This is a genomic window from Streptomyces sp. NBC_00448 (assembly GCF_036014115.1).
Taxonomy (GTDB): domain Bacteria; phylum Actinomycetota; class Actinomycetes; order Streptomycetales; family Streptomycetaceae; genus Actinacidiphila.
This window is the reverse complement of sequence record NZ_CP107913.1, coordinates 4,569,065-4,684,407: the sequence shown is the minus strand read 5'-3', so window position 1 is coordinate 4,684,407 and position 115,343 is coordinate 4,569,065. Positions and strand designations below refer to the sequence as shown.

The 115,343-nt window shown below is 71.8% G+C and carries 95 protein-coding genes, 1 tRNA gene, 1 other RNA gene and 8 pseudogenes (2 of these 105 running past the window's edge); 58 read left to right on the top strand and 47 right to left on the bottom strand.

All coding sequences use genetic code 11. The features are described 5' to 3' along the window. From OG370_RS19810 to OG370_RS19795, 4 genes are all read right to left on the bottom strand, one after another. Nucleotides 1-273: the 5' end (the start) of an RNA polymerase sigma factor gene (locus tag OG370_RS19810; RefSeq protein WP_328466103.1), read on the bottom strand. 306 nt of this gene lie to the left of the window's left edge; 273 of the gene's 579 nt are visible here — the first part of the coding sequence; its start codon is at nt 271-273; the stop codon falls past the left edge of the window. A 197-nt stretch (nt 274-470) separates the two neighbouring features. Then, on the bottom strand, nt 471-1,364 hold the full coding sequence (locus OG370_RS19805; RefSeq protein WP_328466101.1) for a phosphorothioated DNA-binding restriction endonuclease: 894 nt from the start codon (nt 1,362-1,364) through the stop codon (nt 471-473). A 69-nt stretch (nt 1,365-1,433) separates the two neighbouring features. After that, a complete protein-coding gene (locus OG370_RS19800) occupies nt 1,434-2,039 on the bottom strand; it encodes a hypothetical protein (protein WP_328466099.1) in 606 nt (201 codons plus the stop codon). After that, the gene (locus OG370_RS19795; RefSeq protein WP_328466097.1) at nt 2,032-2,526 is read right to left on the bottom strand and encodes a SigE family RNA polymerase sigma factor; all 495 of its coding nucleotides are present in this window, start codon (nt 2,524-2,526) and stop codon (nt 2,032-2,034) included. The genes OG370_RS19800 and OG370_RS19795 overlap by 8 nt, the downstream gene beginning before the upstream one ends. Before the next feature lie 211 nt (nt 2,527-2,737). Between OG370_RS19795 and OG370_RS19790 the strand changes: the two genes are divergently transcribed. Next, nucleotides 2,738-3,031, top strand: coding sequence for a hypothetical protein (locus OG370_RS19790; protein ID WP_328466095.1), 294 nt, complete (start codon nt 2,738-2,740; stop codon nt 3,029-3,031). Between the two features lie 72 nt (nt 3,032-3,103). Here OG370_RS19790 and OG370_RS19785 read toward each other — a convergent pair whose 3' ends face one another. Beyond that, complete coding sequence (locus OG370_RS19785; protein WP_328466093.1) at nt 3,104-3,991, bottom strand: MBL fold metallo-hydrolase; 888 nt, start codon at nt 3,989-3,991, stop codon at nt 3,104-3,106. 283 nt (nt 3,992-4,274) lie between these two features. On the opposite strand from OG370_RS19785, the gene OG370_RS19780 reads away from it, so the two are divergent. Further along, a complete protein-coding gene (locus OG370_RS19780) occupies nt 4,275-5,558 on the top strand; it encodes an AAA family ATPase (RefSeq protein WP_328466092.1) in 1,284 nt (427 codons plus the stop codon). Next, on the top strand, nt 5,558-7,429 hold the full coding sequence (locus tag OG370_RS19775) for a tetratricopeptide repeat protein (protein ID WP_328466090.1): 1,872 nt from the start codon (nt 5,558-5,560) through the stop codon (nt 7,427-7,429). Before OG370_RS19780 ends, OG370_RS19775 begins: the two co-directional genes overlap by 1 nt. A 123-nt stretch (nt 7,430-7,552) precedes the next feature. Here OG370_RS19775 and OG370_RS19770 read toward each other — a convergent pair whose 3' ends face one another. The 7 genes from OG370_RS19770 to OG370_RS19740 form a co-directional block, all read right to left on the bottom strand. Next, nucleotides 7,553-7,756, bottom strand: coding sequence for a hypothetical protein (locus tag OG370_RS19770; RefSeq protein WP_328466088.1), 204 nt, complete (start codon nt 7,754-7,756; stop codon nt 7,553-7,555). Between the two features lie 83 nt (nt 7,757-7,839). After that, entirely contained in the window at nt 7,840-8,061 is a 222-nt protein-coding gene (locus OG370_RS19765; RefSeq protein ID WP_328466086.1) for a hypothetical protein, read from the bottom strand. Between the two features lie 121 nt (nt 8,062-8,182). Continuing rightward, nucleotides 8,183-9,430: an iron uptake transporter deferrochelatase/peroxidase subunit gene (gene efeB, locus OG370_RS19760; RefSeq protein ID WP_328466084.1), complete on the bottom strand. Its 1,248-nt coding sequence runs from the start codon at nt 9,428-9,430 to the stop codon at nt 8,183-8,185. Further along, nucleotides 9,427-10,572: an EfeM/EfeO family lipoprotein gene (locus OG370_RS19755; RefSeq protein WP_328466082.1), complete on the bottom strand. Its 1,146-nt coding sequence runs from the start codon at nt 10,570-10,572 to the stop codon at nt 9,427-9,429. Before OG370_RS19755 ends, efeB (OG370_RS19760) begins: the two co-directional genes overlap by 4 nt. Before the next feature lie 140 nt (nt 10,573-10,712). Further along, nucleotides 10,713-11,588, bottom strand: a complete 876-nt coding sequence (locus OG370_RS19750; protein WP_328466080.1) for an alkaline phosphatase family protein — start codon at nt 11,586-11,588, stop codon at nt 10,713-10,715. Nucleotides 11,589-11,815: 227 nt separating this feature from the next. After that, on the bottom strand, nt 11,816-12,745 hold the full coding sequence (locus OG370_RS19745; RefSeq protein ID WP_328466078.1) for a CU044_5270 family protein: 930 nt from the start codon (nt 12,743-12,745) through the stop codon (nt 11,816-11,818). Then, nucleotides 12,742-13,347 (bottom strand): RNA polymerase sigma factor, encoded by a 606-nt coding sequence (locus tag OG370_RS19740; protein WP_328466076.1) that lies wholly within the window; start codon nt 13,345-13,347, stop codon nt 12,742-12,744. The genes OG370_RS19745 and OG370_RS19740 overlap by 4 nt, the downstream gene beginning before the upstream one ends. A 577-nt stretch (nt 13,348-13,924) precedes the next feature. Between OG370_RS19740 and OG370_RS19735 the strand changes: the two genes are divergently transcribed. The 5 genes from OG370_RS19735 to OG370_RS19715 all read left to right on the top strand — a co-directional run bounded on the left by OG370_RS19735 (nt 13,925) and on the right by OG370_RS19715 (nt 23,937). Continuing rightward, complete coding sequence (locus tag OG370_RS19735) at nt 13,925-17,029, top strand: helix-turn-helix transcriptional regulator (RefSeq protein ID WP_328466074.1); 3,105 nt, start codon at nt 13,925-13,927, stop codon at nt 17,027-17,029. Between the two features lie 377 nt (nt 17,030-17,406). After that, the gene (locus OG370_RS19730) at nt 17,407-17,625 is read left to right on the top strand and encodes a type A2 lantipeptide (RefSeq protein ID WP_328466072.1); all 219 of its coding nucleotides are present in this window, start codon (nt 17,407-17,409) and stop codon (nt 17,623-17,625) included. 138 nt (nt 17,626-17,763) lie between these two features. Continuing rightward, nucleotides 17,764-18,570 (top strand): HlyD family efflux transporter periplasmic adaptor subunit, encoded by an 807-nt coding sequence (locus tag OG370_RS19725; protein ID WP_328466070.1) that lies wholly within the window; start codon nt 17,764-17,766, stop codon nt 18,568-18,570. Nucleotides 18,571-18,719: 149 nt separating this feature from the next. After that, nucleotides 18,720-20,837 carry an NHLP family bacteriocin export ABC transporter peptidase/permease/ATPase subunit gene (locus tag OG370_RS19720; protein ID WP_443060875.1) on the top strand — a complete coding sequence of 706 codons (2,118 nt, stop codon included), beginning with the start codon at nt 18,720-18,722 and terminating at the stop codon, nt 20,835-20,837. A 1-nt stretch (nt 20,838) separates the two neighbouring features. After that, entirely contained in the window at nt 20,839-23,937 is a 3,099-nt protein-coding gene (locus OG370_RS19715) for an NHLP bacteriocin export ABC transporter permease/ATPase subunit (protein ID WP_443060710.1), read from the top strand. A gap of 78 nt (nt 23,938-24,015) precedes the next feature. Here OG370_RS19715 and OG370_RS19710 read toward each other — a convergent pair whose 3' ends face one another. Further along, the gene (locus OG370_RS19710) at nt 24,016-24,315 is read right to left on the bottom strand and encodes a putative quinol monooxygenase (protein WP_328466068.1); all 300 of its coding nucleotides are present in this window, start codon (nt 24,313-24,315) and stop codon (nt 24,016-24,018) included. Between the two features lie 113 nt (nt 24,316-24,428). On the opposite strand from OG370_RS19710, the gene OG370_RS19705 reads away from it, so the two are divergent. The 5 genes from OG370_RS19705 (at nt 24,429) to OG370_RS19685 (ending at nt 28,568) form a co-directional block, all read left to right on the top strand. Further along, nucleotides 24,429-25,388 (top strand): GlxA family transcriptional regulator, encoded by a 960-nt coding sequence (locus tag OG370_RS19705; protein WP_328466066.1) that lies wholly within the window; start codon nt 24,429-24,431, stop codon nt 25,386-25,388. A 423-nt stretch (nt 25,389-25,811) separates the two neighbouring features. Next, nucleotides 25,812-26,120, top strand: coding sequence for a hypothetical protein (locus OG370_RS19700; protein ID WP_328466064.1), 309 nt, complete (start codon nt 25,812-25,814; stop codon nt 26,118-26,120). Nucleotides 26,121-26,334: 214 nt separating this feature from the next. Further along, complete coding sequence (locus OG370_RS19695; RefSeq protein WP_328466063.1) at nt 26,335-27,273, top strand: hypothetical protein; 939 nt, start codon at nt 26,335-26,337, stop codon at nt 27,271-27,273. Beyond that, nucleotides 27,270-27,818: a hypothetical protein gene (locus OG370_RS19690; protein ID WP_328466061.1), complete on the top strand. Its 549-nt coding sequence runs from the start codon at nt 27,270-27,272 to the stop codon at nt 27,816-27,818. The genes OG370_RS19695 and OG370_RS19690 overlap by 4 nt, the downstream gene beginning before the upstream one ends. A gap of 3 nt (nt 27,819-27,821) precedes the next feature. Further along, complete coding sequence (locus OG370_RS19685) at nt 27,822-28,568, top strand: hypothetical protein (protein WP_328466059.1); 747 nt, start codon at nt 27,822-27,824, stop codon at nt 28,566-28,568. A gap of 141 nt (nt 28,569-28,709) precedes the next feature. Here OG370_RS19685 and OG370_RS19680 read toward each other — a convergent pair whose 3' ends face one another. Then, nucleotides 28,710-29,165, bottom strand: coding sequence for a DUF5990 family protein (locus OG370_RS19680; protein WP_328466057.1), 456 nt, complete (start codon nt 29,163-29,165; stop codon nt 28,710-28,712). Nucleotides 29,166-29,330: 165 nt separating this feature from the next. Here OG370_RS19680 and OG370_RS19675 point away from each other — a divergent pair, with 165 nt between their 5' ends. After that, a complete protein-coding gene (locus tag OG370_RS19675) occupies nt 29,331-29,876 on the top strand; it encodes a kinase (RefSeq protein WP_328466055.1) in 546 nt (181 codons plus the stop codon). 217 nt (nt 29,877-30,093) lie between these two features. Next, nucleotides 30,094-30,627, top strand: coding sequence for a DUF2231 domain-containing protein (locus OG370_RS19670; protein ID WP_328466053.1), 534 nt, complete (start codon nt 30,094-30,096; stop codon nt 30,625-30,627). Between the two features lie 96 nt (nt 30,628-30,723). Here the strand turns inward: OG370_RS19670 and OG370_RS19665 are convergent, their stop codons facing one another. After that, nucleotides 30,724-32,178, bottom strand: a complete 1,455-nt coding sequence (locus OG370_RS19665) for a sensor histidine kinase (RefSeq protein ID WP_328466051.1) — start codon at nt 32,176-32,178, stop codon at nt 30,724-30,726. After that, nucleotides 32,175-32,918 (bottom strand): response regulator transcription factor, encoded by a 744-nt coding sequence (locus tag OG370_RS19660; RefSeq protein ID WP_328466049.1) that lies wholly within the window; start codon nt 32,916-32,918, stop codon nt 32,175-32,177. Before OG370_RS19660 ends, OG370_RS19665 begins: the two co-directional genes overlap by 4 nt. Before the next feature lie 171 nt (nt 32,919-33,089). Between OG370_RS19660 and OG370_RS19655 the strand changes: the two genes are divergently transcribed. From OG370_RS19655 to OG370_RS19645, 3 genes are read left to right on the top strand one after another with little or no spacing between them, the layout of a single operon-like run. Further along, complete coding sequence (locus OG370_RS19655) at nt 33,090-34,457, top strand: ferredoxin reductase family protein (protein WP_328466047.1); 1,368 nt, start codon at nt 33,090-33,092, stop codon at nt 34,455-34,457. Nucleotides 34,458-34,464: 7 nt separating this feature from the next. Beyond that, nucleotides 34,465-34,971, top strand: a complete 507-nt coding sequence (locus OG370_RS19650; RefSeq protein ID WP_328466045.1) for an FMN-binding protein — start codon at nt 34,465-34,467, stop codon at nt 34,969-34,971. A 2-nt stretch (nt 34,972-34,973) separates the two neighbouring features. Then, nucleotides 34,974-35,717 carry an FAD:protein FMN transferase gene (locus OG370_RS19645; RefSeq protein WP_328466043.1) on the top strand — a complete coding sequence of 248 codons (744 nt, stop codon included), beginning with the start codon at nt 34,974-34,976 and terminating at the stop codon, nt 35,715-35,717. Nucleotides 35,718-35,849: 132 nt separating this feature from the next. Here the strand turns inward: OG370_RS19645 and OG370_RS19640 are convergent, their stop codons facing one another. Continuing rightward, on the bottom strand, nt 35,850-36,275 hold the full coding sequence (locus tag OG370_RS19640) for an arsenate reductase ArsC (RefSeq protein ID WP_328466041.1): 426 nt from the start codon (nt 36,273-36,275) through the stop codon (nt 35,850-35,852). 89 nt (nt 36,276-36,364) lie between these two features. Here OG370_RS19640 and OG370_RS19635 point away from each other — a divergent pair, with 89 nt between their 5' ends. Both OG370_RS19635 and arsB read left to right on the top strand, forming a co-directional pair. Then, complete coding sequence (locus OG370_RS19635; RefSeq protein ID WP_328466039.1) at nt 36,365-36,673, top strand: ArsR/SmtB family transcription factor; 309 nt, start codon at nt 36,365-36,367, stop codon at nt 36,671-36,673. Further along, nucleotides 36,670-37,794 carry an ACR3 family arsenite efflux transporter gene (gene arsB / locus OG370_RS19630; RefSeq protein ID WP_443060709.1) on the top strand — a complete coding sequence of 375 codons (1,125 nt, stop codon included), beginning with the start codon at nt 36,670-36,672 and terminating at the stop codon, nt 37,792-37,794. Before OG370_RS19635 ends, arsB begins: the two co-directional genes overlap by 4 nt. Nucleotides 37,795-37,846: 52 nt before the next feature. Here arsB and OG370_RS19625 read toward each other — a convergent pair whose 3' ends face one another. Next, nucleotides 37,847-38,212 carry an ArsR/SmtB family transcription factor gene (locus OG370_RS19625; protein WP_328466037.1) on the bottom strand — a complete coding sequence of 122 codons (366 nt, stop codon included), beginning with the start codon at nt 38,210-38,212 and terminating at the stop codon, nt 37,847-37,849. A 110-nt stretch (nt 38,213-38,322) separates the two neighbouring features. On the opposite strand from OG370_RS19625, the gene OG370_RS19620 reads away from it, so the two are divergent. After that, complete coding sequence (locus OG370_RS19620; protein ID WP_328466035.1) at nt 38,323-39,726, top strand: FAD-dependent oxidoreductase; 1,404 nt, start codon at nt 38,323-38,325, stop codon at nt 39,724-39,726. A gap of 92 nt (nt 39,727-39,818) precedes the next feature. On the opposite strand, the gene OG370_RS19615 is transcribed toward OG370_RS19620, so the two are convergent. The 3 genes from OG370_RS19615 to OG370_RS19605 all read right to left on the bottom strand — a co-directional run bounded on the left by OG370_RS19615 (nt 39,819) and on the right by OG370_RS19605 (nt 44,441). Continuing rightward, the gene (locus tag OG370_RS19615) at nt 39,819-41,705 is read right to left on the bottom strand and encodes a phospholipase C (protein ID WP_328466033.1); all 1,887 of its coding nucleotides are present in this window, start codon (nt 41,703-41,705) and stop codon (nt 39,819-39,821) included. Between the two features lie 148 nt (nt 41,706-41,853). Next, on the bottom strand, nt 41,854-43,128 hold the full coding sequence (efeB, locus tag OG370_RS19610) for an iron uptake transporter deferrochelatase/peroxidase subunit (RefSeq protein ID WP_328466031.1): 1,275 nt from the start codon (nt 43,126-43,128) through the stop codon (nt 41,854-41,856). Further along, nucleotides 43,125-44,441 carry an EfeM/EfeO family lipoprotein gene (locus OG370_RS19605; protein ID WP_328466029.1) on the bottom strand — a complete coding sequence of 439 codons (1,317 nt, stop codon included), beginning with the start codon at nt 44,439-44,441 and terminating at the stop codon, nt 43,125-43,127. The genes efeB (OG370_RS19610) and OG370_RS19605 overlap by 4 nt, the downstream gene beginning before the upstream one ends. Before the next feature lie 448 nt (nt 44,442-44,889). On the opposite strand from OG370_RS19605, the gene OG370_RS19600 reads away from it, so the two are divergent. Then, complete coding sequence (locus tag OG370_RS19600; protein ID WP_443060708.1) at nt 44,890-45,597, top strand: restriction endonuclease; 708 nt, start codon at nt 44,890-44,892, stop codon at nt 45,595-45,597. A 90-nt stretch (nt 45,598-45,687) separates the two neighbouring features. Here OG370_RS19600 and OG370_RS19595 read toward each other — a convergent pair whose 3' ends face one another. The 5 genes and pseudogenes from OG370_RS19595 to OG370_RS19575 form a co-directional block, all read right to left on the bottom strand. Further along, entirely contained in the window at nt 45,688-46,887 is a 1,200-nt protein-coding gene (locus OG370_RS19595; protein WP_328466027.1) for an alpha/beta hydrolase family protein, read from the bottom strand. An 89-nt stretch (nt 46,888-46,976) separates the two neighbouring features. Then, entirely contained in the window at nt 46,977-47,663 is a 687-nt protein-coding gene (locus OG370_RS19590) for a response regulator transcription factor (RefSeq protein ID WP_328466025.1), read from the bottom strand. After that, a complete protein-coding gene (locus OG370_RS19585) occupies nt 47,654-49,102 on the bottom strand; it encodes a sensor histidine kinase (protein ID WP_328466023.1) in 1,449 nt (482 codons plus the stop codon). The genes OG370_RS19590 and OG370_RS19585 overlap by 10 nt, the downstream gene beginning before the upstream one ends. 690 nt (nt 49,103-49,792) lie before the next feature. After that, nucleotides 49,793-50,179, bottom strand: a complete 387-nt coding sequence (locus OG370_RS19580) for a nuclear transport factor 2 family protein (protein WP_328474250.1) — start codon at nt 50,177-50,179, stop codon at nt 49,793-49,795. A gap of 667 nt (nt 50,180-50,846) precedes the next feature. Then, nucleotides 50,847-51,239: pseudogene (locus OG370_RS19575) on the bottom strand (transposase family protein); the annotation flags it as partial. Between the two features lie 405 nt (nt 51,240-51,644). Between OG370_RS19575 and OG370_RS19570 the strand changes: the two are divergent. The 3 genes from OG370_RS19570 (at nt 51,645) to OG370_RS19560 (ending at nt 54,135) form a co-directional block, all read left to right on the top strand. Beyond that, the gene (locus OG370_RS19570) at nt 51,645-51,848 is read left to right on the top strand and encodes a cold-shock protein (protein WP_319684733.1); all 204 of its coding nucleotides are present in this window, start codon (nt 51,645-51,647) and stop codon (nt 51,846-51,848) included. A 346-nt stretch (nt 51,849-52,194) separates the two neighbouring features. Then, on the top strand, nt 52,195-53,754 hold the full coding sequence (locus tag OG370_RS19565; protein WP_328466017.1) for a DEAD/DEAH box helicase: 1,560 nt from the start codon (nt 52,195-52,197) through the stop codon (nt 53,752-53,754). A gap of 72 nt (nt 53,755-53,826) precedes the next feature. Next, the gene (locus OG370_RS19560) at nt 53,827-54,135 is read left to right on the top strand and encodes an SCO5918 family protein (RefSeq protein WP_328466015.1); all 309 of its coding nucleotides are present in this window, start codon (nt 53,827-53,829) and stop codon (nt 54,133-54,135) included. A gap of 247 nt (nt 54,136-54,382) precedes the next feature. On the opposite strand, the gene OG370_RS19555 is transcribed toward OG370_RS19560, so the two are convergent. From OG370_RS19555 to OG370_RS19545, 3 genes and pseudogenes are all read right to left on the bottom strand, one after another. Continuing rightward, nucleotides 54,383-55,279 carry an acyl-ACP desaturase gene (locus OG370_RS19555; RefSeq protein ID WP_328466013.1) on the bottom strand — a complete coding sequence of 299 codons (897 nt, stop codon included), beginning with the start codon at nt 55,277-55,279 and terminating at the stop codon, nt 54,383-54,385. Nucleotides 55,280-55,347: 68 nt separating this feature from the next. Further along, complete coding sequence (locus OG370_RS19550) at nt 55,348-55,614, bottom strand: hypothetical protein (RefSeq protein WP_328466011.1); 267 nt, start codon at nt 55,612-55,614, stop codon at nt 55,348-55,350. 560 nt (nt 55,615-56,174) lie between these two features. After that, nucleotides 56,175-56,513: pseudogene (locus OG370_RS19545) on the bottom strand (ATP-binding protein); the annotation flags it as partial. 851 nt (nt 56,514-57,364) lie between these two features. Here OG370_RS19545 and OG370_RS19540 point away from each other — a divergent pair. From OG370_RS19540 to OG370_RS19525, 4 genes are all read left to right on the top strand, one after another. Beyond that, nucleotides 57,365-57,697, top strand: coding sequence for a helix-turn-helix domain-containing protein (locus OG370_RS19540; RefSeq protein WP_328466009.1), 333 nt, complete (start codon nt 57,365-57,367; stop codon nt 57,695-57,697). A 61-nt stretch (nt 57,698-57,758) separates the two neighbouring features. Further along, nucleotides 57,759-58,562 (top strand): PAQR family membrane homeostasis protein TrhA, encoded by an 804-nt coding sequence (gene trhA, locus OG370_RS19535; RefSeq protein ID WP_443060707.1) that lies wholly within the window; start codon nt 57,759-57,761, stop codon nt 58,560-58,562. 254 nt (nt 58,563-58,816) lie between these two features. Then, a complete protein-coding gene (locus OG370_RS19530) occupies nt 58,817-60,052 on the top strand; it encodes a PP2C family protein-serine/threonine phosphatase (protein WP_328474246.1) in 1,236 nt (411 codons plus the stop codon). Next, nucleotides 60,049-60,282: a hypothetical protein gene (locus OG370_RS19525; RefSeq protein WP_328466006.1), complete on the top strand. Its 234-nt coding sequence runs from the start codon at nt 60,049-60,051 to the stop codon at nt 60,280-60,282. The genes OG370_RS19530 and OG370_RS19525 overlap by 4 nt, the downstream gene beginning before the upstream one ends. Before the next feature lie 116 nt (nt 60,283-60,398). Here OG370_RS19525 and OG370_RS19520 read toward each other — a convergent pair. Further along, nucleotides 60,399-61,746, bottom strand: a pseudogene (locus tag OG370_RS19520) (ISL3 family transposase); the annotation flags it as partial. 630 nt (nt 61,747-62,376) lie between these two features. Then, nucleotides 62,377-62,708 (bottom strand): annotated as a pseudogene (locus OG370_RS19515) (helix-turn-helix domain-containing protein). A gap of 131 nt (nt 62,709-62,839) precedes the next feature. Between OG370_RS19515 and OG370_RS19510 the strand changes: the two are divergent. The 3 genes and pseudogenes from OG370_RS19510 to OG370_RS19500 all read left to right on the top strand — a co-directional run. Continuing rightward, nucleotides 62,840-63,112 (top strand): annotated as a pseudogene (locus OG370_RS19510) (alcohol dehydrogenase catalytic domain-containing protein); the annotation flags it as partial. A gap of 187 nt (nt 63,113-63,299) precedes the next feature. Next, a complete protein-coding gene (locus OG370_RS19505; protein WP_328466004.1) occupies nt 63,300-63,638 on the top strand; it encodes a zinc-binding dehydrogenase in 339 nt (112 codons plus the stop codon). Continuing rightward, entirely contained in the window at nt 63,562-63,771 is a 210-nt protein-coding gene (locus OG370_RS19500) for a zinc-binding dehydrogenase (RefSeq protein WP_328466002.1), read from the top strand. The genes OG370_RS19505 and OG370_RS19500 overlap by 77 nt, the downstream gene beginning before the upstream one ends. Nucleotides 63,772-63,797: 26 nt before the next feature. Here the strand turns inward: OG370_RS19500 and OG370_RS19495 are convergent, their stop codons facing one another. Continuing rightward, on the bottom strand, nt 63,798-64,286 hold the full coding sequence (locus OG370_RS19495; protein ID WP_328466000.1) for a GNAT family N-acetyltransferase: 489 nt from the start codon (nt 64,284-64,286) through the stop codon (nt 63,798-63,800). 167 nt (nt 64,287-64,453) lie between these two features. Continuing rightward, nucleotides 64,454-64,678: pseudogene (locus tag OG370_RS19490) on the bottom strand (FtsX-like permease family protein); the annotation flags it as partial. Between the two features lie 136 nt (nt 64,679-64,814). Between OG370_RS19490 and OG370_RS19485 the strand changes: the two are divergent. After that, nucleotides 64,815-65,069, top strand: coding sequence for a hypothetical protein (locus tag OG370_RS19485; protein ID WP_328465998.1), 255 nt, complete (start codon nt 64,815-64,817; stop codon nt 65,067-65,069). Nucleotides 65,070-65,361: 292 nt separating this feature from the next. Here OG370_RS19485 and OG370_RS19480 read toward each other — a convergent pair whose 3' ends face one another. Further along, nucleotides 65,362-66,642 (bottom strand): hypothetical protein, encoded by a 1,281-nt coding sequence (locus OG370_RS19480; RefSeq protein ID WP_328465996.1) that lies wholly within the window; start codon nt 66,640-66,642, stop codon nt 65,362-65,364. Continuing rightward, nucleotides 66,639-67,274, bottom strand: a complete 636-nt coding sequence (locus OG370_RS19475) for a hypothetical protein (RefSeq protein ID WP_328465994.1) — start codon at nt 67,272-67,274, stop codon at nt 66,639-66,641. Before OG370_RS19475 ends, OG370_RS19480 begins: the two co-directional genes overlap by 4 nt. A gap of 1,036 nt (nt 67,275-68,310) precedes the next feature. Here OG370_RS19475 and OG370_RS19470 point away from each other — a divergent pair. Together OG370_RS19470 and OG370_RS19465 are read left to right on the top strand one after the other, a co-directional pair. Then, entirely contained in the window at nt 68,311-71,889 is a 3,579-nt protein-coding gene (locus tag OG370_RS19470; protein ID WP_328465992.1) for a serine protease, read from the top strand. Between the two features lie 60 nt (nt 71,890-71,949). Then, on the top strand, nt 71,950-72,276 hold the full coding sequence (locus OG370_RS19465) for a CU044_2847 family protein (RefSeq protein ID WP_328465990.1): 327 nt from the start codon (nt 71,950-71,952) through the stop codon (nt 72,274-72,276). A gap of 19 nt (nt 72,277-72,295) precedes the next feature. On the opposite strand, the pseudogene OG370_RS19460 reads toward OG370_RS19465, so the two are convergent. The 3 genes and pseudogenes from OG370_RS19460 to OG370_RS19450 form a co-directional block, all read right to left on the bottom strand. Continuing rightward, nucleotides 72,296-72,608 (bottom strand): annotated as a pseudogene (locus tag OG370_RS19460) (transposase); the annotation flags it as partial. A gap of 1,243 nt (nt 72,609-73,851) precedes the next feature. Continuing rightward, a complete protein-coding gene (locus OG370_RS19455; protein WP_328465988.1) occupies nt 73,852-74,601 on the bottom strand; it encodes a hypothetical protein in 750 nt (249 codons plus the stop codon). A 204-nt stretch (nt 74,602-74,805) separates the two neighbouring features. Next, nucleotides 74,806-74,893 (bottom strand) — tRNA-Ser (locus OG370_RS19450). Nucleotides 74,894-74,965: 72 nt separating this feature from the next. Here OG370_RS19450 and ffs point away from each other — a divergent pair. The 9 genes from ffs (at nt 74,966) to OG370_RS19405 (ending at nt 84,996) form a co-directional block, all read left to right on the top strand. After that, an RNA gene (ffs, locus tag OG370_RS19445) (signal recognition particle sRNA small type) lies at nt 74,966-75,062 on the top strand. 162 nt (nt 75,063-75,224) lie between these two features. After that, complete coding sequence (locus OG370_RS19440; protein WP_328465986.1) at nt 75,225-77,720, top strand: DNA polymerase III subunit gamma and tau; 2,496 nt, start codon at nt 75,225-75,227, stop codon at nt 77,718-77,720. Nucleotides 77,721-78,009: 289 nt separating this feature from the next. Next, entirely contained in the window at nt 78,010-78,345 is a 336-nt protein-coding gene (locus OG370_RS19435; RefSeq protein WP_103890964.1) for a YbaB/EbfC family nucleoid-associated protein, read from the top strand. Nucleotides 78,346-78,526: 181 nt separating this feature from the next. Continuing rightward, a complete protein-coding gene (gene recR / locus OG370_RS19430; protein WP_328465981.1) occupies nt 78,527-79,126 on the top strand; it encodes a recombination mediator RecR in 600 nt (199 codons plus the stop codon). A 187-nt stretch (nt 79,127-79,313) separates the two neighbouring features. Next, a complete protein-coding gene (locus tag OG370_RS19425; RefSeq protein WP_328474244.1) occupies nt 79,314-79,955 on the top strand; it encodes a DUF5063 domain-containing protein in 642 nt (213 codons plus the stop codon). Nucleotides 79,956-80,169: 214 nt separating this feature from the next. Further along, nucleotides 80,170-81,444: an aspartate kinase gene (locus OG370_RS19420; RefSeq protein ID WP_328465980.1), complete on the top strand. Its 1,275-nt coding sequence runs from the start codon at nt 80,170-80,172 to the stop codon at nt 81,442-81,444. Between the two features lie 305 nt (nt 81,445-81,749). Beyond that, nucleotides 81,750-82,406, top strand: a complete 657-nt coding sequence (locus OG370_RS19415; protein WP_328465978.1) for a SigE family RNA polymerase sigma factor — start codon at nt 81,750-81,752, stop codon at nt 82,404-82,406. Then, nucleotides 82,403-83,800, top strand: coding sequence for a hypothetical protein (locus OG370_RS19410; RefSeq protein WP_328465976.1), 1,398 nt, complete (start codon nt 82,403-82,405; stop codon nt 83,798-83,800). Before OG370_RS19415 ends, OG370_RS19410 begins: the two co-directional genes overlap by 4 nt. A 251-nt stretch (nt 83,801-84,051) precedes the next feature. Continuing rightward, nucleotides 84,052-84,996 carry an SURF1 family protein gene (locus tag OG370_RS19405; RefSeq protein WP_328465974.1) on the top strand — a complete coding sequence of 315 codons (945 nt, stop codon included), beginning with the start codon at nt 84,052-84,054 and terminating at the stop codon, nt 84,994-84,996. Here the strand turns inward: OG370_RS19405 and OG370_RS19400 are convergent. The 4 genes from OG370_RS19400 to OG370_RS19385 all read right to left on the bottom strand — a co-directional run bounded on the left by OG370_RS19400 (nt 84,976) and on the right by OG370_RS19385 (nt 89,167). Beyond that, complete coding sequence (locus OG370_RS19400; protein ID WP_328465972.1) at nt 84,976-86,820, bottom strand: S9 family peptidase; 1,845 nt, start codon at nt 86,818-86,820, stop codon at nt 84,976-84,978. The genes OG370_RS19405 and OG370_RS19400 overlap by 21 nt on opposite strands. 155 nt (nt 86,821-86,975) lie before the next feature. Beyond that, the gene (locus OG370_RS19395) at nt 86,976-87,485 is read right to left on the bottom strand and encodes a universal stress protein (protein WP_328465970.1); all 510 of its coding nucleotides are present in this window, start codon (nt 87,483-87,485) and stop codon (nt 86,976-86,978) included. Nucleotides 87,486-87,738: 253 nt separating this feature from the next. After that, entirely contained in the window at nt 87,739-88,356 is a 618-nt protein-coding gene (locus tag OG370_RS19390) for a TetR/AcrR family transcriptional regulator (RefSeq protein ID WP_328474242.1), read from the bottom strand. A gap of 58 nt (nt 88,357-88,414) precedes the next feature. Beyond that, nucleotides 88,415-89,167 (bottom strand): GNAT family N-acetyltransferase, encoded by a 753-nt coding sequence (locus OG370_RS19385; protein ID WP_328465968.1) that lies wholly within the window; start codon nt 89,165-89,167, stop codon nt 88,415-88,417. 62 nt (nt 89,168-89,229) lie between these two features. Between OG370_RS19385 and OG370_RS19380 the strand changes: the two genes are divergently transcribed. The 8 genes from OG370_RS19380 to htpG all read left to right on the top strand — a co-directional run bounded on the left by OG370_RS19380 (nt 89,230) and on the right by htpG (nt 101,926). Further along, complete coding sequence (locus OG370_RS19380; RefSeq protein WP_328465966.1) at nt 89,230-90,234, top strand: NAD(P)-dependent oxidoreductase; 1,005 nt, start codon at nt 89,230-89,232, stop codon at nt 90,232-90,234. 86 nt (nt 90,235-90,320) lie between these two features. Beyond that, nucleotides 90,321-90,923, top strand: a complete 603-nt coding sequence (locus tag OG370_RS19375; RefSeq protein WP_328465964.1) for a GNAT family N-acetyltransferase — start codon at nt 90,321-90,323, stop codon at nt 90,921-90,923. 151 nt (nt 90,924-91,074) lie between these two features. Beyond that, on the top strand, nt 91,075-91,845 hold the full coding sequence (locus OG370_RS19370; protein ID WP_328465962.1) for an SAM-dependent methyltransferase: 771 nt from the start codon (nt 91,075-91,077) through the stop codon (nt 91,843-91,845). 165 nt (nt 91,846-92,010) lie between these two features. Further along, complete coding sequence (locus OG370_RS19365; RefSeq protein ID WP_328465960.1) at nt 92,011-95,451, top strand: hypothetical protein; 3,441 nt, start codon at nt 92,011-92,013, stop codon at nt 95,449-95,451. 634 nt (nt 95,452-96,085) lie between these two features. After that, complete coding sequence (locus OG370_RS19360) at nt 96,086-97,201, top strand: DUF1996 domain-containing protein (RefSeq protein ID WP_443060706.1); 1,116 nt, start codon at nt 96,086-96,088, stop codon at nt 97,199-97,201. Between the two features lie 340 nt (nt 97,202-97,541). Next, nucleotides 97,542-99,299: a discoidin domain-containing protein gene (locus OG370_RS19355; protein WP_328465958.1), complete on the top strand. Its 1,758-nt coding sequence runs from the start codon at nt 97,542-97,544 to the stop codon at nt 99,297-99,299. A 68-nt stretch (nt 99,300-99,367) separates the two neighbouring features. Continuing rightward, nucleotides 99,368-99,823 (top strand): DoxX family protein, encoded by a 456-nt coding sequence (locus OG370_RS19350; RefSeq protein WP_328474238.1) that lies wholly within the window; start codon nt 99,368-99,370, stop codon nt 99,821-99,823. A 144-nt stretch (nt 99,824-99,967) separates the two neighbouring features. Next, nucleotides 99,968-101,926: a molecular chaperone HtpG gene (htpG, locus tag OG370_RS19345; protein ID WP_328465956.1), complete on the top strand. Its 1,959-nt coding sequence runs from the start codon at nt 99,968-99,970 to the stop codon at nt 101,924-101,926. A 32-nt stretch (nt 101,927-101,958) separates the two neighbouring features. On the opposite strand, the gene OG370_RS19340 is transcribed toward htpG, so the two are convergent. Next, nucleotides 101,959-102,969 carry an ADP-ribosylglycohydrolase family protein gene (locus OG370_RS19340; RefSeq protein ID WP_328465954.1) on the bottom strand — a complete coding sequence of 337 codons (1,011 nt, stop codon included), beginning with the start codon at nt 102,967-102,969 and terminating at the stop codon, nt 101,959-101,961. 520 nt (nt 102,970-103,489) lie between these two features. Between OG370_RS19340 and OG370_RS19335 the strand changes: the two genes are divergently transcribed. Continuing rightward, nucleotides 103,490-106,468 (top strand): DEAD/DEAH box helicase, encoded by a 2,979-nt coding sequence (locus OG370_RS19335; protein ID WP_328474236.1) that lies wholly within the window; start codon nt 103,490-103,492, stop codon nt 106,466-106,468. Between the two features lie 53 nt (nt 106,469-106,521). Here the strand turns inward: OG370_RS19335 and OG370_RS19330 are convergent, their stop codons facing one another. Both OG370_RS19330 and OG370_RS19325 read right to left on the bottom strand, forming a co-directional pair. Beyond that, the gene (locus OG370_RS19330; RefSeq protein ID WP_328465952.1) at nt 106,522-107,628 is read right to left on the bottom strand and encodes a DUF4232 domain-containing protein; all 1,107 of its coding nucleotides are present in this window, start codon (nt 107,626-107,628) and stop codon (nt 106,522-106,524) included. A 219-nt stretch (nt 107,629-107,847) separates the two neighbouring features. Beyond that, complete coding sequence (locus OG370_RS19325; RefSeq protein ID WP_328465950.1) at nt 107,848-108,399, bottom strand: YciI family protein; 552 nt, start codon at nt 108,397-108,399, stop codon at nt 107,848-107,850. Between the two features lie 250 nt (nt 108,400-108,649). Between OG370_RS19325 and OG370_RS19320 the strand changes: the two genes are divergently transcribed. From OG370_RS19320 to OG370_RS19300, 5 genes are all read left to right on the top strand, one after another. Beyond that, nucleotides 108,650-109,186: an EF-hand domain-containing protein gene (locus OG370_RS19320; RefSeq protein WP_328465948.1), complete on the top strand. Its 537-nt coding sequence runs from the start codon at nt 108,650-108,652 to the stop codon at nt 109,184-109,186. Next, entirely contained in the window at nt 109,183-111,174 is a 1,992-nt protein-coding gene (locus OG370_RS19315) for an acyl-CoA dehydrogenase family protein (protein WP_328465946.1), read from the top strand. The genes OG370_RS19320 and OG370_RS19315 overlap by 4 nt, the downstream gene beginning before the upstream one ends. A 341-nt stretch (nt 111,175-111,515) precedes the next feature. Beyond that, the gene (locus tag OG370_RS19310; protein WP_328465944.1) at nt 111,516-112,802 is read left to right on the top strand and encodes a cytochrome P450; all 1,287 of its coding nucleotides are present in this window, start codon (nt 111,516-111,518) and stop codon (nt 112,800-112,802) included. A gap of 271 nt (nt 112,803-113,073) precedes the next feature. Beyond that, entirely contained in the window at nt 113,074-113,820 is a 747-nt protein-coding gene (locus tag OG370_RS19305; protein WP_328465942.1) for a DUF4232 domain-containing protein, read from the top strand. Nucleotides 113,821-113,880: 60 nt separating this feature from the next. Next, nucleotides 113,881-114,009 carry a hypothetical protein gene (locus tag OG370_RS19300; protein WP_328465940.1) on the top strand — a complete coding sequence of 43 codons (129 nt, stop codon included), beginning with the start codon at nt 113,881-113,883 and terminating at the stop codon, nt 114,007-114,009. A gap of 189 nt (nt 114,010-114,198) precedes the next feature. Here OG370_RS19300 and OG370_RS19295 read toward each other — a convergent pair whose 3' ends face one another. Together OG370_RS19295 and OG370_RS19290 are read right to left on the bottom strand one after the other, a co-directional pair. Further along, entirely contained in the window at nt 114,199-114,999 is an 801-nt protein-coding gene (locus OG370_RS19295) for a YncE family protein (protein WP_328474234.1), read from the bottom strand. Between the two features lie 333 nt (nt 115,000-115,332). After that, nucleotides 115,333-115,343: pseudogene (locus tag OG370_RS19290) on the bottom strand (alkaline phosphatase family protein); its annotated part runs 1,396 nt beyond the window's last position; the annotation flags it as partial.

Sequence of the window (115,343 nt, the reverse complement as noted above, 5' to 3'; positions counted from 1 at the left end):
CAGCCGCTCGCGGGCGGTGCCGTGGAAGTGGGCGTGGATGACGTTGCGGGATATGCCGTAGAGCCAGGCGACGGGTGCGCCGCGCCGCGCGTCGTAGGTGTGCGCGCCCTCCAGGGCGGCCACGAAGATGTCCGCGGTCAGGTCGGCGGCCAGGTGCGCGTCGTCGACGCGCCGGGTGACGAAACCGAGCACGGTGTCGAAGTGCTGCTCGTAGAACGCGGCGAACCCGACCGGGTCCCGCGCGGGTGGTGCTTTCGGATGCTCCGCTGGCACGGACGGCTCCTCAGGGCAGGTCAAAGGTGCGATGCCTTACACCCGGTACTAGTCCGCGGCACCCGAAAGCGTTACATCCGCGGTCCGCGCCGGTGTCCGCGGGTGGGCGCAGCCGACAACGACACCCCTCCCGCGCCGGCCCGTCGCGCCGCTCGGCCGCTCAGCCCGCGGCGCGCCTGGGCGACGTACCCCGGCGGTCACGCCGTGGCGGCCGGGCGCGGCTCACCGTGGAAGACCTGCCGGGCGTGCCACGCCCGGTGGGAAGCCGCGATCGCGGGTGTGCCGGGCTGCGGCCCGAGCAGCGCGCGGCCCGCGAGGGCGACCACGTGCTCGCGGGCGGCCGCGCTCCGCCCGACGAAATCCCGGGACACCAGGATCAGTTGGCCGTCGCCGACACCGAGGACCCCCTTGTCGAAGAGCTTGTGATGGAGCGCGCACAGGCACACTCCGTTGTCGACCTCGTCCGGACCGTCGAACGCCCACCAGCGCACGTGCGCGGCCTCCAACCCGACCGGCACCGCGCCGATCATGCCGTCGTAGCCGCAGAAGGCGCACTGGTACTCGTACGCGGTGAGCACCGACTCCCGCATCCGCCGGTCCCGCCGGCGCCGCACCGCCGTGAGCGTCCCCGTCTCCGCCAGCTCCAACTCCAGGCCGACCGCCTCGCACAGTTCGCCGTGCAGGGACGGCGGGAAGTGCAGATCGAGCAGCACCCGCGCCATCCGTCCGAGCAACGACGGCTCGCGCCGCAGCGCCGTCCTCAGCTCCGGCACGAGCCTGCCCGCCGCACCGGAGGCGCGCAGTTCGCGCACGCGGTTGCCGGGACTGCCGTCGCCGCGGTCGGTGCGCACCTCCCATACCCCGTCGCTGACCAGGTGATGGAACGGGTACGCGGGCGTGGTCCGGTGGGCCGGGCCGTACTCGGCCAGCAGCCGCCCCAGATCCGCCTCCACCGCGCTGTACCGCAGCTCCGCCTCGGCGTCCTCCTGGAACCGGCCCAGGGCGTACAGGAACAGCAGCGGCTTGTGCGGAGCCCGCGTCCCGTTGCCGGTCCACTGCCTCAGCTTCGCGGCGCGCTCAAGCCAGTCCATGACCGGCGATCATAAAGCGGCGCGGCCCACCGCGGGCGGCGCGCTGCCCGCGCCCCTGCCTGACCCCGCTCAGCCGCAGGTCCAGCCACTGATGCGCCCCGAGTCCAGCTCGACGGTGATGACCGTGCGGTCCGAGGCGCCCGACACGACGGCGCCGGCCTGGTGGGCGCCGGTCCTGGTGAGTGGACCGATCCGCAGCGCGGCGGTCCGGTTCCCGCAGACGGCCGGGAGGGTGTCCGCGGGTCGGGCGAGGCTCACGGACAGGGACGCTGCCTCGGCCCGAGCGGTGGCGGTGAGGTGCTGCTCCGCGAGGGCCGCCACCTCGGCCTCGGCGGTGGTGCTCGTGGTGTCCGGCGGGAGCCGGCGGTAGTAGTCCGCCACCGCGGCTCGGGCGGCGTCGAGTTGGGCCCGGCCGGCCGTGGGCCAGGCGGTGCCCGAGGACGGGGCGGCGGACCGGCCGGTCTGCCGGTCCGCGCCGGTCCCCCAGCCGAGCCCCGCGACCAGCGTGAGACCGCCCGCCGCCAGCGCCAGGCCGCTCCCGGTGAGGGCCAGTTGCCGGCGCCGCCTGCGTGCCGTGCCGCGCAGCCTGACCTGGTGGGCGGTCAAAGGAGTGCGGGTCGGCTGGAGGGTGCCTTCGAGCAGCGCCGCACGGATTCGGTCGTCCAGGTCAGACATTGCTGGATTGCCTCTCTTCCGTGGCGAGCGACTGGGCGAGCGCCTTGCGGCCACGGGCCAGCCAGCTCTTGATCGTGCCCGCGGGAGTCCCGGTCTCGGCGGCTATCTGCTCGACGCTGAGATCGCACAGGTAGTGCAGGACGAGCGCCCGCCGCTGGTTCACCGGCACGGTGGCGAGCGCCCGCTCCACCAGGAGCCGGTCGGGCGACGGCTCGGCGACGCTGGTCGGCCGGTGGTGGCGCAGGGTCAACTCCCAGCCGCGCCTCAGGCGACGGAACCGGGAGGCGGCCAGCCGCCAGGCCGTGGTCCGTACCCACGCCTCCGGCACCTCGACCGCGCGCAGGGTGCCACGCCGGGACCAGGCACGGACGAACGCCTCCTGCACCGCGTCCTGAGCGGCCTCCGCGTCCCCGGTCACCAGCGTCAGCTGGCGCACCAGCCTCGGGAACGCCGCAGCGTAGAGGGCGTCGAACTCCCTGTCCTGCATCGGGCTGCACTCCTTCCCCAGGGGCCGGGGCGCGATCGGGAACGGTACTGGACCGCTGAGGAAGTACGCCTGCCGAGCGGGCGACGGTGGCAGCCGATCGCGGTGATGTGGCTCACAGCGCTCGGCTGCCACTTGAGGCCACCCGGCAGGCGTATGTCCCGCATCGCTGTCCGGATGCCACCGGACGGCAGCCACGAGAGAGGACAGCCTCATGTCCCACCGCGCACCCCGAACCGGACGCCGGCTGCTGAGCCGCCCCGCCATCGCCGGCGCCCTGCTCCTGACCGGACTGGTCGGAGCCGTCACCGCGCAGGCCGAGGCCGCGCCGCCCCTGGCGAACGCCCACACCGCCACCGACTCCGGCATGACGCGCGACGAGGCCCGTGCGGCGGCCGAGGCCAGTGCGAAGGCGGCGGCCGCGCAGGGGCACGGGAGCATGACGCGCGACCAGGCCCGTGCGGCGGCCGAGGCCAGTGCGAAGGCGGCGGCCGCGCAGGGGCACTAGGTTCTGCCCCTGCCGGGTGGCCCCGGCCCGGTGGTCTGCGCGCCGGCCGATCGGACCGTGCGGGTAAGGCCGTTACCAGCGCATCGCGCTGAAATCGATGGGTCGGGGCCGCAGTTCGCCGGTGCGCGACGCCAACTGCCGGAGCCGCTGGGCCATGGCGTCGGCGGGAAGGTGCCGGCGGTCGCCGTGGCCGGGCAGCAACCACTCGAAGCGCAGCCGATCGGCGGTCCGGGCCAAGGACGCGGCGAGTTCACCGATCGAGTACCAGGTGACGCTGTCGGCCACCTCGATGTCCGCTGTGCCGCGTGACCAGTAGAAGCTGTCGCCGCTGAAGCAGTACCGCTCGTCCGCGAGGAACAGCACGCTGCCGCGGGTGTGCCCGGGGAGGGGGAAGGCGACCACCCCCTCGGCGATCTGCGCCGGGTCGGTGCCGCGCAGCACCCGGTCGGCGTCCGGGGCGGCGTCGAGGTCGCCCTCGTGGACCCACAGCCGGGCGTCGAAGCGGTCGGCGTAGCGGCGGCCGTGCGCGGCGTGGTCGCGGTGGGTGAGCAGGACGTCCGTGACAGGCCCCAGCTCCTCGAAGCGCGCGGCCAACGACGCGCTCCACCGCGGTGTGTCCACCATCATGACGGTGCCGCCGGGGCGGCGCAGCAGGTAGGAGTTGGCCCCCGCGGTGTGCGTGGAGTTGTGCCCGCACAGGTACACGGTGTCGTCCAGGGGCAGGGGGAAGGGGTCGAGTTCCGCCGCCAGTCGCCCGGCCGGGGGACGGATCGACCGGGAGGGGCAGGCGTACGCCGCGGCGTTCAGCTGCCGGACCTCGGTTCGGTCGCGCGGCTGGCGCAGCACGACCGAGCGGCCGTCGACCTCGCCGATCAGGCCGGGGGCGAGTTGCCGGGCGACATCGCAGTTCACGCACCGCTCGTCCACCCGCCAGCCCGCCGCGAACCGTTCCTCACCCATGGCCCCGCTCCTTCCGCACCGCACCGCACCGCGCCCGCCGACCGGCCGTTCGTAGCCCAAGGGATATCCCCGGCCCTACGGACAAAGGAAGGGGGATCGGACCTTGTACTTACGGCGTCGAGCCGCTCTCGCCCGGCTGATTCGGCCCGCGAGACACCCGGTTCGGCCCGGCGGTCGGGGGTAAGCCGGCAGCCGGGCGTACGGCGGTGCCCTGTGGCCGGCAGGCCCGCCGCGGGGTGGCACGTACGGGCTATGCTCGCGGTGAATTCGCCCAGGGGGGACCATGGCTGACCCGGAAAGCCCGCTGCTCCACGCGCTGCGCCAGGCGGTGCGTTCCGCGCCGGAACAGGCCGAGTTCCGTGTCGCGCTCGCCGAGGCGCTCATCAACGCCGGTGATACGGACGGCGCGATCGTCGAACTCGGCGAGGCGCTGCGCCTGGCGCCGGATTCCGTTCCGGCCAGGCAGCTGATGCTCAGAGCGCTGAGCGGCGGGACACCGGCGCAGAGCGTGCCCGCGGAGAAGCCCGACGCCGGCTTCGACTGGCCGACGGCGGAGGCCGAACTGCGGGACGTGGCACCGCCGCCGCGCTTCACCCCCGCGCCCACCCCGCCGCCGGCCGTGCCCGTCCCGCCGCCCGCCGCCGCCGACGACGCGCGCGAGGACCCTCGGGGCGCCCCCGCCCACGAGGTCGAGCGGCCGGCCCTGACCCTCGCCGACGTCGGCGGGCTGTCCGACGTCAAGGACCGGTTGCAGGCCGCGTTCCTCGCGCCGTTGCGCAACCCGGAACTGCGCAGGCTCTACGGCAAGTCGCTGCGCGGCGGCTTGCTGCTGTACGGCCCGCCCGGCTGCGGCAAGACCTTCGTCGCCCGCGCCGTCGCCGGCGAACTCGGCGCGTCGTTCGTCTCCGTGGGCATCGCCGATGTGCTCGACATGTGGATCGGCTCCTCGGAGCGGAACCTGAGCGAGCTGTTCCAGCTGGCGCGGCGTCAGGCGCCGTGCGTGCTGTTCTTCGACGAGGTGGACGCGCTCGGGCAGCGGCGCAGCCAGACCCGCAACTCCACGATGCGCACGACCGTCAACCAGTTCCTCGCGGAGCTGGACTCGGTGGGATCGGACAACGAGGGGGTGTTCGTCCTCGGCGCGACGAACGCACCGTGGGACGTCGACCCGGCGCTGCGCCGCCCCGGCCGCTTCGACCGGACCGTCCTGGTGCTGCCGCCGGACGCCGAGGCCCGCGCGGAGATCCTCCGCTACCACCTGCGGGACCGGCCGATCGCGGGAGTCGACCTGGCGTCCCTGGTCGAGCGCACCGACGGCTTCTCGGGCGCGGACGTGGCGCACCTGTGCGAGTCGGCCGCGGAGATCGCGCTGATGGACGCGGTGCGCAGCGGCGAGGCGCGGCTGATGGGCATGCCCGACTTCGACGCCGCGCTGGCGGACGCGCGCCCGTCGACCGGACCGTGGTTCGACGCCGCGCGCTCGGTCGCGCTGTTCGCCAACGAGGGCGGCGCCTACGACGACCTCGCCGCCTACTTCAAGACCCACAAGGGCACGAAGGGCCGTTGATGGCGGACGAAGCAGACGACGGACCGGCCGGCCGGGAACCGTTGCAGGCCGCCGTCGAGCGCGCCGTCGCCCTGGCCCGCCTCGACCGCTACGCCGAGGCCGAGCCGATCCTGCGCAGGGTGCTGGCGGCCGACCCCGAGCACTACGGCGCGCTGGCGAACCTGGCCTGGCTGCTCGATCTGGCCGACCGCCGGGAGGAGGCCGTGGCCACCGCCCGCCTGGTGATCGCGCGCCGGCCCCAGGACACCGAGGGCTTCTACCGGGCGGCGTCGTGCCTCATGAGGGACAAGAACGTCGCCGAGGCGCTGCCGCTGGTCCGGCGGGCCATGGAGATCGCGCCGGACGAGGGCCGGGTGCTGCGGCTGTACGCGCGGGTGCTCGCCGACATCCCCGAGCGGCTTCCCGAGGCGCTGCCGATGGCCGACCGGGCCGTCGAGGTCGACCCGTTGAACGGCGAGAGCTTCCAGACCCGGGCGGTCGTCCTGGTGAGCCTGCGCCGCTGGCGGGACGCGGACGCCGCCCTGGCGCAGGCCCTCCAGCGGGAACCGACCGACACCGCCTACCTCATCCAGGCCGGCATCGTGAAGCTCCGGCTGGGGATGATCGCCCCGGCTCGTGACGCGTTCACCGCGGCCCTGCGGCTGAAGCCCAGGCCGCACCGGGTCCGGGAGGTGCTGGACACCCTGGAGACGCAGGGGCTGCCCGCGCCGCTGCTCGACGTCTACACCCTCGGCTGCGAGGCCCTGGACATTCCCGACCTCGGCTCGCCCGGCACCGCGGGCACCGACCGGGAACTGCTGGGCGAGCAGGCACGTATCGCCACGTCCATGTGGAAGGCCGCGACGTACAACCACGCCTGGTCCAAGGACTCCCGCGACCGCTGCCGCACCCTGGTGGCGGCGATGCTGGCGGCGGACGCGACGCTGGTCCCCGCGCGCCTGCTGGCCGCCGAGATCGCCGGCGACGACGCGCGGTACGAGGACCTGGTCTCCCTCGCGGGGCCGCTGATCGCCGAGGGCGAGGCGACCGGTCAGCTGTACCGGGACACCGTCCTCGGCCTCGAACACCTCGACCGCCTGGACGACGCCGTCGCACTCGCCGCCGACGCGCGCCACCGCTTCCCGCGGTCGAGCCGGGCCGCGAGCCTGCACGGCCGGATGCTGGCCGAACTGGGCCGCCGCGACGAGGCGGTGGCCGCCGCCGACGCCGCGGCCGAGCTGGCCGACGGCGACCCCCAGGCGCTGACCTCCGTGGCGGGCGTCCACCGGCGGCTGGGCCGGAAGGACGAGGCCAAAGCCGCCTACAAGGCGATCCTGCGCGAGGCCCCGAACGAGACGACGGCGCTGTTCGAACTCGGCTCGCTCTACATGCTCGGCTACCAGGACAACCGGGCGGCCGAGCGGCTGATCGAGCGCATCGAACTCCCGGACGTCGGCGGCGACCGCACGGCCGTCCTCGGCCAGATCCGCTTCCAGCTCGGCAAGTGGGACCAGGCGACGGCCGACTTCGAAGCCGCGATCGCCACGCCGATGCGCGCCCCGAGCACCGTCCCGGGCATCATCATCGGCTTGCAGCTGTTCGGCCCGCCCCGGCGTTTCCAGCCGCTGCTCGACAGGTGCGTGGAGATCCGCGGCGACGGCGTGCCGGCCGAACCGGTGACGATCGAGAAGCTGCGGCTGGCCGCGTTCACGACGCTCAAGTACGGCGCCCTGCCGCAGGCACAGGAGGTGCTGCGGCAGATCCTGGAGATGGACCCGGACCACCACGAGGCCACGGTGATGGCCACGGTCGTGGCCGATCCCGACGTGCCCGAGCACGCCGAGGCCCTCGCCGTGGTGTTCGCGCCGGACACCCACGACGACGAGCTCTGACGACGAGCTCTGACGGCGGCTGCGCGCGGTCCGCCGAGGGGAGGGCCCGGCACGCGGGTGCGGCCGGGCGACGGCGGACAGGGACGAACGGGACACCGACCGGGGCCGGGGCGGTCGCGCTCCTCACCGGAGCGCCGGCGACGGCCCTGGCCCCTCGCGGACGCCCGAGGCGGACTCCGGTGCGTCCTCGTCCCCGTCCTCGTCGTCGTACCGGCAGGACCCGTCTTCCTCGAAGTCCGGAGCGTGGAAGGGGTCCGTCATCGGGGGCGGCGAGGACAGCGCGGAGCGGCGGGGTTGCTCTTCCGGTGCGGAGAACAGCGAGGTCACGTCAATGAGAGGTCCGTCTTTCGTCGTGGGCCCTTGAAGGGGCCGGGTGTGCCGGGTCCGGAGCGGGATCTGTCGGACCGGGCCTAGAGCTTGATCATCTTGGTGTAGGGGCTCAGAATCCGCATCCGCGCGGACCCGAAGTCCACGAGCGCGGCGACTCCCTCCTCGGTATCGGTCACCCGACCGAGGCCGTACATGTCGTGGGCGACCTGGTCGCCGACGGCGAAGTGCTTGGGAGCAGGCGTGACCGGAGCCGTGAAGGGGCTCGTGGGCAGATGGCGCTTAGGTGCATGAGGCTTTGTCATTGCCCCTAGTGTGCGCCCGTCGGCGTCCTCTTCGCTCCGGTTGTTCACGTCGGATGCGCGGACAGCGGTGTACCGCGGGTCAAAACCCCCGGTTTTCCGGTCGTGCCGCCGCTCGCGGGTCTCAGGCGAGCAGGCCGGAGCCCAGCCGGTCGGAGGCGTCCCGTACGCCCGGCAGCGCGAAGAAGTAGCCGCCGCCGGTCGGTTGCACGTAGTCCACCAGCGGCTCCCCGGCCAGCCGCTCCTGGACCGTCTGGAACTGGCGCCGCACGTCCTGCTGGTAGCAGCAGAAGACGAGCCCGACATCCAGGTCCCCGACCGGGTCCAGGCCGCGGTCGTAGTTGTAGCCGCGCCGCAGGAACCGCTGGTCCGCGGTGGCCCGGTCGCGGGGGTTGGCGAGCCGGATGTGCGCGTCGAGCGGGATCACGTGGCCCTGCGGGTCGGAGCCGTAGTCGGGGGTGTCCGATTCGCGGCTCCCGTCGAGCGGGGCGCCCGAGTCGCGCCGCCGCCCGATCATCGTCTCCTGCTCCCGCAGCGAGACCCGGTCCCAGAACTCGACCAGCATGCGGATGATCCTGATCACCTGGTACGAGCCGCCCTCCGTCCAGGCCGGCTCGCCGCCCGCGGCGCCGCGGGTCCACACCAGCGCGTCGGCGACGGCCGCGTCGGCGACCGCCGGGTTGCCGGTGCCGTCCATGAAGCCGAGCTGGTTGCGGGCGGTGCCGGCCGGCCGCGGGTCGGCGTGGAAGCCGTCCGCCTTCCACAGCGGGCGCAGCCCGGCGCGGGTGTGCCGGGTGAGGTCGCGCAGCGCGTGCATCACGGTGTCCCGCGAGTCCGCGCAGATCTGCACCGACAGGTCGCCGTGCAACTCCGTCGAGCCCGCCACGTGGTCGTCGGGGAAGACCGGCATCCGGGTGAGCCGGGCGGGGCGGCGGGCGGCTAGGCCGTAGCGGTCGTCGAAGAGCGACGCGCCCACGCCCACGGTGATGGTGAGCCCGTCGGAGGGCAGCGCCGGGCCCAGCGTCCCGCTGTCGGACGGTACGGAGGCGACGTCGGCGGCCGGGACCGGGCCGCCGGAGGTCAGCAGCCGTATCCGATCGGTCAGCGTGCCGAACAGCTCCCGCAGCGCCGCGCGGTCCGGCGCGACGATCTCGAACGACACGAACGTCGCGGCGGCCTGCTGCGGGGTGACGATCCCGGCCTGGTGGACGCCCTCGAAGGGGATGTCGCGGCCCGACGCGGAACCGTGCCGGTCGTCCGCGTCCGCCAGCGTGACGCCGCCGAGCGTCGCTCCGCCCAGCGCGGCGGTGGCCGCCACCCCGACCGTCGTGCCGCGCAGGAACGCGCGGCGCCCGAGCGGCCCGGCGCTCACGCCGACGTCCGTGGCGCGAGCAGGCCGGGCAGCGAGGAGAGCGACTCCAGCAGGGCTCCGAGGTCGCCCTCGACCCGCAGCGTCCGGAGGGAGCCGGAGCCGGAGTCGGCGGGGCCGTTGCCGGGGGCGGCGCCCTGGTGCGGCTGCCGCAGGTCCGCGGTCACCTGGGCCAGCCCGCTCCGGATCGCAAGCAGCAGCGCCGGATCGCGCGGCGCGATCAGCGGCGCGAGGACGGAGACCACCTCGGAGGTCCCCTCGATGTTGGCGCCGAGCGTGGCCAGGGTGGTGCCGCTGCCGTAGTCCGCGGCGCCGGTCAGCTGGAACTGCAACGCGTTCTCCAGGATCTCGTGGGCCCGCAGCGGGAGGTCGCCCGGGTCGACCTCCTCGCTGGGGAAGTCCTCGGTCAGCCGGCGGACCTCGGCGACCAGCCCGCGCGTCAGCGGCCGGAGCGCGGACGCCGGACGGCCGTGCCACAGCCCGTACTCGACGGCGTGGAACCCGGTCCAGCCCGGGGCGCGCACCCCGCCGGGCAGGCCGTCCGCGGTGCCGTCGATGGCGGCGTCGAAGTCGCCGAAGGAGTTGTAGGCCGCGCCGAGGCGCTCGTAGTCCAGGTGCGCGGGCAGCCAGTCGCGGCGGGCGGCGGCCAGGTCGCCGCGGGCGACGTCGGCGTTCAGGGTGCGGGAAGCGGCCAGCAGCGGGGGCAGCGCGGCCTTCAGCCAGGCCCGGTAGGCGGTGACCGGCGCGGTCATCGCGAGGTCGGGCAGCGGCCGGTACCCGGCGACGGCGCCTGCCGCGCGCCCCGACAGCGCCATGGGGCGCGAGTCGCGCACCGTGCCGTCGGAGAAGACGCAGCGCAGCGTGTAGCGGCCGGCCGCGAGCGTGGTGGACAGCCGCTGGGTGCCCGCCGGCACGAGCCAGGGGATCTCGGCGTAGACCTTCGCGCCGCCCGGGTCGGTCAGGTAGACGGCGACGAACAGCTGGGATCGGTCGGTCACGTCGAAGGACACCGGCCCGGCGGCCCGGTGCGCGGGCAGGTCGCCACAGCCGGCGGCATCGACGGTGAGTGGCCTGGCGGAGGCGCCGTCCCCGGCCGCGGCCGGCCCGCTGCCGGCCGCCGCGGCCGCCAGCACCAGCGCGAGCACCGCCGTACGCGCACGGGGTCGCGTACGGGGCTGCGCCCGCGGTCGGAGCCGGGGGCGGCGGGGGCCGGGGCGGCGAGGGGCGGGCGGGTCCGCCGCCGCGGCGGACGGCGGACGCGGCTCGGCTTCGCCCATGGTGCGCGTCAGTTCCAGATGTCCGTGACCGGGGCCGCGCTCGCGCTGGAGCCGACCTTCCCCAGCCCGTAGAACTGCTCCAGCGTGGCGAGCACGTTGTAGTGGTCGACGTTCTCGCTGTAGTGGCCGGCCGCCACGTTGGCGCCCACGAACAGGGTGGGGATCTGGTTGTTCTCGGTGTAGTCGTCCTCGTCCCACGTCACGATCAGCAGGCTGTTGTTGGCCTTCGCCCAGGTCGCGTACGCGGACATCTTGTTCTTCAGCCAGGTGTCGGCCTGCGTGATGGTCCCGTCGTGCATGTCGTCGTCGAGGTTCGGGATGACGAACGAGACGGTCGGCAGGGAGCTGTAGTCCGACGGGAAGGAGCTGAACGGCAGCGAGTCGGCGGTGGGGACGTTGCTGAAGTTGATCCACGGCGAGTGCTTGCGGGCGTAGGCGCCGGAGCTGCAGGTGGTCGAGCCGGTGCTCGGCAGCCCCTCCGAGTAGCCCTTGAACGTCTTTCCCGCGGCGAGGAGTTCGGAGCCGAGGTTGGCGGCCGTCCCCTCGTTGACCGGGCAGGTGTCGGCGCTGAGCCCGTAGGTGCTGCCGGCGAACAGCGCCATGTAGTTGGGCTCGCTGGGGTGGGTCACCCCGAACGAACCCGTCAACAGGGCTCCCTGTGAGGCGAGTTGGTTCATGTACGGCGCGCTGGAGGTGTTGCCGATGATGTCGGCGTAGGAGTGGTTCTCCTCCATCACGATCACGACGTGCGAGGGAGCCGGCACCGAACTGGCCACCGGCTGGAGGGACTTGTCGGCGCTGTGCGGGTACAGCGTGGCGGCGGCCACGCCGGCGGCGGCGAGGGCGATGGCGGACGGCAGGGCGAAACGCGGCCTGAGGCGCATCGGTTCTCCATGGGCGCGAGGGGGGATGAGAGACGCTCTCCCATGGAACCCGATTTTGATGCTGTACGGTCAAAGTTGCAATGGCGCTCCGGTGAACAGGTTTCCATCGGTGGGCGGGCGCCGGGGCGCTGAGGCCACGGCGGCCACGGCGCGGCGCCCTGGTCCGGGCGGTGCGCCGTGGCCGCGTCGTCGGTCGGCCGATCCGGTCGGTCGGCCGATCCGGTCGGTCAGCCGATCGTGTCGGTCAGGCCGGCGGACAGGTAGGTCGCCCGGCGCTGGTCCTTCTCGCTTCGCCAGGGCTCGATGAGTTCCAGCAGCTTGCTGCTCTTCGGGTCGATGATCACCTCGGTGGTGCCGACGCCCCCGCGGAAGGACAGCTCCGTTCCGCTGCGCCCGGCGCTGTCCTTGACGGTGCCGACGACGCGCACGCCGTCCAGCTTGGCCAGCGCCTTGAAGAGCGCGCTGCGCAGTTCGGGACTGGCGGGGGCGTTGGCGAGCAGGGTGCTCGCCTGCACGAACCCGAGCGTGGCCGCGTCCTCGTCCTCGTCGGCGGAGGCCTTCGTGGTGTGCTCGATCTGCCGGAGCAGCAGTGCCGGGTCCGTGGTCAGGCGGTCGAGGGCGTTCCAGTCGAACCGGGTCGAGCCGAGCCTCCAGCCGGGGTCGTGCGACGTGCGGACGGCCTTGCCATCGACGACGTAGGTGAATTCCATCGACCGGGAGGTGTACGTGTCGCCGGTCTTGAAGTGGGTCTTCCAGTACTTCCCCGAACCGGCCGACTGAGTGGCGGCGACCTCGGCGACATCGTTCAGGAAGGCCGACGCGGACTGCGCCCGCGGCCCCTGCTGCGTACCCGCGGGCCCTGCTGCGTTCGCGGACACCACCGCGACGCCGGCCGCGACCGCGGCGACCGCGAGGAGGGCGACGGCGCGGCGGCGCTTCCAGAACGGCCTCACCACGGCGCCCTTCGCCACGTCCTCCCGCGAAGCCGGGACCGAGGCCTCCCGCACGGCTTCCTCGACCGCCGCCAGCGCCTGGGCCAGCGCCTTCGCCGACGGGGGCTCGACCCGACCCGCCGCCCGCAGAGCCTCGGCGCCCGGGAAGTCCAACACTGCCTGCCGCTCGGTCATGCCCGTCTCCTCCATGTCGTACGTACTCATGCCAGGTCTCCCGTCGCGGCCAGGCTCTGTCCCGCGGGGCGGTTCCCCGCGGGACGGTCCGGCGCGATCCGCTCGCGCAATCTGCCCCGGGCCCGGTACAGCCGCGAGCGGGCCGTTCCGAACGGGATGCCCATGGCGGTGGCCGCCTCGGCCGGGGTCAGTTGCTCCCAGCAGACGAGGAGCATCACCTCCCGCTCCTCGGACGGCAGTTCGGCCAGCGCGCTGCGCAGTGCGGGCGCCAGCGCCGCGGCGTCCAGCCGCTGGTCCACGGCCTGCCACGGGTCGGTGACCTCCACCTGCGCGGGGGCCTCCGCCCGCGCGGCCCGCCGCACATGACCCGCGAGGACGTTGCGGGCCACTCCGAACAGCCAACCCCGAGCGGTTCCGCGCGAGGCGTCGAACGTTCGCCGCGCGGCGAACGCCTGCAGCCACGCCTCGGACAGCAGGTCGTCCGCCGCGCCCGGCATCCGCCGCGCGAAGTAGCCGTGCAGGGCCGCCGAGTACTTCTCGACCAGCGGTGTGAACGCCGCCGGATCGTCGGCGGCCCGGGACAGTTGGGCGTCACCGTCGCGGTCGCCGCGTTCGTCGTGTTCCGATGTCACGGAATCTCCGTCTCCGACCGTCGGGTGACAGTCTCACCCTCTACTTGTCTCGCGGCGCCCCTCGCGTTCGCGCCCTGCGTGGACGGCGTCCGGCGCGCGCAGGTGCCGTCGTCGTGCCGGGTGCCACGACCCAGGCCGGCAGTGACGAGCTGAGCGTCCCGCCCGCGTTCTGCCGACCTCCGCGACCGGGCCCCCTCCCGACCAGCCGGGTCGGCGTGGAAACGCTATGGTTGCGGCTGGCTCAGCCCCGCCCCACCGGCCCACTGATCTGCGGTGCAAGTGATCCTGGCACGACCCGGCAGCTCACGCCCGCCCGCGCGCGGAACGCAGGCGGTGCGGCGGGAGCGTGCCGCCACCGCGGTCGCGGGCCGTGCCGCCGCACCGCCCGCCCATGGTTTCCGAAGACCCGGCAAGGAACTCCGCACCAGCTCGTCACTCGATCAATCGGGGCCGGAGCGACGGTGTGCGTGCCGGGATACGTCCGGGGCGGGTGCGTGATCACGGCCCGCCGCTCCCGTTGACCGCTGCCCGGCCGGCACGCGCCGTCATGCCGTCCGGCCGCGGGAATGGGTAACACATGCAGACGGCGCAGTCAGAACTGGTTGGCCGCGAAAGGGAGATCGGCGAGGTCGAGGCGATGCTCGCCGCGGCGGCGGACGGCGCCGGGCGGGTGGTGGTGGTCAGCGCGGGCGCGGGCGCAGGGAAGTCGGCGCTGCTCGACGCGGCACTCGACCGGGCTCGGCGCGAGGGCTTCACGGTGCTGTCGGCCCGAGGGATATCGTCCGAGCGCGACCTGCCGTTCGGGCTGGTGAGCAGGCTGTTCGAGCCGGTGGCAGGCGAACTGGCGCACATCGGGGGCCCGTTCGCGGAGCTGGGTTCGGGCGGGTCCAACTCACCTGCCGCAAAGACCGGTTCGGCCGGGGCGCCACCCACCGCGCCAACGAGCACGCCCGGCCGCGTCCTCTCCGCCGAACTCCACTCCTTCCACCGGGCGTTGGCCCGGCTGTCCACCCGCGCCCCCGTGCTCGTCGCCGTCGACGACCTCCAGTACCTCGACCGCGAGTCGCTGCGCTGGCTGAGCGCCCTGCCGCAACGAGTCGACCGGGCGCGGATCGCCGTGATGCTCACCGTGTGTCCGGGCGAGCCGTGTGCCGACCCGGCGGTCCTCGACGAGTTGCTGGCCGTGAGCGCCGTGGAACTGCACCCCGCGGACCTGAGCGCTCCGGCGACGTCGGCGGTGATCGAACGTGCGCTGGCCACCGCACCGGACGGGCAGTTCGTCGCCGCCGTGATGCGGGAGGCGGGCGGAAACCCCTTGTCCGTCACCGAGTTGACCTCGGCGCTGCGGGACCAGGCGGTCAGCCCCACCTCGGAATCGGCGGACGTACTGGGCGGCATCGCCGTTCCCCGGCTCGCCGCCCGGCTGCGCGCCCGGCTGCGACGGATATCGCCGTACGCCCTCGACATCGCCCGGGCCGCCGCCGTCCTGGGAGCCGAGGCGGATCTCGCCCGGGTGGCTCGCCTCTGCGACGCCGAACCCGCGGTGGTCATGGAGGTCATGACGGCCCTCGACCGGGCCGGCCTGATGGGGGTGGCGGGCGAGTCGATGATGTTCGCGCAGCCCCTCATGCGCAACACGGTGCTCCAGGACGTTCCGCTCGCGGACCTCCACGCGCTGCACACCAAGGCCGCCGGGATACTCCGGGCGACCGGCGCGCCCGGCGACCGGGCGGCGGAACAGCTCATGTCCTCCTCGGCGCCCGCCGAACCGTGGGCCGCCGGCCTCCTGCGCGCCGCCGCCGCGACCGCGCTCCGCCGCGGCGAACCCGAACGGGCCTGCGCCTACCTGGCCAGGGCCCTGCGCGAGCCGCTTCCCGACACCACCCGTATCGCGCTGCTCGCGGAACTCGGCCACGCCGAGGGGTACACGGACCTCGACGCGGCGATCGACCGCCTGACGGAGGTCTCCCGCGGTGCGGCCGAGCCGAGCCAGGCGACGACTCCGGCCCAACAGGCCGTAGGAGACCCAGGCGTACGCGATCCGGCGGGAGGCGACCCGGAGCGGGACCCGGGCGAAGGGGACGCACGGGAACCGGCCCAGCGCGAACCGGCCCACCGTGAACGGGCCGCCCTGCGCGAACAGGACCTGCGCGAACAGGACCTGCGTGAACGGGCCTTGCGCGAACTGGCCGAGCACCTCATCACGACCGGCCGCTCCCGCGAGGCGGACCGACTCCTCGACGCGTTCCCGGAGCCCACTCCCGGTGAGCCCACCTCCGGTGAGCGCACCCTGTGGTCCGCGGACGTTCGGTGCGACGGTGAAGCGGAGGCCGAGGAGGCGGGCGGGTCGCTGTCCCGCCTGCGCCGGCCGGCCCGGTCCGGCGCGGTGGACGAGGGACGCTACCTGAGCCTTGTCGCCACGCGCACCGCACGGGCCGGCAGGTTCCGGTCCCGGGCCGCCGCACGCGCCGAACAGGCGCTGGCAGTCCTCCCGGTCACCCCGGAGGCCCTGCGGCCGAGCCTGCGCGCCGTGCTCGTGCTCGCGCAGGCGGGCCGGGCCGAGGACGCGTTCGAGCGCTGCGACGCGCTCGCCGGGCAGGCGGCGCGGTGGGGGCACCGGCCCGGCCTGGCCGGTGCCCGGTCGCTGCGCGCGGTGATCGCGCAGCAGTTGGGCCGACTGCCGGCCGCGGCCGACGACGCCGGGGCCGCGCTGGAACTCCTCGTCGGGTGCGGTGCCCCGCGGCACAGCGGAGCGGCGGTGGAACTGCTCGCCCGGCTGGTGCAGATCCACCTCGACCTGGGCGAGTCCGACGAGGCGGCGGCACTGGTCGAGCAGGCGGAACCGCGCGCCGACGCATGGCGGACCTGGGGCGGTACGGCGCTGCTGCTCGCCCGGGGCCGGCTGCGGGTGGCCACCGGGCGCCCTGCCGACGGGCTGCGGGACCTGCTGGCGGCCGGCGGCCGGCTGCCGGCCTGGAAGGTGGAGAACCCGGCGGTCGCGCCGTGGCGCTCGGAGGCGGCCCGGGCGCTGCTCGCGCTCGGCGAGCCGGCCGAGGCCCGCCGGTACGCCGCGGACGAGGTGGAGCAGGCGCGCCGCTGGGGCACGCCCGGCCCGCTCGCCGCCGCGCTGCGCGCGATGGGCGCGGTCCTCGGCGGGGCCGAGGGGCTGGCGGTGCTGGAGAAGTCGGTCTCGGTGGCCGAGCGTTCGGACGGCCGGCTCGGCCTGGCCCGGTCGCTGGCCGACCACGGTTCCGCGCTCAGCCGGGCCAACCGCCGGATACCGGCCAGGCGGGCGCTGCGTACGGCGCTGGCCCTCGCGGAGGAGAGCGGCTGCGCGGACCTGGCCGGGCGGGCGCGGATCGAGCTGTCCGCCTGCGGCGGCCGCCCGCCGAAGTCCTCCGAGACGGCGGGGGTCGCGTCCCTCACCGCGGCCGAGCTGCGGACCGCCACCCTCGCCGCGGAGGGCCGGACGAACCGGGAACTCGCGGAGATCCTGCTGGTGGGACTGCGGACGGTCGAGGTGCACCTCACCCACGCCTACCGCAAGCTCGGCATCGACGGGCGCGAGCAGCTTCCCGCGGTGCTGCTCGGGCGGGTGGACACCCGTACGGACTCCCGTACGGACTCCCGCGGGGACTCCCGATCGGACATCCGTACGGACTTCCGCGCCGACTCCCGCTGAGCGCGCGGCAATCCTGCACACGGTGACCGCATGAGGCGCACAGCACCCTGACGCGATCTCCCGCGCCCGGTGCCCGGAAATCGTAAGTCGCAGGTATGTCCGCATCGTGATCAACGGCGGTTCCGGCGGAGAGGAATAGCCGTTCGAAATTGTGTGAAGGAAACGTCGCCATCCGGTGGCCGATCAGGCACGAACTCTGCTTGCGGTACCGAAATGCTGACCGAAACATCGAGGTGGTCGGGGTGGCCGGGCGGCCGGAACGCGTACTAGCGTCCTGCGTCGAACGGGAGTTGCGAATGGTGTTCGGTATTGGCTCGAACATCCGCCTCCCGTCTCACGCATCGGAATTCCGCAGAGACATGAAGGGAACGCAATTCATGCGTAACACCGCTTCTCAGGTCGAGACCCGCGAGCTTGCCGACGGCGACCTGGACAACATCTCCGGTGGCGTCGGCGTCGCCCTGGGCATCGACGGCCTGGGCCTCGGCGACCTCGTCGCGCCGGTCACCGACGCACTGCCGGTCGGCCAGGTCACCGGCCTGGTGGGTGGCGCCACCAACACGCTGTCCGGCATCACCGGTCTCGCGGGTCTCTGACCGCGAGACGTCCGACCATGGCCCCGGAACCGCCTGTTCCGGGGCCTGGCCGTGCCCGGCCGCACCCCGCGGCGCCCCGCGCGACTTGCCCTGTCCGGACCGCCCGGCCGAGACGAACGCCGTTGAAGGAGTGGCCCCGTGCAGTTCCGGCAGAAGGCGCTCGCCAAGCTCGAGGCACCCGAAGAACTCGACATGCCGGTCCGCTTCGCCCGGCCGCAGGGCCGGCTGGCGCTCGCCGTCACGGCCGTCGTCATGGCCGCCGCCGCCTTCTGGGCGGTGACCGGCACGGTCTCCGCCAAGCTGACCGCCCCCGGCATCCTGACCCGGGCGCAGGGCAGTTACGTCCTGCAGAGCCCGGTCGCCGGCCAGGTCACCGCGGTGTACGCCAAGGAGGGCGACACCGTCCCGAGCGGCGCGCGGCTGCTGAGCGTGCGCACGGACCGGGCGGTCGAGACGGTCCGCGCGGTGGCCGCGGGGCGGGTGACGGCGCTGGCCGCCAAGATCGGCGCGGTGGTCGCCACCGGAGCGGACCTCGCGACGCTGGAACACGCCGACGGCCCCGCCGACCCGCTGGTGGCGGTGTTGTACGCGCAGGGCGGCAGCGCGTCGTCGATCCTCCCGGGAGCCGCGGTCGACCTGACCCTCCAGACCGTGCCGACGCGGGACTACGGCGTGCTGCGCGGCCGGGTGCTCGCGGTGGGACGGGTACCGGAGACGCGGCAGCAGATCACCAGCTTCCTCGGCGACGCCCAGCTGGGCGATCAGTTCTCCGCGAAGGGCCAACCCGTGGCGGTGGTCGTGCAGTTGGACCGCGCCGCGGGCACGAAGTCGGGTTACCGGTGGTCGTCGACGGGCGGACCGCCGTACGCGATCGACTCACGGACGCTGCTCAGCGGCGCCGTCCACCTGGCCGCGCAGCATCCGATCGACTGGGTGAAGCCGTGACCGCGCAGCACTCCTCGGCGGGCACCGGCCGCCGTGCCGGCCGCGCCGCCGGGCGCCGTGCCCCCGAACGCCGCGCCGCCGACCGGCGGAAGCCCAAGGAGCGCCGGCCGAAGCGGCAGAAGACCGTCCGCACCCCCAGCGTGTTGCAGATGGAGGCCGTGGAGTGCGGCGCCGCCGCGCTCGCCATGGTGCTCGGCCACTACGGCCGCCATGTCCCCCTGGAGGAACTGCGGATCGCCTGCGGCGTCTCCCGCGACGGCTCGCGGGCGAGCAACGTGCTGAAGGCCGCCCGCGGTTACCGCCTGGAAGCCAAGGGCATGCAGATGGAGTCGGCGGCGCTGGCGCAGGTCCGGACACCGGCCGTGCTGTTCTGGGAGTTCAACCACTTCGTCGTGTACGAGGGGACGGTGCGGCGCTTCGGCCGCCGTGGCGTGCGCCTCAACGACCCGGCCCGGGGACGCAGGTTCGTCCCCGAGGAGGAGTTCGACGCGGGCTTCACCGGCGTCGTGCTGACCTTCGAGCCCGGCGTCAGGTTCCGCCCCGGCGGCCGCAGACCGGGAATCGCCGGCGCGCTGCCGGCCCGGCTGCGCGGCACCCGGGGGACCACGCTCGCCGCGCTGGTCGCCAGCTTCCTGCTGGTCGCGGTAGGGGTGGCGGTTCCCGCGCTGAGCCGCGCGTACATCGACACGTTCCTGTTCGGCGACCGGACGTCGCTGCTCCCGGTGGTCTTCTCGTCGATGGCCGCGCTGGTCGTGCTGACCGCCGTGCTCACCGGCGTGCAGCAGGCCAACCTGCTGCGCGGGCGCGTCATCTCCTCCACGCTCGGCAGCGCCCGGTTCCTGCGCCACCTGCTCAGGCTGCCCGTCACGTTCTTCGCCCAGCGCAGCCCCGCCGACCTCGTGCAGCGCCTGCAGTCCAACGACTCGGTGGCCGAGACCCTGGCCCGGGACCTCGCCTCGGCCGGCGTGGACGCGGTGGTGGTGCTCCTCTACGCGGTCCTGCTGTGGACGTACGACCCCCAACTGACGCTGATCGGGGTGACGCTGGCACTTCTGAACATCGTCGCGCTGCGCCTGGTGGCACGGATCAGAAGCACCCGGGTGCACAAACTCCGCGCCGACCAGGCCAGGTTGACCAACACCGCGTACAGCGGACTGCAGTTGATCGAGACGATGAAGGCCACCGGCGGCGAGAACGGGTTCTTCCGCCGCTGGGCCGGCCAGCACGCCACGACGCTCGACGGCCAGCAGCGGCTGGGCGTGCCGAGCGCGGCGCTTGCCGTTGTCGCGCCCACCCTCGCCGCGCTCAACAGCGCGCTGATCCTGCTGGTCGGCGGGGTCCGGGCGGTGGAGGGCCAGATCTCCATCGGGCTGCTCGTCGCCTTCCAGACCCTGGTCACCAGCTTCACCGCGCCGGTCAGCCGGCTCAGCGCGGTGGCCGGCCGGGTGCAGGACTTCACCGCCGACGTGTCCCGGCTCAAGGACGTCGAGCGCTTCCCGGCCGACCCGCTCTTCGCCCGCGACCGGCCGGCCGCGAGCACCCGCAGGCTCAGCGGCCATGTGACCCTCGAGGGGATCACCTTCGGCTACAGCCCGCTCGACGAGCCGCTGCTCACCGACTTCTCGCTGTCGGTCGGCCCGGGCCGGCAGGTCGCGCTCGTCGGCGGGTCGGGCAGCGGCAAGTCCACGGTGTCCCGGCTGATCTCGGGCCTGTACCAGCCGTGGGAGGGCGAGATCCGGATCGACGGGCAACTGCTCTCCGACCTCTCGCGCGGCTCGCTGTCCGCGTCGGTGTCCTTCGTCGACCAGGACGTCTTCCTCTTCGAGGGCACCGTCCGCGACAACGTCGCGCTGTGGGACCCGTCGATCCCTGACGAGGCCGTCGTCTCCGCGCTCCAGGACGCGGCCGTGTACGACGCGGTCGCCCGGCGCCCCGGCGGCATCCACGCCCGGGTGGAGCAGGACGGCCGCAACTTCTCCGGCGGCCAGCGGCAGCGCCTGGAGATCGCCCGTGCGCTGGTCCGCGGACCCAGCGTGCTGGTCCTCGACGAGGTGACCAGCGCACTGGACGCGGAGACCGAGCAGGTGATCATCGACAACCTCCGGCGGCGCGGCTGCGCCTGCGTCGTGATCGCGCACCGGCTCAGCACGGTCCGCGACAGCGACGAGATCGTCGTCCTGGACCGTGGCCGGGTCGTGGAACGGGGCCGCCACGAGGAACTGGTCGCGGCCGGCGGGCCGTACGCCGACCTGGTCAGGGAGCGCTGAGGTGACTTCCGTGCACCCGCCGGTGACCGGCGGCGCGGGTCCGGGCGACCCGGTACTGGACGCCATGGGCGGGCTGGGCCGGCCGGTCCCCCCGGCCGGCCGGCGCAGCCTGTCGCTGGAGGGTCCGCACGTGCTGTGGCTGGTCGCGCGCGGGGCGATGGACCTGTTCGCGGTCGACGCGGCGCGGCAGGGCCGCTGGCACTTCCTCGGCCGGCTCCGCACCGGGACCCTGCTGCTCGGCCCGGCCGACGGCCCGCAACACACCCTCGTGGCAAGGCCGTTGGAAGACTGCGTCCTGCACCGCATCGCGCTGCGCGAACTGTTCGGCACAGGCTACGGCGATCAGGCCGCGCAGGGCGGCGGTTACGGCGACGGCTCGGCATACGGCTCGGCGTACGGCGACGGCTCGGCATACGGCTCGGCGTACGGCGACGGGTGGGCCGAGAGCAGCCAGGCGTGGGGCGGCGGCCCGTTGGAGAACGCGTTCGCCCGCGGCATCGGACGCGGCCTGAGCGTCCTGTTCGACGCACCCGTGGAAGGCCGCCCGGCCCCGGGCAGCGCGCCTGGCGCGGGCCTGCCCGGTGACCGGGCCGAGGAGAGCGGCTCGCCCGACGACGGCATCCTGTGGATGCCGGTGGCCCCGGGCAGCGTCCAGTACGCCTACGGGGACGGGTACGGGCAGGGGCACGCCGACGCCTACGGGACCGCGAACGGCGGACCGTACGGGACCGCGAACGGCGGACCGTACCAAGGCGGTCACGGCGGTGAGCCGGGCGGGGACCTGCTCGTCGACAGCGGGATGTGGCGGCGGATGGTCGAGCAGCAGACCCGGTTGCTGTTCGCCCTCGACCGCTGGATCGAGCAGTCGGAGCAGGCGCACGAGGACCGGGCGGCGGCCGGGATCAAGGCCGGCGAGGAGGTGCGCGAGCAGGCGGACCACACCCTGCTCGCGTCGATCGGCAAGCCGGGTCCCGGCAGGTCGGGACCCGGCCGGGCGGCCGGAAGCCGCGGACCCGCGGGCGACGACGGCACCCTCGCCGCCTGCCGCCTGGTCGCCGACGCGGCCGGGATCGACCTCGGGGCGGCCGCGGACGGCGGCCCGGGACCGGAGGGCGCGGACGCCGCCGACCGGATGAGCGCGGTCGAGCGGATCGCGGTGCGCGCCCGGCTGCGTACCCGTCCCGTACAGCTCAACGGCCGCTGGTGGCGGGAGAACTCCGGTCCCTTGGTGGGACATCGGGCCGCCGGCGGCGCCCCGGTCGCCCTGCTGTGGCGGCGCGGCGGATACGAGGCGGTGACTCCGGCCACCGGGCGCCGCGCGACGATCGGCAGCGCCAACGCGGCCGAATTCGCCCCCCGCGCCGTCATGTTCTACCATCCGTTGCCCGAAGAGCCCCTGTCCGCACGCCGGTTGCTCGGCTTCTGCCTGCGCGGCACCGGCGCGGACCTGCGCGCCCTGCTGCTGGGCGGGCTGGTCGCGGTCGGCCTCGGCGCGCTGGTGCCGATCGCGACCGGCCGGGTGCTCGGTGAGTACGTCCCGAACGCCGAGAACAGCCTGATCGTCCAGACCGCGCTGGCGATCGTGGCCACCACCGTGGTCTCCACCGCGTTCATGCTGATGCAGAACACCGCCATCCTGCGGGTCGAGGGCCGGGTCGAGGCCACCCTCCAACCCGCCGTCTGGGACCGGCTGCTGAGGCTGCCGACCCGGTTCTTCGCCGAACGCTCCACCGGGGAACTGGCGAGCGCGGCCATGGGCATCAGCGCGATCCGCCGGGTGCTGTCGGGCATCAGCTCCGTGATCGTGCAGGCCGGCACGGTCGGTGCGGTCAACCTCGTCCTGCTGCTGTGGTTCAGCGTGCCGCTGACGCTGGTGGCCGTCGCCCTGCTGCTCGTGGTGGGCGCGGTGTTCCTCGGCCTGGGGCTGGCCCAACTGCGCTGGCAGCGCAAGCTGGTCGTGCTCACCAACAAGCTCAACAACCTGGCCTTCCAGACGCTGCGCGGCCTGCCGAAACTGCGGGTCTCGGCGGCGGAGAGCTTCGCCTACGCCGCCTGGGCAGGGGAGTTCGCACACAGCCGGGAGCTGCAACAGCGGGTCGGCCGGACGAAGAACCTCATCACCGTCTTCAACTCGGTGTGCCTGCCGTTCTGCACGCTCACCATGTTCATGCTGCTCGCGGGCCCGGCCCGCGGTGCCCTGTCGCCCGGCGCCTTCCTCACCTTCAACACCGCGGTGACGATGATGCTGACCTCCGTGACGCAGCTGACCGGCGCGCTGCTGTCCGCCGCCGCCGTGCTGCCGCTCTTCGAGCAGGTCAAGCCGATCCTCGAAGCGGCTCCCGAAGTACGCGGCGGCAGCACGCAGCCCGGCACGCTGTCCGGCGCGATCGAGGCGCGGAACCTCACCTTCCGGTACGCCGACGACGCGCCGCTGGTCCTGGACGATGTGTCCTTCCGGGTCCGGCCGGGCGAGTTCACCGCGATCGTGGGGGCCAGCGGCTGCGGCAAGTCGACGCTGCTGCGGCTGCTCATCGGCTTCGACCGGCCGGTCTCCGGCGGCGTGCACTACGACGGGCAGGACCTCGCCGCCCTCGACCAGTCGGCGCTGCGCCGGCAGTGCGGGGTGGTCCTGCAGAACGCGCAGCCGTTCACCGGCTCGATCCTCGACTGCATCCGCGGCGCCGGGGCGTACACCCTCGAAGAGGCGTGGCAGGCTGCCCGACTCGCCGGGCTGGCCGAGGACATCAAGCAGATGCCGATGGGGATGCACACCGTGCTCTCGGACGGCGGCGGCGCCGTCTCGGGCGGGCAGCGGCAGCGGCTGATGATCGCCCAGGCGCTGATCCGCCGGCCCCGCATCCTCTTCTTCGACGAGGCCACCAGCGCGCTCGACAACGAGACCCAGGGCGTCGTGATGGAGAGCACCCGCGCGCTGCGGGCCACCCGGGTCGTGATCGCCCACCGGCTGTCCACGATCATGGACGCCGACCGGGTGATCGTGATGGCCGACGGCCGCGTGGCCCAGCAGGGACCGCCGACCGAACTGCTCGCCGACACCGGCGGCCTGTTCCACCGGCTGGTCCGCCGCCAGCTGCACTGAGCGCGCGACCGCGTCCCGAGATCAGGGCGGCGTCGTGCCAGGCGAACCGTCGGCACGTTCCGCGCCCCCGTCGGCGGTTCAGGGGAGCTTGACCGCCAGCAGATCCGTCCGGTGCACCTCCGGGGCGGCCGCGAACATCGTCGGGCCGATCTCCTTCAGGACGTCGGCGATCTTTCCGTCGAAGTGCGCGGCGCGGCCCTCCTCGTCGTCGAAGGTGTCGAAGATCCCGAACACGGTCGGGCCCTCCTTGAAGGCGAACCAGGTGACCGTGCCCTGCTCGGCGCGGGCCAGCTCCAGGGCATCGCGGAGCACGGCCTCCACCTCGGCGGCGCGGTCGGGCCTGGCCTCGATCCGGAGCCGGAATCCCACCTGCGACATGTGCTGCTCCCACCTCGTCGAATCCGGTCGGCGACCGCCGGCCACCACGACGCTAGGGGCCGCGCCCACGGGCCGGCAGTGGCGGATGCGGCACATTCGCTACCGTTTCCGTCATGCGCGTCGCCGTGCTCGTCCTCGACGGGGTCTTCGACTCGGGCCTCGCCGCCCTCCTCGACATCGTGCACTGCGCCAACACGCTGCGGACCCGGCTGCCCCAGCCGCCGCCCACCTGGCAGCTGTCCACGGTCGGCTTCACCCGCACCGTACGCACAGGCGCGGGACACCGCGTCACCGCCGCGCCCGTCGCGCAGGCCGAGGAGTGCGACCTGCTGCTGATCCCCGGCGTGGCCGAGCGGCGCCCCGACGAGCTGGTGGCCCACCTGTCGGGCCCGCGTACCGCCCCCGCGCGGGAGCTGATCGCCCGGGCCCGCGCCCGGCGCACCCCGATCGCCACCGCCTGCGCCGGAAGCTTCCTCCTCGCCGAGGCGGGCGTCCTGGACGGCCTGCGCGCCACCACCACCTGGTGGCTCGCACCGCTGTTCCGCCGCCGATACCCGCGGGTGACGCTCGACCAGCGGCAGATGGTGACCAGTTGCGACGGCATCACGACCGCCGGCGCGGCGTTCGGCCACATCGACCTGGGGCTGACCCTGATCCGACGGCGCAGTCCCGCGCTCAGCGACCTGGTCGCCAACTACCTCGTCATCGACCAACGGCCCTCCCAGGCCGCCCACACCATGACGAGCACCCTCGCCGCGTGCGACCCCACCGTCGCCGCGTTCGAGCACTGGGCCCGCGCCCACCTCGACCAGCCGCTCAGCGTCAAGGACGCCGCCGCCGCGATCGGAGTCAGCGAACGCACCCTGCAACGCACCACCCGGGCCGTCCTCGGCCTCTCACCCGTCCGCTTCGTCCAGGACCTCCGCGTCGAACAGGCCACCCACCTCCTCCGCACCACCGACCAGACGATCGAGGCGATCGCGCGCCGCGTCGGCTACGAGAGCGCCAACACCCTCCGCGTGCTGCTCCGCGACCGCACCGGCAAATCCGCCACCCAGCACCGCCACAGCTGACCTCACCTCCCCGCCCGCCACCCGCCAACAATCCGCCGCCTGAGAGGTTCCCCCGCCCGGCCGAAAGCGCCCTCGCCCGGGCTGCGACGGGCCCTCCGGCACGCAGCGGGCGGGCTCGGACGTCGCCAAGCACGGCCAGAACCACCGACCAGCGACCGTCGTTCGGCGCGCTAGAGGAATCCGACGGTGGAGGTGTCAACGTTCGAGGCGATGTCGGGCGACGCGTCGAGTGCCTCGACGAACCGGGCGACAGGAGAAGGGTCCTTGCCTCGTTCCGCGCCGACCGAGTGCGGTCATCCTGCGGAACGGGCTTCCATACGTGGTCTTACAACCGGAGGTGAGGACCGCAGACGCTGCTGGCGGAACCAAGATGCCACCCCCGGCGGTCGTTGATATGAGGATATCGGCAAGGGGGGATCGGGGATGACTGACAAGGAATCAGCGGCAGACCTCCGTTCGCGCGCGCAGACGCTGCGTTCCTGTGCCACCCGCGCGAGGACGGCGGCGAAGGCACTGGGCACCTATCTCGACGGTGAGGTGAAGACGGCGACAGGTGTCGGACCTGCACTGATCTGGGTGGGCCCGTACGCGACCGACACCACCTCGACGCTTCAGCAGCGGCAGGCGTCGCTTCAGCGGATGGCCTCGGAACTACTCGTCGACGCCAAGCGGTGGGAGGGCGAGGCCGGCCACCTGGAGGACCGGGCGCAGAAGAAGCACGGAGCCCACTGATGGGTTTCGAGTCGCTTCGATACTCAATGACGCGCAGGGCGCGTTGGACCCAGGGAAGCGGGCCACGCTCAGTCCGGACCTGGAGAAGGTGCGGCTCGGCGGTTCGGCGGGGCCGGCTTCGGTCTCCGGTGACCCGCGCTCCTCCAATCCGCTGAGCCCGGGGGGTACTGGGCTGTTCGGTGCGACCGGTATGGGGTTACCGGGTTCGCTACAGGTGGAACTTCCCACGCTGGCACAGGAGATGAGGAGGCGTGTCGGCAAGGCGGAGGAGGCGGCGAAGCACCACGGCTACGGGCAGGGAATTCTGCCGGTGGATGCCTTCAACGGCGTGACGCCGCAGCCGAAACCGAAGCCGAAGAAGAAAAAGAAGAAGGGCTGGTTCTCCAAGTACGTCACGGACCCCATCAAGCATGGTGTCGAGGACGTCGGCGGCTACATGGGGTCGGTCTTCACCTGGCGCAACATGCTGGATGCGGGGTCCACGGCGCTGGGCCTGTTCATGATGAGCCTGGCCGGGGGCATGGAGGCCGGCGGGGTACTCCTGGATGCCACCGGTGTCGGGGCGCCAGCCGGTTTGGCGGTGAACGTCGCGGGTGCGTTCGTGTTCACCGCGGGTGGCGCGATGGCTCTGGCCGGGGCCGGTGACTTCATCACCCGCATGTCCGAAGGGGATGTGCAGAACGCCTGGGCCAGGGGCGGGAAACAAGGCTCGTCGAAGGGGGACATCAAGGGGAAGCCTGTCTCGCAGGAAGAGCAGGACGCCTTCGAACGGAGCCAGCAGGATCTGGAGAAACTCAGCAGAAACAAGCAGATCGCCCAGGTCAAGAAGGGCGTCGAGAAGGACGGTCAGAAACTCAAGCCCGAGGGTGCGCTCACGTCGGGAGCGAAGCACGGAATCGATTGGGAAGGAGGGCCCGAAAGGGCGTCGGACAGCGGGAATCCGCAAGGTCGCTTCGGTAGTGCTGCAGATGTTCACTTCGCCACCGAGAAGGGCATGGAATTGAAGCCCGGGACGAGTGGATACTTCGAACTTCCCTCGGGGAACGATTGTATTGAATACATGCCGGACGGTACGATAAGGAAGCCCAACGCCGTCTGGGTGAAGCGCCTGAAAACTGGCGTTATCCATGCTTACCCGACCACGATTGGATGACGATGGCCTTCTGGATTCAGACCGGGGACCCCGAGGTCAAGACGGCCGGAGGCGAGGTCGTCCTGGACATCGGAGACGCGCTCGTCGCCGTCTACCCTGACCATGCGGAGCGTCTGATCATCGGGTGGAACCGGGTGCCGGTCGTCGTCAACTACTGTGACGACTTGCGCTACTTCGTGGACGACCTTGTCGAACTTCTCGAGGAACTTCGGTCGGACGATTTCGTGCAGGCCGAATTGACCACCGGGGCGGCTGACTTCTTCGCCGTATGGTCGCTGCGTCCGGATGGGGAGAATCTGGTCATCGACTCCCGCTGGCAGAACATCGTCGGAAACTACGAGTTCCTCCTCAACGAGCGTTCTCAACTCACCGTGCGCAGAGCGGATTTCGTTGCCGAGTGGCTGAAGGTGATCCGCCGCATCGTGGATGACATCACTGCCCGGTCCGTCTCCATGGAGATCGACGAGACCTTCCTCCGTGCGAAGGCGCTGCTCGTCGACAGCGGAGACACGACCGGTGCCGCCGGCGCGACCGATGGCGCGTGAGTCGTGACCCAACCCGACATCTTCGCGCCGGGCACCGAATGGCTGCCGGAGCTGCGAACCCTGCTGGAGGCGTACCGCTCGGTGCCGGTGCCGGCGGAGGAGTGTTTCGTCGACACGGAGGACATGCCGTCGCGGGGCATGTGCAGCTATCTGCGGGTGGCGGTGTACTACCCGTTGCGCTGCTTCCGCGTCACGCGGGAGATCATGGAAGTGGTCCATCTCGGCGTCGATCACTGGGACGTCTCGGCCGCGCTCGCCCGGATGCCGCCGCTGGTACCGCCGCGCGGCAAGATCCGCGTGGAGTGCCTGATGCTGATGGTCCCGTATCTGACGGCTTTCGAGAACGAGGGATACCGGGTGGCCCCGGCCGTGCCCGACACCCGTTGGGAGTGGCGGGAGCGGTTCCCCAACCTCCAGCGTCTGGTCGCCCGTGGCGGCCTGGACTCCGCGGGCGCGGTGGCGGCCGAGCCGCGGGCGGATGAGCCGACGGCGCAACCGGAGGACTTCCGCATCGCGGCGGCGCGCCGCGAATTCGACGAACTGCGGGGCCTGTGGCCCGAGGGCGAGGCGGACTGGAGAGCCGCCGCCGATGGTCTGCGGGCCACTGGAGTCCCGGCTGGCGGGCCCCTCCGAGCATGGTTCGAACACCTCGACGGGGAGGCCGCCGCGCGCCTGGAAGCTGCCGGATACCAGCCCCCCGCCGCCCCCAACCCGGCCTACCCCGCGCACGACATCCGTGCCCTGTGGTGATTGGCCGGTACCTGCGGGGGCGTTGATGCCCGCCCCTCGTCGGCGAGCACCAATGTGACGTGCAGGACCGCGCTGCGCCCCGGTTCGGGTGTGCGGCATCCTCACCCCCGAACCGGCCCGCGAACCGTCGGTGCGGCGCGGTCAGGGAGCCGACCACTCGATCAAGGGCGGCCCGACAGCGGCGCACAACGGGTTGCCCCGTACGTCGGTGAGCCCCAGCCTCCCGACCAGCGCGCCCCGCGCGACAGCCGCTTCGAGGACCTCGCGATCCACGCCGTTGAACAGCAGCTTCGCCCGCCGGAACATCGCGAAGCCGCGGTCCGGCTCGACCGTCCCCCAGGACAGGTAGACGAATCGGCCCCCGGGCCGGCCCTGCACATACGGCCCGCGCAGGTCCCATCCACCCCCGACCGCCGTGGCCGTGACCTCCAACTCCCACACCACCGACGGCGCGTCCCCCGGCACCAGGCCGAGCAGCTCACCCGGGTGCCCCCGGCGCTGCACACCGACATGAACGTTCTGGTACCCCGACGGAGCATCCGGCGACGGCCCGCACTCCCGCCCCGGCAGTTCCCGCCCCTCGATCCGCACCAGCATCACCCCATCATCCGCCTCCCGACACCTCGCCGGCCGGGAAGACCGTGACGTGTCGTCCGTGCCGGGCTGTCCGTCGGCGTGCGACCCCCGCCGGTGAACTCGCGCACCTGGTGATGCTCGTGGACGCGCCGCTGTTCACGGGCGGTGTCGGTGCGAGCCGTTAGCGTGGCGTGGGTGAGGACGGGGAGCGCGGATACGGTTCTGGTCGTGGTGCGGGGCAACAGCGCGTCGGGGAAGTCGTCGGTTGCGGCGGGGCTGCGGGCGGGGTTCGGGCGAGGGCTGGCGATCGTCGGTCAGGACAACCTGCGGCGTACGGTGCTGCGGGAGTGGGACCGGCCGGGGGCGTCGAACGTCGGCCTGATCGGCGTGGTGGCGCGTTACGCGCTGGACCACGGCTTCCACGTGGTCGTGGAGGGCATCCTGTACGCCGACCACTATGGCGCGATGCTGGCCGAGTTGATGTCCGACCACCGCGGCGGAACGTACGCGTACTACCTGGACGTGCCGTTCGAGGAGACGCTGCGCCGGCACGCGACGAAGCCTCAGGAGGGGGAGTACGGCGAGGCGGAGATGCGCGGCTGGTACCGCGCGGCCGACCTGCTGCCCGGCGGCGGTGAGACGGTCATCGGCGCGGACAGCGCTCTGACGGCGAGCGTCGAACGGATTCTGCGCGAGACGGGCCTGGGAAGTTGGGCGGCCGGGGAACGGTGAGGGCGGCCGCCCCGACACCGGCTGCCGGATGTACGAGTCCGCCAACCGCCCCGTGCTCGACGGGTCGCGTCACGCGTCGCGCTCGGTATCGCCTCTCGGTCCGTGGTTCAGAAGGAGCTGAGAAGTTGGCGTGGAAGGCTGCGATCTCCTTCCGAGCGAGGTGGGCCGGCGACTGCCGCTGCTCGCCGCGCTCGTCACCTTCCGTGGAGAAACGCCCATGAGCCTGACGCACATAGACGGACTGCCGGCGCACATCCTGTTCGTGCACTTCGTGGTGGTGCTGGTGCCGTTGACGGCGCTGGCCGCGGTGGTGTGCGCGGTGCAGCCCAGGTACGCCCGGCGCTTGGGGCTGGTGCTTCCGCTGCTGGGACTGGTGACGTTGGGGCTCGTGCCGGTCACCACGCACGCGGGTGAGTGGCTGCAGTCCCGGGTGGGCAACGACCCGCTCATCCGCAAGCACACGGAGTTGGGCGACGGTCTGCTGCCCTGGGCGATCGGTCTGTTCCTGGTGACGCTCGGGGTGTGGTGGCTGGGGCGGCGCCTTGCGCGGCCCGTGGAGGCGGCAGCGGACGGCCCCGCGGCCGGTGGCGCGCGGTGGAGGTCGCCGGCGTCGCTGCGTACGGTGGCCGCGGTGCTGGCCGTCGTCGTGTCCGCCGGTGCCGTCGTGGACGTCTACCGGATCGGGGAGTCCGGCGCGAAGGCGGCCTGGCACGACAACTACGACAAGTCCGCCGGTGGCCAGCACGGCTGACGGCATGTCAGGGCGGGCGTTGGTGCCGGACGACGGTGCGGCGCCACCGGACTTCCCGGTATCACCCGGCACCCCGGCGTCACCGGCACCCGGGCGTCACCCGGCACCCGGGCGGCGCCCGGGCAGAGTGACGGTGAACGAGGTCCGGCCCGGCCGGCTGCGTACCTCCGCGGTGCCGCCGTGAGCCGTGGCGACCGCGTGGACGATCGCCAGGCCGAGACCGGCTCCGTGGCCCTGGGGCCCGGGACGGGTGTGGTCGGCGCGGGCGAATCGCTCGAAGACCGTGTCGAGGATGTCCGCGGGGATGCCGGGACCGTCGTCCTCGACCACGAGGCGGGTGCTCGCCCGGTCCTGGCGGAGCCGGACGGTGACGCGGGTGCCGGCGGGGGTGTGCTGGTGGGCGTTGGCCAGCAGGTTTCCGGTGATCTGCTGCAGCCGCAGCGGGTCCCCGGTGGTCGTGATCGGGGCCTCCGGCAGGTCGAGGACCCAGCGGTGGTCGGGCCTCGTGGCGCGCGCGTCGTCGACGGCGTCCAGGACGAGCCGGGTGAGGTCGACCGGGTCGCGGGCCAGTGGCCGGCCGGCGTCGAGGCGGGCGAGCAGCAGCAGGTCGTCGACCATGCCACCCATCCGGACCGACTCCGCGGTGATCCGTTCCAGCGCGCGCGTCACCCCGGGCGGGACCGGTTCCGGGTGGAGGCGGGCCAGTTCGGCGTGGCCGCGGATGGAGGCGACGGGGGTGCGCAGCTCGTGGCTGGCGTCGGCGGCGAACCGGCGCAGCCGCTCCTCGCTGGCGTGCCGCCTGCCCAGCGCGTTCTCGACATGGCCGAGCATCCGGTTGAGCGCGATGCCGACCTGCCCGACCTCGGTGCGCGGGTCGGTGTCCGGTACCCGGTCGGGCAGGGCCACCTCGCCGCTGGCCAGCGGCAGCGCGGTCACCGAGGCCGCGGTGGCGGCGACCCGGCGCAGCGGCCGCAGGGACCAGCGCACCCAGAACGCCCCGGCCGCGCCCGCGACCAGCAGCGCGCCACCGAAGACGGCGCCCTCCACCGCCACCAGGCGGGTCACCGCGTCCTCCACCCCGCTGAGCGGCAGCCCGGTCACCAGAACGTCCCCGTCGTCGCCGTCGACGGCCTTCACCCGGTAGTCGTCCAGGGCCGACAGCTCCAGCCGGTGGCTGCGGCCGTCGACCGGGACCGCGGCGATCGCCGCCTTGTCGCCGGCCGTCAGGGTCACGGACGTGTCGGCCCCCGACCGTACGATGCCGGCCGCGGTGACCTTTCCGTGCAGGAGCCGGGCGCCGAACGTACCGGGCGCCTGGCGGCGGGTGTCCACGTGCGCGTTGTCGGCGTCCGGCTCGCCCGGCCCGCGGTGTTCGAGGCTGGCCGGGAACGTCCCGCCGGCCTGGGTGAGCTGCTGGTCCAGCCGGTCGGTGAGGAAGGAGCGCAGCGTGAGGACGGCCGCGATCCCCACCGCGGCGCAGCTCACCGCGAGGAGCACCACCAGGCCCCAGATGAGCCGGGCCCGCAGCGTGCGCGGCAGCAGCCGCCTCACTGCGGCGCGGCTTTCAGCACGTAGCCCGCTCCCCGCACGGTGTGGATCATCGGCTCCCGGCCGGCGTCGATCTTCCGGCGCAGGTAGCTGATGTAGAGCTCCACCACGTGGGCCTGGCCGCCGAAGTCGTACGACCACACCTGGTCGAGGATCTGCGGCTTGCTCAGCACCCGGCGCGGGTTGCGCATGAGGTACCGCAGGAGTTCGAACTCCGTCGGCGACAGGTCGATCGCCTCCCCGCCGCGGGTGACCTCCCGGGCGTCCTCGTCGATCGTGAGGTCGCCGACCACCAGCAGCGCCGCGTCGTCGCGCTCCCGGGTCATCCCTGCACGGCGCAGCAGGCCGCGCAGCCGGGCGAGGACCTCCTCCAGGCTGAACGGCTTGGTGACGTAGTCGTCCCCGCCGGCGGTGATGCCCGCGATCCGGTCCTCGACGGAGTCCCGCGCGGTGAGGAAGAGCACACACACGTCGGGACGGGCCGCCCGCAGGCCACGCAGCGCGGTCAGCCCGTTGCCGTCGGGCAGCATGATGTCGAGGACGACCGCGTCGGGCTGGAAGTCCCTGCCCTCGGCGAGGGCGGTCGCGAGGTCGCCCGCGGTACGCACCTGCCAGCCCTCGTAGCGCAGCACACCGGCCAGCACCTCGGTGAGGTCGGGCTCGTCGTCGACCACGAGCACCCGGACCGGTGAGCCGTCGGGCCTGGTGAGGGGCGCGGGCTGAACGCGCGGGGCGAATTCCATGGTCCGTCCAGCATCCCCCGGCACGGCGGTGGCGTGGCGCACCACTTCCTCTGAATCGGCTCTGAACCTTCTCAATCCGCTGTGACTCCCGCCCCGGAACGCGGTCTCAGAGCCGATTGAGAGGTTTCCCCCGCACAGTGGCCGTGCAGGGCGAAGGAAAGGACATTCCGCATGACCACCACCTACGGTCCGCGCCAGGCGCGGCACGCGGTGGCACCGCCAGGGCGGCGGCGCTCCCCGGCGGGACCGGTGCTCGCCCTCGGCTGGGCGGGCGCGGCCGCGGTCCTGGCGCTGTGGTGGCAGGACACCGGCGCCGTCGTCGGCACCGCGGACTGGCTGATCGGCGCGGGCCGGATCGCCGGACTGCTCTGCGGCTACACCTGCGTGCTGCTGGTCGGCCTGATGGCGCGGGTCCCCGTGCTGGAACAGGGCGTGGGCAGCGACCGGGTGGCCCGCTGGCACGCCGCGCTGGGCCGCTACACGGTGTGCCTGCTGCTCGCGCACGTCACCTTGATCCTGTGGGGCTACGCGGTACAGGCCCACACCGGCGTGGTCGGCGAGACCACGACGGTCGTCCTGACCTATCCCGACATGCTCAAGGGCACCATCGGCGGGGCGCTGCTGATCGCCGTCGGTGTGGTCTCCGCCCGGGCGGTACGCCGCAGGGTCCGCTACGAGACCTGGTACTACCTGCACCTGCTGACCTACCTGGCGGTCTTCCTCGCCTTCTGGCACCAGCTCGCCCTCGGCGCGGACTTCTCCTCCCACCCCCTGGCCCGAGGCTTCTGGTACGCGCTGTACGGGGCGGCCGCCGCGGCCGTGCTCTGGTACCGGGTCGCGGCGCCGCTGCGGCTGAACCTGCGGCACCGGCTCCGGGTGGCGCGGGTGGTCCAGGAGACGCCGGAGGTGGTGTCGGTGATCGTGCGCGGCGAGCGGCTGCCGCAACTGGCCGCCCGGCCGGGGCAGTTCCTGCGCTGGCGCTTCCTGGCCCCCGGGCTGTGGTGGACCGCCAGCCCCTACTCGCTGTCCACGGCGCCGCGGCCGGACCTGCTGCGTATCACCGTCAAGGCGGTGGGCGACCACAGCGCGGCACTCGCCCGGCTGCGGCCCGGCACCCGGATCTGGGCCGAGGGGCCGTACGGCGCGCTGACCGCGGACCGCAGGACCCGGCAGAAGGTGCTGCTGCTCGCCGGCGGGGTCGGGGTGACGCCGCTGCGGGCCCTGTTCGAGTCGCTGCCCGCGCGGCCCGGCGACCTGACCCTGATCTACCGGGCCCGCACGGCCGGGGACCTGGCGCTGCGCGGCGAGCTGGAGGCGATAGCCCGCTCCCGCGGCGCCCGCCTGCACTACCTGCTCAACGAAGCGGACGGCCGCAGCCCGCGGCTGACCGCCGACTTCCTGGGCGCCGCCGTCCCCGACGTCGCCCAGCACGACGTCTACCTGTGCGGACCGCCCGGCATGGCCCGCGCGTCGTACGAGGCGCTGCGCACCGCCGGGGTACCGGCCCGCCACATCCACCACGAGTCGTTCGAACTGTGAGGCGCCCGTGAACAGCCTCGCCGGCCGCCCGTCGCGGCGGGTCCTGCTCAGCACGCTGGTGACCGTCAGCGGTGTGCTGCTCCTGCTCGGTCTCAAGCCGCACACGACAGCGGGGGCGGCGGGGGTGGCCGGAGCACCCGGTGCGGCCGGTGCGGGCGGTGCGGCCACCCCACCCGCCGTCCCCGCCCCGTCCGCCTCCGCGACCGCGCCCTCCGCGGGCTCGGGCGATACGACGGGGACCCGCACCGTGGAGGGCGACACGATCCAGACCCGTTACGGGCCCGTACAACTCCGGGTCACCCTGAAGGCCGGCAGGATCACCGCCGTGTCCGCCGTCCAGGTGCCGGACAGCGGTCCCCGGGACCAGGAGATCACCGGCTTCGCCGTGCCCCAGCTCACGCAGGAGGCGATCGCCGCGCAGAGCGCGCACATCGACACCGTCTCGGGGGCGACCTACACCAGCGGGGGCTACATCCAGTCCCTGCAGAGCGCCCTGGACAAGGCGGGAAGCTGACGATGGCGGACGACGGCGCCCGGCTGCGCAGGGTCGAGCACACCATGGGCACGGTCTTCTCCTTCGACGTCCGCGGCGCGGGACCGCGCGCCGCCGCGGCCCTCGACGCCGCGGTGGCCTGGCTGCACCACGTGGACGAGACGTTCTCGACGTACCGGCCCGCGAGCCAGATCAGCCGGCTGGCGGCCGGGACGCTGGCGCTGTCGGCCTGTTCGCCCGAGGTGTGGGAAGTGCTCCGGCTCTGCGAGGCCGCCGAACGCCGCAGCGGCGGCTGGTTCAGCGCGCGGTACGCGGGCGACTTCGACCCCACCGGACTGGTCAAGGGATGGGCGGTGGAACGGGCCGCCGCGATGGTCTCCTCCGCCGGCGCCGACGCGGTGTGCGTCAACGGCGGCGGCGACGTGCAGGTGCACGGCGGCCCCTGGCGGATCGGGGTGAGCGACCCGCTGCGCAGGGGCGCACTGGCCACCGTCGTGCACGCCGACGGCGAACTCGCCGTCGCCACCTCCGGCCCCGCCGAACGCGGCTGCCACATCGTCGACCCCGCGACCGGCCGCCCGCCGGCCGCCGCGCTCGCCTCGCTGACCGTGGTCTGCCGCGGCCTGACCGACGCCGACACGTACGCCACCGCCGGCTACGCCATGGGCGAGAGCGCCCGCGCCTGGCTGGGGTCCCTGCCCCACACCCGGTCCTTCGCGGTCACCGCGGACGGCAGCACGTGGAGCACCGGCGGGTCCGGCGACTGATCCTGCACCCGCGCGTCCCGATCACCGGTCCGCGCGTCCCGTTCCCCCACCCGCGCATCCCGCCGGCAACCCCCGCCGCACCGCCGACGGGAAGGCGCCGCACCCCGTCCCGTTTCGGCGGTCGGCCGGCGATCACGCGCCGGCTTCCGGGGCGATCTCCTCGATCAACCCCTCGACCAGGGCCCTGATCTCGTCGCGGATCGGACGGACGGCCTCGACGCCCTGCCCGGCCGGGTCCGCCAGCTTCCAGTCGAGGTAGCGCTTGCCGGGGAAGACCGGGCAGGTGTCACCGCAGCCCATGGTGACGCACACGTCCGACTCCCGTACCGCGTCGCTGGTGAGGATCTTGGGGGCCGCGTCGGAGATGTCGATGCCGACCTCCTTCATGGCCTCGACGGCGGCGGGGTTGACCGCGTCGCCGGGTGCGGAGCCGGCGGAGCGGACCTCGACGCGGCCGCCGGCCAGGTGGGTCAGCCAGGCGGCGGCCATCTGGGAGCGGCCGGCGTTGTGGACGCAGACGAACAGCACGGACGGCTTGGGGCCGGGCGTCTCGGTCATGGGAGGCTCTTTCGTCTCGTGGGCGGCACCGCTGCAACGACATCAGCGACCGCTGGCATCAGCAAGCGATGATGTGACAGTATCAGTGCATGCTGACTTCAGTCGATGCTGATGTGATCCGGGTGCTGGGCGATCCGCTCCGCCTGCGGATCGTGACTCTCCTGGCGCGCGAGACGCTGTGCACGACGCACCTGGTCGAGGAGACCGGGGCCAAACAGACCAACCTGTCCAACCACATGAAGGTGCTGCGCGAGGCCGGTCTGGTGGAGACCGAGCCCTGCGGCCGGTTCACCTACTACAAGCTCAAGCCCGAGGTCCTGGCCGGACTGTCGGAGCAGTTCGCGCAGCTCGCCGCGTCCGCCGTCGCCGCCGGGCAGAACAAGAGGTCCTGCCCGTGACCGCCGCGGAACCCGCCACGCCGGCCGCCGACGGCGGTGCTCCGGTGGCCGCCGGGACCGGCTCCGTGGTGAGGAGGCTCTCCGCCCTGGACCGCTACCTGGCGGTGTGGATCGTGATCGCCATGGCCGTCGGCATCGGCTTGGGCCGGGCGATCCCCGGCCTGAACAGTGCCCTGGCCAAGGTGGAGATCGGCGGGGTGTCCCTGCCGATCGCGATCGGGCTGCTGGTCATGATGTACCCGGTGCTGGCGAAGGTCCGCTACGACCGCCTCGACCGGGTCACCGGCGACCGCAAGCTCATGGCGTCCTCCCTGGTCGTCAACTGGATCGTCGGACCCGCGGTGATGTTCGCCCTCGCGTGGTCGTGCCTGCCGGACCTGCCCGCCTACCGCACCGGCCTGATCATCGTCGGCCTGGCCCGCTGCATCGCCATGGTCGTCATCTGGAACGACCTCGCCTGCGGCGACCGCGAAGCCGCCGCCGTGCTGGTCGCGCTCAACTCCGTCTTCCAGGTCCTCGCGTTCAGCCTGCTGGGCTGGCTCTACCTCGACGCGCTGCCCCGGTGGCTCGGCCTGGGCGACGGCCAGGGCCTGGACGTACCGGTGTGGAAGATCGCGGTCAACGTCGCGGTCTTCCTCGGGGTGCCGCTGCTGGCCGGGTTCCTCACCCGCCGCGTCGGCGAGCGGAGGATGGGCCGCGACGCCTACGAGGCCGGGTTCCTGCCGAGGATCGGGCCGTGGGCGCTGTACGGGCTGCTGTTCACGATCGTCGTCCTCTTCGCCCTCCAGGGCAGGACGATCACCCGCGAGCCCGGCGACGTGGCCCGCATCGCGCTGCCGCTGCTCGCCTACTTCGCCATCATGTTCTTCGGCACGTTCGCGCTCGGCAAGAGCCTCGGGCTGCCCTACGACCGCACCGCCACGCTGGCGTTCACCGCGGCCGGCAACAACTTCGAGCTGGCTATCGCGGTCGCCATCGCGACCTTCGGCGTCACCTCCGGCCAGGCCCTGTCCGGCGTCGTCGGCCCGCTCATCGAGGTCCCGGTCCTCATCGGACTGGTCCATGTCGCCCTCGCCCGGCGGGAGAAGTTCGGAGCCGGGGAGACGGCGACCGCGCCTTGACCCGCGGGCCCCTTGACCCGCGGGTCCCTCGGCCCACACCGGCGGCTCCGCGTCAGGAACGCAGATCGAGCAACGCGGACATGCCCGCCACCACCGACGGCTCGACGGTGTAGTACACCCACGTGCCGCGTCGCTCGGAAGTGAGAAGTCCGGCCTCGCGGAGCTTCTTCAGGTGGTGGGAGACGGTCGGCTGGGAGACCCCGACGTCCTGGATGTCGCACACGCACGCCTCGCCGCCCGGGTGCGACGCGATCTTCGAGAACAGCCGCAGCCGCACGGGGTCGGACAGCGCCTTGAACATCGCGGCCATCTTCTCCGCGTCGGCGGCCGACAGCTCGCCCGCGGTGATCGGCGGGCAGCACGGCACCGCCGGGGTGTCCTGGAGGACCGGCAGCTCGACCATCCCAGAGTTCGACATGTGTCTATGTTGACACTCGTCAATAAGAGAGGCAACCTTCGATATATCGACGGACATCGAAACAGCGGCGCGGTCTCCGCACCGGGTCGCGCTGGAGGAAGGGCACAGTCATGCCAGCACCCGCCACCACCGAGCCGCCGGTCGTCGTCATCGGCGCCGGCCCCATCGGGCTCGCCGCAGCCGCCCACCTGGTCGAGCGCGGCCTGACCCCGCTGGTCCTGGAGCGCGGCCCGGCCGCCGCGGACGCGGTACGCGGCTGGTCCCACGTGCGGCTGTTCTCCACCTGGGCCGAGCTGACCGACCCCGCGGCCGAGAAGCTGCTCACCCCCGCCGGCTGGGTGAAGCCGGACCCGGGCACGTATCCGACCGGCGGAGACTGGACCGGACGCTACCTGCAACCGCTCGCCGATCTTCTCGGCGACGCGGTGCGCTACGGCGCCACCGTCACCGGCGTCTCCCGCCTCGGCCGGGACCGGATCGTGGACGCCGACCGTGACAGCGGGCCCTTCACCGTGCACTACGCCCTCGCCGACGGGACGGAGGAGCGGGTGCTCGCCCGCGCGGTGATCGACGCCTCCGGCACCTGGTCCCTCCCCTCGCCCGCGGGCGCCGACGGCCTGCCGGCCCTCGGCGAACACGCCGCGGCCGGCCGCATCTCCTACCGCGTCCCCGACCTCCACGACCCGGCCGTCCGGGCCCGGTACGCGGGCAGGCGCACCGCGGTCATCGGCTCCGGCGCCTCCGCCTTCACCGCGCTGGCCTCGCTCGCCGAACTGGCGAAGGCCGGCGACGGGCCGGGCACGCACGCGGTGTGGCTGCTTCGTCGCGGCATCTCCGGCTCGACCTTCGGCGGCGGCAGCGCCGACCAGCTCCCCGCCCGCGGCGCTCTCGGCCTCGCCGCGAAGGCCGCGGTCGACCACGGCCACGCGGACGCCGTCACCGGGTTCCGCACCGAAGCGATCGAACGCGACGCCGACGGCAGGCTGGTCGTGATCGGCGACGACGGGCAGCGCCTGGAGCCGGTGGACGAGGCGATCGTCCTGACCGGCCTGCGGCCGGACCTGGGCTTCCTGTCCGAACTGCGCCTCGGCCTGGACGAACGCCTCCAGGCCCCGCTCGCCCTCGCGCCGCTCATCGACCCCAACCAGCACTCCTGCGGCACCGTCTACCCCCACGGCCACCGCGAACTGTCCCACCCCGAGACCGGGGTCTACCTGGTCGGCATGAAGTCCTACGGCCGCGCCCCGACGTTCCTGGCGATGACCGGCTACGAACAGGTCCGCTCGGTCGTCGCCGCCCTCGCCGGCGACCTCGAATCCGCCGATCGGGTCGAACTCACCCTCCCCGAAACCGGGGTCTGCGGCGGCGCCGGCCTCTTCGACGACCCCGCCGCCGAGCAGGGCGGCGGCGGATGCTGCGCGCCCGCGCCCGTCGCACAGTTGGTGCAGATCGGCGCCTCCGCCCCGGCGTCCGCCGAGGGCGAGGAGGGTCCGGCGGGCGGCTGCTGCGGCTGACGGTTGACGGTTGGCACCGACGCATCGCTGACGACGTGGAAGGGCCGCCCCGGCGGTGTGCCGGGGCGGCCCCTGGGTGACGGTGCCTCGGATCAGGACGTGGTGTGCGCGTGACGGTGGCGCAGGGCGAGGTACAGCCCGCCGCCGCCGACCAGCAGCACACCTGCGGTGATCCCGAGCGGCAGGGCCGCCGAGTCGCTCCCGGACCCCGTGAAGTCCTGAGTGGCGGCCGAGCCGCCGCCGGTTCCGGCCGACGCGGAGTTCGCGGCAGCCTCCACGGCGGCCGAGCGGTGCAGGTGCCGGACGGACTTCACGGAGCCGTCGCTGTTGAGCAGCACCTGACGGTCGTTCGGGTGCTTGAAGTCGAATGCGCCGGTGAGGTTGCCCGCGCGGGTGTCGAAGGACGCGTCGCCGATCCGGCCCGCGTGCCAGTTGTCCTCGATGAAGCGGGTGATCGAGGCCTGCTCGGTGCGGGTGTGGTCGACCGCGTCGACCCTGCTGTAGGGGGAGACGACCAGCAGCGGCTGGCGGGTGCCGGGGCCGCAGCGGTCGGCGTAGCCGCCCATGGCGGCCGGACCCCCCTGGCACGCCGGGCTGTCCAGGGACTTGCCGTTGGAGCCGGCCGTGGTGTCCTTCGAGCCGTTGGCCACCTTGGCGTAGGCGTGGTCGTACCAGCCGTCGGAGTCGTCGTAGGCGATGACGACCGCGGTGTCCTGCCACTGCGGGGAGGACTGGATGGCGTTGATCTCACTGACCAGGAAGTGCTGCTCGTCGATCGGGTCCGAGTAGCCCGCGTGGCCGTCCTGGTAGGAGGCGGCCTTCAGGAAGCTCACGGCCGGCAGCCTGCCTGCCGAGAGGGCGGCGGAGAAGTCGGTGAGGTCGTAGTTGTGGTTCGCCTGGCCGTTGTGGCCGATCTCGGCCACGTCCTTCGGCGGCAGGTGGTGCGGGTTCGCCGTCGACTTGTAGTACTGGAACGGCGAGTGGTGCGAGCTGTAGTCGACCGAGGCCGCGCCGCCGACGTTGGGATGCGTGGTGCCCTGGCAGTCGGCGTAGTCGCCCTGCTTGCCGTCCCACGCGGTGGAGGGGCGGAAGCCGCCCTGGAACCAGCCCCAGGACACGTCCTTGGCGTTGAGCAGGTCGCCGATGTTCTTGCCGGTCAGCGCCGCCAGCGCGTTGGTGCTGGTGTGGCTGTTGTCGGCGCAGTCGTCGTAGGCCGGGTCCGGGTCGTTGATCATGGTGCCGACGCCCTTGGCGTCCGGCGAGACGACCGCGTACGGGTCGGGGGTGGCGGTCTGCTGGGGGTTCTCGGTGCCGGTCGACGGGTCCATGGAGATCACGCCGTGCGTCTGGCCGGAGACGAGCTCGATCGCACCGGGGGTGGACGGGCCGTACGCCGAGCTGTAGGAGTTGTCGCCGAGCGTGTAGTGCTGGGCGTAGTTCCACAGTGCGGTGACGGTGTTGCCGTCGTAGTAGTCCATCACCAGGCCGGGTTCGCCGAAGAGATTGCCCGAGCACTTGCTGGTCTCGGTGTTCTGCACGTACTGGTCGGACTTGCCGCCGTTCGCGGCGTACTGCTCGGGGCCGTAGGAGTGGTTCTGGTCGCAGGTGACGGCCTGGGACGGGCTCAGCCGGGTCGGCGTGTACTGGTTCGGGTTCTTCGTCAGCAGCCCCGCGTGACGGGCGGTGTCGATGTCCTTGGGCGTGTGCCGGTCGGCCGTGAACGGGGTGCCGTCGGTGTTCGCCGCCACTGGATACGCGCCGAAGTAGTGGTCGAACGACTCGTTCTCGTCGTAGATGACGACCACGTGCTTGATCGGAGTGGCGGTCGCGCCGCCGCCCCCGTGGTGGGCCGTGTCGGCCCCGGCCGGCGCGGCGCCGCCCAGCAGTACGAGCGCCGCCGATCCCGCCAATGCCCCCCAGCGCGCCGCTCGTAGCCGCGAGCTCCCTGGTCTTCCGGTCGTACCGCTCGTCCCACGCATACCTGGTCAGCCTCCGCAGTGTGGTGCTCTTCGGCGTGCCGTCGATGAATGTTCACCTGCTGTACATGATCGTCCCATTGGGAGGAGCATGACAATCCCCCGGCGCGCCGCGTGTCCCCGCCGGAGACGAGCCACCGAGGGCGCCCGCTCAGGCGAGCAGTCCGCGGCCGAGCCAGTCGGTGCGGTCGTTGACGCCGGGTAGTGCGAAGAAGTAGCCGCCGCCGTAGGGGGTGATGTAGTCGACGAGTGGTTCGCCGGCCAGTCGTTTCTGTATGGCGGTGAACTGTCGTTCGAGGTCCTGTTGGTAGCAGACGAAGATGAGTCCCATGTCGAGGTTGCCGTCGTTGTCCATGCCGTGGTCGTAGTTGTAGGCGCGGCGCAGGATGCGGGAGTTGTCGGTTTTCGTGGTGCGGGGGTTGGCCACTCGGATGTGGCTGTCCAGGGGAATGACGTCGCCCATGGGGTCCTGTGCGAATTTGGGTGTGTCGAACTCGTGTGCGCCGTCGAGTGGGGCGCCGGTGTCGCGGGCTCGGCCGAGCATCCGTTCCTGTTCGGTGAGGGAGACGCGGTCCCAGAATTCGACGAGCATGCGGATGAGTCGTACGACCTGGTAGGTCCCGCCGGTGGTCCAGGGGGGTTCGCCGTTGCCGTCGGTCCACAGGAGTTGTCGGGCGATGGTGGGGTCGGTGATGTCGGGGTTGGCGGTGCCGTCTTTGAAGCCGAGGTGGTTGCGGGGGGTGCCGTTGGGTCGGGGTGGGCTGGTGAAGCCGTCCATGCGCCAGCGCACTTGCATGGCGCCGCGGGTGTGGCGGGCGATGTCGCGCAGTGCGTGCAGGACGGTGTCCGGGTGTGGGGCGCTGAGTTGGAGGCTGAGGTCGCCGTGGCACCAGTCGGGTTGGAGGTCGTCGTCCGCGAAGGCGGGCATCGTGGTCAGCCGTAGCGGTTTGCGGTCCGCCAGTCCGAACCGGCTGTCGAAGAGCGACGCGCCGACCCCGGCGGTGACCGTCAGGCCGTCGTGCGGGACCTGGGGGCCGAGCGTGCCGCTGTCCGAGGGCGAGTCGGTGATGCCCAGTGCCGCCGGGGTGCCACCCGTGGTCAGGAACCGGGCCCGCTCGGTCAACGCGCGCAGGAGATCGGTGAGTTCGCGGCGGTCGGCGGCCGTCACGTCGAAGGACAGGAAGACGCTTGAGGGCTGCACGGCCTGCGTGATGCCTGCCTGATGGACGCCGTGGAAGTCGACCCGCTCCGCCTGCGAGCGACTCGGCGCGGCGGCGGAGACGGAGTCGGCCGTGCCGCCCGCCACCGTGCCGCCCGCCAGCGCGCCGACGCCCAGCGCCGCGCCGCGCAGAAAGCCCCGCCGCCGCAGATCGCCTTCACCCCGCGGGTCGCCTTCACCCCGGGGGTCGCGCGTGCCGGTCGTCATGCCGTCCTCCGAACGTCGAAGATCGCCGCAACCGGGGCGAGTTGTTCCAGCAGGTCGCCGAAGTCGGCGTTGATCCGCTCGCGTTGGGCCCGGGTCAGGTCCCCCAGCGGAGTCCACCGGCCGTCGTGGTGCTGGGCGTCGAGGTCGGCCGCCGCGCGGTCGAGCGCCGCGTTCAGCGCGGCCAGGCCCGTGTCGCGCGGCACCAGCAGGGAGTTGAGCTTGCCCAGGATCTCCCGCGTGCCGTCGATGTCGGCGCGAGCGGTGGCCAGGTTGGTGCCGCTCCCGTAGTCCGTGCGGCCGGTCAGCTCGAACTGCTCGGCGTTCTCGATGATCTCGTGCGCCCGCAGGCCCATGGCCATCGGGTCCATCCGCTGCGTGGACCACGTGGCCCGCAGCGCGCGGACGGCCTTGTCCAGCGCAGCGGCCGGACCGCGCAGCGCTCGGGACGACTCACCGTGCCACAGGCCGTACTCGATCCGGTGGAAGCCGGTGAAGTCCGGGTCCTTGAGCGGGTCCCGGCCGATCGCGGTGGTGCCGTTGATCACGCCGTCCGCGTCGCCGAACGTGTCGTAGGCCGCGCCCATCCGCTCGTACACCAGATGTCCGGCGAGCCAGTCGCGGCGGGCGGCGGCCAGATCGCCGCGGTCGACATCCTCCTTCAACGCGCCCGTGTCGCCGACGAGTTCGGTCATCCGCGTGCCGATCCAGGTCTGGTAGGCCAGGGTCGGCGGGATCAGGTCGTGCTCGGTCACCGGGAGGCCGGCCGGTCCCCGCGGCGCGGTGCCCGGGACCGTGACGGTCGGGCCGGTGACCGCGTCGGTGTCCTCCTGGAGGCACTTGAAGGCGTACGTGCCGCTGCCCAGATCCACCACCATCGGGCGGCTGCCGGCCGGGGCGAGGCCCTCGACCTCGCCGTAGACCTTCCCGGTGCGCGGGTCGATCAGGTCCACATCGGTGGCGGAGGCCGAGGAGTTGTGCAGGTCGAAGACCTGGGTGCCCGAGCGCGGCGTGACCTTCCCGGGGCCGCCCCAGCCCCGCCCGCAGCCGCCCGGCGAGGCGTCCACCGGGGTGTGCCGCAGCCCGTCGGCCGCCAGGGGGTGCCGGTTGTCGGTGCCCGAGTCGTGGTGGCCGGCCGATACCAGCACGCCCGCGGTGATCGCGGCGGCCGCGAGGGCGGCGACGGCCGCCGCGACGATCCGCCGGCGCCGTCCGCCGGGCGCCGCCCCTTTGGCGGCGCGGTCGGGCGGCCAGCCGTGCGCGGGTCCGCCGTCCGCGGACGCGGATTCGGATTCGGGTTCGGGTTCGGCGGGCACCGGACCTCCGGAATCGTGCTCGGCGTTTCGTGGTCGCCGACATGCTAGGACGCCCCGGCGCACTTGCTCATCGGTGCAAACGCCGCGAACCCGCAATTCCGACGGTGCGCTCCTGGTCAAGTGCCTCGGCGGGCCCCGCAGTTCCTCGGAGTCCACCCCCGCCGGCAACGCCTCCAGCGGCGGGTCCAGCCCCAACGGCGCCTCGCACACCCGCCCCAGCGGCGAAACCATGCGCAGCGTCCCGCCGTCGTCCGGCCGGACCAGCGCATGATCGGCCGGCACCTTCAGCGCCGCGTCCGTACTCCCGCTTCAACTGACCTACTGACTGCGCTCGGAGGCACGGTGAGGCGTTGGCCAGCAGGCGCCCTTCCTTGACGGGCCTGCACCGGTCACACTCACGTCGGTCGCGGGGTGACAGGGTGACAGGGTGACAGGGGATGGGGGATGCGTGGCGAGGAAGCGCAAGCGCCGTTCGGCCGCGCGGCGGAGGTACGAGTTCCTGCGGAACACGGTCCTGGCGGGGTGCGCCGTGCTGGTGCTCCTGGTGGCGAACTCCTGGGCGGACGCGTGGCCTTACGTGGCAGGGGTCGCGGGGTTCGGCGTCGTCGGAGGGGTGCTGTGGTGGCTGTGGCGGACGGACCGTCTGCTGCGTGGCGGGGATCGCCGGTGGCGGGAACAGGACGCGATACGGGTGAGGCACCGTTCGCTGGCCGAGGTGGACGCCATGCACTGGCGGGACTTCGAGCGGTACGTGGCGGAGCTGTGCCGGCGCGACGGCTGCACGGACGTGGTGGTCACCGGTAAGTCCGGCGACCTGGGTGCGGATGTGACGGGGACGCTCCCTGACGGACGGCGGCTGGTCGTGCAGTGCAAGCACTACGCCCCGCATCGGTACGTGCCCAGCGGTGACATGCAGAAGTTCGTCGGCACGGCATGGCTGCACCACCAGGCGGATGTCGCGGTGTTCGTGGCCACGTGTCCTTTCGGCAAGGCGGCGCTTGCTCTCGCCGTCCGGCACCGGATTCTGGCCGTCCACCGTGACCTGCTGGGCCAATGGAACACCGGCACCCCGCTCCCGGCCCTCCTCGCCCTCAACGGCACCGGTCAGGGCGACCGAGCCCACCGCAGACGGTGGAAGGACACGTACGGCGCCTGACGGGTTGCCGCCACGAGGAAGCGGAGAACGCGCAGGCCGGTCGGGGCGGGTCCGTCGCGGCACGGGAGGTGAGCGCCTCGGTCCGTCGCCTCAGGGGAGGAACCTCACCTCCGGGAAGGCCGGGCTCGGGCCGTCGAGCAGGCGCTGCCTGCGATGCCGCAGGTGCTGGTCGAAGAACGCGAGGGGGTACGCCTGCTGGATGCGCACGGCCCGGGCCGGGGCGAGGGTGCCGATCCAGCCCTGGAGATCCGCATCACTCATCCCGACGGCTTGTGCGAGTTGCGGGACCAGGACTTGGACGTCGCAGTAGGACGAGTGGATCGCGCCCTCCGCTTGGACGTTGAGCCGCCATCCCCGCAGATGCGACCACAGTTCGGCGACGCTCGGCTGCGTGGCTCGGGTGAACTCGGCGGTCATCAGCATGAACGGCCGGTCCAGGTCGGTGGTGACCGTCGGTTGCATCGGTCCGTCGAAGCTGAGCCCGGCCCGGACGCGCTGGTCCTGGCTCATCACGAGGGTGGTCGCCGTCGCGCCCTTCGACCAGCCGAACATGCCGATGCGATACGGGTCGAGGGCACCGAGCAGGCCGGCCGGCAGCGGCCGCTGCCCGGCGTCGGGATTGCGCCCGGCGGTCAGGTTCTCGACGCAGTCGAGCACGAACACGATGTCCGTTGCGAAGTCGGGTGCTCCCAGACCCGGGGTGTCGAGCGGAACGGTGAGCCGGCCGTCGGGGAACTCGCTGAACGCGTCGTACGTGTGGTCCACCGTGACCACCGCGTAGCCGTGGCTGGCCAGTTCCTGAACCACGTTGGTGGTGTCCGCACGGTGATCGTGCGCGCCGTGCGAGAACACGACGACCGGCAGCCGTCCGTCCGGCCGCAGCACGGGGGCGCCCCCGTGGCCGGCTGTGAGCGGAGCCATCGCGACGTCGGCCGGGAAGCCCGCGTTCGCGAGGAGCGCCCGTGTCACGGCAGGGGACGCATAAGGGGCCAGGGGATACCGCCTGGCGTTCCTGGCCGGGTACCAGACGCTGGCCATCAACTCGCGGTGGCGCCCGGGGCCCGCCACGGGGTCAGGACGCGAGGGGTCGACGAGATGCAGTTGTACGGTGCCCACCGGGTACGGTCCGGTGGGTGCGGGCAGGGTGAGCCGCACCGGGTTCTCGGTGACCGGAGCGGCCGACGCCTGGCGTGCGGCGCCGATCGGCAGGGCGACCCCGGCTGCCAGAGCGGCACCGACCAGGCGGCGGCGCGTCAGGTGGTTCTGGCTGGTGATCGGCGTGTTCGTCACGGACCCTCCCGGGTTTTCTGGGCGGCACCGGGCCACGCCCCGCGTTCGAGGTCGCCTGTCGGCCCGGCGGATTCCTGTTTCTGACCGGCTCAGCGGCTCGGCGGGGTGCGGCGGCCCTGGTGCGGGGCGGACATGAGGTAGGCGAGAACGGCCAGCACCCGGCGGTTGTCGTCGTCGGAGGGGACGAGCTCCAGCTTGGTGAAGATGCTGGTGCTGTGTTTGGACACGGCCTTCTCGCTGATGAACAGCCGGTTCGCGATGGCGCTGTTGGAGCGCCCCTCGGCCATCAGCTCGAGCACTTGGCGTTCCCGCTCCGAGAGCGTGGAGAGGGGTTCGCGTTCGCCGCGGCCACGGCGGCCGAGCAGCTTGACGACCACCTGGGGGTCCATGACGGTGCCGCCCGCGGCGACCGTGCGGATCGCGTCGACAAACTGGTCGTCGCTGAACACCCGGTCCTTGAGCAGGTAGCCGACCCCTCCGGCCTGGTCGGCGACCAGCTCCTGGGCATAGATCTGCTCGACGTACTGCGAGAGCAGCAGGATCGGCAGCCCTGGGATCTGCTCGCGGGCGGACAACGCCGCACGCAGCCCGTCGTCGGTGTGGGTGGGCGGAAGCCTGATGTCAACGATCGCGAGGTCGGGCCGGTGCTCCAGCAGCGCGTCGAGCAGGCCCGGCGCGCTGTCGGTGGCCGCCGCGATCTCGAACCCGCGCGCTTTGAGCAGCCTGACCAGCCCCTCCCGGAGGAGGAAGAGGTCCTCCGCGACGACTACGCGCACGGCACCTCCATGACCACGATCGTCGGTCCGCCGGACGGGCTGCTGACCGCCAGGATGCCGTCGAACGCGGCCAGCCGTCGCTCCACCCCGGCCAGTCCGCTGCCCCGGGTGGGATCGGCTCCGCCGACCCCGTCGTCGACCACCTCGATGCGCAGCAGCCCGTGCGTGCGGGCCAGCCGGATCTGCACGGCACGCGCCGAGGCGTGCCGGACGGCGTTGGTCACCACCTCGGCGATGGCGAAGTAGCAGGCCGACTCCAGCGGTGCGTCGAGCCGTTCGGGTACATCGATCTCGGTCCCACAGGGCAGCGGCAGCTCCAGCGCCAGCGCCCGGACGGCCTCCGCCAGGCCACGGTCGGCCAGCATCGGCGGGTACATCCCCCTGACCAGGCTGCGTAGTTCCTCCAGCGCCGCCGCGGAGGCGACGCGAGCCTCCACGACCAGCGCGGTGGCCTCGTGCGGACTGCTGAGGATCATCTCCTCGGCGACCCTGAGGTTCATCCCGATGGCGACCAGCCGCCCCTGCGCGCCGTCGTGCAGGTCACGCTCGATCCTGCGCAACTCGGCGGCCGCGGAGCTGACCGCCTCGGCCCGCGTCTCGGCCAGCTCCCGCACCCGCCGGGTCAGCGCCGGATCGGGACCCCGCCCGAGCAGCCGCAGGGAGTCCGGCAACACGGTCAGCGGCAGCAGCCAGAGCCCGAGGGCCAGCAGCACGGCCCCCTGGATCCCGCCGAGGACCGACGCGTGGTGAGCCATCTCCAGGGGGAGGGGCGGCGTCGGCCCGCTCGGGGAGCCGAACTTCTCCACCACCACCGAGGACGGCCCGAACCCGCCCTGGGCGACGTCGTACGCCCCGATCCCCACCAGGCCCAGGGCGGCCAGATCCGCCGCCGCCCGCGGCCACCGCACCAGCCCCAGCACGACGGCCACCAGCAGTGCCGGCCCCACCACATAACCCGTCGCCGCAGGCCCGATCCCGGTTCCCGGCGGCGCGCCCTGCCACAGATCGAGGCCGAGAAGGTCACCGGCCATCACCACGACGGCGGGCAGGAGCAGCGCCCAGCGCGCGGACCTCTCCGCGTCGGCTCCGGCCAGCCGCGCAGGCCCGCCGTTCGCCGGCCGGACCAGACCCGCCCCGGCGAAGGCGGCGAGCACCAGGATGCTCACGCTGCTCGCCAGGATGTTCAGCGCTGTCCGGCCCGAGGAGGCGGAATGCGTCAGCCAGTACGTCCCCACCAGCAGTTCGCCCGTCCCCACGGCGACCACGGGCAGTACCCACCGCCTGGGCGCGCGCGCCGACGGGAGCAGCACGGTGGTCAGCAGACCGGCCATCAGCAGCGCCGCCGGGAGCAGCCCGACGGGTTCCAGATCCGGCACGGTGATCATGTAGCCGGTCCCTCCGCGGCCGGGATTGTGCAGGGCGAGCAGCAGAACCGGCACGCCGCCGTACGCTGCCGCACCCACCAGCCCTGCGACGACCGGCCAGCCGATCCTCCCAACCGGTCGCGCGCCAACCGTCGTTCGGCCCCGCGCCTGCTCCGCCCTGAATGCCAGCACAGCACAGACCGCGGTCAACGCCACGATCACGCTTTGCGGCCAGGGCGTCCCGCCCACCGGAAACGGCCACATGTCCACCCCGTCCACCCCCTCGTCCCGTTGTCCAGGTCACGCGCCGTGGCCTCGTGACCATGCTGCTGGGAAGGGAATGGCAGGCGCCATGGACCGGAACCTACTTCTGAGGTGGGCAAACACCTACCTCTCCCCCGTCTTCGACGTATACGGTCCCGGACGCCACTGAATGAGACCAGAACCGAGACCGGGACCTACCCGTCTTCCCGCTGCTCCGGCGTACCTATACCGAGAGGTGCGGCGGGTGTTGGGCGAGGCGGCGGCCGAGCGGACGTACCTTCTGGGTGGATGGCCCGCGACAACGGCGAACGCGGTATCGCCGGCGCTACCTGACACACCCTCTGCGCGGGTCCGACGAGTCCTGCAATCTTGCCTTCGGCACCCACGTTCCGGCCGACCAGGCCACCCTCCCGGGCAACACCGAGGAAGCACTGGCTCCGGCCGGCCGCGCCGGACTCGCCAGGGGCGCCTCGCCGGCGTGCCTGGCTGATCCGTAAGTCTTTACCCGAGATCTGGGACGGCGCTGGCGTGGGCGGCAAGGACGCGCCAGGTGCCGTCAGCGTGAATCCAGGTGCGGGTGTAGCGAAGGCGCGCCTTGAACGGATGTCCTCCAGCGGTGCCCTCAAGCCCGGCCAGTACGTGGGTGATCCCGGTGGAGTCCACCACGGTCACGTGCAGGTCCTGCTGGTCGAAGACCTCGACGGCCAGGGTCCGGGACCTGTGCGCTCCCAGGTCCTCCTCCTTCGTCATGGTGCTGCCGTCAGGTCCCGTGTAGATGACACGGTCGTCCAGGAGCAGGTCCAATGCCTGCGCATCACCTGATCGAACAGCGGCCTGCAGCCTCTGCTCGGCATCGTGGAGAGCGGCTTCAAGAGCCACCTGGTCCATCCCCATCCCGATCCTCCTTGCCTTGCCGGCCTGCGAATCTTCAGCCGATCGCGACGGCACACGCGGCGCGGGTCCAACGGGCACCGCACCGACGGGGGTGACGGAGACCGCTGAAACGGCCATCGTCACACCGCTGACCAACCAACCGCACCCCGAACCATCACCACAGCACAAGACCTGCCCCGACCTGATCTCGGTCGGACTCGCGTCCTGACTGGTCGGCCCCGCGGAGAATACGGGATTCGAACTCGTGAGGGGTTGCCCTGGGCACGCTTTCCAACTGTTCGTGCGGCTGTCCGACGGAGTCCGTCAGCGTCCTGACCTGTGGAACGGCGACTGTTGCGGAAGCGCTTGGACTCCCGCGAACGGGGCCGAACGCAACCCAAACTGCGACCCTCGTCGAGGCCCGTCAGTTGTTCCAAGCTCTTGCGACGCGCACGCATGTAGGTGCCTGATCGGATACTTCCGCCCCACCCGCCACCCGTGGCGATGTCCCCTCCTCGTTGGGCACACATCTGCTTGGCGAATGCGTCGAGGTCGTCGATCACGAACAGGTCACTTCGCCAGGAGCCCGGCCATACGGCGAACAGCCGGGACTCCCCACTGCGAGCTCGCTCGTAGGCGCCGGTATCAACACCGTGAGAAACTCTTCCGTCACTGAGCGTTCTCAGCGCTGCCCGTCCAGGGTGAGGACGGCCTTGGCGATGACGGTCATGCGGTTCGGGCTGATCCGGGATCTGCGGAAGACCCGCCAGGATTTCAGCAGCGCCATGCCTCGTTCGACGGGTGCCCGGGACGCGGCCAGAGCCCGGTTGACGGTCTTCCGTGTTGGGGACAACTGCCCGCCAGGCGGCCGTCTGCGACCAGTGGGGACCCAGGGGTCGGCGCCCTGGTAGGCGCGGTCGGCCAGGACGGGAACAACCTGGCGTTCGCAAATCCGGATGATCCGGTGAGCGCGGGCCGCGGTCAGGTCGTGGCACCGGCCCGGCAAGGCCGGCGAGATCCACAGCACCTGCCCGATCGGATCGGTCGCGACCTGCACGTTCACGCCGTGGCGCCGACACCTCCGCTGATGAGTTGAGACTTCGAACACGTCCCTCAACGGCTCGGGGGCCTCGTGCGTTGCGTCCTCACCGCCGTCACCCCATCGGTGGCCACACTGAAAACGCGCAGTACTTCACTTGTGCCGATGCGCATATCTGGTACCGCGACAGGAGAAATAGCAGCTTCCTTGGTTGATTTATTCGCAGGGCGCTGAGGAACTCGAAGCGGACTTTATGCATGGTCGCCCACCCTGTGCTACCGTAAGCGTCGGTTGCAGTTGTGGTTCCCAATAGTTTCTAGTTCTTTCGCTGACCGGCGAATGTACTTTTATGTTCCGGTTCTTTCCGGATGGGGTAATCATCACGGCGACGCTGGGTTTGCACAGTGCGGGCCCAGGGCACCGCCCCGAAGGAGATATGACATGGCTACTGGCACCGTGAAGTGGTTCAACGCGGAAAAGGGTTTCGGCTTTATCGAGCAGGATGGTGGTGGCGCTGACGTGTTCGCCCACTACTCGAACATCGCTGCCTCCGGCTTCCGCGAGCTGCAGGAAGGCCAGAAAGTGAACTTCGACGTCACCCAGGGCCAGAAGGGCCCGCAGGCGGAGAACATCGTTCCCGCCTGACGCTGACGCGGCACCTCGAGCTGGGGCCCGCACCTGAAGGGGTGTGGGCCCCAGCTCGCTTGTTTTATCGAACTCTCCGCGTGACGGCGCGGCTCCACAGGCAGCGGAAGACGCCCACTTCGGTGGGGAACCCCGCAGCGGGCGGCGGCAGGACAAAGATCCTTCCTGGTTTTCGATCTCACAATTCTGATTACTTTCGACGGATTCCCGGAGTCCGCCGACGCGACGGGAAGACGCCTTCTTCCCTTTTTCGTTGTTCTTTTCTTCGGCTCGTATTTGCGATTCTTCACGCGGTTCACCTCCGCCGGGAATTCCTCGATACGCGCCGCATCGAGGAAGGTTCTGCATGAACCGCACTACTCGCACGAACGACCGTTACTCACGCGCCAGCGGCTCTGCCGGCTCCTCAGGGGGCGGCGGCTTTCGCTCGCGGTCCTCGCGCCCCTCGGGCGTGGGCCGTTCCGGTAACGCCGGCCGTGGTGGCTATGGGCGTCGCCCCGCGCCGCAAGGGGAGTTCGCGCTGCCGGTGACCACCACGCCGGCGCTTCCCGCGGTCGCGGCGTTCGCCGATCTGGACATGCCCGCTCCGCTGCTGGCAGCGCTCGGCGCCGAGGGCATGGCCGTCCCGTTCCCGATCCAGGCGGCGACGCTCCCCAACACGCTGGCCGGACGCGATGTGCTCGGCCGGGGCCGTACCGGCTCGGGCAAGACCCTCGCCTTCGGCCTGGCGCTGCTGGCGCGCACGGCCGGCCGGCGTGCCGAGTCCCGGCAGCCACTGGCCCTGGTCCTCGTCCCCACGCGGGAGTTGGCCCAGCAGGTCACCGACGCGCTCACCCCCTACGCTCGGCCACTGAGGCTGCGGATGGCCACCGTGGTCGGCGGGATGTCGATCGGCCGGCAGGCCGGAGCCCTGCGCAGCGGGGCGGAGGTCGTCGTCGCCACCCCCGGGCGGCTCAAGGACCTCATCGAACGCGGAGACTGCCGCCTGGACCAGGTCGAGATCACCGTGCTTGACGAGGCTGACCAGATGGCCGACATGGGCTTCATGCCCCAGGTCACCGAACTCCTCGACCAGGTACGCCCCGGTGGCCAGCGCATGCTGTTCTCCGCCACCTTGGACCGTAACGTCGATCTGCTGGTGCGCCGCTACCTGAACGACCCGGTCGTCCACTCCGTCGACCCCTCGGCCGGGGCGGTCACCACGATGGAACACCACGTGCTGCACATCCACGCCGCCGACAAGCACACGACCACCATCGAGATCGGCGCACGCGACGGCAGCGTGATCATGTTCCTGGACACCAAGCACGCCGTTGACCGCCTGACCAGGGACCTGCTGCACAGCGGGGTGCGTGCTGCGGCGCTGCACGGCGGCAAGTCGCAGCCGCAGCGCACCCGCACCCTGGAGCAGTTCAAGACCGGGCACGTCACCGTGCTGGTGGCCACCAATGTCGCAGCCCGCGGCATCCACGTCGACAACCTCGACCTGGTGGTCAACGTCGACCCGCCGACCGACCACAAGGACTACCTGCACCGCGGCGGCCGTACCGCCCGGGCCGGCGAGTCCGGCAGCGTCGTCACCCTGGTCATGCCCAACCAGCGCCGCGACATGTCCCGGCTGATGGCCGACGCCGGCATCAGCCCGCAGACCACACAGGTGCGCTCCGGTGAGGCCGAACTGAGCCGCATCACCGGCGCCAAGGCGCCGTCGGGCGTTCCCGTCACCATCACCGCACCGGTCGTCGAACGCGCCCGGCGCAAGGCAGGCCCCTCGCGCGGCCGGCGCAAGGCAGGCCCGTCGCGCGGCCAGCGCAGTGGCACCGCTCATGCCCGACGTGCCGCCGCCTCGCCCCGCACGGTGCCCGGAGCCTCCGGACGGAAGTCCTTTGCCGGCACCGCCGCCTGAGAAGCAGGCTCACCGACAAAGTCCGACCTGGTCGCTATGCGGTCAAGGCTCCACGTCAACCTGTGAGGCATCATGCGCTGTGTCATTGCCCGTTTCGCCTTCAACCTCGTCAAGAGCGAAGTACTGGAAGCGATGAGAGGCGTCAAGCCCGAAGCCGTGACCGGCGAGTCCGTGATCATCGGCCGCCGTACCTACCCCGTCAAGCAGGTCGGCGAGGTTCTCACCAGGCAGGATCGCCGTGACTTCTCCGCCGGCGAAGTCACGCGGGCGATGAGCCGTCTCGGCTTCACATGCCGCCCCGTTCCCGGGCTCAGCCCTGCCCCGCTCCTCACCGGGCTCCAGACGGCGGCAGCCCTGCTGGGAGCGCCGTCACCCGCCTGACCGGCTCGCGCGACATGTGCACCTGGGCAGCCCCTCCGGCCTCGGGGAACCCGAGTACTCCACCTGCGAAGAAACCGGCGCGGGCGCTGCTGGCGGGCGCCGCCTCGGCTACGTCCACGGGCAGGCCGATCTGGCACGAAAGCGGTCCCGGTACATAGCACCGGGACCGTCCCTTTCGGGCCGCCGCGCGTGAGAGCGGATGACCCTGTCCCGAAGACTACTCCGGACTGTTCCGAGGGCGCGGTGGTCAGTCCTTTCGGCGGCGGGCCAGTAGAGCCTCGCGGCGCTCTTCGAACTTCGTCGCCTGGTCGGCGAGTGCGTTCATGAAGACCCCGAGTTCCTCCTGCGCCCGCAGCCCCTCTCCGGTCAGCCCGGGGGCCTCGAGCACCTTGAGGTGGCCCAACACGGGTTGCAGTACGTCGTCGTGATGGATGCGGAGGTTGTAGATGCCGCCGATCGCCATCATGGTTGCTGCCCGCTCGAAGCCCGGGATGCCGTGGCCGGGCATCCGGAAGCCGGTCACGACGTCGGCGACGGCCCGCATCGTCTGGGCGGGCGCGATCTGCAGCGCGGCGGCCAGCAGGTTGCGGTAGAAGACCATGTGCAGGTTCTCATCGGTGGCGATCCGGGCGAGCATGCGGTCGCACACCGGGTCGCGCGAGTGGTGGCCGGTGTTGCGGTGTGAGATCCTCGTGGCCGGCTCCTGGAAGGCCACATAGGCGATCGAGTGCAGCGCGCTGTGGCTGTTGTCCGCCTCGAACCCCTCCGACATGTGCTGCATCCGGAACCGCTCCAGCTCGACGGGGTCCACCGCCCGCGAGGTCAGCAGGTAGTCGCGCATGGCGATGGCGTGCGGGTCTTCCTCGGCGGTCCACCGGTGCACCCAGGTGCCCCAGGCGCCGTCCCGGCCGAAGACCGTCGCGATCTCGTGGTGGTAACCGGGGAGGTTGTCCTCGGTCGGCAGGTTCACCACCAGCGCCGTCCGGCCGATGCCCGAGACCTTGGACTGCCCCGGCTCCCAGGCATCGCCGCCCATCACGCCGTCGAAGTTACGGCCGTCGCTCCACGGCACGTACTCGTGCGGCATCCATTCCTTCACCGCTCTCAAGTGCCGGTTGAGCTCCGCCTCCACCACCTCCTCCAACGCTCAGAGCAGCTGGATGTTGCTCCAAGCCTGAGCCTGCGAGCTGTGGGGGCGGGAGAGGGCAGTGGTCACGGAGGCTCCTGCCACGGATCGTAGGGATCTACGGGAACGTAGGTTGCGGCGGACCGTAACCTACATGGTGATCTCCCGGTCTGCCGGGCCAGCGCCGCCTCATCAAGCAGGGCGCCGACGACGGGACCTTGACGGCCCGGCAGCCCGTATACCGTCGATGACGGCCGGAAGATCCGCAACGGCATGGCCCACGGCCGCACCGGGCACACGACGATGCCTCTGGCCATGGCGGTCCCGATGGTGACCACCTCGTTCGCGATCATCACCAAGTCGTGCGCGTCGCCTACCCGATGATCACGGCTCGGTAGCGGCGCCGGACGAACCGCTCGCCGCCGCTGTTCGCTACGCGGCGGCGGTCGGTGTGGCCAGTAGACGGCGCGGGGACGGCCTGCGGGCGTGCCGGTAGAGTGCGGCCTCTTTTGTGGTGGCGGGGCGGCAGGCGTCGTGCACAGCGCGGCAGTTGCCGCGGGGCACATGCGGGCAGGGCGTTCTTGTCAGTTCCGGGCGCGGTCCTTGGCTGTCCGTTGTCGTTGTTGCCGGCCTGGTCCGGCGATGGGTTCACCACAGCCCCCGCGACCGTGTCGGCCGCGGCAAAGGGCCCGTTCTGGCGTACGGGGACTCCGGGGGCGCTGGTGATGCGGGTGTGGTAAAGGCGGCGTGGGTGGGGCTTGGAGGGGTGGCCGCTGCGGTGTGAGGCCAGGAGTGCGCCGACGGCGGCGGATGCCGCGAAGAGGATGAGGCTGGCTAGGGCGAAATCTTCCCTGGCGGCGGGGGGTGTTGGGGCCGGGCGGGGGTCTGCGTGGTGGTGGGTGGCTGCGCGGGGTGCGGTGGCGCGGGCGAGGCGGTTGACCATGGGCCAGCCGAAGCCTCCGGTGCCGCCGTTCAGGTCGGGGGTGCGCAGGCGCGGGGCCTGCGGGCTGGGGTCGTCGACGGCCACCTCGATGAGGTCGGGGTCGGCGGTCAGGCGGAGGGTGTAGGTGCCGCCGCCGTGGCGTAGGGCGTTGGTGACGAGTTCGGAGACGACCAGGACGACACTGTCGGCCGTTTCCGGGTCGACGGCGGTCTGGCGGAGGGCTTCGAGGAAGGCCCGGGTGGTCTCGCGCGCGTGGGCGACAGCGGTCGCCGGGGGGCTGGTCGCGGCGTCGACGCGCATCGTGTCCATCAGGTTCCCCCCTGGTCTTGCTTGTCAACGCCCGATCCTGCCAACCCGACCCGTCTGCCCCACCCTGCGCCTCCTAACCCGGCAGGGAGGCCCGATTACCTCGCCACCGGGCACGCGAAAATCTGTGACGGCTGGAGTAGACATTGGGCGGTGGTGTGGTTATGGTTTCTCTTGTAGCCGAGATCAGCAGGGCCCGGCAGAGACGAACTGCCGGGCAGCAGTACCCGCAAGTGCAGGACGGTGCGGTGGTGGAGTTCCGAAGCCAGAGCGGTTGCCTGACGGCGACGGAACTGACGACCGGACCGGGTGGCCCGCAGTAATCAGGGGCCGCCAGCGGTAACGCAGTCGCAGTTCAGTGAGTGCAGTTCGCAGTACCCAGCAGTGAAGTTCAGTGAGCAGCACCTCGGTAAAGGCGTCGGCTGCGGGCGCGCGTACCGGGAAGTTCGGCAGTGGGGTTCCAAGCCAGAGCAGACGCAAGACAGGCGACGGGGCTGGCTGCCGAAGGGTGGCGCTTGTTCAAGGCCACGAGCAGTTCGCATCACCGGAAGTACCCGCAGTGTGCAGTGCCCGATTGGTAGGTAGTTCATCCAGAGGGAAGAACGGAGGAGCCGACGCGCCATCAGGATCGCCCGGGCGGAGTGTTGAGCCCGGGTACCGCAGGACATCGATAGTGAGGTGGTCTCCGGTCGAGCAACCGCGATCCCCGCACACGCCGCCACCCCCCCTGCGGCGGTGCGGACACAGTAGGCCGGCGCAGTACTAGGGCCGGCAGATGGTGTTGCAGTTTCCTTCGGGGCCCTGGTGCCAGTACGGCACCAGGGCCCCTCCAGCGCGTTCCACAGAGAGGCAAGATGACGGCAGACACCACGAACGGCCGGCTCGACGACGACGACTACCCCGCCTACACCATGGGCCGGGCCGCCGAGATACTCGGCACCACCCAGGGCTTCCTGCGCGCCATCGGCGAAGCCCGCCTGATCACCCCGCTGCGCTCCGCCGGCGGACACCGCCGCTACTCCCGCTACCAACTGCGCATCGCCGCCCGCGCCCGGGAACTCGTCGACCAGGGCACCCCGATCGAGGCCGCCTGCCGCATCGTGATCCTGGAAGACCAGCTCGAAGAAGCCCAGCGCATCAACGCCGAACACCACCGCGCCGCATCCCAGCACACGGTGGACAGCTGACCGGGTGCCCCCGGCATCGCACCGATACCGTACCCTTCCACCAATTTCGTAATATGAGCGCATGATCGCTGAAGATTCCCAGTCGCCGGCATGCGGAGGGGAGCCCCGGCACCTGTCCGCTGCCACACCCGACACCTTCCGCGCACCGGCGGTCGATTCGCCTGCCGGCCCGACCGGCCGGCTGATGGCCGGGCGGACAGCCGCCGGCCTGGAAGGCAGAGCGGAGCGGGCGGCGACCGCGGTGAAGCCTCGGATGCGCGGCTGGCTGCATGCCGGGATGTTCCCCCTCGCACTGGCCGGCGGCATCGTCCTGATCGTCCTTTCGCGTTCAGCGGCGGCGGTGGCGGCCTGCTCGGTGTACGCGCTGTCGGCCTGCCTGCTGTTCGGCACCAGCGCGCTGTACCACCGCGGCACCTGGGGCCCGCGCGGGGAGGCGGTCCTGCGCCGGCTGGACCACGCGAACATCTTCCTGATCATCGCCGGCACGTACACGCCCCTGGCGGTGCTGCTGCTGCCCGCCCGCCAGCAGGTGGTCCTGCTGTCCCTGGTGTGGGCAGGGGCCGCGGCGGGTATCGCCTTCCGCGTCTGGTGGATTCGGGCGCCGCGCTGGCTGTACACCCTGTGCTACATCGCCCTGGGCTGGGCAGCGGTCTTCTACCTTCCCGACTTCGCGCGCACCGGCGGCACCGGGGTCGTCGTCCTCGTCCTGGTCGGCGGCCTGCTCTACACCGCGGGCGCGCTCGTCTACGGACTCAAACGCCCCGACCCCTGGCCGAACTGGTTCGGCTTCCACGAGGTCTTCCACACCCTCACCATCGCCGCCTTCACCGCGCACTACACCGCCATCCTCCTGGCAGCCACATGACTGGTGTTCGGGGCCTGCTCAAGCGCACAGCGCACACGGGCAGGCACTGGCCCACACAGTCCAAGAGGGCTGGTGGACCGGGTTGGCTGCGGGGTGCAGGCCGGGGCCCCGTGGTGCAATATGACCTGTCCGGTGCCGGGCCTGGCACCGGACTTTCGCGCATCGGGGCCGGAGTCTTGACGGCCATCGAGCAGTGAGGAGTCGCCGTGACCGCAGCGGGGCCGGACGGGGACGGGAGCCGCCGGGGCAGGGCGATGGCTCTGGCGGGGGCGTTGGAGGCGGCGGAGGCCGCTCCGCCTGTGGAATCGCTCGATGTGGTTGCGCGCATGCTCAAGGAGCGCCTCGGGGCCGCGTCGGTGTCGTTCCTGATCACCGACTTCACCGGCGGCTCGGTCGTACGACTGGGTGCTGCGGGCAGTGTCGAGACCAGTGAGCCGGCCCAGCGCATCTTGCTGCGGGGCACCTTGTACGACGACGTGATCCGCACCCAGCAGTCGGCTGTCGAGGACAGCGGCCGGGGGACATATACGCGGGTCGTTGCCCCGGTGACCAACCGGGGGGACGCCATCGGGCTCCTGGAGCTGTTCCTGCCTGCGGCGCCGGACGCGGAGGTGATGCGGGAAATCGGCGAGACCGCGCACGCACTGGCATACATCGTCATCGCGAACCGGTCCTTCACCGACGTGTACCAGTGGGGCCGTCGTACCACCCCGCTGAGCTTGGCCGCGGAGATCCAGCATCGGCTACTGCCGGCGTCGCTGGCGTGCGAGGCGGCACAGTTCGCCGTTGTGGGGGCGTTGGAGCCCGCCGACCTCGTCGCGGGCGACACCTTCGACTACGTGATCGACCGGGACAGCGTGCAGCTCTCCGTCACGGACGCCATGGGTCACGACGTCGACGCCGCGCTGCTGGCCACCCTCGTGCTGGGTGCTCTTCGCCGGGCCCGGCGGGCGGGCGCCGGCCTCGACGAACAGGCCCGCCAGGCCGACCAAGCGGTGCGGGACCACGGCGGTCAGGGATACGTCACAGGCCAGCTGCTGCGTATCAGCCTGCTCGACGGCGGGACGGAGTTCATCAACGCCGGGCACCCCTGGCCGCTGCGGATGCGGGACGGGCAGGTGCGGGAGATCGCCCCGGAGGTCGATCTGCCGTTCGGCCTCCAGGCCCCGCATGCCTACCGGATGCAGTCGTTGGACCTGCGGCCGGGGGATCGGCTGGTGATGCTGACGGACGGCATGCTGGAGCGCAACGTCGCGAGTCTTGACCTGATGGACCTGATCGCCGGAACCCGCGCGCTGCATCCCCGTGAAGCCGCCCGCACCCTCATCGGGGCGATCATCGACGCCGCCAGCGGTCACCTGAAGGACGACGCGACCGTCATGTGCCTGGACTGGCACGGCACCGGCCACTCCCAGCGCGACGCCAGAACCGGCGCCGACCTCACGGACGCCTCACGACCGTCAGGGACGGGACTGCCCACTGCCGGGTGATGACTCGGGGCCCGCATGGCGCGGTCGAAACCACAGAACTCGCCCCTGCGGCGCCCGACCATCTCGCCAGGCAGGCGACCCGACTCGTCGACGCGCATCAGAAAGACGGGGACGGCGAAGCACTTCGTGGAATCGTCGTCGAAGGACTGCGGAAGGTCTGTTTCAACGGCAACGGTGTCCGCGCCCAGAGCCGGGAAGTTGCCATCTCCGACATCGACATCTCGTTCTGACCGGAGGAAACCCTGACCGTGCGTTCCGCCCCTGTATGCGGGCAGGAACTCGAAGCCTGTGTGGGGACTGTAATCGTTCGGCCCTGTCTCACTTTCGGTGGTGACGGAGGGTGCTGTTATCCGAGGAGGACGCGGTGGCGGAGCAGGGCGAATCCTGCTCGCCCGTGCATCTGGCGCGCGATCCGTTTGGTCTTGGTGTTGACGCCCTCGGTGGGGCCGTTGCTGTACGCGAGCGTGAGCCCGGCGATCGCGGCGTCGAGGTTGCGGTCCAGGCCCCGGGTGAAGGCGTGCAGGTGAGGCAGGTCGGCCGCTCGGATTTGGGCGATCCAGGAGGTGAGCGCGTCGGCATGGTCGGCATGCGGCGCCAAGAGCGGGGCGAAGTCTGCGATCGCCTCTGCCAGTTGGGTCATCTCGGGGCAGGCCGCGGTGGGCTTGGCCAGGAGTTCGTGTTGCTCGGCCTTGAGGTTGTCCGGCCTGGTGAGGAGCATCCGGGCGAGGCGGCGCGGGGAGATGTGGCTGCGCTCGGCGTCCGCACGGCCCTGGTTGATGTACTTGTGCAGGAGGTTGAGGCAGCCGGTGAAGCCGAGGGCTTTGATCTCGTCGAAGAGGTGCTTGACGGGGACGGCGGGGTCCTCGGCCCGGCGTTTGCGCAGGTGGTCGCGGTGGGGGGCGATGAGGCCGGCGCGGTATTTGGGGACGCGGAGCATCCGCTCGGGCCGGTCGGCTCGGGCGTAGCGCTTGAATGGTGTTCAGGGCCAGTTGGAGGCGACGGGCACATTCGAGCAGGCCCACGCCCTGGTCGAGGAGACCGTGGACCTGGTGCCGGCGTTCCAGGGTGGTCTGTGCGCGGGGCCCGTCGTAGATCGGTGCGTCCAGGACGGTGGCCCAGCACGTGCTGTGTGCCTTCATCTCGCTCAGGGCTGCTTCGCACAGGTTGTGCCACAGATGCCGGCGGTCAGCGACCTGCACCGCGTAGGGCAGAGCCCGGCGGATCGCCTGCGCATAGGTGGCCGGGCCGTCACGGCAGACGACCTCGACGTTCGGATGCCCGCGCAGCCACGCTTCGAGGGTGTCGGCGGTGCGGTCGGGCAGCACCTCGATCCGCTCATGGGTCTCGGCGTCGATCACCACAGTGGCGTAGCGGTGCCGCCGGCGCAGGGCGAAGTCGTCGACGCCGATCACACGGGGCGTCCGCCCGGTGGGCAAGGGGATGTTCAACAGGGCGCGCAGGGCCGTATGACGCGAGACGCCCACCGCGAGCACCGCCAGCAAACGTGATCCCGCCCGGCCCGCTAACTCCTTGACCACGGCCTTGACCTGCCTGGTCAGACGGGCCGTGCGCCGTTGGTATCGCTCCAGGACGCCGGGCACCTGCTCGCGGAAGGTGTAGCGGCAGCCGGACGTAGGACACAGCAGACGCCGCACCCGCACACGGACCACCACCCGCCGGCCGTCGAGCGGCACCAGAAGATGTGTTTGAGGGCGGTTGCGAGCGCACCATACGCGGCCGGACTGATCGGCTTCGTGGGCATCGGCTCAGCTGCCACGTTCCTCTACCTTCTCGCCGCGGGTCGAACGAGGACCTGCTCCTTCAAGCAGACAATGCTACTTGCCTTCTGGGCTCGCCGATGAGCTCCAAGGTAGAGAAGCGCAGCCTGGCGGACGGTGAAGGAGCCCCTCGAAGGTGGACAAAGGAGCATCCGACAAGCGTGGGTCTCGTGGGGCTGCGGGTTCGAGCGCTTCAGGTCTCGGCAGGGCGCTTCGCTGGCAGCAGCGTCCTCGGGGGTCGACCGATCTCCGGCGGGTTCGCCTCCAGCCGCCGATCTCAAGGACTGCAACCCAAACTGCAACCCTCGACGGCGTAGGGCCCCACTGCGAACGGTGGGGCCCTTCGACGTCGTGCCCGGTGAGGCACTGGCGGAGGATACGAGATTCGAACTCGTGAGGGGTTGCCCCCAACACGCTTTCCAACGGGTCACGTTGTTGATCGCCGATGGACGGGTGCGTACTGACCTGTGATGGACTGGTCGGCGGACGGGTGGCCGGACGCCGCTGGACGCTGGCGAATGAGACCAGAACTGAGACCAGCGACCCTCAGGCGGCGTGCGCGATGAAGGCGGCGGTGGAGGTATCGCCGTCGAGAGCGATGTTGAGTGAGGCGTCGAGGGCTTCGGCGAGCCGGGCGAGGAGCGGAAGGGTGGGGACGGTGCCGCCGAGTTCGAGTTTCGACACCTGGGGCTGTGTCATGCGGGCTCGCTTGGCGAGTTCGGTCTGGGAGATCCCAGTTCGGTCCGGCGGTCGTGCACCGCTTGTCCGAGGTCGAAGGCCATCCGAATCTCGGTGCGCATCGCTGCCACCTCGGGAGGCTCGGTATGGCCTTCCGCGGTCTTCCGCTCGCGGGCGAGTTTCCATTGAGCGTGGTTCACAGGTCCGCTCCCTTCGTGACATCGCGAGTGAACTCGTCGTGCGCGCTGTGCCGCTCGGCTTCGCACGTCTTCCTGGCCTGTTTGGCCCGATCCACTTCCGTATCCTCCCGCATCCGGTCGAAGAACGATCCATGCGAGCAGTCATTCAGCGCTCCCTCGGCGGTCCCGACGTGTTGGAAGTCGCCGAGACCGCCAGGCCGTGTCCCGCGTCGGGCGAGATCCTGATACAGGTGAAAGCCACCGGCTTCTGTCCGGCGGACTGGAAGGTCCGCGCCGACCACGTGCGGTGGTTCGGCGACACGCCCTTTACCCTGGGACACGAGTTCAGCGGCGTCGTGGCCGAGTGCGGGGACGACGTGAGCCAATTCGTCGTCGGCGACGAGGTGTTCGGGTGGGCGACGCCGCCGCACGGCAGTCACGCCGAATACGTGGCCGTTCCCGGGACCTCCGTCGCCGCCAAGCCGGCCGCCGTCGACCACGTGCAGGCCGCGGCGCTGCCCATCGCGGGGGCTGACCGCACTGCACGCCCTGGCGAAGATCGCGCAAGTCCGTGCCGGGCAGCGGGTCCGCATCCACGGAGCGGCCGGCGGTGTGGGCCAGTTGGCGGTGCAGATCGCCAAGGAACACGGCGCTCATGTGCTGGCCACGGCACGGGCCGTGAAACACCCGTTCCTGCGGGAGTTGGGCGCGGACGAGCTCGTCGACTACACGCGGTCCGACTTCGCCGGCCTGCGGGACGTGGACGTCGTACTGGACACCATCAGCAACGACTACGGACCGAGGTCGCTCGCCACGCTGAAGCCCGGCGGCATACGTCGTCGACGTCGTAGGCGTCGGCGTCGACCGCACGGCGGTGCGGGAGCAGGCGGCGGCGGCCGGGCCGCGCTTCGTCGAGTTCTCCCTCGAACCCTCTCGGGCGGACCTCGTTGAGCTGGCAGACCTGGCGGACCGGCGCGCCCTGTCCGTTGCCGTCCAGGAGACGCTGCCCTTGGCCGAAGCCGCCAAGGCGCACGAACTGAGCGAGAGCGGACGCGTGCGGGGGAAGATCGTACTCGTGCCCTGAAGCAGCGCCGGTCTGGGCGGATCCGATCAGAGCGGGCGGTGCATGATGTGCAGCCCCACGTAGCCCAGGCGCGGATGCCGGAAGCCCTCGGGGACCGTTCCTATCACCTCGAAGCCCAGCGACTCGTAGAGCTTCACCGCAGGCGTGTTGGACTCCACGACCGCGTTGAACTGCATCGCGCGGTAGCCCTCCGCCGCAGCCCAGCGCAGCGCCTCCTCGCACAGCGCCCGTCCCACGCCGCGCCCGGAATGCTCGGGGTCGACCATGAAGCTGGCGCTGGAGACATGCGCGGCGTTCCCCATCTGGTTGGGGTTCATCTTCGCGGTGCCGAGGACGGTCCCGGACTCGTCCACCGCCACGATCGTGCGGCCGGGCGCGGAGAGCATCCAGAAGGCGCGGCCCTGCTCGGGGGTGATATCGGTCGGGTAGCTGAACGTCTCACCCTCGGCACAGATCCGGTGCAGGAACGGCCAGATCGCGGCCCAGTCCTCTGTGGTGGCTTCCTTGATCAACATGGGGAACAGGATGGCGTGTGGATGCATGATGCATCAACCCCTTTTCCCGACGGCCCGCGAGACGTCCGCGTCTCACGGGCCGAGCAAGACGATGTCGCAGCCTTGATCCGCCCCTGTTCTCGTCGAATGACACAACGGGACAGCTGTGGTGGCGCATGAGAATCCGACCACCTCGGTGACGGCTGCCCCCTCGGTACGCAGCCGGCCGGCCCCGCGGCGGCTCCGACGATCAGCGCCTCGCGCCCCAGTAGCCTGCGGACCTGCCCCGAGGTGGCGGCGATCGCGCGCAGCAGGGCGAGTTCGCGGTGGCGCTGCTGGACGAACAGCACGAACGTACCGACGACCACGAGCACCGCCACCAGCAGCGAGGTGCCGCCCATCGCGCCGCCCATGCCGCCCGCCCGGCTCGCGCGTGCGGCTGTCGAAGGAGGCCGCCACAGAACAACTCCCCGTGCCCGCACCATGTTCGCCGCCCATGAGGCGCGTGCCCTGGCCAACTCGCGTGACTTCGTCGGGGCTTCGCGGGACATGAATGAGGCGGAGCGCCACTTCGAACAGGCGGAATCCGCCACCGACCCGGACTGGCTCGCCTACTTCGACGAGGCCGAGCTGATCGGCGAGTTCTCGCACTGCTTCCGCGACCTCGAACGCCCCACCGATTCCGTCCGGTTCGCGCAACTCGCAGTCGCGAAGACCGCGCCCCAATACGCCCGCACGCTCGCGTTCTGCCGGATGGTCCTCGCGCAGAGCCAGTACCACAGTTCAGCACGACAGGCTGTCTGACGACGACGACTGGCTCCCCGCGCCCGCGGAACCCTTCTACCTGATCCTGCGCCTCTACCAGCCGACCGACTCGGTCCTCAATGGCACCTGGTCCCTGCCCGTCTCCGGCCCTGCGGACCGACCCCAACAATCGTCTTCCCCCAGTTCGTCGCGCGACATCGCGGAGGGCCTTTCAGCGCCCCTTTCCGGCGGGTGCGGCTCCCGTCGGTGGCGTCAAGGGACACGACTGCCATGGAGCCGCGCACGCCACAGAGCATTGGAGGACCGCGTCTTTCGTGGGGCCCCGTCGGCCTCAAGTTCTAGCCCCGACCTCCCGCAATTCAGAAAGCTCCTCGCGCCCCTTCGTGATGACGGTCAGCGTGTGCTGCGGATCCGTCTCGGGAGGGAGCGGGGTGTCGGCGATCAAGTCGCGGAGCGTATAGGGGGCGTCGAGCCAGCCCAGCAGGGCATGCCAGTGTTCCGCTTGATCCCCACTGAGACGTGGATCCCAGGGGTCGGAGTCGTAGGGGGTGTCGTCCCTGCCGAGCAAACCAGAGCGACGCACCAGGCAGGGGTAGCACAGGCCGCAGTTGGCGAGGTTCGAGCCATGCGGGCGTTGCTGCGGAGGGATGCCGCAGCTCAGGGTGGTGGCGAGGTCGGCTCGGGTGAGGCCGGCGGTGAGGGCGGAGCAGCAGACCTGGCGCTTTGTGAGGTGGGCGAGCGGGTTGTGGACGTGTACGACCGGGCCATCGGCCACTGCGGCGATCAGCTGGTTCAGCAGATGGAGCGTCCAGGGATGGACGGAGCGCGTGGAGCACGCGGCGGCGCGACCGGCGGTAAGCGGCGGATTGATGGCGAGTTGGCCGTTCTCGGGGATGTGCGCGACGGGCACGCCCTCGGCGGCTGCGGCCCGGACGGCGGTGGTCGCGTAGAGGAAGCCACGGGAGCGGGTGGTGCGCTCGGGGTCACCCAGCTGCTTGTCCTGGATGCGTACGTTCTGACTCAGGGTGATTTGACGGACTGGACGGGACCGGCGCCTGTACACGCTGCGGTACGCGGAGTCCTGAAGGTGCCCGAAGTTCTGTTCACCGAAGGTGATGAGCAGCAGTTCATCGGACGTAGGGAAGGTGGCGCGCTGAGCCGCCCAACTCAGTGAGTCAAGGCCCCCGGAGAACAGGGCGACCTCTGTGGCGCGGGAGTTCGGATCGAAGGTGAAGGGCACGTTGGTGGCAAGGCCGGGGGCACGGAACTCCACCTCCCAGTGGTCGCCGGTCAGGGTTCGCAGTAAGGATGTGAGGAGTGGGCCGGCGGAGTGCCAGCGGTCGTATGCGGTGACCGGTATGGAGAGCCGCATGTGGCGGGTCCAGCGGTCGAAGGTGGCGTCACGGCGGGCGTGCTTGTCCGCGGCGAAGACCGCGCGGCCGACGCGCTGCAGGTCGTCTGCCCAGGCGGGGGATGGAGCCAGGAGGGGCTGCCACTGTGGGGCCCGGTGCTCGGTCTCCCAGTAGTTACGGTCGCTCAATGGCTGCCATCCGGCGGGCGGTTTCGCCCCGGTGGGCTCGAGCCAGAAGAAGGGGCGATGGGTGGCCGTCATTCGGGTTCCTCCTCGGTGCTCTCCTGGTGCTCCACGAGGTCCTCGATGACCAGGCCCAGCACCTTGCCCACCGCGCCGGGGACCAGACTCCGGGCTATGTCGGGCAGAGAGCCGACCGGTTCCTCTACTACCGACTCCCCGGACTTGGCCTTCTCCACCAGTTCGGCCGCCTCCTCACAAGGGCTCGGCACCAGCGAGAGGACCTTGTCGGCAGCCCAGTCGGCGATGCGATCGCCAGGATCGAGAACGGGCAGGACCGGGACCACGAGCTTGATCTTCTCGGCGATGACCGACCGAAGGAACTCGCTCACGATGTCCGCGAAGAACCACTGGTAGAGCAGGCACAGCAGGTCCCCGGTGAGACCGGCGCCCGCGACCTCCGCTGCACCCGTTGCTGCGCTCTGGTGCTTGAGGAACCGCTCGGCAGTGTCCGCCGCGGCCCGTCGTATCGCCGCGTCGGTGACTGTGCCGCCGTCTCCGCCCACTTCGTTGGTGAAACGGGCCAGGAATTCGCCCGGGTCGTTCAAGTTGCCGGGGCCCTCCTGGGTCAGCACGGCCATCACGTCGGCGAGGCGGTAGCCGGCCGCGGTCGCGGCGTCCACGAGGCCGAAGGCCGACTGGTTCTCGCGCATGGTCTGGTGCAGTACGTCCAGATGGTCATCGAGGATCTTGTCGAGAAGTAGCTCTGCCTGCGGACCATCGGCGTTCCATCTCGACAGACGACGGCTTACGCGGCTCCATTCGGCGGCTGTGCCTGACCGGCCACCCGGACCCGCCCAGCGTGTGGAAGTGCCCATGCCTGTCCCCCTCGCCTTGATGGCGTCCCCTTGCTATGGGAGCAGGAAGGCAGGCGCACAGATAGAACGCGACTCGGCCACTCCCGTGGCCAGTTCAGGGCTCATCTCACGGCGATGATGCGGCGGATAGGTGTAGGGGAAGCTGTGCTCGGACGGAGCCGAATCCGAGGACGCGGGCGTCAAGGTAGGCGGACTGCTCTGGACCCGCCCGGACCAGGAGCCTCCCGCCGTCTGGTCACGGCAACTGCAACCCAAACTGCAACCCTCGACGTCGAAGGGCCCCACCGCGAACGGTGGGGCCCTTCGACGTCGTGCCCGGTGAGGCACTGGCGGAGGATACGAGATTCGAACTCGTGAGGGGTTGCCCCCAACACGCTTTCCAACTCTTCGTCCGGGCGTTCAGACAGGTCCGTCAGCGTCCTGACCTGCAGTGGAGAGGCGCGAGAGGTGACGGCCGGACTGTGCTGAACGCGGGTGAATGCAACTGGAACTGCAACTGCCTAACCGCGCGTCCTGCCTGATCAGAGTGGGATTCGGTGGCCACCGGCCGCGTCAGGATCCGAGCGCGCGCTTATCGTCCAGGCGTCAAATGGACACGCTGGTCACGGTCCCAGTCGAGGATAGGGTCAGCAAAGGTGACGCCCTCGATGCGCTCCCTACGAGACCGGGCGGTGGAGCGCCCCGGCGGCGGGCTCTGGCGGGAGCGGATCGGCCGGGGCGCTCCTGAGAGTCAGCGCCTGTTCGGCCCCGGTGCCTGGGCCTTGCGGTGCCTGCCGGTGCCGTCGCCAAGCGGCTTCAGTTCGGGCGCTGGCACTGACTTGTGGCTTACGCCGGTTAACGTTGAACCGGTACCGTTGGGGCAGAAACCGGCATGCGGGGGTCTAACGTGGGTGAGCCTCTTGAGGCCGGGCTGGTCCGGATCTGGGACGGCGACAAGCCCGCCGGTGCCGGCTTTCTCGCCGGTCCACGGCATCTGGTGTCGGCCGCTCACGTGCTGGCTGGTGTTCTCGGGATCCCTGCTGGGGAGTCACCGCCCTCGGGAGTGCCAGTTAGCCTCGATTTCCCTCTGCTCGCCCCAGGTAGGCGGCAACTCGCCGACATAGTCGCTTGGCGGCCGCCGGTGCCAGGGCAGGGTATGGACGTCGCTGGGCTGCGGCTGCGCGAGCCGCCGCCGCAGGGAGCCCGGCCGCTCGTCCTGAGCAGGCGGCGCGGTGGGCTGGACGGTTCGCTGGTGATGGTGGGGTTTCCCCGCGGTCTGGAGCTCGGCACCTGGGTGCACGGGCGCCAGGGCGGTCCTGTCGCCACGGGCTGGGTGGAGATCGAGAGTGACCCGGCACGGCAGGCCATGCTGGCACCTGGGTTCTCCGGGGCGCCGGTCTGGAGCACGGACGCAGACGCCGCTGTAGGGATGGTCGGCTACCGGGTCACCGGCGCTGGCACGAAGATTGGCTACATGCTTCCTGTGGACGTACTGCTGGAGGCCTGGCCCGAACTGGCAGTGGTGATCGAGCGGCGCGTCCCGTACCGGGCACTGCGCCCCTTCGGCGAGCAGGACGCCGACCTCTACTACGGGCGCGAGGAATTGGCCGGTCAGCTCGTCGACCGAATCCGCTCCGGGGTGCCGCTGATCAGCGTAATCGGTGGATCGGGCGTCGGGAAGTCCTCCCTGTGGCACGCGGGCGTGGTGCCCCGGCTGCACGCCGCTGACCCCCCGGGCACCGTACGGCTCACGATGGCGTTACGACCATCCGACGCCACTACCCCGCTGGCGGCACTGGCCTTCGCCTTCGACCGGTTGATGCGTCCCGGCCTCGGTGCGGTGGCTCGGCTGGAGTCGGTGGATGCGATCGCGGCACGGCTGGCCGACGGGCAGGTGTCCGACATCGTATCCGCCGTGCTGGAGCAGCAACGAGCGGACCAACTGGTGGTTTGCGTCGACCAGTTCGAGGAGGTCTTCGCGGCTTCGGATAACGACTGTGCCGCCTTCGTCCGCGCCCTGCTGTCCTGTCTGACCCCCGCGGCCCGGATGTGCGTGCTGGTGAACCTTCGCGACACCTTCTTGGGGACTGCGTTGCGCGAACGCGCCGTCGCCGAACTCGCACGCGCCTGGCTGCCGGTCACGGTAGGCGAGATGACCGAGGCCGAACTGCGCCGCGTCATGACCGGGCCGCTGGAGCGGGTCGGCACCGTCAGCTTCGCCGACGGGCTCGTCGAGCGCGTCCTGGACGACCTGAAACACACCCCGAACCCGCTGCCCTTGATGGAGTTCACTCTCGCCGAGCTGTGGGAGCACCGGCGCGCAGGCCTGCTGACGCACGAGGCGTACGAGAAGCTGGGCGGCGTCTCCGAGGCCCTCGCTCGTTACGCGGACCGGATCTGGACTGGCATCGACCCGGCGACCCGGACGGTCGCCGATCGGCTGCTCATCCAGTTGGTCCGGCCGCTGCCCGACGGGAAACTAGCCGTTCGCCGTACCGCGCCGCGCGATGAGTGTGACGAGACGCAGTGGACCGTTGGTCAGCGCCTCGCCACCTCTCGACTGCTGATGATGCACGGGATTGGCGTAGGCGGGGGCCGGAGTGCGCTGACCACCGGTATCGAACTGGCACACGATTCACTCTTGGTGCATTGGAAGCATCTGCGTGAACTCTTCGACGAATACCGGGAGTTCCGTCTCTGGCAAGACAACCTCAGACAGCGCATGGCCACCTGGTCCCGCGATGACCGCCCGGGCAGACGACTGCTCGCTGGCGCCGAGCTCAGGGACGCTCGGCGGTGGGTGCGTAGTCATGACGCCCATCTCTCCGCCCGGGAGCGTGAGTACGTCCGGGCTGGCAGAGTGCGCCGCTGGCGAGTGAACGGCATGGTCTGCGCCGCCGTGACGCTCGCCCTGGTGGCAGGGGTCCTGACCTACCAGCACCGTAGCAACCAGGTGGCGGAGTCCATCGCGCGGACCATGAACAGCAAGGCGGAAGAACTGGCTCCCTACGACTCCTACGGCGCGATGCAACTAGGGCTACGCGCCTACCGCACGTATCCGGCCGACGGTCTTTCCACTATCTTCCACTATCTCGGTCCCGTCGATCGGCTGCTGCCGAACGAGAGCGAGTCGGCGGCCGACAGTTCCGCCATCAGTTCCCCGACCCTGACTGCGACGGCGAGCCGGAACAACCTCACACTTTCGTACGACGACCAGACCGAACTCCAGCACCTGACTCACCAAGTCGACGCGGACGGCCGGACGCTGGTCACGATCGACCCGGATGACCACGCCGTCGTGTGGAGGTCGACCGGGGAAGGAGTGGTCGACGAGCCCGTCAAAGGGGTGTTCACGAGCCTCGACCACACCTTCGGGGCGGTGATCAGCAGGAGCGGGCGGTACGTGGCTTTCTCGGATCAGATCATGCCGGTCGTCCAGGGGAGTCGGACTGCCCCTGGCTCATGCCCCGTGCCGCACGAGACGAGCATCACGCCTTGCCTCGTTGTCTACGACACGGTCGAGCACCGGGTCGTCTTCGGCAGGGAATTCACCGCCCTGCCCCAGGAAGGTGCAGTTCACATGAGCATCGACCCGAACGACCGCGTACTGGGACTGGTCGTACCCGACAGCATGCTTCTCACGACGACCGCGAGTCAGCGCAACACCCTGTACCTATTCGATTTGAACACCGGCACGCTCCTGAGAAAGTCCGTCCTGCCGTGGCAGAGCGCAGTGTTCGACTTCTGGCTCGGCCCGGACGCTGACACCGCTATCCTCGGTGAGGCGGAGGCCGACGAGTCCTCCATTAGCTCCGACATCTCCCTGACGCGGGTGAACCTGCGACCCGACCGGATAATCCGCACCCCGCTGGCCGATCCGTCCCGGACGCAGGCCTATATCACCAGCCTGGACGGACGGACCGCGGCCGCGGTGATCAAAGGCCTACATGGCGCCCCAGCGGAACTGAGGTCCTGGAACATCGCGACGGGGACCGAGACAGGACACGTCAGCGGCCTCGATCCCGACGAGGTTGACGGAACGCTCGCCCTGAACTCCACCGGAACCACCGCCTGGTTCTCGACCGTCCCTGATCCCTCCATCGCCGCCACCCAAACCAACGTCGCTGACATTGCCGCCAGCACACCTCGCGGTTCGATCCGGTCGCTGGTCACGGGCAGACGCATCAGCCGCTATGCCTACCCGGACAGCTGGAATTCGCTGATGCCGCTGGGCGACACCCCGGACAGTCCGGTTCTGCTCGTCGACGGCTCGTCCCTGGGAGTCGTAGCGACGTCTTCGGGCGGTCTAAGCCCTCTCCAGCGGGTGTCGGCACCAGCAGCCCCCGGCGTACCCAGCAAATCGCCCGGCGTCGACCACGTGTGCGCACTGTTGGGTACGGAGGTGAACGAGACATTCAACATCCGGCAGTTGGTGCCATCGGGGGCGCACAAAGGGCGTCTGTGTCCCTGAGCAGTGCGCACCCACGCGTCACACAGATCGCAACCATCGAACGGAGACGAGGAGTGTCACATGGTTGAACTCGCCCGCTGGTCCCTGGACGACGGTGGAGAGGTATTGGTGGAGATCGCACAGGACGGCCCGGAGATCAGTCCGGTGTCCCGAACCGGGGATCTTATACAGTCCGCCGGAACCTCACTGGGGTCCGCACTGAGTAGTGTGCGAGACGCCTCGTCCACGATCCTCGGCCAATTCCGCGATGCCGCCGTGCGACCGGACAAGATCGAGGTGGAGTTCGGGGTACACCTGAGCACACAGGTCGGCGCCGTCATCGCGAAATCCAGCCTCGACGGCCACCTGACGGTCAAGCTCAGTTGGGAGGGGGACCGAGCCCCCTAAGGGCTGTTTGAGGTTCGGATCATGTGGTTGAGGTGAGGAGCTTTAGCCGCATGATCGAGCCGCGGAGATGGAGTCCGGCTTCGTAGCTTTGCGGAGACTTGTCGTAGCGGGTGGCCAGCCGCGCCAGGTCTTGATCCTCTGGAAGCAGCTTTCGACGGTGTTGGGCTGTTTGTAGCGGTCGAGATCGTAGGTGACCGGCCGTCCTCCGGCCGAGCCCTCTTCTTGCGGTTGGCCTGCTGGTCGATCTTCTCCGGGATCACCGCGGTGATGTGGCGCCGGCGTAAGTAGGCCCGGTTGGCCCTGGAGGAGTAGGCCCTGTCCGCAGCCACGGCCAGACCTGCCGATTCGTGATGCGCCGCACGATCGTGGAGGCCACGCTGACCAGTTCCAGGTCGGCCTGTCCCCGCGCGGCCGCCTCGGCGATCAACGCGTCCATCAGGTTCTGGAAGACCCCAGCCTTGGCCCAGGAGTCGAAGCGGAACGTATCCAGGCGGAACCTGACATGCGGCGGGGCGCCGACCATGGCTCTGACCAGGCAACGTGGCGTTGGCGTAGGTTGGGTTCTAACGGAGGCTACCGGGTGCCCAGCGGACTGTCTGCGGACTGCTCGAATCGGCTGCGGAAGCAAGGTGCATGGCACCCCCGTCGAGCCTTCAACGAGATTCCCCTGCCTGTCCTGCGTCCTCCCTTCACCCGCGCCACGACGGAAGACGAAGCGCTCGACTCCGCGTGGCGCCTCATTGACGTGGGAACGCGACTCTTTCGAGGACTGAACTGCCGCGGTTGACGCCCCCGTCCTGACGACTACAAGGAAGCAGGGGCATCTTGACCTGCGACAGAACGGGTGTCCGGGCGGGTGGATGACGGCCCCTGACGTGGCCGAACGAGACCAGGACTGAGACCCGCGGCGTCCTCAGGCGGCGTGGACGATGAACTCTCCGGGTGGAAGTGGAGCCGTCGAAGACGACGTTAGGCGGGGCCGACGTCTACTTCGGGCGTCGCTTCGGTGGCACGGGCCACGGGATCACGGCGAGGTTCATATGCTCCTTGAACAGATGCACGAGGTTCGCTCCGTCGAGGAGTTCGAGCCGCCCGTGCTCGTTGGCGAACGCCTCGCTGGCTCGGCCGAACCACGACGTGGTGACCGGTGCTGTTCGAGGCGGAACAGGGCGTTCTCGCCGAGCCGGATCAGGCGGGCACCGTCCGGGTCCAAGCCGGCCTCGGCGCATGCTCGCGCCATGACCTGATGGGCCCGAGCCGAGGTGAATCCCTCATGCCCGAGCGCGGCTTCCGACGACGGCATTCCGCCACCACTTCCCCGGGTCGTTCCACGACGTGCTGCCGGCGCCCATCACCGGACGGACATCCGTTCGGCGTCTGGCACCCGTGCGTCCGACGGTACCGACTTATCCAAGTCCACTTGGACAACGAGAGCTGACGATCAGCGGCTGAGGGGGACATCGGAGGCGACGTTTCCGGACTGCTTGCCTGATCACCGGCCCTGTCGGTGGGGGCCGTTAGCGTACACGGGTGAGGACGGAGATGCAGGATGCCTGCTGGCGTAAGCGGCGACGGCTACCGGTTCTTCTTGCGGGATGCCTTCACTTGCTTCTGCTGCCGTTTCTTGGTCTGTGCTGCCCGCCTCCGCGCAGCCAGAACCTGCTTCTCTTCTGGGGTGAGCATGGCTTTACGGAGGGCGGACTCCAGGAGCTGTTCGTCTTCCCCTAGCCAAGCTGGGCTCCGCCCCGCACCTGTCTCGTCGTTAGTTAGGGCCGCCGTAAGCTCGTCCTGCAGGTCTTCGGCACGGTCGTAGTTGATGATCTCGATCGGTGCACCGTAGACGACCCCAGGCCCGGCGGGGGTCTGCTCGAACTTGTAGTCGTTGTAGGCAACGACCGCGCCTCCGATACCTCGGGCGTCCCCCTTCGGGAGATCGGCTCCGTACATGTTCGAAGCCTCGCCTCGGCGGCCTTCCGGGCTGCTCAGGAAAGGGCACACCATAGTGGCGTAGATCATGCACGTACGGTGGCCAGGAGCCTCAGCCGTAGGGGCGTTGTTGAGGAACTCCTTACCGAGACTGAGGACGGCATCGATCATTTCCGCTTCGTCCCCATCGACGACCCGCCACACCGGCCCAGGCTGCATCTCCCGGCCGCAGACCGTGCATCGACGCTCGGCGACGCAAAGAAACACCCGGCCCATGCTGGTGCTAGCGAACTGAGGGGTTCCGTCCTCCCAGGGAGTGATCGCCGGCACGGGGTACCCGCGTTCGTCTCGCGGGCGGCTGGTGATGCCGGTGGGCATGGTGACGTCGGCGACTCGCATTCAGCGAATATATGGCTCTGCTGGCCGACCGCGCCTGCTCTTCAAGAACACCGCTGACAAGATCAACGGACTGCCCTGAACCCGCCCGGACCAGGACTCTCCCGCCGTCTGATCGCGGCAACTGCAACCCAAACTGCAACCCTCAACGTCGTTGGCCCCCGCTGCGAGCAGCGGGGGCCAACGACGTCGTGCCCGGTGAGGCACTGGCGGAGGATACGAGATTCGAACTCGTGAGGGGTTGCCCCCAACACGCTTTCCAAGCGTGCGCCCTAGGCCACTAGGCGAATCCTCCGGGGGAGACATTACAGGGTGGAGGGGGGTGGGAGCGAACTCGTTCGGAGGGCGGGGGGTGGGGTAGGGTGGGCGCAGCCCCTCACGTGGCGCTATCTCGCTGAACTCCCCCAGGGCCGGAAGGCAGCAAGGGTAAGTGGGCTCTGGCGGGTGCGTGGGGGGTCTTCGCATGCCCGGGGGGATTTTCGGGTCCGGTGGGGCGGTGTCGAGGCGGCGGGACCTCGGCCGGACCGCGGCAGGACCGCAGTCGGACCCGGGTGAGACCCGAGGTGGACCCGTGGTGGGGCGCGGGGTGGGGCGCGGTGTCGGTGGGCCCGGCTAGTCTCGGAGGCGTGTCACTCGCTCTGTATCGCCGCTACCGTCCGGAGACCTTCGCCGAGGTCATCGGGCAGGAGCACGTCACCGACCCGTTGCAGCAGGCGCTGCGCAACAACCGGGTCAATCACGCGTACCTGTTCAGCGGCCCGCGGGGGTGCGGGAAGACGACGAGCGCGCGGATTCTGGCGCGCTGCCTGAACTGCGAGCAGGGACCGACGCCGACACCGTGCGGGGAGTGCCAGTCGTGCCGCGACCTGGCGCGGAACGGCCCGGGGTCGATCGACGTGATCGAGATCGACGCGGCGTCGCACGGCGGTGTGGACGACGCCCGCGATCTGCGCGAGAAGGCGTTCTTCGGGCCGGCCGGCAGCCGGTACAAGATCTACATCATCGACGAGGCCCACATGGTCACGTCGGCGGGGTTCAACGCGCTGCTGAAGGTGGTCGAGGAGCCGCCGGAGCACCTGAAGTTCATCTTCGCGACCACCGAGCCGGAGAAGGTCATCGGCACGATCCGGTCGCGTACGCACCACTACCCGTTCCGGCTGGTGCCGCCGGGGACCTTGCGGGACTACCTCGCCGAGGTGTGCGGGCACGAGGCGATCCAGGTCGAGGACGGGGTGTATCCGCTGGTGGTGCGCGCCGGGGCCGGCTCGGTGCGGGACTCGATGTCGGTGATGGACCAGTTGCTGGCCGGCGCGAGCACCGACGGTGTGACGTACGCGATGGCGACGGCGCTGCTCGGTTACACGGACGCGGCGCTGCTCGACGAGGTGGTGGACGCGTTCGCGTCGGGCGACGGCGCGGCGGTCTACGGGATCGTGGACCGGGTGATCGAGGGCGGGCACGACCCGCGGCGGTTCGTCACGGACCTGCTGGAGCGGCTGCGCGACCTGGTGATCATCGCGGCCGTGCCGGACGCGGTGGAGAAGGGGCTGATCGACGCGCCCCGGGACGTGGTCGAGCGGATGCAGGCACAGGCGTCGGTCTTCGGCGCCGCCGAGCTGAGCCGCGCGGCCGACCTGGTCAACACCGGACTGACGGAGATGCGCGGCGCGACCTCGCCCCGGCTCCAACTGGAGCTGATCTGCGCCCGGGTGCTGCTCCCGGCCGCGTACGAGGACGAACGCTCGTTGCAGGCGCGGCTGGAGCGGCTGGAGCGCGGGGTCAGCCTCGGCGGCCCGGCGAACGCCGCGACGGCCCCCGGCGGCGGGCCCGGCTACGGTGACGCGCCCGGCGGCCCGGCCCAGGCCGGCGGTGCCACGGGTCCGGGTGGCGGTCCGGCGTACGGCGGCGGCCCCGCGGGCCCGTCCGGTCCGGCGGCGGCGAGGGCCGCACTGGGCCGTACGGCAACGGGCCCGGCGGCACCCGCACCCGCACCTGCGTACGCACCCGCGGCTCCCGCCCCCGCGCCGGAGGCGCAGCAGCAGCCCGCGGCCCCCGCGTCGCCGCCACCCGCGCCCGTACCGCCGGCACCGCCCGTGCCGGACAGCGGGGACGCGGCCCCCGATCCTTCCTCCGCCCCGCGCCCGGGTGCGTGGCCGACCTCCGCCGCGCCGGGTGCGCCTGCCGCCTCCCCCGCGCCGGCCCCCCGCCCGGGCGCGTGGCCGACCACGGCCGGCCCGTCCCAGCCGAACCCTCCGCACCAGCAGACACACCAGCAGGCGCATCAGCCCCCGTCCGGCCCGCCGGCCGGAGCGTCCGCGCCCCCGCCCGCCCCCGCGGCCACCCCCGTGTCCAGCGGCCCCATCGGCGACCCCTCCCGCGTCCGCGAGCTGTGGCCGCAGATCCTGGAGGCCGTCAAGCACCGTCGGCTCACCTGGATTCTGCTGCTCAACAACGCCCGGGTGGTCGGCTTCGACGGCGAGACGCTGCAACTCGGCTTCGACAACCTCGGCGCGCGCAACAGCTTCGCCAACGGCGACAGCGAGGACGTGCTGAAGCAGGCGATCGGCACGGTGACCGGGGCGCGGTGGAAGATCGAGACCCTGGTCGACCCGGGCGGCGGCGGCAGCGACGGCGGTGGGCGAGGCGGCCCCGGGGGTGGCGGAGGCCGCGGCGGTCCCCCTCGCACGCAGGCACCCGGCGGCCCGGGCGGCCCGCCACAAGGCCAAGGTCAAGGTCAAGGACAGAGCCAGGGCCCGGCAGGTCAAGGCCCCGGCCGACCGCCCACCGGTCAGCAGCCGAACGGCCAGGGCGGCGCGCCCTCCGCGTACGGCTCGGCCCCGCCCGCCGCCGCCCCGCCCGCCCCTCGCCGGGAGGGCCAGGGCGGCACCGCCGTGCCCGGCCCCGGCGGTGGCCAGGGCGCCGGCCCGGGCATGGGTTCGGGTGCGGGCGACACGCGTCCGTACGCCGGCGGCTCCTCCTTCGCCGAGCCACCGCCCCTCGAGGACGACATCCCCGAGGAGGACGACCCGGAACTGGTGGATTCGGCACCGGCTCTCAGCGGCCACGACCTGTTCATCAAGGGGCTCGGCGCGACGGTCATCGAGGAGATCAGCCACGACTGAGCGCGGGTGCGCACAGGCGTCGGCGGGCGTACGCGCACCGGCCCGCGCAGAAGCCCGTGCACCGGCCCGCGTACACGTACGGGCACGGGTGCGACGTGGGTACGGCGGTGCGTGCGACCAGGGGAGGGGTGCGCGCCGCGCCGATCCTCCGTACGGCGTAGGGCGCTGGGCCGTACGAGCACGTAGGCTCGCCCTGTCACGTAAAACACGCGGCAATCCCGTAAAACCCGTAGAGCCGCAGTACTCGCAGGGCCCGTAGACAACAGACGGCACAGGCAGGAGCGATTCCGTGATCCCCGGTGGTGGTCAGCCGAACATGCAGGCGCTGCTCCAGCAGGCGCAGAAGATGCAGCAGGATCTCGCGGCGGCCCAGCAGGAGCTGGCCGAGACGACGGTGGAGGGCTCGGCGGGCGGCGGCCTGGTGCGGGCGACGGTGACGGGTGCGGGCGAACTGCGCGGGCTGGTCATCGACCCGAAGGCGGTCGACCCCGACGACACCGAGACCCTCGCCGACCTGGTGGTCGCCGCGGTGCACCACGCGAACGAGTCGGCGCAGAAGCTCCAGCAGGACAAGCTCGGCCCGCTCGCCCAGGGGCTGGGCGGGATGCCCGGGCTGCCGTTCTGAGCCTGAGCCGGCGCTCCGCCTGACGTCGTTCTGCCGGTTCGGCTCGTTCGACTCCGTCCGGCGCTCAGGGTCCGGCCGCGGTTCCCCGCCCGGACCCTGATCCCCAGCTCCCGACCCTCACCCCCCCCGACCCCCAGGCCAGAAGCTCCGTGGGCCCCGAAGATCCGAAGGAAGGCACGGCGTGTACGAAGGCGTGGTGCAGGACCTGATCGACGAGCTGGGCAGGCTGCCGGGCGTGGGGCCCAAGAGCGCGCAGCGGATCGCCTTCCACATCCTGCAGGCCGACCCGGCCGACGTACGCCGGCTGGCGCACACGCTCTCCGAGGTCAAGGCGAAGGTGCGGTTCTGCGCGGTGTGCGGGAACGTCGCGCAGGAGGAGCGCTGCCGGGTGTGCAGCGACCCGCGGCGCGACCCCGCGGTGATCTGCGTGGTCGAGGAGCCCAAGGACGTGGTGGCGGTCGAGCGCACCCGGGAGTTCCGCGGGCGGTACCACGTACTGGGCGGCGCGATCAGCCCGATCGAGGGTGTCGGCCCCGACGATCTGCGGATACGGGAACTGCTCGCCCGCCTCGCCGACGGCACCGTCACCGAACTGATCCTGGCCACGGACCCGAACCTCGAAGGCGAGGCGACGGCCACGTATCTGGCCCGCATGGTGAAGCCCATGGGTTTGCGCGTCACGCGACTGGCCAGTGGACTCCCGGTGGGCGGCGACTTGGAGTACGCGGACGAGGTCACGCTGGGGCGGGCCTTCGAAGGGAGGCGGTTGCTGGATGTCTGACGCCGTGGTGGACGAGGACGCGCGGGCGAGGAAGAGCGGGAGCGGCAGGAACGTGAGCGTGGCGGGCAAGGACGTGGCGGGAGCAGCCGCGGGCAAGGGCGGTACGGGCGCGGGCGGCCCAGCCGCCGGCAGGAGCGGTGCCGCGGGCGGGAGCGCCCTGCCGGGCCGGCCGGACGCCCCGGGGCCGATGCCGGAGCCGCAGGAACCGGACGAGTTCGCCGTCCAGATCAGCGACCAGATCGAGAGCTTCATCCTCTCGGTCCGCGAGGTCGCCAAGGGCGACGACCCGGACAGCGCGGTGCCGTACCTGCTGCTGGAGGTCTCCCAGTTGCTGCTGGCCGGCGGGCGGCTCGGCGCGCACGAGGACATCGTGCCGGACGAGCGGTACGAACCGGACGCCGGTCCTGAGCCGGACGAGGACGACCTGCGGCAGCGGCTGGCCACGCTGCTGGAGCCGATCGACGTGTACTCGGAGGTCTTCGACCCGTACGTGCCGCGGTCGACGCCGGTGGCCTGCCGGATCTCCGACGACCTGGCCGACGTGGTGGCGAACCTGGCCCACGGCCTCACCCACTTCCAGGCAGGCCGGGTGTCTGAGGCGTTGTGGTGGTGGCAGTTCTCGTACCTGTCGAGCTGGGGGCTGACGGTCAGCGCGTCGCTGCGCGCGCTCCAGTCGCTGGTGGCGCACGTACGGCAGGACAGCCCGCTGGACGAGCTGGACGGCCTGGACACGGGCGGCGACGAGGACGAGGAACAGCTGGCGCGCGAGGCGGGCCGGGTGATGGAGGCGGAGCTCGGCACGATGGGGTTGCGCCGCCGCCGGCAGTGAAAACCTGGTGATCGCCTGGTGCTCGCCGCCGCGCGGTGATCACCCGGTGTGTCGGCGCGCGCGGTGTCGCCCGGTGCTCGCCCGCCTCCGAATGGCGGTGATCACCTGGTGAACCCCGTGTCTCAGCATGTGATAAGGGCGGGGCGGTCGCGGGCGGCTCGTTAAACTGGGCCGACCGCATTCACCCTTGATCCACCCTGAGCGAGGAGCGCACGTGGGCCTTGTCGTGCAGAAGTACGGCGGCTCCTCAGTCGCCGATGCCGAAGGCATCAAGCGGGTCGCCCGCCGAATCGTGGACACCAAGAAGGCCGGCCACCGCGTGGTCGTCGTGGTGTCGGCGATGGGCGACACGACCGACGAACTGATCGATCTCGCCGAGCAGATCTCACCGATCCCGTCCGGCCGCGAGTTCGACATGCTGCTGACGGCCGGTGAGCGCATCTCGATGGCGCTGCTGGCGATGGCGATCAAGAACCTCGGCCATGAGGCGCAGTCCTTCACCGGCAGCCAGGCCGGCGTGATCACCGACTCGGTGCACAACAAGGCGCGGATCATCGATGTGACGCCGGGCCGCATCCGGACCGCGCTCGACGAGGGCAACATCGCGATCGTGGCCGGGTTCCAGGGTGTGTCGCAGGACAAGAAGGACATCACCACGCTGGGGCGGGGCGGCTCGGACACCACCGCGGTGGCGCTGGCCGCCGCGCTGGACGCCGAGGTGTGCGAGATCTACACGGACGTCGACGGGGTGTTCACCGCCGACCCGCGGGTGGTGAAGACGGCCCGCAAGATGGACTGGATCGCCTTCGAGGACATGCTGGAGCTGGCCAGCTCCGGCTCGAAGGTGCTGCTGCACCGCTGCGTGGAGTACGCCCGCCGCTACAACATCCCGATCCACGTCCGTTCCTCGTTCTCCGGGCTTCCGGGCACCTGGGTCAGCAACGAACCACCCCAAGGAGACAGGCCGATGGAGCAGGCGATCATCTCCGGCGTTTCGCACGACACGACCGAGGCGAAGATCACCGTGGTCGGGGTACCGGACAAGCCGGGCGAGGCCGCGACGATCTTCCGGGCGATCGCGGACGCCGAGATCAACATCGACATGGTGGTGCAGAACGTGTCGGCCGCGGCCACCGGGCTCACCGACATCTCCTTCACCCTGCCGAAGGCCGAGGGGCACAAGGCGATCGAGGCGCTCACCAAGGCGCAGACGGTGATCGCCTTCGACTCCCTGCGCTACGACGACCAGATCGGCAAGCTCTCGCTGGTCGGGGCCGGGATGAAGACCAACCCGGGGGTGACCGCGACCTTCTTCGAGGCGCTGTCCAACGCAGGGGTGAACATCGAGCTGATCTCGACCTCGGAGATCCGGATCTCCGTGGTCACCCGGATCGACGATGTGAAGCCGGCCGTGCAGGCGGTGCACTCGGCGTTCGGGCTGGACAGCGACAGCGACGAGGCGGTCGTCTACGGCGGCACCGGCCGCTGAACGTGCTGGTGAACGGGTAGCCGGGCGGCCGCTCGGCGGGCAGTTGCCCGCGACGTCGGACATTCGCTCCCCCTCGGCCGCAACCGATGGCCGTGGGGGAGCGTCTTTGTGTCAACGCACGCCCGTGGGGCTCACAGGGCTCCCCTAGGGTGGTGCACACCGAGCGCCGACCCGGGGGCGGTCGGTGCAGGTGGGGCATTGCGCGGCATTGAGGAAGAGCTGGTACGCATGGCGATATGTGGCACTCCGTCGAGCGAAGTGCCTTGCGCGTACAACCCTCGCGGGGGGATGCGTGTCCAACTGGCGTGGCGGAGGCATGGGGTATCGAGACGGGATTCGGGCGGCGCGGCGGTACGATCGCGCCTCCGCGGCCCTCGCGTGCGGCGACCGGCGGTCTGCCGGTGATCGCGCCCTGGCCGGTGCGGGTGGCCGGCGCGAACCACGACGGCGCTGAAGGGGCGATGGCCGTCGGCACCACCGTGGACCACCTCACCGAGACCTACCGCGCCCACTACCGCTCGCTGCTCGGGCTGGCCGCGCTGCTGCTGGACGACACCGCCTCCTGCGAGGACGTCGTCCAGGAGGCGTTCATCCGGGTGCACTCCGCCCGCAGCCGGGTCCGCGACCCCGAGAAGACCCTCGCCTATCTGCGGCAGACCGTGGTCAACCTCTCCCGCTCGGCGCTGCGTCGGCGCATCCTCGGCCTCAAGCTGCTGGCCAAGCCGATGCCGGACATGGCCAGCGCCGAGGAGGGCGCGTACGAGATCCTGGAGCGCGACCAGCTCAAGGCGGCGATGCGCAAACTCCAGCGCCGCCAGCGCGAGGTCCTCGTGCTGCGCTACTTCGTCGACATGACCGAGGCGCAGGTCGCGGAGACCCTGGGGATTTCCCTGGGCTCGGTGAAGGCGTACGGTTCGCGTGGTCTTGCGGCGCTGCGCGTCGCGATGGAGGCGACGGCATGAGACCTCCGCACGACCCCCAGGGCCCCAACGGCCCCAGTGGCACCCACGGCCCCGAAGGCCCCGACGACGCACCCGAGATGGACGAGCAGACCCCCCGAGCCCCGCACGACCCGCACGACCCGCCGCAGGACGAGACGCGGGACGAGGCGCCCGCGCAGCAGGAACCGCCGATGCCGGCCGCACCGGCGTCCCCTGGCGCGGCGGACGCCGACGACGCGGGTTCCGCAGCGTCGGGTTCCGCGGATGTGGTTGCCGAGGACGCGGGTTCCGCGGACGCGGGCTCCACCGATGCGGGTGCCGACGAGCCGACGGCTCCCGTCCGTGCGGTGTCCGGCCACGCCGATCCCGTTGGCGAACCGATCATGCACGACGTGACGCCCGTCAGCGGCAGCACCGACCTGGACGACCTGACCTCCGACGAAGCCTCGCTGCGTGCCCTCATGCACCAGGCCGTCGACGGGCTGCACGCCTCCCCTGACGCGCTGGAACACCTGCGGCGGGCCGTACCGCTGCGGCGCCAGCGCCGTCGCCAGGCGGTGCTCGGTGCCGTCGCGGCTGTCATCCTCGTGGGCCTGGCGGTGCCCGCCGTCGTCCGGGTCGCGGGCAGGTCGGGGCACACCACCGCCGCGCAGGTCGGCGTCGGCAGCTCGTACACGGTCACCCCCGACGCCGGCGGTCTCCGCAAGGGCGACGCCGCGGACCCTTCGGGCAAGGCCACCCACCGGCCCGACAAGGACCGCCCGCCCACCGGCACGCCCACCGGCCCCCGGAGCACCCCGTCCGGCGGGGGAGCCCCGGTGCCCGACTGCTCCAGTGTCCAACTCGGCCAGGGCCTCAGCGAGGCCGACAGCCCCGACGCCGACGGCCGCGTCTACGGCTGGTTCCGTGTCGCCAACGTCTCCGACACCCCGTGCACGGTGCCCAGCGGCGGCGTCATCCGTGCCGTGGCGCACGGCTCCGCCGAGCAGGCCGCCATCCAGGTCGTCGGCCACACCCAGGGCGACCCGGCGACGGGCCTGCCCGCCGTGATGGCCGAGGCCCCGATCGTGCTCGGCCCCGGCCAGGACTACGAGGTCGCCTTCGCCTGGGTGCCCACCTCGGGGACGACCGGCTGTGTCGCCACCACGACCCCGCCCACCTCCTCGACGCCGACACCGTCCTCGACCGGCTCGGACGGCAGCGACCAGGGCACTGACTCCGGCTCGGACTCGTCGAGCGGCAACGTCCAGCCGGCGGGCGGCGTCCCGCCCACCTCCGCGCCGGCCAGCGTCACCTTGGACCACACCCCGGCGGCGGGCGCGCCCGTCGTCGCCGGCCCCGTCATCCAGGGTGCCTGTGCGGGCACCGTCTACACGACGCCTCCGATAGCGCAGTCGCTCGCCACCGCGCCTTAGGCCGTAGCCGCAGCGCTCCCCAGCCTCCGCGGCCCGCGTAGGTGGGCCGGGGGCTCGGATCACGCGTGGACCGGAGCGCGGGCCGGGACCCCCGGACCGGGGCGCGGGACCGGAACACCGGGTCGGCAACAGGGGGACGGGAACGCCGGACCAGGCCCGTGAGCTGGCGCGGGCCCTTCCGTGGCGGCGGCCGTGCCGGGCCGGTCGGGGGCGGTTGCGGCCCGCCAGAACCCGCCCCGTAACGTGGTGGCGTGTACCGGTTCCTGCTCACTCCGCGTTGGTTGGCGGTCAGCCTGCTCGCACTGCTGGCCGTTCCGGTCTGCGTGTTCATGGGAAGCTGGCAGCTCAGCCGGTTCGACATGCGGGTCGACCAGCACAAGAGCGCCGAACACGACGAGAAGCGCGTGGCCGCCGCGGCGCCGGTGCCCCTGGCGCGGGTGCTGCCGAAGACGGGCTCCGCGGTCGGGAGCGACGACAGCGGGCGGATCGTCAGCGCCACCGGCCGCTATGACACCGCGCACCAACTCCTCGTCCCGGACCGCCTGCTCGACGGCCACAACGGCTACTACGTGCTCACCCCGCTGCGCCTGTCCGACGGCGCCGCCCTTCCCGTGGTCCGCGGCTGGCTGCCGGGCAAGGCCGCCGACGCCCGCAGCGTGCCCGCCGCGCCCGCCGGGCAGGTGACCGTGACCGGGGCCATGCAGTACCCCGAGACGACCGAGACCAGCGGCGTGGACACGAGCGGTGCGCTGCCCTCCGATCAGATCGGCATCATCAGCGGCGCCTCCCTGGTCAATGTGCTGCCCTATTCCGTCTACAACGGCTGGATCACCGCCAACCACCCCGCGAAGCCGCTGACGGCGGTGCCCCCGGCCGCCCCGCCGAACAGCGGCCTCGACCTCAAGGCGTTCCAGAACCTCGGCTACACCGGGCAGTGGTTCGTCTTCGCGGGCTTCGTCGTCTTCATGTGGTTCCGGTTCGTCCGCCGCGAGGGCGAGGCACGCGCCGACGCGGAGCTCGGCATCCTCCCGGACCAGCCGGACGGACCGGACGGCCCCGGCGGTCCCGGCGGCTCCGGCCGGCCGGGCGGACCCGCCGCCCCCGACCCGCAGGCCGAGGACGGCGAGCCGGGGGAGCGGGACGCCGAGGGCGCCCGGGACACCGTGTCGGTCGGGTCAGCCGCCCACGTGGCGTAGCGCGAAGGCCAGTTCCAGCCGGACCTGCTTGATCCGCTCCTCGACGACCAGCGAGCCGTGCCCCGCGTCGTACCGGTACACCTCGTGCGGCTTGTCGAGGGCGCGCAGCCGCTCCACGTAGTTGTCGATCTGGCGTATCGGGCAGCGCGGGTCGTTCATGCCCGCGCTGATGTAGACGGGGGCCGTGACCTTGTCGACGTAGGTGATCGGCGAGGACGTCTCGTACCGGTCCGGGACCTCCTGCGGGGAGCCGCCGAACAGGGTGCGGTCCAGGGCCTTGAGCGCCTCCATCTCGTCGGCGTACGCGGTCGCGTAGTCCGCGACGGGGACCGCGGCGATGCCGACCGTCCACGCCTCGGGCTGGGTGCCGAGGCCGAGCAGGGTCAGGTAGCCGCCCCAGGAGCCGCCGGTGAGGACCAGCCGGGACGGGTCGGCGAGGCCGGAGCCGATCGCCCACTCCCGCACCGCGGCGATGTCCTCCAGCTCGATCAGGCCGACCCGGTGCTTGAGGGCGTCGGTCCACTCCCGGCCGTAACCGGTGGAGCCGCGGTAGTTGACCCGGACGACCGCGAAGCCGTGGTCGAGCCAGGCCGCGGGGCCCGCGGCGAAGGAGTCCGAGTCGTGCCAGGTGGGGCCGCCGTGGATCTCGAAGACCGTCGGGAACGGCGCGGCCGGCGCGTCGTCGGCACCGGCCGCACGAGGTGGCCGCTGCACCAGTGCGTGGATCGGTCCGCCCGGTCCGTCCACCCACACGTCCTCCACCGGCACCGAGTCCGGGGCGCGCAGCCCCGGTGCCTCCAGGACGACGCCGCCCGCGGTGGAGCGCACCGCCGGAGGCCGCTCGGCAGACGACCACAGGTACTCCACGCTGCCGTCGGGCCGCGCGCTCGCCCCGCCCACGCTGCCGGCCGGGGTGTCCAGCCGGGTCAGCGAGCCGTCCGCCAGGTCGTACCGGAACAGCTCGCCGCGGGCGTGGAAGTCGTGCACCACCAGGAGCGCCGAGCCGTCCGGGTACCACTCGGCGTGTACGTCGCCCGGCAGGTCGAAGGCCAGCTCGGTCTGCTCGCCGCCGGCCACGTCCCACAGCATCGGCAGCCAGCGGTCGGCGCGCTGGTGGCCGACGAGCAGCCGGGTGTCGCCCGGCACCGGGGCGAAGCCGAGGCAGTCCAGGCCCAGCTCGCGCCGGCCGCCGTCGGTGTCGTCCAGCTCCGCGACGGTGCTGCCGTCGGAGACGCGAAGAACCCGCAGCGCGCTGTGCATCGCGTCGCCGTGCTCGGTGTGCTCGACCACGACCAGGGTGCCGTCCTCGGAGAGGTCGCCGACGCCCGCGGACTCCGGGTGACGGTAGATCTCGTACGCCTCGCCGGTCGGGGGCACGACGTGGACGGAGGTGCCTTCGTCGTCGGTGGAGCGGCCGATCACGGCCAGGCCGCCGACGCCCAGCGCGAGGCCCGCCGGGTAGGAGGGGGGAAGGCCGGGCGCGGCCGGTATGTCGTCACCGCCGGCGAACGGCTGCTTCATCCACACGCCGAACTCGTCGCCATCGGTGTCGGAGAACCACCACACCCATGCGCCGTCCCTGCTGAGGGTGCCGTCCGTCGTGCCGTTCGGCCGGTCGGTGACCTGGCGGCGGCCACCGGTGGCACGGTCCCACGCGTACAGTTCGTACGTCCCCGTCACGTTGGACACGAACAGGCTGCGGTCCGGGGCGTCCTCGGCCCACTCCGGCAGCCCCACCCGAGGCGCGCGGAACCGCGTTTCCCACGCCGGCATGGCGCCGGCTTCCGACATGGGTCCGACGGCGGACCCGGTGATCTCGTTCATGACCCCATGATGCTCCGCCGCGCCCACCTTCGGTGCGGCTCCCCGCACAGCCTGTGGATAACTCCGCGACATCGCAGGTCAGAGGCGTGGGGATGAAGAGGCGGGCGGGGGCGGGGTGCCGATCGTATGCCTTCAGTCCGGCCGCCCGCCTGCTCTCAGTCCGCCTGCTGGGCCTCACCGCGGACCACCACGACCGGGCAGGACGCGTGCAGCGTCACGGTGTGGCTGACCGAGCCGAGCAGCGTCGAGCGGAACGTGCCGTGGCCGCGGACGCCGACCACGATGAGCTCCGCCCCCTCGCCGCGGTCGAGGATGACCTGCGCCGGGTTGCCCATCACGGTGACCGGGCTGACGGTGGCGGCGCGGTCCGGCGGCAGGGCCTTCTCCAACGCCTCCCGCAGCGCCTGCGCCGCGGATTCGCCCAGGTCGTAGCCCTCCGGCAGGCCCGGTACCGCGCCGCCCCAGCCGAACGACGCGGGCATCTCCCACGCCGTCACGGCCTCCAGGGACGCCCCGGTCAAGGTGGCCTGGCGGTCGGCCCAGCGCAGCGCGTGCAAGGACGGATCGGAGCCGTCGACGCCGACCACGATCCGGCCGTATTCCGTCGCCGACTCGCTGGTGGGCGCGCTCGTGGCCTCGCTCCGCTCGGCATCCGGCTCCGTCATGGCCTGCTCCTTACGCGCTACGTCCTGCGGCCCGCCGCAAGATCCGCCGCCGGACGTGCTGCCCGGCCTTGCCCTGCCCACGGCAAACCCTAGGGGACGTACTGGGGCATTGCCGTCCGGAAGGGACGCTTCTCGCGGGTGTGGCGGTGCGGGAGCCTCGGGCTACGGCTACGGCTACGGCTACGGCTACGGCTACGGCTACGGCTACGGCTACGGCTGGCACCGCGTCCGCGTACGGGTCCGTGCCCGCGCTTCAGTTCGCGGCGGGGGTGCCCGGAGTGCCCGGAGTGCCCGGAGTGCCGGGCCGCGTGCCCGGCAGGCCCGCGCAACTGTCGAGCAGGGGGCCCAACTCGCGGGCGACCGTGTGCAGGGGCGCGCTGGACTGCTCGGCCCGGGCGATGAGGAGCGCGCCCTCGAGCGTGCTGATCATGAGCGTGGCGAGGGCGGGCGCCTGTGCGTCGGGCACGCCGAGGCCGGCGAGGGCGGCGGCGAGGGGCGCGTTCCAGGTGGCGAAGGCGCCGGCCGCGGCCTTGCGGGTGGACTCGGCGGACTCCGCGCAGTCGACGGTCGCGGCGGCCACCGGGCAGCCGGAACCGTAGCCGGCGGTGTCGTACTCCCGCGTCCACTGCCCGATCATCGCGGTGAACAGCGCGCTCGGCGACGGCTCGGGGAGGGCGGCGAGGAAGCGGTCGATCCGCCCTGCGGCGTACCGGCCGGCCCAGGTCACCGCCTCGTTGACCAACTGCTCCTTGCCGCCCGGGAAGTAGTGCTGGAGGGAGCCGCGCGGTGCGCCCGCGTGGGCGGCCACCTCGCGCATGCCGGTGGCGTTCACGCCGTCGCGGCGGATGAGTTGGGCCGCGCTGAACACCATTCGCTCGCGGGGGCCGTACGTACGCGGCCGCGCGGAGGTGCCGTCGCCGGCGCCCGCCTCACCCGCGGCCCTGTCCGCGCGCGCCACGCCCGTGCTCGCCTGGTCCGCCTTGCCCGCGTCCACCGTTTCCCGCCTCCGTCCTCCGCTCCGGGCCCAGCCTATAGACGCCGGTCAGCGCGTCGATGTCACGCGTCATCCGCACCGGCTGGAGCCGTCGGCCCAGCGCGCCCAACAGCACCCGCCGGCCCGGGAGTACCGACGCCGACACCAGCCGCACACCGCGCGTCCGGGCCCGGTCGAACAGCGCGTCGAGCATGGCCGCCCCCGCGCCGAGCCGCTGCCAGCCGTCCACGACGAGCAGCCCCAACTCGCCGACCGGGCAGGGGTACGCGTCCGGGTCCGCGCCGCCGCGGTCGGCCGCGAGGCTGCCCAGCCCGACCGGACCCGTCCAACCTCCGTGCTCCGCAAGGCCCTCGGGCACTCCAGGGCCCTGCGGGTACGCCACCACCGCGTCGTGCGACTCCGGCCGGCCGGCGAGCATCGCGTCCAGGTACGAGCGGGGCAGTTCCCTCGGCTGTCCGAAGAAGCGCAGCCGGACCGTCTCGGCGGAGCAGCGCGCGAACAGTTCGGCGAGCGCTGCCCCGTCCTGCGGACGTACGGCATCGACCCGCCAGCGCGGCGCGGTCCCGGGTGCGTACGGCCCGGGTGCGTACGGCGCGGGGACTGGCGGTGGCTCGGGCGAGGGCCGTGGTTGGGATTGCGGTCCGGGTTGCTGCCCGGGCTGCGGCGAACCCGTTATGACGGTCGTCATGGTCACCAGTATTATGACCATCGTCATAGATCGCAAGCGAGGGCACGGCGGGGTGGTCCGTAATGAACGCAGGCCGTACTGGCGGTACCGGGCGGGCCGGCGGTGTGGGAGAGGCGCCCGGCGCGGGAGTCGCGGGAGTCGGGGGAGGGGACAGCGGCGCCGGCGCCACCGGGTTCATCGGGCTCGGCGTCATGGGTCAGCCCATGGCGCTGAACCTGGCCAGGGCCGGCGTCCCCCTCGTGGTGTGGAACCGCACCCCCGCCCGCAGCGAGCCGCTGCGCGCGGCCGGCGCGAGCGTCGCGGCGAGCCCGGCGGAGGTCCTCGACCGCTGCCGCACCGTCCTGCTCATGCTCTCCGACGGCGCCGCCATCGACGCCGTGCTCGGCCGCGGCACCCCCGACTTCGCCGCGCGCGTCGCCGGCCGCGTGCTCGTCCACATGGGCACCACCTCGCCGGAGTACTCGCGGGAGCTGGAGGCCGACATCCTTGGGGCGGGCGGCGGTTACGTGGAGGCGCCGGTGTCCGGCTCCCGAGTGCCCGCGCAGGAGGGGCGGTTGGTGGGGATGCTCGCCGGGGAGGAGCGATCCGTCGCCGCCGTGCGGACGTTGATCGAGCCGATGTGCCACGAGGTGTTCGTCTGCGGGGCCGTGCCCGAGGCGCTGCTGACGAAGCTCGCCGTCAACCTCTTCCTGATCACCACCGTCACCGGCCTGGTGGAGTCGTTCCACTTCGCCGAACGGCACGGCCTGGACCGCGACCGCTTCCTCGCCGTGCTCGACGCCGGACCGATGGCCAGCGGGGTGTCCCGGATGAAGGCGCCGAAGCTGCGGGACGGTGACTTCGCCGTCCAGGCAGGGGTGACGGACGTGCTCAAGAACAACGAGCTGATCGCGTCCGCCGCCCGGCAGTCGGGTCTCGCCTCGCCCCTGCTGGACGTCTGCCACAGCCTCTTCGCCGAGACCGTACGGCTCGGCCACGGCGACGCGGACATGGTGGCCGTGCTGCGCGCCATCGAGGCCCGGACCGGGGCGGCCGGCGCCCCTGACCGGTCCGTGCGAACGGTCTAGGCTGCAACCGCCGTACACCCCGGGGGAGTTGCGGCAGCGGAGCGGAAGACCGGCGGGACACGGACGTACGGAAGGCGGAACGCGCGATGGGCGTCGCAATACGGAGGGCCGGGGAGAGCGACCGGGAAGCCGTGGTGAAGCTGCTCGACGAGGGCTTCGCGCAGGACCCGGTCAGCAACTGGGTCTTCCCCGACAAGGAGCACCTGCGCCGCAGCCACGCCGTGCTGATGGGCGCCTTCCTGGAGATCTCGCTCAGCGAGGGCTACACGGACATCACCGAGGACGGCACGGGCTGCGCGCTGTGGGCGCCGGTGCCGGCGGGCGACCACGGCGACCCTGACGACCCGGCACACTTCCGGGAGGCGGTCGACCCGGACAACGAGCGGGTCGAGCAGATCGCCCGGCTCACCTCGGCGACCCACCCCAAGGACCGCGCCCACGAGTACTTGATGATGGTCGCCGTCGCACCGTCCGTACGCGGCCAGGGAGTCGGCGCCGCGCTCATCGCCAACACCCTGGAGCGCTGCGACCGCGAGGGGCTGCCGGCGTACCTGGAGGCGAGCAGCCTGCGCAGCCGCGGGCTGTACGAGCGCCTCGGCTACACCTTCCTCGGCACCCCGGTCGAACTGCCCGGCGGCCCGCACATGTACCCGATGTGGCGCGAGCCGCGACCCACGCAGCGGGATTGAACCGTCCCATGAGGCGGGGCCGGGAACGGTCCGGGGTACGCCCGCGTACGGCCGCTCACCCTTTCGTGCCACCCTTTCGTGGTCCGCCTTTCGCGGTCCACGCCGAAATCCGTTTCCGGTCGGCTGATCCGGCCGCATAGCGTGCCCGCACATGGACGACGACCAGAGCACGCCACCGCGCCTCACCCGCCTCACCTTCCACGGACCGCTCTCCGAAGCCCGGGCGACGAGGATCATCGACCGGCTGGCCGGCACCGCGCCGCCCGGGACGGTGCTCGACATCGGCTGCGGCTGGGGCGCGTTCATGCTGCGCCTGCTCGAAGCCGTGCCCGGCGCGACCGGCATCGGGATCGACCTGAACGCCGAGGACACCGCGCGCGGCCGCGCCGACGCCGAACGCCGCGGTCTGGCCGGACGTGTCGCGTTCGTCGAGGAGTCCGGTGTCGGTACGACGCTGGGCCCGGCCGACCTCGTGGTGTGCCTCGGCGCCGGGCACGCGCTCACCGACCAGAGCCCACCTGACCACATCCGCGCCGCACTTGACGCACTCCGCGGCCTGGTGACCCCGCACGGTCGCGTGCTGTTCGGCGAGGGTTTCTGGGAGCATCCCCCGCCGCCCGAACGCCTCGCCGCCATGTGGCCGGACGCCACCGCCGACGAACTCCCCGACCTCGCGGGCCTGGTGGACCTGGCGGTCGCCGCCGGCTTCCGGCCCTCCTGGATCGAGACCGCCTCCGCCGCCGAGTGGGAGGACTTCGAATCCGGCTACCAGTCCGACGTCGAGGACTGGCTCGCCGCCCACCCCGGCCACCAACTTGCCGAGGAGACCCGCACCCGTCTCGACACCCACCGCGCCACCTGGCTGCGCGGCTACCGCGGCCACCTCGGCATGGCGTACCTCACCCTCACCCCGGTCCTCTGAGTCCTGTCCCTCTGAGGTCCGGCCCGCTGGGCCCCGCCCCGTCGGACCTGGTCAGCCGCACCCGGCCGCCCCGGGACCGGCCCCCGTTCAGGCACCTCGCCCGCCATCCGTACCCGCGGGCGAAAACCTGTACGAAACCCCGTACCGGAGTTGCAGGATGGGGGCATGCCGAACGCTCCCGCCCGGCCGGTACGCGCCGCCGTCGACGAACTGCTCGCCACGCTCGACCCGTTGCCGTACGGCGAGCGCACGCGGGAGCTGGCCGCGTGGGTACGACGGCCGCGACCGGGCTCGGACCCGGCCCGGACGTCCGATCTGCGCGCCGTGCTGGCCGAGTTGGACAGCCGGGGCCACTACGGGCGCCGGCTCGCCGGAGTCGCGGCGGTGATCGGGCAGGACGTGGGATTCCTGGCGGCCCGTCTCACCGACCCGGACGCGGCGGTGCGCAGGCACGCGGTGAAGGCGGCGCGCCGCCTGCCGGTGAGCGACGCGGCTCTGGAACGGGCGATGCACGACGCCCCCCAGATCGCACGACGGCAGCTCGCCTCGGTGGTGGTGGCGAGCGGCCGGACCGCCCTCGCCGAGCGTCTGCTGCCGTCGGTAAGGGAGTTGTGGGGCGACGAGGAGTCCGGACGGCTGCTTCCCGGCTGCGCGCCCGCGACGGTGGCGCGGCTGCTGCCCGAGCTCTTCCCCGCCGTGGCGAACTGGCGCGCGCTCGGACGCAGCCACCCCGACCAGGTGCTGGCCGAGGTCGCCCGCCAACTCGCCGAGCTGCCAAGGCAGTCCCGCACGCAGTGGTGGGCGCGCAACGCCGACGTCCTCCCGGCGGTGGCCGAGGCCCGGCCGCTGCGCGTCCTCGACCTGCTGGAAGCGCACTGCCCGCCCCAACTTCCCTTCCCGGTCCGGAACATCCTCGGGCGGCTGGCCAGGGCGGCGCCCGGCCGCACCCTCCGGCTGATCACCGCACCCCGGCGCGGCACCATCCCCGCCCGTGACCTGCTCTCCAGCACTGCCCTGGCCCGCGTCGCCCGGCTCGACCCGCCCGAACTGGCCGACCTCGGCCGGGCCTGGAGCCACACCCCCGGCAACCTCGCCCTGCTGCTGCACGCCCTGCCGCCGTCCCGGCGGGAAGCCTGCTACGACGCCGCCACCGCCGGCCAGGACCTCACCCGAACCGGCCTGTCCGACGCCCTGCTCGACGTACTTCCACGCCGCCGCGCCCAGTCCGAGGCGCGGCGGATGGCCGAACAGCTCGAACGGCGCGGGGCGCCCTGGGCCGTCGTGCTGTCCGTCGTCACCCACCTGCCGGTCGCCGAGGCCCGTCCTCGGCTGCTGGCCGCCACCCGCCGCCCCGCGGCCGAGGACCGCGCCCAGGCGTACCCGCTGCTGGTGCGGAACGCCGCCAGGTCGGCCGACCCCACGGCCGTCGCCGAACTCGTTCGCGAACTGGGGCGGTTGCGCAACGAGCAGGAACCGGTGCGCACTCCCGCGCTCGTCGCGCTCGCCGAGGTCCCGCCGCGGCTGTTCTCGGGCGCGGACGCGGCCGCCCTCGACCGGATCACGGCCGACGCCGTGACGGCCCGCGACAGTTCGGCCGGCACCCGAGGTGCGCTGTCCCGGCTGGCCCTCGCCTTGCTGCGGGAGCACGCGGCCGGCGGCGAACAGCCCCTGGTCGCCTTCGCGTTGACGACCCTCACCCGGCTGGCGGGCGACACCGGCGGCGCCGACCTGGGCCGGCTGGACTCCGTGCTGCGCCGCGGGCAGGAGTTCCAGGTCTTCGAGGCGCTGCGGCCGTGGCTGGCGGCCGGCGCGGACAAGGTCGACCACTCGCTGACCTTCGCGCTGGCGCGGGCGCTCGGCCGCCGGGCCCACCGCATGCCGGAGCTGCAGGAACTCCTGTGGCAGGCAGTGCAGTTCGGGAACGACTCCACGGTGCGCACCGCCGTCGACCTGTGGCTGGACGCCCCCAGGACCAGGAGCGAGCGGGCCGTCCGGGTGCTGGAACTCGAACCCTCGGCCGCCGTTCTCCACCCGATCCTGCGCGTCCTCACCCACCGCCGCACCGACCTGCTCGACGCGCTCCTGGGCGACCGGCCGCCGTACGGGCGCTTCCTCACCCCCGGTGCGCGCTGGTTGCCGCCGACCGACGGCGCGGGCAGGTGGCTGCCGCGCCAGCAGGCCGCCGCGGCGGGCCTGTTGGCGAAGGCGGCGGCCGACGCCTCGCTGCCACCGCACGAACGGGCCGACCACATCCGCCTCGTGGCCTCACTCCCTGAAGTCGGGCTGCAGGTCGTCAGCCGCTACCTCGATTCCACCGACACCGTCCTCGCCGAGGCCGCACTCGGAGCACTCGGCTGGACCGACCGGCCCGCCGAAGCGCTCCCGATCCTGCTCGCGCACGCAGCCGACGACCGCGCCCGGGTCGCGCTGTACTCCGCCGGGCGCGCCGCGCGGTTCGTCACCCCCTCCGGACTGGAAGCCGTCCTGCGTGCCGCGCTGTTGCCCGCGGTCGACGGAACGCCCCCACCCGCGGCCAAGGTCACCAGCCGCAAGGAACTGGTCCGGCTGGCCGCCGATCGCCTGCCGGTCGGCACCGCCGTCGCCGTCGTGGGCGCGGCCTACCACCTGCCCGGGCAGCACCCGGACGTACGGGCCGCCTGCGTGCCCCTCGCGGCGACGCGGCTGCTGCGCTCCCCGGTCGCCTGGGAGTTGCTCGAAGACGCCGCCGCCGGTCCGCCCGCCACCCAGGCCGCAGTCCTGCGCACCAAGCCCTTCGAGCTGCTGTCCGGCGAACGCGCCCACTACGCGCGGCTGGTGGCGCGGGTACGGGAGTCCGCCGACGCGGAGACCGCCGACACCGCGACCGGCCTGATCGGCACATGGGCGCCGTGGTACCCCGAGGCCGCTCCGATCCTGGTCGCGGCGACGACCGACCTCACCAACCGAACGACCTGGCGCGCCGCCTCCGACGGGCTCGTCGCGCTCGCCTCCGACCCGGGCGGCGCGCCCGCGCTGCTGGACGCCTTCACCCGCCTCATCGCCGACGACGGGCACGCCGCGGAACGGGAAGAGGACGCGGCGGGCGAACGGGACCGGCCGGCCCGGCAGCGGATCGGCCACCTGACCACGCGGCTGTCGACGAACGTGCTGGGCCGCGGCGACCCGGCCACCCGCGCCGCGGCCCGGCGTGCCGCCGAAATACTCTGCGCGGAACCGGACTTCGTGGCGTTCGGCGTGCGGCTCGCCGCCGTCTCGCTCGACCTCGACGCCGAGCCGCCGGCCGCTGTGATCGGCGCGCTGGAAGACCTCGCGGCACTGCACGCCCGCCGCCCGGTGCTGGCCGTGCGCACCGCGGGCGTCCTGCGCGCCCGCCTCACCACAGCCCGGCGCCCTGGCGACCCGCTCACCCTGCTGGCCGCGGTGGACCGGCTCGCCGCCGCCGAATCCGGGCATGCGGCAGGGCAGTTCGCCGTGGCGCTCACCGAGGCGCTCGGTGGGCGTACCGGCTGGACCGACGACTGGCGCACCCGCCTGCGTGCGCTCCGCCGCCACCCCGACCCCGAAGTACGGGACGCCGCCTTGGCGGTGACCACCGCGGTGGAGTAGCGCGCGGCGCGGTCGTATGCGATCCGGCGCTTCCACGCGAAGGATCGCCGGGCGCCTCTTCCGCGCGAAACGGCCGGCGTACGCACACGCGCCCGTGGCGCGGCCCTCTCGGCGGGGCGGGCGCGCGGTACCTCTCCAACGCCGCCCCGGGGTGCGCCCGTTCACGGCCGGGCGTCCTATCGTTCGTTGGTGGCCGGCCGTCAGCCGCTCAGGGCTCGACCGCGCGCCCTCTCACCGCCCGGAGGCGGCGTCTCCGGGCCCGTCCCGCCCGCCTCGGCGCCCCAACTCCACGCCCCGGCAACACCTTCCGTCCCACGGCCACCAAGTACCGGAACCACGTCGGGCATCGGGTCGTTCACCTTGTCTTCACATTCTTCACGGAATCACCATGACCTGTGAAGCACCAGGCCAGCCCGGTTCCGGCGCCCTTGCACGGAGGTCCGCCGTCCTGCGCCCACTTCAAGAACTGTTGACACTCCTGAACCAGGAGCGCAACATGCCGTGACGCGGGAGAGCGCTCTCCGAACTCTCCGCGGCCTGGCGGCCGAACCGCGTGCGCCCCGGAAGCGGAACCCCGGAGGCGGAACGGCCGCCATGCGATATTCGCCGGAGCCACGAGAACGAGGAGGTCTCCGTGGCACACAGGTCGAGAAAACTTCCAGGGCTGCTCATCGCCCTCGCGCTGACCGCGGTCGGCGGCGCGGTGGCACTCACCGGAAACGCTTCCGCCGCACCGTCGTCGCACGGCACGGCGAGTGCCGCGCACGCGGTTTCGGCCAAGCAGGGCAGTCAGGCGATGCCGATGAACATGCCGGTGTCGACCAAGACGTCGGGTGACGACCCCGACGGCGACGGCTACATCATGGCCGACCCGCCGGTCACCGGCGTGACGCCGTCGACGTACGACCCGCCGCACGCGTACTTCCACGAGTTCCAGGCGAAGTGCGCGCCGTCCCACACGCTGCCGGACGACCCGATCGTCTTCCCCGGTCAGCCGGGCAAGTCGCACGACCACACGTTCATGGGCAACGTCAGCACCAACGCCGACTCGACCACCGCGTCCCTGGACGCGGCGAGCGGGACGACGTGCAACGCGCCCGGCGACAAGTCGGCGTACTGGATGCCGAGTCTGTTCAACGGCGACCAGAAGATCCTGCCGATCGGCCCGCAGACGATCTACTACAAGTCGGGCGTGAACGACTACACCAGCGTCCGGCCGTTCCCCAAGGGGCTGCGGTTCGTGGTCGGCAACCCGATGCAGACCGAGGACCAGTTCAAGAACCTCAAGGGCACGGTGGAGGGTTGGGAGTGCGGGGACAGCTACGGGAACTTCGACATCCCGGTCTCCTGCCCCGACACCCCTGACGTGCAGCTGAACATCCGCTTGCAGGCGCCGAGCTGCTGGGACGGCATCCACCTGGACACGCCGGACCACCAGAGCCACATGGCGTATCCGATCGCGACGGGCGACAACGAGAACGTCTGCCCGGCCGACCACCCGGTCGCGCTGCCGATGATCGAGTTCAAGATGGCGTTCCCGGTCAACGGCGACATGTCCCAGGTCCACCTGTCCAGTGGAGCCGGCTTCTCGTTCCACTACGACTTCTTCGCGGACTGGGACGACGCGACGCTGTCCGCCATGGTCACCCACTGCATCAACGGCGGCCTCCAGTGCGACGACCACGGCTATGACCAGAGCCAGCCCGACAAGGGCGCCGTGCTCGACAGCAACTACGAGTTGATCCAGTAACCCGTCCGCGGGTCTCTCCCGGGCGGGTCTCTTCGGACCCCCCGGGAGAGCGCTCTCCAAGTTCCAGCCTGTCCCCCCAACACCACAGGTGATCTATGCACACCCCCGCACTTCCCTCGCATCAACCCCCCACGTTCCTCGACCCGCCCGCTCCTCCTCCTCGACCTCCTCGGGCTTCGCCCGTCTCCTCCCGGCTGTCGCGCCGTACTGCGCTCGCCGGCGCCGGGCCGTTCGACCACGTCGTCAACACGACCGGCCATCCCGTCAACAGCACTGCATCTGACGTCACTTACCTCGTGAGCCACCCGTGACCGGGCCCATCCGCACCAAGGAGGAAGACATGCAGCGACCTTTCAGGAAGGGACGGGCGCGTCGCGCCGTCGCTCCACTCGCGGCGACCGCTCTCGCCGTCGCGGGACTCGCCGCGATCCAGGCGCCGGCCGCGCACGCCGCGGGAAGCGTGGTCAAGGTGACCGGCTCGCAGGGTAATTGGCAGCTCACCGTGGATGGCGCCCCTTACGAGGTGAAGGGACTCACCTGGGGGCCGGCGGCGACCGACGCGGCACAGGACATGCCGGACCTGGCCAAGATGGGCGTCAACACGGTCCGCACCTGGGGCACCGACGCGACCAGCGCTCCGCTGTTCGACGCGGCGGCGGCCAACGGCATCAAGGTGATCGCCGGGTTCTGGCTCCAGCCCGGCGGCGGCCCCGGCGCCGGCGGCTGCGTCAACTACCTGACCGACGACACCTACAAGAACGACATGCTCACCGAGTTCCCCAAGTGGGTGGAGACCTACAAGGACAACCCAGGCGTGCTGATGTGGGACGTCGGCAACGAGTCGGTGCTCGGGCTCCAGAACTGCTACAGCGGCGACGCGTTGGAACAGCAGCGCGACGCGTACGTCACCTTCGTCAACCAGATCGCGCAGAAGATCCACTCCGTCGACCCGAACCACCCGGTGACGTCCACCGACGCGTGGACCGGCGCCTGGCCGTACTACAAGCGGGACGCGCCGGACCTCGACCTGTACGCGGTCAACTCCTACAAGGACGTCTGCAACGTCAAGTCGGACTGGGAGGCGGGCGGTTACAACAAGCCGTACATCGTCACCGAAGGCGGCCCGGCCGGGTCATGGGAGGTGCCCAACGACGCCAACGGCGTGCCCGACGAGCCGACCGACCAGCAGAAGGCCGATGGCTACACGAGCGCCTGGAACTGCATCACCAGCCACCAGGGCGTCGCGCTCGGCGCCACCCTCTTCCACTACGGCAACGAGGACGACTTCGGCGGCATCTGGTTCAACCTGGTGCCCGACGGCCTCAAGCGCCCCTCGTACTACGCCGTGAAGCGGGCGTACGGCGGTGACACCTCGGGCGACAACCAGCCCCCGCTGGTCACCGACATGACGGTCAGCGGCGCCACCGACGGCGTGCCCACCGGCGGGAACGTGACCATCACCACCCACACCACGGACCCCGAGAACGACCCGATCAGCTACCAGGTGCTCTACAGCAGCATCTACGTCGACAACAACGGCGCGCTCACCCCGGCCGACTCCACCGTCAACGGCGACACCATCACCACGAAGGCGCCCGACAAGCCGGGTGTCTGGAAGGTGTACGTCAAGGCCACCGACAACCACGGCAACGTGAGCTACGGCTCGAAGTCGCTGAAGGTGGTGCCCCCGAAGGTGGACGGCACCAACGTGGCGCTCAACAAGCCCGCCACGGCGTCCTCGTACCAGACCGACCCGACCGGCGGCTGCCCGTGCACCGCGGGCGACGCGGTGGACGGCAACAACGGCACCCGCTGGTCGAGCGACTGGAGCGACCCGCAGTGGCTCCAGGTCGACCTCGGCCGGAGCACCACGTTCAAGCACGTACAGCTCTACTGGGAGGCGGCGTACGGCAAGGCGTACGACATCCAGACGTCGGAGGACGGCACCAACTGGACGACGGTGAAGTCCGTCACCGACGGGGACGGCAACGTCGATGACATCGACGTGAACGGCACCGGCCGGTACGTCCGGGTCCAGGGCACGCAGCGCGGCACCGGATACGGCTACTCGCTCTACGAGTTCGGGATCTACACGTGAGCCGGGCCCGGTCCGCGGCCGCCCGTGAACCGAGCGCGACCTCGGCTGCGGCCTCGGCCACGGCTCCGGTGTCGGGGCCGGTCGCCCGGCTCGACGAGGCTCGGCCGTACGCGCTCAGTCTGTTCCGTGCCGTGGTCGGACTGCTCTTCCTCTGCCACGGTGTCGCGTCGCTGTTCGGGACGCTCGGCGCCCACCGGATCGCCGCGGACAGCTGGCCGGGCGGCTACGCGGCCGTCATCCAACTCGTCGGCGGAGCATTGGTCCTGACCGGCCTGGCGACCCGCGTCGCGGCCCTGGTCGGCTCCGGCTCCATGGCCTTCGCCTACTTCGACATCCACCAGCACCACGCACTGCTCCCGATCCAGAACGGCGGCGAACCGGCGGTCCTGTTCTGCTGGACCCTTCTGCTCATCGTGTTCGCCGGCCCCGGCCCCCTGTCCCTCGACCACTACCTCGCCCTCGCCCTCCCCGGAGGTGCACCGGCAACCACCAAGCGGCGGGCCCAGATCGGCGCCCGCGCCTGACCGGTGGTCCGGCCCGACCGACGGCCCCGCAGGCACCCGGCCTGCGGGGCTGTTGTCCGGACCGCGGGCTGCGGGCGGAGCGGCTGATCTAAAGTGCTTCGGTCAGTACCCGTCACCCGGTGATCTGCGAAGGACCAACGGACAATGTCGACAGAGACGTTCGAGTTCCAGGTGGAAGCGCGCCAGCTTCTCCAGTTGATGATCCACTCGATCTACTCCAACAAGGACGTGTTCCTGCGGGAACTCGTCTCCAACGCCTCCGACGCGCTCGACAAGCTGCGGCTCGAAGCGCTCCGCGACGACTCCCTCGGCGTGGACGTCTCCGACCTGCACATCGCCCTCGAAGCCGACCCGACGGCCCGCACGCTGACCGTGCGGGACAACGGCATCGGGATGTCGCGCGACGAGGTGGTCCAACTCATCGGCACCATCGCGAACTCGGGGACCGCGAAGTTCCTGCGGGAGCTGAAGGACGCCCAGGACACCACCGCGACGGAGGGCCTGATCGGCCAGTTCGGCGTCGGCTTCTACGCCAGCTTCATGGTGGCCGACGGGGTGACGCTGCTGACCCGGCGGGCGGGCGAGAGCCAGGGCACCCGCTGGACGTCGAACGGCGAGGGCACGTACACCGTGGAGAGCGTCGACGACGCGCCGCAGGGCACCTCGATCCTGCTGCGGCTCAAGCCGGAGGACTCCGAGGACCAGCTGCACGACTACACCTCGACGTGGAAGATCCGCGAAATCGTCAAGCGGTACTCGGACTTCATCACCTGGCCGATCAGGATGGCCGTGCCGCAGGTGCCGTCCGCGGCCGAGACGGATGCCGAGGGCGGCGACGCGGAGGCCGGCGCGGAGGGCGACGTCGTGCAAGCGGCCGCGCCCGAGGTGCTCAACTCGATGAAGGCGCTGTGGGCCCGCTCGCGCGACGAGGTCACCGACGACGAGTACCACGAGCTGTACAAGCACATCAGCCACGACTGGACCGACCCGCTGGAGGTCATCCGCCTCCAGGCGGAGGGCACTTTCGAGTACCAGGCGCTGCTGTTCATTCCCGCGCACGCCCCGCAGGACCTCTTCATGCAGGGCTACCAGCGCGGTGTGCAGCTCTACGTGAAGCGCGTGTTCATCATGGACGACTGCGAAGAGCTCATGCCGCCGTATCTGCGGTTCGTCAAGGGCGTCGTGGACGCGCAGGACCTGTCGCTCAACGTGTCGCGCGAGATCCTCCAGCAGGACCGCCAGATCCAGTTGATCCACCGCCGCCTGGCCAAGAAGGTGCTGTCGACGGTGAAGGACATGATGTCCTCCTCGCCGGAGCGGTACGCCACCTTCTGGCGGGAGTTCGGGCGCGTGCTGAAGGAGGGGCTGCTCGGCGACGTCGAGAACCGCGACGCGATCCTCGGCGCGTCCTCCTTCGCCACGACCCACGACAAGGACCAACCGACCACCCTGGCGCAGTACGTGGAGCGCATGAGGGACGGCCAGGAGCACATCTTCTACGTGACCGGCGAGTCCCGGCAGGCCGTCGAGAACTCGCCCCACATGGAGGCCTTCCAGGCCAAGGGGATCGAAGTGCTGCTGCTCACCGACCCCGTCGACGAGGTGTGGGTGGACTCCGTGCCCGAGTTCGACGGGCGGCAGTTCCGCTCGGTCGCCAAGGGCGAGGTCGACCTCGGCACCGACGAGGAGAAGGCGGAGGCCGGCACCGAACGCGAGAAGCAGCAGGAGGAGTTCGCCGGCCTGCTCACCTGGATGACGGCCCAACTCGCCGCCGAGGTCAAGGAAGTACGGCTCTCCTCCCGCCTCACCGTCTCGCCCGCCTGCATCGTCTCCGACACCAACGACGTGACACCGGCCCTGGAGAACATCTACCGGGCCATGGGACAGGAGCTGCCCCGCGTCAAGCGCATCCTCGAACTCAACGCGAAGCACCCCCTGGTCGTCGGCCTCAACCGGGCGCACGGTGAACGCCAGAACGACCCCGCACTCCAGGAGACGGCCGAACTCGTCCACTCCATGGCGCTGCTGGCCGAGGGCGGCGAACTCGGCGACCCCGCGCGCTTCGTGAAGCTGATGGCCGAGCGCCTCGAGCGCAGCCTGTAGAACCGGCCGCCAGGGCGCCGCTCACCGTCGGGTCAGACGTCCCAGGCGGCGCCCAGGGCCAGCAGTCGTTCACGGTATTCGATGGCGTCCACCCACGGTGCCGGCCAGGCACCGGCGCCGTGGTGGGCGCCGGCGAACGCCCCGGCCAGAGCGGCGATCGAGTCGGAGTCGCCGGAGGAGTACGCGGCCCGCCGGACCGCCGCGGGCGGGTCGTCGGGGAACAGCAGGAAGCAGTACAGCGCGGTGGCGAGCGCCTCCTCGGCGATCCACCCGGCCCCGGTGGCCGCGCACGGATCGGCCTCGGGATCGGGGGAGCGCAGAGCACGCTCGACGCGGTCCAGTACGGCCAGGCACTCGTCCCAGCCGCGGTTCGCGAAGGACACGGGGTCGGCGTCGTGCGCGCGGTCGGCGAGGTCGCCGAGCCAGTCGGCGGGGTAGTGGCCGCGGCTGTCATGGGCGTATGCGCCTAGCTCGGACAGCAGTTCGGCGGGCTGTGTGCCCTCGGCGAGCAGCCGGACGGCGTGCGCGGTCAGGTCGCTCGCGGCCAGCGCGGTCGGATGGCCGTGGGTGAGCGCGGACTGCAACTGAGAAGCGCCGGAGCGCTGTTGGCGGTCCAGCCCCGGGATCAGGCCCAGCGGCGCGACCCGCATGTTCGCCCCGCACCCCTTGGAGCCGATCTCGCTGGCGGCCTGCCAGGTGCCGCCCCGGCTCAGCGCCTCGCAGGCGCGCAGGCATGTCGTGCCCGGCGCGCGGTTGTTCTCCGGCGAGAAGCACCACTCGACGAAGCGCGCCCGAACCGGCGGCACCAACCTGGCCGCCGTCAGCGGCCCTTCGGCCAGCGCTTCGACCATCCCCTCGCCGAGGGCGAGCGTCATCTGCGTGTCGTCGGTGACGTAGGCCCGACCCGAGGAGAGCGGCAGCGGCATCGTGCGCCAAGGGCCGCACTTCGCCACGATCTGCGCCATCGTGTTGAACTCCGTCGGAAAGCCCATGGCGTCCCCGACCGCCAGACCTATCAACGTTCCTGTCGCCGCCTGCTTCACGCGGCCCCCTCCCTGACTGTGCCTGCTCTCAGGTGTACCGCATGCGGGGTGGTGCGGGGCTGGTGAGGGGTGCGAGGCCGAGGTGCGAGAGGTGGGGGCGGCCACGCGGGGCGTACGGGAGGCGAGTGTGGGCGGCGCGTACGGGCCTCGGGGCGGTCCGGAAGCACGGCCGGTACGGGGTACGGGCTGCGGACTGCGGGGCTGCTACGGGCGCGGGCTGTACGGAGCTCGCGGGATGCCGCTGCGGCAGGGGTGTCCGTGCTGGTGGATAGCCTGGACGTGCGGGGATGGGGACGGCGGTGTGCCGGCCGCGGGTGGGGGCGTCGGGTGGAGATCAGGTAGGCGAGGGGACGGGCGGGCTTCGAGGGTGGTGCGAGTGGCAGGGCGTTGGGCGGTGGGCGTGGACGCGGGCGCGGGCGCCCCCGCGGGGCCGGCCGGTGCCGAGGAGGTGGCCGAGCCGGTCGCGGTGGAGCGCGCGCGGCTGTTCGGGGCGCTGCCGGAACTGGCCGCAGGGGAGGCGATGTTCCTTCCCGCCGATCCGCCCCGGCGGGGGCGCGTGGCGTTCTGGACGCCGGGCGGTGGGCCGCCGGATCTGGGGGTCGAGCCGGAGTGGCTCACGGTGGTCCGACCGGCGGGGGAGCCCGGGAGCGCGGAGCCGGCGCCGGCGGTGCGGGCGGGTGCCGTGAGCGTGACGGTGGCAGACGCCGTACCGCTGCTGACCCGTTGCCGGGCGCTGGGCGCGAGCGGGCGGGCGTCGGCGGGCATGGCGTTCTGGGGGGCCGCGGCCACGCTGGGACTGAGCCTGCTGGCGCGGGGGCGATCGCGGTCGGAGCAGTCGCCGGCGGGCTTCGATGTGTGGCGGGTCGGCCCGCTGGACGGCGCGGACGAGGACCGGTTGGGTGCCCTCGCCGCCGCCATGCCGCCCGAGGCCCGCGCCGTACCGGTGTCGGGCCGCTCGCCGCTCGCGCTTCCGTCGGCCGACGCGACGCTGCGGGCGTTCCTGGACGCCGTGGCCGATGCGCTGACGCGTACGCCGGCTGCTCGGCACGTGGCCGGCGGGTCGCCGATCGCGGCGGCCGCGCCTTGGCGGAAGGCGCGCCCGGCGCCGGAGCGGCGCGCCTCGGCCGTAGAGGAGGCGAAGGTCGCCGGGGCGGCGGCTGTTGAGGGCCGGGAGGCCGACGGGGCTGCCGCCGCTCGCGAGGCGGCCCTTCGGGTGTCGCTGCGGCTGGAGGTGGTCGGTGGCGGCCTCTCCGGCGAGAGTCCGAGCGGCCAAGAGCTGCTGCATACAGGCGGGTTGGGCAAGGGCGGGGCCTCGGGACGAGTCGAGGACGACGACGGGCCCGGCGCCGGCTCCTTCCGGGCCGTCGTCCAACTGCACAGCCTGGCCGACCCGTCGGTGCTCACCGACGCCGCCGACCTCTGGGCGGGGACGGCCGCGGCACCCGAGCTCTTCGGCGTGCGGGCCCGGGCGGACACCCGGCTCGCGCTGCGGCGCGCGGCGCGCGTATGGCCGCCGCTCGCAGGGCTGTCGGGGTCCACCGCCCCCACCGGACTCGACCTGTCCGACGACGAGGCCCGCGACCTGCTGGGCCGTACCGCCGAGCGTCTCGCGGCAGCGGGCGTGGCGGTGCACTGGCCCGGGGACCTGGTCCGCCGGCTGACGGCGACGGGCGTCCTGGAGCCGTCCGGCGACCGCCGCCGGAGCACGACGACCGGGGCCGCGTCCTTCCTGTCCTCCGGCGGGCTGCTGGACTTCCGCTGGCGGGTTGCCCTCGGGGGCGAGGAACTGACCGCGGACGAGGTGGAGCGGCTGGTCCGCGCGCACCGTCCGGTCGTTCGGCTGCGCGGTCAATGGGTTGTGGTGGACGGGGAGTTGGTGCGGCGTCTGCGGACGGCGGCCCGGGCCGGGGCGCCGTCGCTGACGCCGATCGAGGCGTTGGGCGCGGCGCTGACCGGCAGCGTCGAGGTGGACGGGGAGCGGGTCCCGGTCGCCGCGGGTGCCCTGCTGGAAGAGCTGCGCGCGCGAATCGCCGACCCCGAGGCCCGCGCCGCGCGGGAGCCGCACCGCCCGCCGAAGGCGCTCGTGGCGACCTTGCGCGACTACCAACTGCGCGGCCTGAACTGGCTGCACCGGATGACCTCGCTCGGTCTTGGCGCGTGCCTGGCGGACGACATGGGCCTGGGCAAGACCGTGACGCTGATCGCCCTCCACCTGCGCCGCCAGGAGCGCAAGGCCACCGCGGGCCCCACCCTGGTGGTCTGCCCGGCGTCCCTGCTCGGCAACTGGGAACGGGAGATCCGCCGGTTCGCGCCGACCGCGCCCGTACGCCGCTTCCACGGCCCCGGCCGCGAACTGGCCGGTCTCGAAGGCGACGCTTTCGTGCTGACCACGTACGGCACGATGCGCCGCGACGTCGAACTCCTATCTGAGCGGCCCTGGTCACTGCTGGTCGCCGACGAGGCCCAGCACGTGAAGAACCCGCACGCGCACACCGCCCGCGCGCTGCGCCGCATTCCGTCGCGCGGCCGGGTCGCGCTGACCGGCACCCCGGTCGAGAACAACCTGTCCGAGCTGTGGGCACTGCTCGACTGGACCACGCCCGGACTGCTGGGCACCCTCGGCTCGTTCCGCGACCGCTACGCCAGGGCCGTCGAGGGCGACCACGATGCGCAGGCCGCCGCCCAACTGGCCTCGCTCGTAAGACCGTTCCTGCTCCGACGGCGCAAGTCCGATCCCGGTATCGCTCCGGAGCTGCCGCCGAAGACCGAGACGGACCAGCCGGTGTCGCTCACGAGGGAACAGGTCGCGCTGTACGGCTCCCTGGTGCGGGAGTTGATGGCCGAGATCGAGGGCGCCGACGGCATGGCCCGGCGCGGACTGGTGATGAAGCTCCTCACCGGTCTGAAGCAGGTGTGCAACCACCCGGCGCAGTACCTGAAGGAGCAGGAGGGCGCGAAATTGCCCGGCCGGTCAGGCAAGTTGGCGCTGCTGGACGAACTCCTGGACACCGTGCTCGCCGAGGACGGGTCGGTACTGGTCTTCACGCAGTACGTGGCCATGGCCCGGCTGATCGAGCGCCATCTCGACCAACGCGGCGTGCCGAGCCTGCTCCTGCACGGCGGCACCTCGGTCCGACGGCGTGAGCAGATGGTGGACGCCTTCCAGTCGGGCGGCACGAAGGTCTTCCTGCTGTCCCTGAAGGCCGCCGGCACGGGTCTGAACCTCACCCGCGCCGGGCACGTCGTCCACTACGACCGCTGGTGGAACCCGGCGGTGGAGGACCAGGCCACCGACCGCGCCTACCGGATCGGGCAGACCCAGCCGGTTCAGGTGCACAAGCTGGTCGCCGAGGGCACGGTGGAGGAGCGGGTGGCCGGACTGCTGCGGCAGAAGCGTGCACTCGCCGACGCCGTACTGGGATCGGGCGAGGCGGCGTTCAGCGAGCTGAGCGACGGCGAGCTGGCCGAACTGGTGGCTCTGCGCGGTCGGCGGGCATGACCTGCCGCGCCAGGCTGACGCGTCGAACGGGTCAGGATTGCGGGGGAGTTGGCTCATGTCCCGGTGGGGAGCGTGAGCGACACGAAGGGCAGGCCGCTCGGCAACCCCCGCGTGAACATGCGCCAGTTGACGTACAGGTTCGGGCCGGGGAAGGACGACGCCCGCGGGATGGTCGCCCGGACGGCGAACCGGACCGAGCCGTGGGCGGGAACGCTGTGCACGGCACGGTTGTTGAGCAGGTACGACTTGCCGCCGTTGTTCAGTCCCTCGCGCCCCTGCGTGCCCGTGCACAGGACCTGCAGGGTGAAGCCCGGGCGCCCGGCCAACGACACGGCTTCGCCGGTGGGGTTGTTGAGCGTGACGGTGAAGTCGACCGGTCGGCCGAGCCGTACGCTCTTCGGCACGTCCGTGGCGCGCGCGGTGAGCGTGCTCAGCGTGGAGATCACGGGGCGCGGGTCCGTGTTTCCGTCGCCGTCGGAGAGCGGTCCCGGCGAAAGGAATGAGGTGACCTGGGGGTGCAGGTCGTCATGGGCGCACCCCGGCACCGTCTGGTCCACCAGCCGTACCGCGACGTCGCCCGCGCCGGGCAGGTCGGCGTCGAGGGTGTAAGTGCCGTGCTGTGTGGGGCAGTAGGGGCCGTCCCAGTCGATGCGGAAGTTCGCCGTGCCGCCCGGCGGCAGGCCGACCGCCGGGCGGGATCGTGAGCCGCTGTGCGGGAGCGGGACCGTCGTACCACCCGCTGCCAGCCGCAGTTTCGGGATGCCTTGCAGCTTGCACGCGGTGTGCGAGGTGTTGGTCAGCACCGCGTAGCCGAACAACGAGGCATCCATGATCGGGTCGTTCACCTCGCCATTGGTGCTCTTGTGAATCCATCGGGTGAGGACGCCCGTCAGTTGGGAGGCGTGACAGGTCGGCCCGGTGACGGGCGCAGGCGCCGTGGTGGGCGCCCTGAAATCGGCGTCCGTCGCCGGTTCGTCCACCCACGGCACGGTGCCGTCGGGCTCCAACGTCGCTGCCGCGGACACCCGCGGGGCCGTCGTCGGCGGCGTCCCCGTGCTTCCGGTGCCGCCGTCCCCGCTCTGGTTCCCGCAGCCCGTGACGGCGACGGCCAGCGCGGCCATCCCCACCGCAAGCGTCCCCAACTGACTTGCCTTGCGCATGACTTTGCCCCCGGGTCGTCCGCGTGCCCCTGTCGGCCGGCGGGTCGCCGTCCTCAGGACGTCCTCAGGAGTCCTCGGGACGTCCTCGGGCCGTTCCTGGGGCGTCCTCGGACGCGACCGACGCCCGGAAGTGTAGGGCAGAGCGGCAGGGGCAGGGCGGCGACGGGGAGGCCGTCGGTCAGCGGCGGCCGGGGCGCGACGCCCGCAGGGCGGCTCGGTTCACGAGGGGCGGCCGCCGAACTGCCAGTCGTGGACCTCGATGTCGGCGTACCGGCCGGCGGTGAGGACGGTGCGTGCCGTCGCCGGGTCCGGCGCCCGCAGCAGCGCGGCTGTGCCCAGCCAACGGGCGGCGTCGTCGGACACCAGCGGCCCGTAGGCGATCAGTTCGTGCCGGTCGGTCGGCGCGGTGAGGTCGGCGGCCTCGCCGGCGCCGAGGCCGATCACCAGGTAGCGGTTGCCGCCGGTGCGGCCGCCGGGGAAGTCCCACATGGTGCGCCCGAGCGTGTTGCGCCATCGGCGCAGGAGCACGTCACGGTAGACGCCGGCCTGGTAGTTGGGCTCGTCGAAGGCGAACGCGCGGGCGGCGGCGACGTCGGGCAGGTCGACGATGTGCACGCTGCCGGTGGGGGTGTCCCCGTCGTCGGCGAGCGTCGGGCCTCGCGCGATCAGCTCCTTGGCGTACCGGTCCATGTAGGACCAGTGCGCTTCGGTCAACTCGTCGCGCAGCGTGAGGGAACCGGGCCGATCGCGGTGGTAGCAGAGGAACTCCATGCGCCCAGGGTCCCTTCCGCCGGCCGCCCTGGTCGAGCGGATTGTCGTTCCGCGGCGCCGAGCCCGTGCGGTTTCGTTGTTCCGCGGTGTCGCCACGTCCGGCCCCCGGTCGTCCCGTAGGCGCAGCAATTCGTCCCGCGGGATTTCTGGAGGCGCCGATTCACTCGATCGAGTGGGGTTGCTCCCGCCTATGCATGGGGAAAATTCACGGTGTGGCGGAATCTCCGAACTGAAGGGGTGGAGGAGCGTTATGGGGGCCCTGCTGGATCAGAAGTACGAAAGGCTTTTCTCGCTGTTGGACGTCAATGGCGACGGCGTGATCGCGGAGGACGACTTCGTGTTGATGGCCGACCGCGTGCGGGCCTCGTTCGGTGAGGAACGCACCGCGGTGAAGGGCCAGAGGTATGCCGACGAGCTGCTGAACTACTGGCATGCGCTGCGCGCGACGGCCGACACCGACGGGGACGGCCGGATCGACAAGTCCGAGTTCCGCCGGGCCGTGCGACACGTGAGCGAGAACTTCGACACGCTGATAGGCCCGCTCTACGAAGCCGGCTTCCACTTCGCCGACCGCGACGGCGACGGGCTGGTCAGCAGGGACGAGTTCGCGGCGGTCGTGGCGGCCATCGGCGTCCCGGAGGGCGACGCGGGCGCGACCTTCGAGCGTCTGGCCGGCGGCGCCGACGGCACGCTGACGCTGGCGCGGTTGATGACCGCGGCCACCCAGTACTACTGCGACGAGGACCCGGCCAACAGCGCGAGTCATCAGCTCTTCGGCCCCCTGTGAACCCCGCCCGCACGGCGGCCGCGTGGCTGCCCGAGGGGCGCACCGGCGGCGGCACCTCGGAGCGTACGGCCGACGGCGCCACCGACCCCGGAGGCGCGGTGCGCGCGGAGTTGCTGACCGAGGTGCTCTTCGACGGGCGTTTCGACGACCTGCACCGGCAATGGACGGAGGTTCTCTCCCGGCGCTTATTCCGATACCAGGACGGCTTGTCGATTCCTGAGCGCGCCGAACTCGCATATACGCGGCTACGGGCCGTCAACGACGAAGTCGATTCGGTCGAGGAACTCGTCACGGCGACGGACCGATTGGTCGCGCTGCACGAATGGCTGGGAATGGTCGACGGCACCCTGACCACCCTGGCGACCGTCCACTACAACCTCTTCCTGGGCAGCCTCCTGCGTCTCGACCGCGAGCACGCGATCGACCCGACGCCGTTCAACCGCCTCCGGGAGTACGGCACCGTTCTCATCACCGAACTCGGCTACGGCAACAACGCCGCCGAGTTGGAGACGACCGCGACCCACCGGCCGGAGACGGACGACTTCGTCCTGCACACCCCCACCGCGGGCGCGCAGAAGTTCATGCCCAACACCGGCTCCGCGGGCGGACGCAAGAGCGGTCTGGTGGCGGCCAGGTTGATCGTCCGCGGCCAGGACCGCGGCGTGTTCCTCTTCCTCGTGCCACTGCGGGACGAGCGGGGGCCGCTTCCCGGCATCCGGGTGCGCCCGCTCTCGGAGATACCGGGATCAGCCGTCGACCACGCCATCACGTCGTTCGACCGGGTGGTCGTGCCCCGGACGGCGCTGCTGGCCGGCGACCACGCCGAGTTGACCGCCGAGGGGACCTTCCGCAGCGCGGTCGGCAGCCGGCGGCGCCGGTTCCTGCGGTCCATCCAGCGCGTGACCACCGGCAAGCTCTGCCTGAGCGCGGCGGCACTGGGCGGCGCCCGGGCAGCGCTCACGGTCGCCGTGCGGTACGGGCATCGCCGGCACACGTTCGCGCCCGCCAGCAGGACCGGCGTTCCCGTCTTCGCCTACCGCTGCCATCAGACCAGGCTGCTCGGGGCGGTGGCGCGTGCGTACGCGGCGTCGTTCCTGCTGCGCGAGGCCGTTCGCGAGTGCGGACGCGGGGACGACCGCGAGGTGGCGGGGTCCGGGTCCGCCCGGCGCGGGACCGGGGCCGGGGCGGCCGGGCGTGGGGTCGGGGCCACGGTCGTCGATGTCGCCGAGGCCGCCGATGTGGATGTCCTCGTCGCGGCGGCGAAGGGCTGGATCACCTGGCAGTCCAGGGACATCGTGACCGAGTGCCGGGAACGCTGCGGTGCCCAGGGCCTGCTGTCGGCCAACCGTGTCGTCGACCTGTTCACGCCGATCGAGAGCACCATCACCGCCGAAGGGGACAACCTCGTCATCTGGACCAAGGCCGCCGCGGACATGCTCACCGGGCGCGGCTACCGTCCGCCGTCGCCAGACCGCGCCGCGTCCACCGGCCCACCGACCGACTCCCGCCACCTCCTCGACCTGCTCGTACGGCACGAGTCGCAGTGCCTCCAGCACGCCCGCAGCCGACTCGGCCTGCCCAGCGCCGACCCGTTGGACCGCTGGAACCACGCGGTGAACCCGGCGCTGGAACTCGTCGACGCGTATGCCACCCGACGCGCCGCCGAGGCGTACCTGGCCGCGGTAGGCCGGGTCGGCGACGCCACCACGCGCGGGGTGCTCGACCAGCTCTTCCGGCTGTTCGCGCTCCAGCGCCTCGCCCCGCACGCCGGCCCGCTCCTCGCGGACGGCCACCTCACCGCCGAAGCCGTCCACGAACTGCGCCCCGCGATCGACCGGATCAGCGCCGACCTGGCACCGCACGCGCTCGCGCTCGTGGAGGCGTTCGCGGTCCCGGACGGAATCCTCCAGGCGCCGATCGCGACGGAGGGCTACGCCGCCGCGTACGACGACCCGGCGGGGCCGTGGCAGTCGGTGGTCGCGGGCTGAGGCAAGCGGGAGCCCGGGCGAACGGGCGTGAGCCAGGCGTGAGCCGGGTGGATGCGGCGCCGGGCCTGCCCGCGCCTTCCGTTGCCGGGTGGCCCGCGCTCGCGGTCCGCGGTCCGCAGTGTGCTGGCTGCCGTCGGCGGTCCGCCGATCGCCGTCGGCGGTCCGCCGTGCGTTCGCCGCCGCGGGGATGTCCGTTGCCGGGGGACCGAACGACGTAGACCCGTGAGTCGATTGAGGAGCGTTCGCGCGCCATGAGCAACGCGTTCAGCCGTGAGCCGCGGTGGGACCCGCGGCGGTTTCCGCCTGCGCCGAGGGCGCCTCGCGCCGTGCAGACGGGCCGTATGCTCCTCGACCCCCTGGGTTACGGACTCGCCCTGCACCGGGAGTTGGGTCCGGTCTTCGCGGTCCGCACCTTCCCGTACCGGGCGGGCCTGGTGTGCGCGGCCGACGCCGAGGCGAACCGGGCGGTGCTGACCGACCACGAACGGTTCGTCGGCGGAGACGGCGCCGCCCTGCTGCGGCCCGCGGTCGGCGCGGGGTCACTGATCTGCACCCCGCCGCCCCGGCACCTGCGCCACCGCAAGCTCCTGCTGCCGCCCTTCCACGGCACCCGGATCACCCGGTGGGCCCAGCGGATGCGGGAGTTGGTGCACGCGGGACTGCCGGCGCTGCTGACCGGCGACGGCGTACCCGTCCGCCCGTGGGCGCAGCGACTGGCGCTCGACGTCATCCTGCGCGTGGTGTTCGGCCTGACCGACCCGGGCCGGGCCGCGGTCTTCCGGCGGGCGCTGACCGCGTTCGTGGGCATGGACAACCTCGCGGTGCTGTTCCTGCCGAAGCCGTGGCAACGGGACCTCGGCCCGCTGTCGCCGGGCGGTCGCTTCAACCGGCTGCGCGCGACCGTAAGGGACCTGACGCGGGCGGAGATCGCGGGGCGCCGCGCCCTGTCCGACCGCGCCGCCGACGGCGGTGACAACTCCGGCCGCGACGACGTGCTGTCCCTGCTGCTCGACGCCCGGGACGAGCAGGGCGCGGGCCTGGACGACGAGGAGTTGCTGGACGAGCTGACCGGGCTGGTGCTGGCCGGTTACGAGACCACCGCGACCACCATCGCCTGGACTCTGCACCTGCTCGCCCACCACCCCACCGCACGCGACGCCCTCATCGCGGATCTCGACGCGGGCTCCGACCGGCTCCTCAAGGCGACCGTCAAGGAGTCGAGCCGGCTGCGCCCCGCCGTCTTCTACGCCATCCGCACCGCCGCCCACGACACCGAACTCGCCGGCCGCCCAGTGCCGCGACACGCCTTCGTCGCGGCGCTCTTCCCACCGGTCCACCTCGACCCCCGGCTGTGGCCGAGCCCCCACACCTTCCAGCCCCGACGCCACCTCGACGCGGACCCGCCGCCGTACGCCCTGACGCCGTTCGGCGGCGGCCTGCGTCGCTGCGTCGGAGCGCCGCTGGCCCAGTTGGAGATCGAGACGGTCCTCACGGAGATCCTCGCCCGCGCCGTCCCCGCCCCCGCGGGCCCACCGGAATCCGCGCGGCTGCTCTCCGTCACGCTCGTCTCCGCCCACGGCGCCCGCGTCCGCTTCCACCGCCGCCGCCCACCGCCCGCCACCCGGTGAGGTCGCGTGGGGGGCGCCGGTCCGGGCGTCGGCCTCTTCGCCGTTGCCGCGGCGGTAGCCGTACCCCGGGAGGGGCCCCGGGGTCGTGCCGCCAACCCGCGGCGTCCCGTTCCGGCGTTCCAGGGGCGCCGTATTTCCGCTGGTCAGATGGGCTTTTGGCGTTCCAGCGTCCCCAACTGCCCGGCAGGCATGGCGGCTGGGACAAGTCACCCCACAAGCTCTGGTCATCCAAGCAACACAGCCACTCGAACGGCGAAAGAGGAACTCCCACATGTTCAGCATCCGCAACCCCCGTCTTGGCCTCGTAGGTGCCGCCGCGACCGTCGTGCTCGCTGCGCTCTCCCTGACCGCCTGCAGTGACGATGGATCGGGCAGCAGGAACGAGGGTGCTTCGACGGCTGACGTCTCGGCGACCTTGGCGCCCTCGGCGGGCGCCCCCATGGCCGCGGATTCCACGGCCGCGGGTTCCGCTGACGGCGGGTCCGCGCCGGCCACCACGGCGCCGTCCGGGGTCAAGCCGTCCGCGGGGTCGGGTGCTACCCGGCCGGCGGCGAAGGGTGTTCCCACCAAGGTCCCGGCCGCCTCGGGGGCGCCGGTCACCTGCCAGGGCTCCGACACGAAGGTGGTGGCGGCTCCGTTGAACCGTCCGGTGAACCACATGCTGCTCACGGTCACCAACACCGGCAGCAAGACGTGCTACCTCTACAACTACCCGGAGTTGAGGTTCACCGACGCGCAGGCGGTGCCGCCGGTCATCAAGGACTCCGTGCCGCAGGCCGTGGTCACCCTGGAGCCCGGCCAGTCCGGCTACGCCTCGGTCGCCCTGTCCGCGAGCGACGGCAGCGGCAAGAACGGCCGCACCGTGAAGAGCCTGGAGGTCTACTTCTCCGGCCGCTCCGGCGTCGGGAGCGTCGGCAGCGCCGCCCACCCCTCGCTGCCCGCCAAGGGCGTCTACATCGACGACTCCCTCGCCACCACCTACTGGCAGCAGACGATGGACCTCGCCCTGGCCTGGTGACCCCGGCGAACGGCCCCGAGCAGCAGCGTCCCGCACACCCGATCGGACAGGTGACACATCATGCGCAGCACCCGCAAGATCTCCCGTTTCGTGGCCGCTGTCGCCGGCGCGGTCTTCCACGTGGTCGTCCTGGGCGACGTGGGCGCCTCGGCGCTGGAGGCAGGGGTCTTCAGCCGCGGTACGAACTGATCCGTATCCCTCGGGGAGCCGGGCGGGCGGTGCGGGTGACGGGGAGCCGATCGTGCTCCGTCACCCGCACCGCCCGTCCGGCTCCAAGGTTCCGCCCGCGGGTCACCCGCACCGCCCGTCCGGCTCCACGGCTCTGTCTGTCCGGCTCCTCGGCTGCGTTCGCCCCACCGCCCCGGAACTCCGTGCGTGCTACGCGACGACCATCCCGGCCGGGTTGGTGGTCAGACCCAGGGCCGTACTGCCCACGAGCGTGAGCGACTTCGCGTCGATCGCGTCGACCGTCGAGGAGGCGTTCGTGGCGACCCAGACGATGGAGGCGGTCGCCGTGACGGTGGTCGGGACGTGGTTGACGCCGACGGTCGCGATCACCCGGTCGCGGGCCGCGTCGATCACGGAGACCGTGTCGTCCTTGGAGTTGGTGACGTACACCCGCGAGCCGTCGGGGCTGACCGCGACCTGCCACGGCACGCGGCCGACACGGACGCGCGTGCGGACCCGGTGGGTGCGCGCGTCGATCACCGAGAGGGTGCCGTGCCAGGTGTTGACGACGTACAGCCGGGTGCCGTCGGGGTGGACGGCGACACCGTTGGAGCCGGCCTGGTCCGTCAGCAGGGCCCGCTGCTCGCCGCTGCCGGTGTCCACCACGGACAGGCCGTCGTAGCAGGAGACATAGAGCGTCCTGCCGTCCGTGGCGGGCGCGAGGGAGTGCGGGGCGTTCCCGGTCTTCCAGGTGGCGGTGACCTGGTCGGAGGCGGTGTCGATCACCGAGAGCGTCCGCGAGCCGCCGAAACCGGTGTCGGGGCCGGTGTTGGCGACGTAGACGCTGCGGCCGTCCGGGGAGGTGGCCAGGCCGTGCGGGTACGGGCCGACGGTGATGCCGGCCGTGATCGTGCCCGTGGCGGTGTCGTAGACGGAGACCGCGTTCTCGCCCGAGCTGCTGAGGTACAGCTTGCCGCCGTCGGCCGACTTCGTCAGGCCGTAGGGGCTCACCCCGGCCCTGACGCTGGCCACGAGCTGGTGGGCGGCGACGTCGATCACCGCGAGGGTGAAGCTGACCACGCCGACGGTGTAGACGTAGGTGCCGGTGGTGGGGCCGACGCCGGGGACGGCCTCCTGGATGCCGGGGAAGTCGGTGCCCGCGGTGCCGTGCGGGAAGTCGGAGCGGTGCGTCGTGGCGTTCTCGACGATGCGGCTGATGGCGTACGGGCGGCCGCCGGAGTGCCCGGCCGAACCGGCCTTGGGCGCGGCCGGGTTCGTCGTGGACGGGCTCCCCGTGGCCGGGTTCGGCGCGACCGTGTTCGCCGTGGACTTCCCGCCCGCCGGCTCCCGGTGCG

What these genes read in the sequence shown, in the direction of transcription:
- OG370_RS19750 (WP_328466080.1), bottom strand. Translation starts at nt 11,588, where the DNA reads ATGCGCCTCAGGCCGCGTTTCGCCCTGCCGTCCGCCATCGCCCTCGCC.
- OG370_RS19580 (WP_328474250.1), bottom strand. Translation starts at nt 50,179, where the DNA reads ATGGACCAGGTGGCTCTTGAAGCCGCTCTCCACGATGCCGAGCAGAGG.
- OG370_RS19645 (WP_328466043.1), top strand. Translation starts at nt 34,974, where the DNA reads ATGGCGGACGACGGCGCCCGGCTGCGCAGGGTCGAGCACACCATGGGC.
- OG370_RS19720 (WP_443060875.1), top strand. Translation starts at nt 18,720, where the DNA reads ATGGAGGCCGTGGAGTGCGGCGCCGCCGCGCTCGCCATGGTGCTCGGC.
- OG370_RS19680 (WP_328466057.1), bottom strand. Translation starts at nt 29,165, where the DNA reads ATGCTGGTGCGGATCGAGGGGCGGGAACTGCCGGGGCGGGAGTGCGGG.
- OG370_RS19395 (WP_328465970.1), bottom strand. Translation starts at nt 87,485, where the DNA reads ATGACGGAGCCGGATGCCGAGCGGAGCGAGGCCACGAGCGCGCCCACC.
- OG370_RS19670 (WP_328466053.1), top strand. Translation starts at nt 30,094, where the DNA reads ATGAGCCTGACGCACATAGACGGACTGCCGGCGCACATCCTGTTCGTG.
- OG370_RS19320 (WP_328465948.1), top strand. Translation starts at nt 108,650, where the DNA reads ATGGGGGCCCTGCTGGATCAGAAGTACGAAAGGCTTTTCTCGCTGTTG.
- OG370_RS19410 (WP_328465976.1), top strand. Translation starts at nt 82,403, where the DNA reads ATGAGACCTCCGCACGACCCCCAGGGCCCCAACGGCCCCAGTGGCACC.
- htpG (WP_328465956.1), top strand. Translation starts at nt 99,968, where the DNA reads ATGTCGACAGAGACGTTCGAGTTCCAGGTGGAAGCGCGCCAGCTTCTC.
- OG370_RS19805 (WP_328466101.1), bottom strand. Translation starts at nt 1,364, where the DNA reads ATGGACTGGCTTGAGCGCGCCGCGAAGCTGAGGCAGTGGACCGGCAAC.
- OG370_RS19325 (WP_328465950.1), bottom strand. Translation starts at nt 108,399, where the DNA reads ATGGAGTTCCTCTGCTACCACCGCGATCGGCCCGGTTCCCTCACGCTG.
- OG370_RS19640 (WP_328466041.1), bottom strand. Translation starts at nt 36,275, where the DNA reads ATGACCGAGACGCCCGGCCCCAAGCCGTCCGTGCTGTTCGTCTGCGTC.
- OG370_RS19475 (WP_328465994.1), bottom strand. Translation starts at nt 67,274, where the DNA reads ATGCGCGAGAACCAGTCGGCCTTCGGCCTCGTGGACGCCGCGACCGCG.
- OG370_RS19655 (WP_328466047.1), top strand. Translation starts at nt 33,090, where the DNA reads ATGACCACCACCTACGGTCCGCGCCAGGCGCGGCACGCGGTGGCACCG.
- OG370_RS19300 (WP_328465940.1), top strand. Translation starts at nt 113,881, where the DNA reads ATGCGCAGCACCCGCAAGATCTCCCGTTTCGTGGCCGCTGTCGCCGGC.
- OG370_RS19310 (WP_328465944.1), top strand. Translation starts at nt 111,516, where the DNA reads ATGCTCCTCGACCCCCTGGGTTACGGACTCGCCCTGCACCGGGAGTTG.
- OG370_RS19745 (WP_328466078.1), bottom strand. Translation starts at nt 12,745, where the DNA reads ATGAGTACGTACGACATGGAGGAGACGGGCATGACCGAGCGGCAGGCA.
- OG370_RS19485 (WP_328465998.1), top strand. Translation starts at nt 64,815, where the DNA reads ATGAATGAGGCGGAGCGCCACTTCGAACAGGCGGAATCCGCCACCGAC.
- OG370_RS19790 (WP_328466095.1), top strand. Translation starts at nt 2,738, where the DNA reads ATGTCCCACCGCGCACCCCGAACCGGACGCCGGCTGCTGAGCCGCCCC.
- OG370_RS19540 (WP_328466009.1), top strand. Translation starts at nt 57,365, where the DNA reads ATGACGGCAGACACCACGAACGGCCGGCTCGACGACGACGACTACCCC.
- OG370_RS19735 (WP_328466074.1), top strand. Translation starts at nt 13,925, where the DNA reads ATGCAGACGGCGCAGTCAGAACTGGTTGGCCGCGAAAGGGAGATCGGC.
- OG370_RS19380 (WP_328465966.1), top strand. Translation starts at nt 89,230, where the DNA reads ATGAACGCAGGCCGTACTGGCGGTACCGGGCGGGCCGGCGGTGTGGGA.
- OG370_RS19780 (WP_328466092.1), top strand. Translation starts at nt 4,275, where the DNA reads ATGGCTGACCCGGAAAGCCCGCTGCTCCACGCGCTGCGCCAGGCGGTG.
- OG370_RS19480 (WP_328465996.1), bottom strand. Translation starts at nt 66,642, where the DNA reads ATGACGGCCACCCATCGCCCCTTCTTCTGGCTCGAGCCCACCGGGGCG.
- OG370_RS19560 (WP_328466015.1), top strand. Translation starts at nt 53,827, where the DNA reads ATGCGCTGTGTCATTGCCCGTTTCGCCTTCAACCTCGTCAAGAGCGAA.
- OG370_RS19690 (WP_328466061.1), top strand. Translation starts at nt 27,270, where the DNA reads ATGACGATGGCCTTCTGGATTCAGACCGGGGACCCCGAGGTCAAGACG.
- OG370_RS19660 (WP_328466049.1), bottom strand. Translation starts at nt 32,918, where the DNA reads ATGGAATTCGCCCCGCGCGTTCAGCCCGCGCCCCTCACCAGGCCCGAC.
- OG370_RS19425 (WP_328474244.1), top strand. Translation starts at nt 79,314, where the DNA reads ATGCCGGAGCCGCAGGAACCGGACGAGTTCGCCGTCCAGATCAGCGAC.
- OG370_RS19455 (WP_328465988.1), bottom strand. Translation starts at nt 74,601, where the DNA reads ATGCGAGTCGCCGACGTCACCATGCCCACCGGCATCACCAGCCGCCCG.
- OG370_RS19390 (WP_328474242.1), bottom strand. Translation starts at nt 88,356, where the DNA reads ATGGTGTTCAGCGCGGCCCAACTCATCCGCCGCGACGGCGTGAACGCC.
- OG370_RS19775 (WP_328466090.1), top strand. Translation starts at nt 5,558, where the DNA reads ATGGCGGACGAAGCAGACGACGGACCGGCCGGCCGGGAACCGTTGCAG.
- OG370_RS19705 (WP_328466066.1), top strand. Translation starts at nt 24,429, where the DNA reads ATGCGCGTCGCCGTGCTCGTCCTCGACGGGGTCTTCGACTCGGGCCTC.
- OG370_RS19565 (WP_328466017.1), top strand. Translation starts at nt 52,195, where the DNA reads ATGAACCGCACTACTCGCACGAACGACCGTTACTCACGCGCCAGCGGC.
- OG370_RS19375 (WP_328465964.1), top strand. Translation starts at nt 90,321, where the DNA reads ATGGGCGTCGCAATACGGAGGGCCGGGGAGAGCGACCGGGAAGCCGTG.
- OG370_RS19470 (WP_328465992.1), top strand. Translation starts at nt 68,311, where the DNA reads ATGCGGGGGTCTAACGTGGGTGAGCCTCTTGAGGCCGGGCTGGTCCGG.
- OG370_RS19305 (WP_328465942.1), top strand. Translation starts at nt 113,074, where the DNA reads ATGTTCAGCATCCGCAACCCCCGTCTTGGCCTCGTAGGTGCCGCCGCG.
- OG370_RS19365 (WP_328465960.1), top strand. Translation starts at nt 92,011, where the DNA reads ATGCCGAACGCTCCCGCCCGGCCGGTACGCGCCGCCGTCGACGAACTG.
- OG370_RS19355 (WP_328465958.1), top strand. Translation starts at nt 97,542, where the DNA reads ATGCAGCGACCTTTCAGGAAGGGACGGGCGCGTCGCGCCGTCGCTCCA.
- OG370_RS19495 (WP_328466000.1), bottom strand. Translation starts at nt 64,286, where the DNA reads ATGTTGATCAAGGAAGCCACCACAGAGGACTGGGCCGCGATCTGGCCG.
- efeB (WP_328466031.1), bottom strand. Translation starts at nt 43,128, where the DNA reads ATGACGACCGGCACGCGCGACCCCCGGGGTGAAGGCGACCCGCGGGGT.
- OG370_RS19465 (WP_328465990.1), top strand. Translation starts at nt 71,950, where the DNA reads ATGGTTGAACTCGCCCGCTGGTCCCTGGACGACGGTGGAGAGGTATTG.
- OG370_RS19550 (WP_328466011.1), bottom strand. Translation starts at nt 55,614, where the DNA reads ATGATCGCGAACGAGGTGGTCACCATCGGGACCGCCATGGCCAGAGGC.
- OG370_RS19785 (WP_328466093.1), bottom strand. Translation starts at nt 3,991, where the DNA reads ATGGGTGAGGAACGGTTCGCGGCGGGCTGGCGGGTGGACGAGCGGTGC.
- OG370_RS19385 (WP_328465968.1), bottom strand. Translation starts at nt 89,167, where the DNA reads ATGACGACCGTCATAACGGGTTCGCCGCAGCCCGGGCAGCAACCCGGA.
- OG370_RS19400 (WP_328465972.1), bottom strand. Translation starts at nt 86,820, where the DNA reads ATGAACGAGATCACCGGGTCCGCCGTCGGACCCATGTCGGAAGCCGGC.
- OG370_RS19795 (WP_328466097.1), bottom strand. Translation starts at nt 2,526, where the DNA reads ATGCAGGACAGGGAGTTCGACGCCCTCTACGCTGCGGCGTTCCCGAGG.
- OG370_RS19765 (WP_328466086.1), bottom strand. Translation starts at nt 8,061, where the DNA reads ATGACAAAGCCTCATGCACCTAAGCGCCATCTGCCCACGAGCCCCTTC.
- OG370_RS19370 (WP_328465962.1), top strand. Translation starts at nt 91,075, where the DNA reads ATGGACGACGACCAGAGCACGCCACCGCGCCTCACCCGCCTCACCTTC.
- OG370_RS19635 (WP_328466039.1), top strand. Translation starts at nt 36,365, where the DNA reads ATGCTGACTTCAGTCGATGCTGATGTGATCCGGGTGCTGGGCGATCCG.
- trhA (WP_443060707.1), top strand. Translation starts at nt 57,759, where the DNA reads ATGATCGCTGAAGATTCCCAGTCGCCGGCATGCGGAGGGGAGCCCCGG.
- OG370_RS19800 (WP_328466099.1), bottom strand. Translation starts at nt 2,039, where the DNA reads ATGTCTGACCTGGACGACCGAATCCGTGCGGCGCTGCTCGAAGGCACC.
- OG370_RS19530 (WP_328474246.1), top strand. Translation starts at nt 58,817, where the DNA reads ATGGCTCTGGCGGGGGCGTTGGAGGCGGCGGAGGCCGCTCCGCCTGTG.
- OG370_RS19330 (WP_328465952.1), bottom strand. Translation starts at nt 107,628, where the DNA reads ATGCGCAAGGCAAGTCAGTTGGGGACGCTTGCGGTGGGGATGGCCGCG.
- OG370_RS19700 (WP_328466064.1), top strand. Translation starts at nt 25,812, where the DNA reads ATGACTGACAAGGAATCAGCGGCAGACCTCCGTTCGCGCGCGCAGACG.
- OG370_RS19730 (WP_328466072.1), top strand. Translation starts at nt 17,407, where the DNA reads ATGCGTAACACCGCTTCTCAGGTCGAGACCCGCGAGCTTGCCGACGGC.
- OG370_RS19615 (WP_328466033.1), bottom strand. Translation starts at nt 41,705, where the DNA reads ATGCGTGGGACGAGCGGTACGACCGGAAGACCAGGGAGCTCGCGGCTA.
- OG370_RS19335 (WP_328474236.1), top strand. Translation starts at nt 103,490, where the DNA reads ATGTTCCTTCCCGCCGATCCGCCCCGGCGGGGGCGCGTGGCGTTCTGG.
- OG370_RS19570 (WP_319684733.1), top strand. Translation starts at nt 51,645, where the DNA reads ATGGCTACTGGCACCGTGAAGTGGTTCAACGCGGAAAAGGGTTTCGGC.
- OG370_RS19710 (WP_328466068.1), bottom strand. Translation starts at nt 24,315, where the DNA reads ATGTCGCAGGTGGGATTCCGGCTCCGGATCGAGGCCAGGCCCGACCGC.
- OG370_RS19620 (WP_328466035.1), top strand. Translation starts at nt 38,323, where the DNA reads ATGCCAGCACCCGCCACCACCGAGCCGCCGGTCGTCGTCATCGGCGCC.
- OG370_RS19625 (WP_328466037.1), bottom strand. Translation starts at nt 38,212, where the DNA reads ATGTCGAACTCTGGGATGGTCGAGCTGCCGGTCCTCCAGGACACCCCG.